This window comes from Aeromonas sp. s2 (assembly GCF_040907935.1).
GTDB classification, from domain to species: Bacteria; Pseudomonadota; Gammaproteobacteria; order Enterobacterales; family Aeromonadaceae; genus Aeromonas; species Aeromonas dhakensis.
Genome location: NZ_JBFOCR010000020.1, coordinates 213,107 through 325,529, shown reverse-complemented (window position 1 = coordinate 325,529; position 112,423 = coordinate 213,107). Strand labels below are relative to the sequence as shown.

Below are 112,423 nucleotides of genomic sequence, written 5' to 3'. Positions count from 1 at the left end.
AGGGTCTGATCGCCGTGGCTGAGCAGTTCGAGGTCGGCGCCCAGCGCACAGGCCCCCAGCACCCAGCGATAGCGCTCGGCGTGCCAGGGCTGGCCAAACAGGATGTTGTTGCGGATGGTGTCGTTCATCAGCCAGGGCTTGTGGCCCAGATGGGCGACCCGGCCGTGGCGGCGGATGCTGCCCTCGAAGCTGTCGTCAAAGCCGGCGACCAGGTGCAGCAGGCAGCTCTTGCCCGCCCCGGTGGCGCCGGTGATCCCCACCAGTTCCCCCGGCTGGATAAACAGGCTGGCTCCCTGCAGCACGGTTTTTTGCTGGTGCAAGGCGGTGACGTTGTCGAGCTGCAGGGCCCCCACCGGCAAGCTTGAGTCGGTGAGATCCCGGTGCTGCTCGGGGCTGTTGAGGAACTCGCACAGCCGATTGAAGCCGGTGTTGAAGTTGATCAGGGTGCGGATGAGGTAGGGCAGCCGCATCATGGGGATGCGCAGCACGGTGAACAGGGCGATGGTGGTGAACACCTGGGGCAGGGTGAGCTCCCTGCCCGACACCAGGTAGGTGGTGAAGGTGGCCAGAGTCACCAGCAGCGGGGTGCTCAGCATCAGGCTCTCGTTGATGGCATCGAGTCGGAGCACCCGTCCCAGCACCCCCAGCTCCTGCTGGCGCTTGTGGCCGGCGGCCCGGGTGAAGAAGGCGCCGAGCCCGTTCTGGCGCACCAGCCGCAGCTTCTTGATGTACTCCGCCAGGATGCCGTTGCGCTCGTCCTGCTGGCGCTTGAGCTGCTGCTCCTGCTGGTTCATGCGCCGCACCACCCGGGTGGAGATGAGCAGCAGCAGGGTGAGCACCGCAAAGCCCACCAGGCCGGCACTGCCCACCTGCCACACCAGCAGGGCGATGGTGCCGAGCAGTTGCAGCAGCATGGTGAGCGGCATGGCGGGGTCCGCAAGAATCCAGGTGATGTCCCACACGTCCCGGTTGATCAGGTTCTGCACCCGGCCACCGGCTCGGTCGTCGAAGCTCTTGCCGCCCAGCTTCATCACCTTGGCGAGCAGGGATTCGGCCAGCAGGCGGCGGATGGGCACGTGCATCTTGAGCGCCAGCTGCAGCGAGTGCTCCGCCAGCATGCCGGAGGCGAGCACGGAGGCGAACAGGGCCAGGGCCAGCAACAGCTTGTGGCCGGTGTCAGCGCCGGTGCCAAGCTGGGTCATGCTGTGGTTGAGCAGCCAGGGGCTGGCCAGGGTGGCCAGCATGCCAAGCAGCTGCAGCAGGGTAAGCAGGCCGATGCGGCCGCGATACTGGCGCCAGATAAAGGCGGTGATGGGCCAGGGGCGCACCGGCTGGGCGGCGGTGAGCGCGAGGAAGGCGTCGGCACGGCCATCGCGCCTGTCTTCCGGCAACAGGGGATAGAGATCGTCGAGGTTGACCTGGGGCTCGGTCAGCCCCTTGCGTTGCAACGGGCCGGTCCAGTGATAGAAGAGGCGGCTCAGCCAGCCGGCCGATATTTCCGGATGATCCAATGGGTGTCCTTATTATTTTGTGCTGCTTCCAAGGGGCGGGGCGGCTCATGGGCCGCCCTCGATATTGTCGTCTTGCTGCGGGCGCGAGCCTGGCGGGATCAGCGATCCCGATTCATGCGGATGAGCCGGTCCAGGATCTGCTCGCCATCGACCCGCAGGCCGTTGTGCTCGTACTCGTTGGTGATCCAGGCGCGGCTGTTGCCAAGCCCCTTGAGGGTGTCGCGGCTGTAGTCGAACTCCACGTACATGTCCTCGGCATAGACGGCGCAGGCCACCGGCACTTGGTTGCGGGCCAGCTGTGCCGGGTCGTAGAGGGGGCCCCAGTCCGCCTTCTTGGCCAGCAGGTGAGCGGCCTCCTTCAGCGGGATGAGCTCGCGGAACTGCTCGAACATCCAGGGGAAGATCATCTCGCCGGTGAAGGTGAAATCCTTGCCCGGCGCCCAGGCCAGGGCCGGGAACTCGCCCCTGACCCGCTCGGCCGCCCAGTTGCTGGCGCTCCCTTCGCAATAGATGGACTCGTGCAGGATGGCGAACACCGGGTTGGTGTTGAACGGCTGAATCGCCTGCAGCTGATAGAGGAAGGCGGGGTTGAGCCGCTCGCCGATGAAGGCGTCCTCCAGCAGGTAGTAGAGCTCCTCGAAGGCGCCGCTGGCACCCAGATCCAGCCCCTGCTGCTGCAACTGCTCCACCGTCAGGCGCTGGCCGTTGGGCAGGCGCACCTCGTGACTGTGCAGGTGGTTGGCCAGCCGGTTGGCGATGGCCTGGGCGTGGGGGAAACGGGCGAAGAAGGCGCGGTTCTTGTCTGCCACCCGCTGATAGGTGGCGCGGTAGACCTCGTCGGCATGGCGGCCGATGGGGGCCACCCCGCCGGTGAGGTAGACCTCGTGCAGGCTGCCTGGGAACAGGGAGAGGTAGGTGAGGCTGCAAAAGCCGCCGAAGCTCTGGCCGAGCAGGCTCCAGGGGCGCCCCGGGCTCAGCACTTCGCGAACGTACTCGGCGTCGCGCACTATGCTGTCGGCGCGAAAATGGCCGAGGTACCCCGCCTGCTGACGACCAGTGAGCTGAGCCAGCGCATCGGCACTGATGGGGCTGGAGTGACCGGTGCCACGCTGATCGAGCAGCAGCACCCGAAACTCCTGCAGGGCCCGCTTGATCCAGCCGCTGGCGGCGGTCGGGCGCGGGGCGCCAAAGCCGGGCCCGCCCTGCAGGAACAGCAGCCAGGGCAGATCGTCATGCAGCCTGTCCTGGCGACAGAGGGTGCGGCCGAACAGGGTGAGGGTCTCCTCGTCATCCGGTCGCTGGTGGTCGAGGGGCACGGTGAAGAAGCGGGGCTCGCAATGGATGCCGTCCAGCACGTAACGCAACGGGCTGCTCATCTGGGGTCTCCCTGAGGGTAGGAAAATCGTCGGCCTCATCATAGCCCTGGCGCAGGAGCGGGTCACGCCGGTTTTCCAAATTGTTAACATTGTTGCCAAGGGAAAACGGGGGGCCGCAGGGTGATGAATTTATTGTCGGCAAGAGAGTTGACGGTGGCGGGCCGGCTGCACAAAGATGGCTCGCCTGCCGACGGGGCAGGGGTTGCAACAGGATGAGGTGGGCGCGATGAAGCCTGGGTGGAGACGATTGCGCAAAAAAGAGAAACGGGTGAACCCGGAGGGTGTGCTGCAGACCGGCTTGTTGCTGTTCAGTGCCACCTGCGGCGCGACCCTGCTGCTGGCAACCTGCAACGGCAGCTGACCGGAATGAAAAAAGCCCGCTCGATGAGCGGGCTTTTCAAATTTGGCTCCTCCTACTGGACTTGAACCAGTGACATACGGATTAACAGTCCGCCGTTCTACCGACTGAACTAAGGAGGAATTGTGGTGCCCAGAGACGGAATCGAACCGCCGACACGGGGATTTTCAATCCCCTGCTCTACCGACTGAGCTATCTGGGCAACGGCGCGCATTAAACCCTTTCTGAACGGATGTGTCAACCGCAGGGCGCAGATAGTCGTATCGTTCGCTCGACAAGTGAGCAATCAGGGTGTTTGTTGTGCGGTTTGGCCTGTTCTCATCCTGGGCGGCAGGTCGGCAGATGAAAAAAGGGGCCCTGGGGCCCCTTGTCATGGCTGTCGTGCTCAGTGGCGGCTGACGATGATCCGCCCGGTACTCATGTCACGGGCCTGACCGGTGACGCTGATCTTGAGCCCGTACTCGGGCAGCAGGCGACCGGCATCCGGGATCTCCTTGCTCTGGTAGCTGCGGGAATCCTTGAACACCCGGTTCGGGGTGATCCAGAAGTCGCGCAGCAGGGAGCCGCTCGGGTGCTTGAGGTTGAGCGGCTGCTGGAAGCCCAGGCTGAAGGTGGCGTCGTGGATCTGGTAGCGGGTACCGGCCACGGCGCCGTCGCTCCACTTGAGGGTGCGCTGATCCGCATCCACCACCCCGAGGAAGCCCTCACCCGGGTGGACTCCCACCCAGTTGTTGACCTGGCTGTTGTCCACGTACCAGAGCAGCATGCCCGGCTCGTAGCGCATCAGCTGGTCGGCCACATTGATGTGGGCCAGCCCCTTGTCCACTCCCGCATGGTTGCGCCACTCGGCCAGGTAGTAGTGATCCTTGGCCTCGTTGCCGTCGCTCTTCACGAAGCCGGCGAGGGTGAAGGGGGAGTTGCCCTCGGCACCGTCGCTCAGCAGGGTGTCGCCATCGGCGAGGATCTGCAGCTCGTCCACGAACAGCCCGTTCTCGGCCACGCCGCCGTCGCTCAGGTATTGCAGGGTCAGAGTGACCTGCTGACCGGCCCAGGGGGTGAGGTCGAACTCGGCATCGGTCCAGCCGTTGGAGTTGCCGGTGATGCCGACCCCGAAGCCGACTCCGTTGGGATCGTCACTGGTGGTCAGGTTGCCCGCGATGGGCTGGCCGTTGACCAGCACCCTGGCGTAGTCGTACCCCTCTTCAATCTGATACCAGGCCTTGAAGTTGAGGCTGGCGCTCTGTTTGCCGCTCAGATCCAGCTTGAGGCTCATGCGGTTGTCGAGGTTGTTGCCCTTGCCGCCGTGATACTCGTACTGGCCGGCGTAGGGCGGGTTGAGCGGGATCTGCTTGGCCGGCAGGTTGATGCGCACCACGTCGTCGTTGCGTCCCTTGTCGTTGGCCTGATCCAGCATGTAGACGTTGCCGCGCGGGCTGAGATCGGCGAGCTGCACATTGCTGCCGTGCAGCCAGTTGCCGCCGAGGGAGGCCTGCAGGAACTCCTTGGCCCAGGCGGAGAACCCGGTCGGCTCGGTGCCGCCGATGACCCCGGCCCAGGAGCCTGAGGACATGATGGACCATGTCGCCACCGGTTCGCCCTTGCCGGTGTACTTGGTGTCGTACTCGTCCGGCAGCCCCAGATCGTGGCCATATTCGTGGGCACAGACCCCGGCCGCCGCATCGATGGGCTGGATGGTGTAGTCGTAGGCGGCAAACTTGCCACCGAAGTTCTGGCTCGGGCTGCTGGTGCCCGGGATGGGGTAGGGGGCACCCAGGTTCCAGCGGTGCGCCCAGATGGCGTCTTCGCCGAGATCGCCGCCACCGGCCTCCTCGCCGACGCTGGAGTGGAAGATCATCAGGTGGTCGATGAGACCGTCTGGCTCGTCCCGGTTGCCGTTGCCGTTGAGATCGTAGCGATCCTCCTGGTCAAACTCGGACAGATCGATGGAGGGGTCGCCCGCCACCTGGATCAGCGCCTCCTTCACCAGCTCCCGGATGGTGTTCGGGGTGGCATTGGCACCGTAGTAGGCGGCGTTCTTGCTGGCGGTATACCAGCCCGCCACCTGGCCGCGCACGCTGTAGCTCTTGCCGGACTGCTGCTCGTAGAACTGGCGCATGGAGATGAACTGCTCGCCGTTCGGGCCGGCATAGCCCTTGGACGAGAACAGCAGGTCGTTGTAGTGCTCCGGGGTGTAATCCGGGTAGTACATCTTGGTGAGCTCGGGGCGGATGCTGTTCTTCGGGTAGTCGGGGAAGTCCACCAGGATGGCGAGGATCTTGTCCTTGCGCATCTTGCCCTGGTAGTGCTCCCGCTCGATGGACTTGAGCAGCAGGGTAGGCACCCGATCGCCGGGACGGGCGGTGCCGTTGAGGCGGATCTTCTTGAGGATGGTCTCGCGCACCTTGCCCTCTTTCACCGCCAGGGTACCGCTGTTGCCCTGATAGGCCCGCGACTTCTCGCGATAGTAGCTGGCGAGGGCCGCCTGCTCCTGCTCGGGGGAGGCCAGGGTCGGGATGCGGCCGCTCTTCTTGAGCATCTCCAGCACCTTCACCTCATCGGCCAGGGGGGCATCGAACGGACCGTGGACCGGGGCGGCCATGGCGTGGTTTCCAATCATAAGGGTTGAGCCGACAAGCAGGCTCATTATTGTTTTTTTAGGCATTATCTATGTGCTCCTTCACATGATAAAAAGGGAGCCTCACTGGCTCCTCTTTCCGTACGGGCGATGGATTGCCCGCGTCCCTTGATACACTCCGTGGATGGCCTTGTCACCGTCGCGCCGCTGGTGGATCCTGCTGATTTCAAACGGCTTGCTGGCGCTGTCGCGTGGTTTTGACACATTCGAGCAAAGCTCCATATGGAGCAATCCTGTTTTGGCGGCAGATTACCCTTTATTAACCTTTTGTGATGGCACCCCATTTGGGGTGGCTGCCGACGACGGCTTATCTTGGTCTGCCGCATTGAGCCGGATGGGCTGTGCGAGTATGCTTTGCCGCAACCGGGCCTGCGGGGCGGCAGATGGCCGAGATGGCACCGTCCGCGCAAGCATTTGATAACAACACAGTCGCATCTGGGGTTAATATGAGTCTTGATATGCAAGAGTGGCGCGAAGAGACCACCGCCATCGTCAACGAGTTGCTGGCCGATGGCAGCAACCCGGATCTGGAGTACGAGATTGAGCACCACTTTGCCTGCCAGGATTTCGATCTGCTGGAGAAGGCGGCGGTCGACCTGTTCAAGGCCGGTTTCGAAGTGACCGATGCCGAAGAGATGGAGCTGGATGACGGCGCCACCATCTTCTGCTTCGACGCCACCGTCGAGTGCAAGCTGGACATCGAGACCATAGTGGCGGATATCGCCACCATGCTGCCCATTCTCGAAAAATACGGCGTGGACTACGACGGCTGGGGCACCTACTTCCAGGAGTAAGCTGCCTGATGTGTGCCAGCCACTGCTGCGCGACAGAAACAACAAGGCCACCCTCGGGTGGCCTTGTTGTTGTGAGCATCACTCCTGTGGCAGCTGGTAGCAGCGGGCAAACTCGGCGGGGGGTAGCGGGCGGCTGAACAGGTAGCCCTGCAACCGGTCGCAGCCGGCCTGCACCAGCCACGCCTGCTGCTCTTGCGTCTCCACCCCTTCGGCGGTGATCTTGATGCCGAGCTCGTGGCCCAGCCCGATGACGGAGCGCACGATGGCGGTGGTGGCCTGGTTGGTGACCAGCTCCTGCGTGAAGCTCTTGTCGAGCTTGAGGGTCGCCACCTGCAGCCGTGGCAGGTAGGCCAGACTGCAGTAGCCGGTGCCGAAGTCGTCGATGGCGAGTTGAAAGCCCGCCTCGATCAGGCAGGCCAGGTTGCTCTCTATCTCGTCGGCGTTCTCCATCAGCACCCCTTCGGTGATCTCCAGCTCCAGCTGCCAGGGGGCGAGGCCGTGACGCTCGATGCAGGCGAAGATCTGCGGGCAGAGCTCGGGATCGCGAAATTGCAGCGGCGACAGGTTGATGGAGAGCACCAGATCCGGTGCATCGGCCTGCCAGCGGGCCAGCTGGGCGCAGCCCTGCTCCAGCATGTGGCAGCCGAGCAGGCCGATGAGCCCCAGCTCTTCCGCCAGCGGGATGAACTCGTCAGGCGAGATCATGCCGAGCTCGGGATGGGGCCAGCGACAGAGCAGCTCGGCCCCGTGCAGCTGACTGGTGCGGGTGCTGATGATGGGCTGGTAGACCGCGGTCAGCTGGCCGGACTTGATGGCGAGCGGCAACTGGGCCGCGATGAGCTGACGACGCTTGAGCTTGGCATCGAGCTCGGGATCGAACAGGGTGCAGTGCTGCTGCTGACGCTTGCCCTGGGCCAGGGCGGCCTCGGCGTGGCTCAGCAGCCGTTCGGCGTCGTTGGCCTTGCCGTGGGCGATGCCGAGGAACACCGGGATCTGGATCCTGTGCTCTTCCACCTGATAGGGGACCATCAACGCCCCCTGCAGACGGCTGCTCCAGTTGGCCAGCGGCTCGTTCAGTTCGGGCAGCAGCATGGCGAAATCGTCGGCGGCCACCCGGCACACCAGCGACTGGGGCGGGGCCAGCTGCTGCAGGCGACGGGCCACCTGGCTGAGCAGGCGGTCGGCGACCCGGATGCCGAAGCGATCGTTGATCTCGCGAAAGTGCTGCAGATCGACCAGCACCAGGCTCGCCTTGCGGGCGCCGAGGTGACGGCTGGTCTGCAGAAAGTGGGAGAGCTTGAGCAGGCCGGTCAGGCTGTCGTAGTGCTGCTCCTGCTGCAACTGGGCCTGGGTGGTGCGCAGGCCGGTGATGTCGCGGCTCAGGGTGAGGATGCCGAGGGAGTTGCCCTCGTCGTCCGGCACCTCGACCCGGGTCACCTCCAGATGGCGGCCCTGGCCGTTGGCATCCACCAGGCAGTATTCACCCCGTCCCATCGGCAGTTCGGTGGAGAGGCGGTGGGCCACCCGCTGGCCGAGGGCCTCGCTGGCTGCCATCCCCATGAAGTCGAGAAAGGCCTGGTTGCAGTCGATCAGCAGCCCCTGGTGGTCTTCCAGCCGGATCGGATCCGGGATGGCGTCCAGCAGGCGGCGTTGCAGCAGTTGCTGCTGGCGGAAGGTCTGCTCCAGCTCCTTGCGCTGATCTATCTCGTTGACCATGCCGAACAGGGCCACCGGCTTGCCCTGCTCGTCGTAGAGCGGGATCTTGTGGATCTCCATCCAGCTGGTGGCGTCGCCGTTGCTGCAGTGCAACTGCTGATAGAGCAGGGGTTTGCCCTCCGCCAGCAGGCGCAGATCCTCTTCCCGAAAGATGTCGCCCCAGGGCATGTCGGCATCCGTCTTGCCGACGAGATCCGCCGGCAGCGGCAGACCCGCCTGCTCCGTGAAGGCACGGTTGGCAAACAGGTAGCGCCCATCCGTATCCCGGCAGAAGATATTCATGGGTAGCTGGTCGATGATCTGCTGCAGCAGGGGCAGGGTGAGCAAGGAGTTCACACAGACACTCACGGGGGAAATTTCGAGCAAATCTATGATAGCAGGCTGGTTTTGTAAAGCTTGGGTTAAGGCTGACTCATTTCTGCCGATCCCTGCTGACAGTCTGTGTCGCTGCCGCCATAATAGCCGCCGGTCGGCCGAGGGCCGGATTATATGGATGAGAGAAGCAGCATGAAAAAGATAGTGGGAGTAGCACTGGCCCTGTTGATGGCCGGTTGTGCCAGCGACAACAATGGCGGCGAGCAGTACCGCTATACCCCGCCAGTAGCCAAGGCGACCAACAACACCCAGGAGATGCAGATCCCGGTGGATCTGGTGTGGGCCCGCGCCGAGAAGTGGTTTGGCGATCATGGCCTTAACATCGAAAACAGCCAGCGTGGCTCCGGCCTGATGACCGCCAACGTCGAGAACTCGGCCGACGGTCTGGAGTGGCTGGATTGCGGTACCATGGGCTCCAAGGTCGCACTGGGCAACCCCAACCTGCAGATCAACCTGATCATCACCCAGAGCGGCAACAACAGCGTGGCCACCGTCAACGTCAAGGGCAACACCCAGCTCTACTTCGTCGAGTCCTCCGGCGAGCGGGTACCGGCTCCTTCCATCACCCCGGTGTGCGTCTCCCGCGGCAGCCTGGAACAGAGCCTGTTCTCCACCCTCGCCAACTAAGGTTGCGCCGAGTACCAGCAAAAACCCCGTTGCCTGCAACGGGGTTTTTTGTTTCCGGCCTGGTGGAAGGGGAGATGCGGGCCGCTGTTGATAGCCGCAAAAAACAACCCCCGGCAGGGCCGGGGGCTGGATAGAGTCGGGTGACTCAGCGGGCGACGTCGCCGTGAAACAGCGTCTGTTCGCCGGCTTTGAGCACATACCCCTTCCACGGGAAGAGGGCGTAGCCGCTGCCTTGCCACGACCAGTTGCCTTCTGCGCCTTGGCGGGTGAGCAGGTGTTGCTCGCCGCTCGGCAGGGTCAGCTCGGCCTGGCTCTGATCGGCGTTGAACAGCACGAAGGCGCTGCCGGTCTGGCTGGCATCGGTCGGATTGAGCCGGATGCCCTGCTCGAACAGCCGTACGCACTGCCTGGTCAGGGCTGACCACTGATAACCGGCGCTGGCACGGCAGCCGTGGACATCCTGATCATTGCCGACCAGGTGTTGTTCCGGGGTACTGCAGGCCGCCAGCAGCAGGGAGGCGGCCATCAGGGTCAAGGTGCGCATGGTTACTCCTTGGCATCCCGCTCGATGACGATGTTGGAGAAGCCCAGCTCCTTGAAGTAGTTCTCCCGGTAATCCTTCACGCTCTTCTTGTCGCGCCGGCATACCTGGGCCAGCTGCTCCTCCATGGCGTGGAAGCTGGTGAGATCGATCCCTTCGGCGGCGGCAACGGCATCATAGATGCTGTTGAACTTGTCGTTGGCGTAGCCGATCTCCTTGGCCTGCTTCTTGTAGGTGTAAGTAATCTTGAACGCCATGGCGTTATTCCTTTGCTTTGGCTTGCTTGCGCTGGACGTACAGATAGAGGCTCTCTACCTTTTCCCGCGCCCAGGGAGTTTTTCGCAAGAATTTCAGGCTGGACTTGATGCTGGGATCCTGGGTAAAGCAGCGGATATTGATCTCCTGCCCCAGTTTTTCCCAGCCGTAGTGTTCGACCAGGGCGGTGACGATGGCCTCCAGCGTCAGCCCGTGCAGCGGGTTGTTCTTCTGGGAAGCGGGTTGATCGCTCATGCCTGCTCCGCCAGCTTGGCAAAGGGCTGACCCATGCGGGTGGTGACCCCGTTGGCCAGATGGGGTTCGAACCCGGCCAGCATGCCCGGGCCAAACAGGCAGACGACGGTACTGCCCAGCTTGAACAGACCCATCTCGGCGCCTTTTTGCAGGGTGATGGCCTCGTCACCTGTGTAGTCCCAGCGCACCACCTTCTTCTCTTTGGTCGGCGCTATGTTGCCGGCCCAGATGGTTTCGATGCTGGCCACGATAGTGGCACCGACCAGCACCAGCGCCATGGGGCCGTGCGGGGTGCGGAAGGTGGCCACCACCCGCTCGTTGCGGGCAAACAGGTTGGGCACGTTCTCGGCGGTGAGCGGGTTGACGGAGAAGAGATCCCCCGGCACGAACACCATGCTCTCCAGCACGCCGTCCAGCGGCATGTGGATGCGGTGGTAATCCTTGGGCGCCAGGTAGATGGTGGCGAAGTCGCCATCCTTGAACGGCGCCACCAGATCCTCATAACCGCCCAGCAGCTCGCGGGCGCTGTAGTCGTGGCCCTTGGCCTGGATGATGCGACCCTGCTGGATCGGGCCGAGCTGGCTGACGGTGCCATCCACCGGCAGCGCCAGGGTCATGGCATCCTCGACCAGGGGGCGGATCCCCGGCTTGAGCTCGCGGGTGAAGAACTCGTTGAAGCTCTTGTAGTGGGCAGGGCTCTCGTGCAGCGCCTCGCTCATGTCGACCTGGTACTGCTTGATAAAGGCCTCGATCACCTTGGTGGTGAGGTTGCCCGCTTCGGCGGCGGCAAGCTTGCCCACCAGGCGGGAGAGGGTGTGTTTGGGCAGACAGTATTGACCGGCAATTTTCAGGTTGTCAGTAATGCTCATGTTCATCATCAACGTAGGTTAAACAGGGTCACAGGCGTGCCTGTTGGCGACCGTGACGGGCTTCCTGCATGGTTTCCAGGATGCGGTGATAGTTGTGGAAGCGATCGGCGCTGATGGCGCCCGCTTCGACCGCGGCGCGCAGGGCGCAGCCGGGATCGTCCTTGTGGGTACAGTCGCGGAACTTGCAACCGCCCAGATAATCGCGGAACTCGACGAAGCACCAGGTGATGCGGTCGGCCTCCAGATGCCAGAGGGCGAACTCGCGGATCCCGGGGGAGTCGATGAGATCGCCGCCGCTCGGGAAATGATAGAGCCGCGCCGTGGTGGTGGTGTGTTGGCCGAGTCCCGAGTTTTCGGAGATCTCGCCGGTGAGCACATCCAGCCCCGGCATCAGGGCATTGGTGAGCGACGACTTGCCGACCCCGGACTGGCCGACGAAGATGCTGATCTTGTCGGTCAGGGCGGCTTTCAGCTCATCGAGCCCTTCGCCGCTCTCGCAGCTCACCAGCAGTACCTCGTAATTGAGCTTGCGGTAGGTTTCGAGCTGGCGCTCGATGCGGGCGCGGGCGGCATCATCGAGCATGTCGACCTTGTTCAGCACGATGAGGGGACAGATCTCCACATCCTCGGCGGCCACCAGATAGCGGTCGACGATGTTGGTGGAGAACTCGGGCATCACCGCCGAGACGATGATGATCTGGTCGATGTTGGCGGCGATGGGTTTGACCCCGTCGTAGAAATCCGGCCTGGTCAGCACCGAGTGACGCGGGTGCACCGCCTCGATGACGCCGGCGGTCGCGGCATTGAGGCCGGGACGCCACACCACCTTGTCGCCGCACACCAGGCTGCTGATGCTGCTGCGCCGCAGGTTGCTGCGGTGGATGGCACCATCGCTCGCCTCGACGTCTGCGTGCTGACCAAAACGGCTGATCACCACCCCTTCGATGGCCGGCCCGAACAGGGTGTCATCCACCTCTGTGGTGTGCTCTTTTTGCAGCCGACGCTCGCGGTTGGCCTGGACGCGCCTTTGTTGACCCAGATTGAGTTTTGCTTTCTTTGCCACTCGATTCGCCAGTTTATGAACAGATCCAAAGCCAGTATGATACATGCAAATTGGCAAAATTCCGCCATTCCTCCCAATAGAGAGAGCAATCATGACAGTCAGCGCGCAGAACCTGGTATGGATCGACATGGAGATGACGGGCCTTGACCCTGAAGAAAACGTGGTACTGGAGATTGCCACCATCGTCACCGACAAGGACCTGAACGTGCTGGCCGAAGGGCCGGTCATCGCCATTCACCAGAGCGACGAAGAGCTGGCCAAGATGGACGACTGGAACGTCAACACCCACACCAAGAGCGGTCTGGTGGCCCGGGTCAAGGCGAGCCAGCACGACGAGGCGAAAGCCGTCGCCGAGACCCTCGAGTTCATTCGCCTGTGGGTCCCGGAGCGCACCAGCCCGCTGTGCGGCAACAGCATTGGCCAGGATCGCCGCTTCATGGTCAAGCACATGGCTGATCTGGAAGCCTTCTTCCACTATCGCAACGTCGATGTCAGCACCATCAAGGAGCTGGTACGCCGCTGGCAGCCGGCGCTGCTGGATCAGTTCAAGAAGAGCGGTACCCACCAGGCGCTGGACGACATCCGCGAATCCATTGCCGAACTGCAGTTTTACCGCAGCCACGTCTTCAAGATCTGACGCCCAGGCAAGGGATTGCCCCGCTCTGGTTGCTAAAATCGACAGTTCGACCAGCTTTTGAGCGAACGCGCGCAACCAGACAAAAAAGCCCTTGCAATTGGAATGACTGCTCTTATAATTCGGCTCCCGTACAGTAGCGCAAGCAACCAAATGCTGTACGGCCTGTTTTAAGGTAGTTGCGGGAATAGCTCAGTTGGTAGAGCACGACCTTGCCAAGGTCGGGGTCGCGAGTTCGAGTCTCGTTTCCCGCTCCAAAATCTGATGATGACACTGGTGCAAACCAGCCCGATGCGGGAATAGCTCAGTTGGTAGAGCACGACCTTGCCAAGGTCGGGGTCGCGAGTTCGAGTCTCGTTTCCCGCTCCAATCATCAGCCAGCCTCAAGACAACCTAATGTTGCGGGAATAGCTCAGTTGGTAGAGCACGACCTTGCCAAGGTCGGGGTCGCGAGTTCGAGTCTCGTTTCCCGCTCCAAAAATTTGTAAGTGATATTCCGATGCGGGAATAGCTCAGTTGGTAGAGCACGACCTTGCCAAGGTCGGGGTCGCGAGTTCGAGTCTCGTTTCCCGCTCCAATCACTTGCAGATGACATCCTGTTGCGGGAATAGCTCAGTTGGTAGAGCACGACCTTGCCAAGGTCGGGGTCGCGAGTTCGAGTCTCGTTTCCCGCTCCAAACAGTTTCTAGTAGATATGTGTAAGTGACATTCCGTTGCGGGAATAGCTCAGTTGGTAGAGCACGACCTTGCCAAGGTCGGGGTCGCGAGTTCGAGTCTCGTTTCCCGCTCCAATCACTTGCAAATGACATCCTGTTGCGGGAATAGCTCAGTTGGTAGAGCACGACCTTGCCAAGGTCGGGGTCGCGAGTTCGAGTCTCGTTTCCCGCTCCAATCTCTCTTTAAATTCAATCTCTTTCCCCCTAAGCTCACAAATCCAGTTTCTCAACACAATAGCTGCCACATCCTGTTGGTGGTAGAGCATGATCCACGCTTGCCAAGGCTGGGGTTGCGAGTTCGAGTCTTGTTTCCCGCTCCAATCTCTCTTCAAATTCAATCTCTCTCCCCCAAGTTCACGAATCCAGTTGCTCAATACAATCACTGCCACATTCAGTTGGTAGAGCATGATCCGCGCTTGCCAAGGCTGGGGTCGCGAGTTCGAGTCTCGTTTCCCGCTCCAATCTCTCTTAGAAGTCCTCACCATCCATTTGAATTGCCCATTACATCGCGCTGCGATGATTTGTCGTATCCGGCGTTCAGCCAGATCAGAGCCATGTTTGCTGTACTCGTGTCGTACACAAGGGCGGGAAGGGCTGTTGCTGCTGCGGGCAGGTTGATGATCGTGGTGGGGAAGGGGAAATGGCAGGCAAAAAAATAGGAGGGGCGATGGCTCCTCCTACCGGCTCACTGGCGCTGGCTTAGATAACGGTAACGTTCTCAGCCTGAGGACCTTTTTTGCCCTGGGTCACAGTGAACTGTACTTTTTGACCTTCAGCCAGGGTCTTGAAACCGGCGCTCTGGATGGAGGAGAAGTGAACGAAAACGTCCGGTCCCTGGGATTGCTCGATAAAGCCAAAACCCTTGGTCTCATTGAACCATTTTACTTGGCCGGTGCGAATGTCAGACATGTGGTAAGTCCTATCTATAACAAAATGAAACTAAGCCTGGTTGGGCAGCATTTGCCTAGAAAGCAGGGGTTGAAGCATGACTGACCACGTCAATTTGTCCCAGTAGCATGTAGCACAATCCCTGTCTAAAGCACAAACGATTGTACGTGAGCACGATCCCTTGTCAATTTGGCACTTTTCATTTTTTGAGCAAGCTAAAAATATTGTGAAGTCAGTAGCTTGTTTCACGGGAACCGGTCAAAAAAACGGGAGGCACCAGGCCTCCCGTTTCATCACTCCTTGAGGGCGAATCCTTCGCCCTGTCGGTCATAGCGATAGATGGCCTGACCGTAGGAGCGGATCTCGACCCGCTGGATGCGGCGGGTGTCGTCCACCAGGATGAAGATGGCGCGACCAGACTGCAGGCGGGTCAGTGGGCGATCCGGCCCTTCGATGGCAATGAGGCGGCTCAGCTCGGCGCCCGGCAGCTCGAACTTGCGGAAGATGGAGTAGAGGGTTTCACCGGCCTGCACATCGTGTTGCAGCCAGGTGCCATTGACCTTCTCTTCCACCGGTTTGGCCGCGGCAGGGGCATTGCCGCTGGCGCCGTTGCCCACGGTGAGGGCCTGGGCCGGCACGGCGATGGGTACCGTCAGCGAACCGGACGGCGCCGCCTTGGGTTCGGTCGGGGCGGGTTCCCAGGCCAGTACCAGCAGCCAGAGCGGGAGCAGGATCAGCAGCCCTATGGTGTGCTTGCGGGGCAGCGGGCTGGCCAGTTTGAACTTGCCAGTCCTGGGTTCCTGGCCGCGTTGGCCAAGTCCGCTCATGCCCTGGCCGATGCGTTGGCGCAGGGGCAGGGTAGCGGCATTGATACGATGGAGCAGGGATCCTTGTGATTCGTCTTGGCGACGCTGCTGGGCTCGTCTGTTGTGGCCACGGGGGCGACGGTCCGGGGTGGGCACGGCATTTACCTCTCACTACATTGCCTGCCATCAGGCAAATTCGTGCCTATGGTAAACGGACTCGCCCCCGAGGGGGAGAGTCCTGACCGTGAAAATTATCAGCTGAGACGAAATTGTCCCAACAATTGCTGTAAACGCTCGGCCGCCTGACGCAATGCCTGGCTGGCTTTGGCCGTCTCGGTGGCATCCTGGGCGATGTCGTTGGCCAGTGCGTTGGTTTTTGACAGATTGCCGGAGACGGTCTCGGAGACCGAGCTCTGCTCCTCGGCGGCGGAGGCGATCTGGTAGGTCATGTCGTTGATGGTGGAGATGGCCTGATAGATGCTGCCGAGCGCCTCTTCCGCCAGATCTGCTTCCCCTACCGCCTGATGGGTCAGCTGCTGGCTCTGGTTGATGGCGTTGACCGCGTTGGCCGAGCTGTGGCGGATCTTCTCGATCAGCTCCTGGGTATTCTGTACCGCCTGCTGGGTATTGCCCGCCAGCTTGCGCACCTCGTCGGCCACCACCGCAAAGCCGCGGCCCTGCTCGCCGGCCCGGGCCGCCTCGATGGCGGCGTTGAGCGCCAGCAGGTTGGTCTGATCGGCAATGCCCTGAATGACGGTGAGGATGCTGGTGATCTGCTCGCTGTCGTGAGCCAGCCCTTCCACCACCTCGGCGCCCTTGCCGGCTTCGGCGGCCACCTTGTGCATCGACTGGATCACCTGCTGGAAGCGTACCTTGCCCTGATCCGCCGCGCCCTGAGCCTGTTTGGCGGAGTCGGCGGTGTTGTTGGCGTGGGTCGCCACCTCCTGGCTGACGTAGGACATCTCCTGCACCGCGGTCAGCATCTGTTCCATCTCCGCCTGGTGGTGCTGCAGGTTGTTGTCGGTCTGGCCGGCGATGCGGTCGGTGTCGCCGGCGTGACGGTTCACCTCGCTGGCGGTCTTGAGCACATCCCCCAGCAGCACCTGCAGCTTGTCGATGAAGCGGTTGATGCCCTTGGCCAAATCCCCCAATTCATCCTGGGACTGGGTATTGAGCCGCTTGGTGAGATCCCCCTCGCCATCGGCGATGTCATCCACCAGGCTCACCATCTGGCGGATGGGGCCTGTGATGCTGCGGGCAATGACCAGCATGGTGGCCAGCGCCAGCACCAGCACCACGACGGCACCCACCAGTTGCTGGGTCATGGCGGCCCGGTTCATGTCGCCCAGCTGGGCTTCCAGCTGATCGGCACCGGCCAGCACCACCTTGTAGGGCAGGGTGACGATGATGGCCCAGTTGCGGCTCATACCCGCCACCGCGATGGGTACCGAGATCCGGAACGCATCGTCGAGCTCCTGGCGCTGTACCTCGGGTTTGAGGTACTGCTGCCAGCCGTTGCCGAGCAGCTTGTCGGCGCGACTGCCGAGCAGGCTGGCATCGCCGCTGGTGCCGGTGATGACGCCGGCGGCGCTGACGATCAGGGTCTCGCCCTTGCCGTCATAGATGTTGCTGTTGAGGGACTGGGCCTGACGGCTGATGGAGTCCACCGCCAGATCGAGGGCGGCGATCCCTTTGAACTGGCCGCCCACCATGATGGGGGTGGTGATGGTGCTCACCAGCACCTGCTGGCCGTTGATGTCCACCTTGAAGGGGTCGATCAGGCAGGAGCGCCCCTCCCGTTTCGGGCAGGCGTAGTAGTCGTTGGCGGGATTGCCGAACTCATCCGGATCGCTCTTCTCGATGGAGAGCAGCAAATCGGTGCCGATCTGGTCCTTGTCACGATAGAAGTAGGGGACGAAGCGCCCCTTGCTGTCACTGCCCAGCGCCGTCTGGCCGGCAAAGCTGGCGTCCTGGCCGTCGAAGCCGTTGGGCTCGAAGCCGGCGAAGGCACCGTAGAGCTGGGGTTCGAGGGCGAGCTGGGCCTTGAGCAGATCGGTGGCCTGCTGGCGATCCAGCGGCAGCTTGCCCTCCTGCTGCAGGGCGAGGGCGCTGGCCATCTGCTGGGTATAGGAGAGCCCCTTTTGCAGCAACTGGGTGATGGTGGCGGCCTCGGCACGGGCGTTGGCGCTGACCTTCTGCCAGGCCTCCTGCTGCAGGGCGGCGCGGCTGGAGCTGATGGTCAGCTTCTGGGTCTGTTGACCCGAGTACTGGTTGAGCAGGATCAGGATGACCAGGGCGGCGGTCATGGCGATCCCGGCCATCACCAGAATGCGATTCTGGATAGAACGGAATTGCATCGTCTCTTCCTTGTTGGTGAGCGTTATTTGAATATCGGCCGGAGGAGGCAGCTCTCCAACACTTTGCATAGCAAATAGGAAACGGGGATTTTGTTTTGCGATCCCCTTCAAACATCAGGTGGCAAGGGGGCGGACCGGTGCTTTGTTCCCCCTACTTTGGCTCGTGGCAGCGCCATGGTTTTCCCATCCGTCATTGTCGGTGCTAAAATGCGACGGTTTTTTTAACGAATTGGCCCAAGGCCCTCTACACAAGGCTTAAAGATGAAAGTCAAAACCCGTTTTGCTCCCAGCCCGACCGGCTTTTTGCATGTCGGCGGTGCCCGTACCGCACTCTATTCCTGGTTGTTTGCAAAGAACCAGGGCGGTGAGTTCGTGCTGCGTATCGAGGATACCGACCTGGAACGTTCCACTCAGGAGGCCATCGACGCCATCATTGAGGGCATGGAATGGCTGGAGCTGAACTGGGATGAGGGCCCCTACTACCAGACCAAGCGCTTCGATCGCTACAACGGCCTGATCGACGAGATGCTGGCTGACGGCCGCGCCTACAAGTGCTACTGCTCCAAGGAGCGGCTGGAAGCGCTGCGCGAAGGCCAGATGGCCAATGGCGAGAAGCCCCGCTATGACGGCAAGTGCCGCGACCACGCCCACGACCATCCGGCCGATGCGCCCCACGTGATCCGCTTCCGCAACCCGACCGAAGGCTCCGTGGTGTTCGATGACCACGTCCGTGGCCGCATCGAGTTCGCCAACACCGAGCTCGACGATCTGATCATCCGCCGTACCGACGGCGCGCCGACCTACAACTTCTGCGTGGTGGTCGATGACTGGGATATGGAGATCACCCACGTGGTGCGTGGCGAAGACCACATCAACAACACCCCGCGCCAGATCAACATCTACAAGGCGCTGAACGCACCGGTGCCAGAGTTTGCCCACGTCTCCATGATCCTGGGTGACGACGGCGCCAAGCTCTCCAAGCGCCACGGTGCTGTCTCCGTGATGCAGTACCGCGACGACGGCTACCTGCCGGAAGCGCTGCTGAACTATCTGGTGCGTCTGGGCTGGTCCCACGGCGATCAGGAGATCTTCAGCCTGGAGGAGATGATCAAGCTGTTCAGCCTGGACGCCATCTCCAAGTCTGCCTCCGCCTTCAACACCGACAAGCTGCTGTGGCTGAACAACCACTACATGCGCAGCCTGGATCCGGCCTATGTGGCCAAGCATCTGGCCTGGCACATGGAACACCAGCAGATCGACACCAGCAAGGGCCCGGCACTGGCCGACGTGGTGACCCTGCTGGCCGAGCGCTGCAACACCCTGGTCGAGATGGCCGCCCAGAGCCGCTACCTGTTTGAAGAGTACGAGGCGATCGACGAAGCGGCAGCCAAGAAGCACCTGCGCGGCGTTGCCGCCGAGCCGCTGACCCTGGCCAAGGCCAAGCTGGCGGCATTGGATAGCTGGACCACCGAAGCGCTGCACGAGCTGATTGAAGCCACTGCTGCCGAGCTGGGTCAGGGCATGGGCAAGGTCGGCATGCCGCTGCGCGTGGCGGTGACCGGTCTGGGTCAGTCCCCGGCCATCGACGCCGTGATGGCGCTGGTGGGCAAGGAGCGGGTTCTTGCCCGTATCGATCGCGCCCTGGCGTACATCGAAGCACGCATGGCTGCCGAGTAAGCTTGCCGTCGCACATTGCCGTCACCGGTCTGGGGTAATCTCTCCCCCGCCATCGATGCCGTGATGGCGCTGGTGGGCAAGGAGCGCGTACTCGCCCGCATCGACCGCGCTTTGGCGTATATCGAAGCGCGCATGGCTGCCGAATAAGCGCCAACCATCGCTTGAAAAAGGGCTCCCGTGCGGGGGCCCTTTGTTTTTGGTCAAGGGCCTGTTTTGTGACATAAAACAGCGAGATAGCTGTGCCATTGCCGGTTAAATCGGCTAACTGCTTGAATTTTGACTAAACGCGCGAATCGCCGTTATTTTTGGGTTGACAGCAAAGCGGCCGGTGCCTATCATGCGCCTCCGTTGCCGGAGATAACTTTGGTAGCGCCGAGGTGAGTTGGGGTTATAGCTCAGCTGGGAGAGCGCTTGCATGGCATGCAAGAGGTCCGCGGTTCGATCCCGCGTAGCTCCACCAAATTATCCTCGAACAATCTGGAATCCAAGGGGTTATAGCTCAGCTGGGAGAGCGCTTGCATGGCATGCAAGAGGTCCGCGGTTCGATCCCGCGTAGCTCCACCAGGTTCCTGATTGAAATGAAGTGCCCAGGGCAGTGCGGTGTGTATCACCCAGGCCGACCTTTGTGGGGTTATAGCTCAGCTGGGAGAGCGCTTGCATGGCATGCAAGAGGTCCGCGGTTCGATCCCGCGTAGCTCCACCATTATTTAGGATGATTGGCCGCCAGAACCATTCATTCAGTACCGAATTTGGGGTTATAGCTCAGCTGGGAGAGCGCTTGCATGGCATGCAAGAGGTCCGCGGTTCGATCCCGCGTAGCTCCACCAAATTCAGAGTGACTCAACGTCACTCACACACATCGGGGTTATAGCTCAGCTGGGAGAGCGCTTGCATGGCATGCAAGAGGTCCGCGGTTCGATCCCGCGTAGCTCCACCATCTTTCGTAATGAAAGTAGAAAAGGCCACCGCACTGCGGTGGCCTTTTTGTTTTGCGCTCGGCACACCGGTCGTGCCGGCCGGCCCATAAAAAAGCCCGCATCGCTGCGGGCTTGTGGCTTGATGGTGATGGGTCATCAGCCGTGGCGACGTCGCCAGGCCAGCGGCAGCAGGGCCAGCAGCAGGGCGCCCATGGCACCACCACCGCCGTTGTTCTCCTCTTTCAACTTGAGGTCGACGATGATGGGGTCGTGGTCGGAGGCACTGAACGGATTGTCCGACTTGATCATGTCGCCGGTGAAGTCCCGGCTGTACTCGAACAGGTTGCTCTCGAACGAGTTGATGTGCCAGTCGGCCACGGCGATCACCTTGCCTGCCAGCGCAGGGTTGGCGAGGGCATAGTCCAGGGTGCCGAGCTCGGCTTCGTAGCTGTAGGAGATGGCCTTCTCTTTGTTGAACTTGACGTTCATATCCACCAGGCCGTAGCTCTTGGCCACTTCGCTGCCGGTCTGCTCAAAGACCTGGTCGCCGAGGAAGGTCTGGGAGGCGGAGACAATCTTGCGCTGGCCATCGGTCGGCACATAGTCGGTCAGCACCCGGATCGCATCTTCCCTGGCGTAGGAGTTGAAGTCGCCCACCAGCAGCACCTGGCCGGGCAGCTTGCTCACCGCGTCGCCCAGCACCTTGGCGGCACTGACCCGGAACTCGGTGCACTTGCCCTGCAGATCGGCCGGCTCCTTGCCGTCCAGGTTCTCCAGGCAGCCTGAGCCCTTGGATTTGAGGTGGTTGACCACCAGGGTCAGCGGATCCTTGCTGCCCTCGACGGTGAAGGTCTGCACCAGGGAGTCACGCTGGGAAGCCTGCTTCTCGACCCCTTTGGCATCCAGGTATTTCTGTACCGGCAGGGTGATGACGTTGGCGTCCCCTTGCGGTGCCAGCTTGGCCGGCCGGTAGAGCATGGCCACCATGATGGCGTCGCCGCCGAAGTAGTGCTCGCCCTGCAGCAGCGCCTTGGGCAGGGTGACGAAGGCGTACTGCTTGCCCGCCTCTTTCTGCTGGGCGTTGAGGGCCTGCACCAGGTCGCTGATGGCGGAGTGGCTGTCAAAGCCGTTGTTCTCCATCTCCATCAGGCCGAGCAGGTCGGCATCCATCTCGGTGATGGCGTTGACGATCTTGGCGCGCTGCTTCTGGAAATCTTCCAGGTTCTTGGCGCCGCGGTTGCAGCCCTTGGCGCTGTCCGCATCCGCCTGATCCTTGCACAGCACATTGAGGGCACCGCCCACGCTGGAGTGGCTGGTGAAGTAGTTGAGCACGTTGAAGCTGCCGACGCGCAGATCGGTGCCGTCGGCACGGGCCGGAGCGCTCTGGCGGTCGTTGTCGCTGGTGCGCAGCAGATCGCCGGCGGTGATCACCTGATCCTGCGGCACGATCAGCCGGTACTCGTTGTAGCTGTAGCCCACCATGGCGTCCAGATTGACCGGGGCATCGCCGATGCGCAGGTAACCCTGCTCCGGCTCCCAGGCCGGCAGCCAGGGCAGTTTGCCGTCGGCGGCCTTGAAGTCCGATTCGAGAAACACCCGGTTGCCGGCGTTGGCCTTGGCCAGCGCCTTGGCGGCCTTGCTGTCGGCGTCGTGCAGCTGGGTCGGCTTCATCAGCGGCGCCTGGTGGGAGAGCACCAGGTTGTTGCGTCGGGCGGCGTAGTCATAGCTGAAGTTGCGGCTGATTTTGAGCGCGCTGTCGGCATCGAGGCGTACCCGCATCCCTTCGTGACGCTCCAGCGCCCGTGCCAGGGTCTCGTTTTCCAGCACCCGCAGCGGGATGGCGGCCGGGGCTGCGCCCTGGGCGATCACCTGCAGGCGCGGGGTGCCGCTGTCAGTCAGAGGCTTGAGCTGGGTATGGCCATAATACTCCTCGACCTTGGCCTCCAGGCAGACTTCGGCGCCCGGCTTGATGTCCGGGTACTTGCTGGCGAAGTTTTTGTCGTTGAGGTAGACGAAGATGCCGTCCGAGGTCTGGGGGTTGCCATCGCCCTGCACATCCAGCAGGTAGAACCCCTTGTTGAGGCTCTCGCCCAGACCCGAGACCACCGCCTTGACCATGACGCTCTGGGGGCTTTCGAACTTGTCGGCGGGAATGAGCGGGCTCTTGTCACCGCTGCCCTGAATGACCGGGATCGGGGTGAGGTCGCTGTCGGCCGGGCAGCTGAAGCCGGCGGCATAGACGGACGGGGAGGCGAGCGCAATCCCCACGGCCAGCGACAGCAGGGTACGTGTTCCTTTCATATCTGTTCCTTTTTTATTTTTTGCCAGTGTTTCCATAGCCTTGGCGCATCGGCCAAGGGCGCGCATTGTCACATTTCTGGCATGTCGTACCAGTGAGCCAACGCACATTACGGGGATACAAATGAGGGCAATGCCGGTTTTTTTGACTTAGCTAACAGCATGAAACTAATGACAAATTTGTTATTTCATCCGATTGGCGAAAATGTGATCCCGCTGGCATCCACATATTTTTCCTCGAGAATGAAGATTGAGACTCGGCTGGTTGATTCCTATACTCGGCTTGTTCCTCACGGAACCCAGGTAAAGGGCAAACCGGCCGAGACGCCGGGACGCAATGCCTCCGGTCTTCAGATCGTGCGATCCAGATAGCGGGGCTTCCCAGGGTGAGGGTGACGTTTGTGGCAGGTCCATTGCCAGTTGTCTGCGCCCATCACGCAGGTTGCGCTTGTGCTTTGCCTTGGAGACCAATGCCAAGACAAAACAAGGAAGATAACAATATGCAACAGACCCTAAGGCCCAGCAGGCTTGCCATGCTGGTGGCTTTGGCTGCCATGCCCGCCTGGGCACAGGCCGCTTATCCCGCCTATCAGGCCGGTACCGCCTACAAGGCCGGCGACATCGTCAGCAACGTCGGCAATCTCTATGAGTGCAAAGAATTTCCCTACTCCGGCTGGTGCGGGGCCTCGCCCTATCACTATGAGCCAGGTGTCGGGGTCGTCTGGGCCGATGCCTGGAAACTCTATGGCGGCGAGGTGCCGCCCCCGGCGCTCGGCGTAGCTGTCAGCTCGCCGGCTGCCGGCGCCAGTGTCAACGAAGGGGCCAGCGTCGCGCTGGCGGTGACCCTGAGCGGCCCGGTGACGGCGCTGGTCAAGGTCGAGTACCTCATCGACGGCACCCTGGTCGCCACGGCGAGTGCCTCGCCCTGGAACGGCAGCTGGCGTGCCGCCGGTGTCGGCGCCCACGCCCTCAAGGCGCGAGCGCTGGATAAAGACGGCAAGGTGCTGAGCGAAGCGGATTCCAGCTTCAAGGTCGCCGCCGTGGTGGCGCCGGAGGCGCCCAAGGTGAGCATCGCGAGCCCCGCCGCCGGCGCCAAGGTGACCCTGGGTCGCAGCGTGGCGGTGAGCGGCAACGTCACCGATGCCAACGACGACGTCGCCAAGGTCGAGTTGTTCGTCGATGGCAAGAAGGTCGGGGAGGACACCAGTGCCCCCTGGCAGGTGAACTGGACGCCCCAGAGCAAGGGGCTGGCCGGCCTCAAGCTGGTGGCGACCGACAAGGAGAACCTGAGCGGCGAGTCGAGCCAGGTCGACGTGCAGGTGGAAGAGGCCGCCTTGCCGCCCACCGGTGGCAATCTCTCCTGCGACATTCGTCAGATCTACCGTCCGGATGGCTACGAGTGCATGGGGGATGACCACGCCCGCCGGGTCATCGGTTACTTCACCTCCTGGCGTACCGGCAAGAACGGCTTGCCCTCCTACCTGGTGAGCGACATCCCCTGGGACAAGATCACCCACATCAACTACGCCTTCGCGGCGGTGGACGAGCAGAGCCACACCATCAAGGTGGACGACTCGGCGACCAAGATGACCTGGGACGGCGTGCCGGGTGCCGAGATGGATCCGGAGTTCGCCTACCAGGGCCACTTCAACCTGCTGTCCAAGTACAAGAAGCAGTATCCGGACGTGAAGACCCTGATCTCGGTGGGGGGCTGGGCCGATACCCGCGGCTTCTATACCGCCACCACCAAGGGTGACTGCTCGGTCAACACCGACGGCATCAACGCCTTTGCCAACTCGGCGGTGAGCTTCATCCGTCAGTACGGCTTTGACGGGGTCGACGTCGACTACGAGTATCCCACCTCCATGAAGGATGCGGGCAACCCCAACGACTTCCCGCTCTCCAACCAGTGCCGCGGCAAGCTGTTTGCCAACTACAAGGTGCTGATGCAGACCCTGCGCAGCAAGCTCGACAGCGCCGGCAGCGAGGATGGTCGCAAGTACATGCTGACCATCGCCTCGCCGGCCTCGGCCTATCTGCTGCGCGGCATGGAGAACTTCCAGGTCACCCAGTACCTCGACTACGTCAACCTGATGACCTACGACTTCCACGGCGCCTGGAACAACTTCGTCGGTCACAACGCCGCCCTGTTCGACAACAAGGCGGATGCCGAACTTGCCCACTGGGGCGTCTATACCCAGAGCCAGTTTGGCGGCATCGGCTACCTCAACGCGGCCTGGTCTGCCCACTACTTCCGTGGCGCCCTGGCGGCCGGCAAGATCAACGTGGGCGTGCCTTACTACACCCGCGGCTGGCAGGGGGTCAGCGGTGGCACCCACGGCCTGGGCGGCAAGGCAGCACTGCCGAGCCAGAGCGATTGTCAGCCGGGTACCGGCGGCAGCACCATTCCGTGCGGCAACGGGGCGGTCGGCATCGACAACATCTGGCACGATCTCGACAAGAACGGCAAGGAGATCGGCGGCGGTGCCGTGCCCATGTGGCACGCCAAGAACCTGGAGAACGCCGCCAGCCTGGGTATCACCACCATGCCGAGCTACGGTCAGGCCTGGGGTCTGGATCCCAACAACCCGGCTCACGTGATGCAGGGCAAGTACGTGCGTTACTACGATGACAAGGCGCAGGCGCCTTGGCTGTGGAACGAAGAGAAGAAGGTGTTCCTCTCCACCGAAGATGAAGAGTCCATGGGCCACAAGCTCGACTACATCATCAAGCGGGGCCTGGGCGGGGTCATGTTCTGGGAGATGGCGGGTGACTACGCCTTCGATCCGGCCAAGAACGAGTACGGCATGGGGGATACCCTGACCACGCTCGCCTACGACAAGTTTGCCAAGGCGACCAAGTACGACACCAGGCAGAACGATCTGGCGGCGCCAACTGCCCAGCTCGACATCGCGGTGAGCCTCTCCGGCTTCAAGGAGGGGGATTCCAACTACCCGATCAACCCGACCCTGAAACTGACCAACAACTCGACCCAGACCATTCCGGGCGGTACCCGCATCGAGTTCCTGGTGCCCACCTCCACCTCCGACACCATCACCGACCAGAGCGGGATGGGGCTGAAAGTGGTAGAGAGCGGCGGCAACCAGAACTCCGACGGCATCGCGGGCGAGAAGGACTTCCACAAGGCGGCCTTCACGCTGCCGACCTGGAAGGCGTGGGCGCCGGGCAGCGACGTGGAAGTGGCGATGACCTACTATCTGCCGGCCGCCGGTGTACCGAGCGGCATCCGCATCATCAGCGGCACCCAGACTGCGGGTCTCAAGGCCGAGTTCCCGACTTTGCCGGAGGCCGTGCTGGGCAGCAGTGGCGGCGGTGAGAACCCGGGCGGTAGCACCTGCAGCAGCCAGAACGTCAATCCGGCCGCCTACAAGGCCTATCCGACCTGGCCGCAGGGGGATCACGCCAACGGTGGTGATCGTATGACCAACAACAAGGCGGTCTGGCAGGCCAACTGGTGGACCAGCAGCGAGCCTAAGGCGGGCGACGGCAGCTGGAAACTGGTATGCAGCTACTGAGTTGTCCAAGCTGCCGCACCAGCAGCGAGCTCAGAGCGGGCGATAGCAGCTGGAAACTGGTATGCAGCTACTGAGTTGTCCAAGCTGCTGTACCAGCAGCGAGCTCAGAGCGGGCGGCGGCAGCTGGAAACTGGTGTGTAGCTACTGATGACCGTTTGAGAGGCAGGCCGGCACTCTGCATGGCCTGTTCTCTCGCAAGGTAATGACCCAATCCGGAGCCCAGGCTCCGGATTTTTTTATGGCGGGGTAATAAAGGCGGGGCATAAAAAAGACCGCTCCGGGGAGCGGCCAATTGCCACCAAGGCAATCTGCGGGGTAATCCCCTTGTTGTTGATCGGCAGGGCGGGAGCCCGTCCTGCCGGGTGTTGTTGCGTGCCTTGCCGAGGGATGGTCCCGGTCGGCACGCGGCTTGGTTACTGGGTGACGGCGCCGCCCTGCTGCTCTTTCAAGAAGCTGATCCAGGGGGAGGCGCGGCCGCTGACGTTGCCGTTCTGGGCAGCCTGGGTGAAGGCGGAGAGTGCCTCCTTCGGCTTTTGCTGCTCAAAATAGGCGACCCCGGTCAGGAACTTCAGATCCGCCCGCTGCTCGCCGCTGGCGTTGGCGGCGGGCTTGGCGGCGAAGGCCACCAGATCCTGGTAGCGCTTGCTCTGGATCATCATGCGCGCCATCTTCAACTGCAGATCGGCACTGGGGGCCAGCTTGTAGGACTTGGCCAGGGTGTCGATGGCCGGGTCCAGCTCCTTGGCCTGGTGCCAGTAGTTGGCCAGGGTCTTGTAGTTGGCTGCGTTGCTCTCGATGGTCCCTTCCTTCATCGCCTTCTCCATCACGCGGGCGGCGCGGTGGGGAATGCCGGCGAAGGCCAGGTAGTTGGCGAGGCGCTGCAGCTCGCTGGCTTCGGTCAGCATGCCGAGGTTGTAGGCGCCTTCCAGCGCCGCCAGGGCCTTGGCATCGTTGCCCGCCTGCATGTGCATGGCCGAGAGCTGGGTCCAGTACTTCTTCTTCTCCGGGTAGCGGTCGACCAGTGCGGTCAGCACCTCGGTGGCCGGCTTGTACTGCTTCAGCTCGTAGTGAGCTGCCATCTTCAGCAGGTACCAGGACTCCGGCGCCTTGCCCGCGGAGAGCTTGATCGCGTTGTCCACCGCCGGAATGGCTTCTCGATACTGCTTGAGCTGCACATGGGCGTTGGCCAGCGTGATGTAGGCGTGCGGGGTCGGTTTCTCGTCCTTGCCGAGGTTCGCGAACCACTGGTTCATGGTGCTGATGGAGGCCTTGAAGTTCCCCTCCGCCATGTAGAGCTGGGCCAGGTTGTAGCGCACCTGCTGGGCCACCGGCTGGGGCAGCCCGCCAGTGGCGATGGCATCGGCGAAGTACTTGGTCGCCTGACCGTACTTCTCCTGCTGCGCCGCCACGAAGCCCAGGGTCTGCAGAATGACCCCCTTGTCGTAGACCCGCTCGCCGGCGCCGGACAGCGCCTCCTGCAGCTTGGCATTGGCCTCGCCGTATTTCTTCTCGGTGATCAGTGCCTGCGCCTTGTTGACCGCACGATAGGCGCGATCAGAGAGGGCGGGCTGCTCGGCGGCCCAACCGGCGGTGCTGAGCAGCACCGCCATGGCGACCGGGGCGAGGATCAGGGTGTGTAACTTTTTCATCGCCACCTTCCTTAGTTGGTCGCAAACTCGATCTCTTGCTGCATGCGACTGGCCTGCGGCTTGCCATCCACCATGGCCGGTTTGAACGTCCATTTGGCGATGGTCTGGCGCGCTGCCTTGCCGAGGTCGTAGCTGCGTGGCTCTTCCTTGACGATCCGCACGTTGCTGACGGTGCCGCGCTCGGTGACGGTGAATTCCACCAGCACCTTGCCGGAGGCGAGGCCGGCCAGCGCCGCCTTGCGGGGCATCATGGGCTCGAAGGTCGCCAGCGGAATGGCGCCGTTGTTGCCACCCATGCCGCCACCACCGCCGCCGGTACTGTAGGCACCGAGGGCGTTGCCGCCGCCGATGTTGACCGGGATGTCGAGTTTGGGCATGTCCATCGGCGAGCTCTCCATCTGCGGCCGATCCGTGCTCGCCACTTCCATCTCGGGAGGGGGGGGCGGGCGTTTCGGGGGCGGCGGTTTGGGCAGCTCACGTTGTCTCTCTTGCAGGGTCTCCTGAGGCTTGAGGCGAATGAAGTCGGTCATGGTGACGTCCTCCTTCTCCGTCAGCTCCCGGTGATCCGGCGTGATGAGCTTGTTCATTCCCAGGAACAGGAAGAACACCACCACGCAGGAGACCGCTAACGATATCAGGTATCTCATGGCATTCGCTCCGGCATCAGCTGCTCTTGTCGGCGGCGATGGAGATGTTCTGGACACCGGCCATGCGGATCTGATCCATGACCTGGACCACCAGACCGGAACGGGATTCGCTGTCGGCCTGGATCACCACGGCGCTCTCCGGGTTTTCGGCCCGCAGCCGTTCGATGTTGGCACGCACGGCACCCACTTCGACGATGCGCTTGTCGACCCAGACCTGGCCGTTCTCGCGGACCGCGACCATGATGTTCCCCTTCTTCACCGTTTCGGCCGTGCTGGCGCTCGGGCGGTTGATCTCCACGCCGGACTCCTTGACGAACGAGGTGGTGACGATGAAGAAGATCAGCATGATGAACACTATGTCCAGCATGGGGGTCAAATCGATGGCCGCCTCATCAGCACTGCTGTCGCTGTGACGTTTTCTCATGGCAAAAACTCCTTGCTTGTTCTGTGCCCCCGCCAGAACCGGGCCCGGCGGGGGAGTGCATCCTGCATCAGCCGTGTTTCAGGTTGTCTTCCAGCTTCTGCACGGCCAGCTTGGCCTTGTGATCGAGCCGGCTGACAAAAAACAGACCGGAAAGGGCGGCAATCATGCCCGCCATGGTCGGTACCGTCGCCTTGGAGATCCCTGAGGCCATTGCCCGCGGTGAGCCGGTGCCGGTGATGGCCAGGGTGTCGAACACCTGCACCATGCCGACCACGGTCCCGAGCAGTCCCATCAGCGGGCAGAGGGCGATCAGCACCTTGATGACCGGCATCCCCTTGTCCACCGCCATAGCCACCCGGGAGACCAGCTCGCGGCGGATCTGCCTGGCGGACCAGGAGAGGTGATCGCTGCGGGCCAGCCAGGCGGCCTTGGTCTGCTTCACCTGTTGCGGGTAGACCGCCATGAAGTAGAACCAGCGCTCCAGCAGCAGGGCCCACATCATCAGGGTCAGGAAGAACAGGGCGACCAGCACGTCGCCCCCCAATCCCAGAAACCGGCGGACCGACTCGACTTCTTCAATCAACCAGAACCACATGGGTGACTCCTTACGCTGCGGCTTTGGAGGCGTGCAGACGTTCCTGATAACGGGCGACGAAGCCGGCGCTCTGCTCTTCCAGCACCTGGATCAGACGGCGGCTCTGGGTCTGAACGATGGTGTAGAGGAACAGCATGGGCACCGCGACCACCAGACCCTGCATGGTGGTGACCAGGGCTTCGGAGATACCACCCGCCATCAGCTTGGGATCGCCGGTACCGAACAGGGTGATGGCCTGGAAGGTGGCGATCATGCCGACCACGGTACCCAGCAGACCCAGCAGCGGTGCCACCGAGGCGATCAGCTTGATGATGCTGATGCCCTTCTCGAACTTGGGCACGTTGCGCAGGATGATCTCGTCGAGCTTGGACTCCAGATCCTCGATGTTGTCGCCACGGTGCGCCTGGTAGGCGCCCAGCATCTCGCCGATGGGGTTGCCCTTGATGATCTGATCGGATTTGAGCTGCTTGCGCATGGATCCGCCGATGAGGGAGAGGCGGGCACCGCAGAACAGCGCCAGCAGGGTGCCGATGACCCCCAGTGCCAGGATCACGTAACCCACGGAGCCGCCCTGATCGATGCGCTCTTTGAGGGTTGGCGACTGCACCAGCAGGGAGAGAATCACGCCGCGGGACGGGTCGATGAAAATGGGTTCGACGCTGCCACCGCCCTGTTCAAACTTGGCGACCGGTTCCAGCACATTGTTTTCAGGCTGACGGGAGAGCTGTTCGAACTTGCCGGTCTCCGGCACGAAGGTCAGGTACTTGCCTTCGGAGACGGTGTTGAACTCGCCGATCTGGGTGACGGTCTTCTCGGCCTGGTTGCCTTCGCCATAGACCACGGTGGCCGGGATCTGGCTCACCTTGCCACCGTCGACCATGCGGCTGAGGGTGGTGGTCCAGAAGGCGGTCAGGTCATCGCTGGAGGGGAGCTCCTTGCTCTCGGCCAGGCGGGTCAGCAGGGCGGTCTGCTCCGGATGCTCGACCCGACGGGCGGAGGCGTTGAAGATCCCCTTGAACTCGCCGGCGAACTGGCGCAGTACGCCGAACATCTCGCCCATGTTGCCGGAACGCTGGCGCAGGGTCTCGGTCAGCTCGGTCAGCTGCTTGTCATTGGCATCAAAAGTGGCCTTGAGCTGCTCGCCTCTGGCGGTCTCGGCAGCCAGGTCGGCCTTGGCCTTGGCCAGCAGGGCGGTCTGCTCGTTCTTGTCGGCCAGGAAGCGGGCTTCCCGCTCCTTGTTGAGCTGGGATTCAGTGGTGCTGGCAGCCTTGACCTGATTGAGCAGGGCGTTCAGATCCACCGGTTTCTCGGCGGCGGTCACCGGCAGGGTGACCAGGGTAGCGCCCGCGATCAGCGAGGCGATGGCAAGTTTGATTCCTTTCATGATGCTTTCTCCGCAGTTTGAACCGGCAGCTTGATGAGGGCGGGAGGCGCCTGCTTCTTGGCGATGCGAAGGCCCTGTTCCACTGCACTGCGATACTCTTGGGGCAACTCTTCCCACTGGCGGGTCTGCTTGTTCCACATGCCGGTTTCCTGGCCGTCAGGGGACTGGTAGAGCAGGGCAATGCGGCCGACGCGCAGGAACTCGTAAGTCTTCTCGCTGCCATCCTTGTCCAGGCTGGCCTTGTAGGACTCGATGGTGCGGCTGAAGCCCTCCTCGATCTGATAGGCCTCCAGGATCTTGCGGTACTTCTCGGAGATGGTGACATCGGCCCGGTTCATCAGGTCGGTCAGGGCCGCCACGCGGTCCTCCCGCTCAACCTTCTGGAACGGCAGATCCAGCGAGACGAACTGATCGAGGGAGTCGATCATCTTGAGCATCAAGGGCACCACTTCGGTGCTGGTCTGATCGATCTGGGCGATCTGGCGCTGCATGGAGGCCAGCTCGCTGCTCTGGGATTCGACCATCTTGCCCACCTGCTCGTTGTAGGTGCGCAGGCTGTCGACCTGGCGCAGAGCGGCCTTGTACTGGGCGATGGCGGATTCGGCAGAGTCGGCGTAGTTGTCGATCTTCTGCTGGGAAACTTTGGATGCATTGTCGGTGGCGGCTTGAGCGTCCACTGCCTGGCTGGCAGAGGCGGCACTCAGATTGAAGCTGGTCAGCAAGGCAGCAGAAACCAGGCTGCCGAGGAGCGCTTTCTTCATTGTAATTGTCCTTGTTTTCATAGGATTACCCTATCTCCGTAACTTCCTTGGACGTTGGGCAAAGCCGGCCCGACCGGGCCGGCTTAGGTTGGTATCTCAACGAGAGTTGATTAGAACTTCTGGGTGTAGTCGAGGTAGACGATGCGTCCGTCGATGCCGTAGAGATCTTCGTCGTAGGTGAAGCCGTCGCTGGAGAGCGAGGGGCCTACGTTGAACATGTTCTTCACACCGGCTTGCAGCTTGCCGTTCCAGGGGGTGTCAACACCGACGTTCAGGTTCCAGGTGGTCTGGGAGGCGATATGGCCCTCGGTCCGACCGTCAACATAGTCCTGGCTCTGGGAGTCGATATAGCTGGCACTCAGGTAGGTATCCATGTTCCACCACTGCGGCACATTGACCCCGACACCGGAGTTGAAGCGCAGTTCTGGCTTGGCGTTCCAGCCCTTCTTGTCGACCATGGGACCACCGGCGAACAGACCCTCTTCGTATTTCAGAATGTAGGTGCTGCCGAAGTCGTAGCGCACGGTCGCGACGTTGAAGTCGTACTTGTAGTCAGCCTTGAAGTCCAGACCGCTGGTCTTGAGCTGGCCCAGATTGACCATGCCGGCATAAACCTGCTCCACATCGCCGTTGGCATCGCGGATGACGTTCGGGTTGCTGCCAGTGTTCAGCTCCTGATAGAACTGGGTCTGGGTAGTGGCCAGCTGGATCACGTCATCAATCTTGATGTAGTAGTAGTCCAGCGAGAGGTTGAGGTCGTCGATCGGGCTGTAGGCGGCACCGATGCCGAAGGTGTCAGCCGTCTCTTCCTTCAGGTTCTTGTTGGATTGGCGAACCGTGGTGTACTGCTCTTCCGGGCAGTTGGCCACACCGTTCTTCTGGCAGGAGACATAGTCCTTGGCGAAGTCGGCGGAGTCGGCATCGGCCGCGTACAGGTCATCCAGACCCGGAGCGCGGAAGGACTGCGACCAGGAGGTGCGGAACAACAGGTTGTCCAGCGGCTGATAGCGCAGGCTCGCCTTGGGCGAGAAGGCGCTGCCAAAGTCGCTGTACTTGTCGAAACGACCGGCCAGGTTCAGCTCGATCTGCTCGGTGATGGGGATCAGGCTCTCGATATAGGCAGCGAAGACGTCGCGTACACCACCGCCCGAGTTGCCGGAAGAGCCGATGACGTTGCCGGCCGCAGACTGGCTGTCATAGGTGTCGGAGTAGACCCAGTCGTTGTACTCGGCCCCCAGGTACCAGCCGATGGGGCCGGCCGGCAGTTCGCCCATGCTCCAGCCCAGGCCACCGTACCACTGGAAGAAGTCCATCTTGGAGGTGCGGCTGGTGTCGTAGGAGAGGCTGTTGGTGGCGGCACTGGAGAACTCGCCGTTCTTGAAGTTGCCGCTGTCGACCTCCTGCTGGACCGACGGATTCAGCACATAGCCGGTCCCGCGGTTCTTGTTGTCGGTCTTGGAGTACATGTAGCCCGCATTCCACTCCACATCGCCCACCGCTTCGGTCGGCAGTGTGCCTTCGAAGCCCAGGTTCATGCTGCCGGTCAGGTCGGTGACGTCGTTGTCACGGGGGCCGACGTTGCTGAAGCGATAGTAGACGGTAGCCTTGTCGCCGATGAAGCCGTTGTCGGCCAGCAGCTGGGCGCCGCCCGGGGTGGTGCCGTCGATGCTGAAGGGACCGGCGGCCGGGGCGAAGCGGCCGAAGCTGGTGACCCGCGAGCCGATCAGCTGGGGTACGAAATCGACGTTGTCATTGATGTGATAGCGGCCGTTGACATAGACGGTGTCCCGGGTACGGGAAGCGGTCTTGGCGGCGACCTGGGCAAAGTCGAAGCGGCAGGCGGTACCGACCGGCACGAAGCCGGGGCCGGTATTGGCGCAGTCGATGCCGTCCAGGGTACGGGTGACCGTCTTGCCGGTGGCGGCATCGATCCCCTTGATGTTGCGGCCATACAGGCTGGGAGCAGAAGAGCCCTGCAACGCCAGGTAGTCGCGATCCTTGTAGTAGATCTCGTCCTTGACGTCGTGCTCGTACACCATCATCAGGGCACCCTTCTCCCCGGTGATGCCGCTGACGATGGAGCCGCTCTTCTCGTCACCACCCTCTTCGGTGGGAGAGCCGATACGGCCCTGGAATTCCAGCCCTTCATAGTCCTGTTTCAGGATGACGTTGATGACACCGCCGATGGCATCGGAACCGTACAGAGCCGAGCCGCCGTCCAGGTTCACTTCCACCCGCTCCACCGCCGCCATGGGGATGGAGTTGAGGTTGATGGCGCTGCCACCCATGGAAGGAGAACCGGCGACCCGCTTGCCGTTGAGCAGCACCAGGGTGCGCTCTGAGCCAAGCCCGCGCAGGCTGACGGTGGCCTGGGATTGGGCTGAGCTGCCGGAGGAGGGGGAGATACTACCGAAGGAGTTGTAGGAAGCCTGCTTCAGGTAGTCGGCCACGGTCTGCTGACCGGATTGTTCGATCTTGGCCTTGCTGACGGAGACAACCGGGGTGGCGCCTTCCACGTCGACACGGGAGATGCGCGAGCCGGTAACCTTGATCTTCTGGAGTTTTTCGACGTTTTGGCCTTCTTCGGCCAAGACAGGGGTGGCCACTACTGCCGCGCTCGCCAAGGCAAACGCAACGGCAGCAGAGAGTCTGCTTTTCCTAAGCATCGCTTATATCCTTCCTGGTTGTTTTTTTGTTTGCTTCCATACCGCCCTCGTTGGGGCGATGCGTAAGGCTTATCAAGGTTTGGCGGTTGACGTCAATTGAGGCGGTACGGATGGGGGCGTGGCGGGTAATAAGATGACTATGTTTTATTTGTTCGCATTTGGCAGAGATTTATTCTGATTTGGTAACGTTTTCCTATGTAAAGGTTTTGTTAAAGCAAATTGATTCCAGTTTATCGATTAATTTTGAACTTATCGATAAGGGTGGTGTCTTTCTGGGTTTTATATTGTTGAGTTAGGTATTTTTAGCATTATTGTCTGTTTTGGTAGTGTGTTCGGCTGAGGTTCAGGCTGGGCGCCGGCCACCTATTTATGTGCAGCCATATAGAGAAGGTGTTCTTTTGTGGGGTTTGTTTTAAGTGGCTGTTTTTAATGGTTTATTTAGTTTATTTGCTGGTTTTTATCTGTTTTGTTGAATTACTAAACGTTATTTAAGTTGTTCATCTTGTAGTTTTTTATCTTGAAGTTGCGAATTTCAGAAAAAACTCACGATAAATTCCACTGCACAAGCCGGGACCAGAATGCACCCCTAGTTCTACTTGATTTTTGTTGCAGAGCTTTTACAGTGACCGAGCGGATAGTCTGTCAATCATCGGCTATTCAGTGAGTAATGCCAGGAAGGACGGGCCCGTCACCGGATGTGACTGGCCATAAAAGAACAACAAGGACGAGGTTCCACCATGCTGTCGTATTTCCTACGTCGGATGCTTTTGATCATCCCGACGTTTCTCGGTATCACCCTGCTCGTCTTCACCATCACCCGTTTCGTGCCGGGCGGTCCGGTCGAACGCATGTTGCTGCAGGCCCAGGTTTCCCAGAATGAGTCCGGTCGCTCCAGCGGCAGCAAGGGGGCGCAGGCGCTCTCCGACGAGCAGATCGAGGAGCTCAAGGCGTTCTATGGCCTCGACAAGCCCATGCTGGTCGCCTATTGGGAGTGGCTGCAGAAGCTGGCGGTGCTGGATCTCGGCGAGTCGACCCGCTATTACGAGCCGGTGTGGGATCTTATCAAGGAGAGGTTGCCGGTGACCGCCTTCTTCGGGCTGGCCACCTTTCTGCTGAGCTACGCCGTCTCCATCCCGCTCGGGGTGGCCAAGGCGCTCAGACACAACACCCGCTTCGATTCAGTCAGCTCCATGCTTATCTACATGGCCTATGCGTTGCCCGCCTACGTGGTGGGCATCTTCCTCATCACAGTGTTCGCGTTTCATCTGGAGTGGCTGCCCATGGGTGGCTTCCCGGGAGACGAGTTTGACGGGATGGAGAACAGCTGGGATCAGATCCGCACCCTCTTCGCCCATGCACTGTTGCCGCTCATTGCCTATGCCATCGGGGATTTCGCCATCCTCACCATGACCATGAAAAACAGCCTGATGGAGAACCTGTCGGCGGATTACGTGCGTACCGCCGTGGCCAAGGGGTTGCCGTTTCGCAAGGCGGTGACCGATCACGCCATGCGCAACAGCCTGATCCCCATCGCCAGCCACTTGGGATCTGTGCTCACCGTCTTCTTCGGCGGATCCTTCCTCATCGAGACCATCTTCAACATCGACGGCATCGGCTTGCTTGGCTACGAGGCCATCGTGGAACGGGATTACCCCACAGTGATGGGCATTCTGGCCATCACCTCCATGCTGATGCTGGTGGGCAACATCGTCTCCGACATCTGCGTCGCCCTTGTCGATCCCCGCGTGCGGTTTGGAGAGTGAACATGAACCTGAATCCGGTAACGCTGAAAAAACTCAAGCGTTTCAAATCGATAAAACGCGGCTACTACTCCTTCATCATCTTCACCACCCTGGTGCTGCTCTCCCTGCTGGCGGAGCTCTTGGTCAACAGCCGGGCACTGATGGTGAGCTATCAGGGGGAGCTCTATTTTCCCACCTATGGCGACGTGATCCCGGGTCAGCAGTTCGGGCTCGATTACGAGTACGAGACCAATTACCGCCAGCTCCAAGACAAATTTTCCGCAGAGGGCAAGGGGGACTGGGTGCTGCTGCCACCTGTGCCCTGGAATCCCTATGAGCAGGACTTCAAGCAGGACGCCTACCCACCCTATGCGCCGAGCCTGGCCGAGCGCCACCTGCTCGGCACCGACACCAGCGGCCGTGACGTGCTGGCGCGGCTGGTCTACGGCTTTCGTATCGCCATCGGCTTTGCCTTTATCGCGCTGGTGGCCAGCTACGCCATCGGCGTCACCATCGGCTGCATGATGGGCTTTCTCGGCGGACGCTTTGACCTGGTGCTGCAGCGCTTCATCGAGATCTGGTCCCAGGTGCCGTTTCTCTACGTCATCATGATCCTGGTGTCGCTGGCCAAGCCCAACTTCGGTCTCTTCGTGGCCATCAACGTATTGTTCGGCTGGATGGGCATCACCTGGTACATGCGCACCCTCACCTACAAGGAGCGGGCGCGGGACTACGTGATGGCGGCGCGGGCCCAGGGGGCCGGCACCGGGCGGATCATCTTCAACCACATTCTGCCCAACACCCTGATGATGATCGTCACCCTGGCGCCGTTTGCCGTGGTGGGCAACATCTCCACCCTGACGGCGCTGGACTATCTGGGCTTTGGTCTGGCCCCGCCCACCCCGAGCTGGGGGGAGCTGCTCTCCCAGGGGATCAACAACCTGGATGCCATCTGGATCGTGAGCTCGGTGGTGGCGGCGGTGAGTCTGGTGCTGATCATGGTCTCCTTCATCGGCGAGGCGATCCGCGAGGCGTTCGACCCGCGCAAATTTACCCGTTATCAGTGACCTGTGGCGCACTCAAGGCGCCGGGTTGCTCACCCTTAAATTGCTAAACCCCCAGTGCAGGGGTATGACCAGGAAGTCAAACATGAACAATAAAATCAAATGGATAGGTGCTCTATTCTTGTTGGTGAACGGGACCTGGGTGTGGGCGGCCAGCCTGCCTGCGGATCTCAAGTGGGAAACCAACGACACCGACCCCGTGTTCGCCTCGCCCAAGGCGCTGCCCGGCGGCAGCATCACCATGTTTATAGACAGTTTTCCGCTGACGTTTCGCACCGTGGGGCCGGATTCCAACGGCTCGTTCCGCTCCTTTATCCAGGACAACCAGCTGAGGCTCATCAGCTTCCATCCCAATACCGGCAACCCCATTCCGTCGCTCGCGACCCACTGGGCCATCGCGCCGGACAACCAGACCGTCTACTTCAAGCTGGATCCGCGTGCCAAGTGGTCCGACGGCAAGCCGGTGGTCGCCGATGACTACACCTTCGGCTACGAGATGATGCGCTCCAAAGACATCAAGGGGCCCTGGTTCAACAACTACTACACCACCGAGGTGGTGGCGGTGGAGAAGGTTGACGACCACACCATCCTGGTCAAGGCGGGCACCCGCAAGGCCAAGCTGGATCTGCTCAACACCACCGAGTTGTGGCCCCAGCCCAAGCACTACTACAAGCTCACCCCCAACTGGGTGAAGCAGTACAACTGGGCCGTGGTGCCCACCACAGGCCCTTACGTGATGACCGACGTGAAGAAGGGCAAGTCCATCACCTTCAGCAAGCAGAAGGAGTGGTGGGCAAAGGACGATCGCTACAACCAGCACAGGTTCAACCTCGACACCATCAAGGTGCAGGTGATCCGCGATCACAACATCGCCTTCCGTCACTTCCTGAAAGGGGAGCTGGATACCTTCGAGATGATCCTGCCCAACTGGTGGCATGAAAAAGCGGTCACCCCCGAGTACAAGCAGGGATACGTGCAGAAGGTGATGGCAATGACCGACACCAAGCAGGGCGGGCAGGGGCTGCATCTCAATATCGCCACTCCCAAGCTGGCGGACATCAACGTGCGGCTCGGCATTCAGCATGCTCTCAACATCGACAAGATGATCAAGACGGTGCTGCGTGGCGACTACGACAGAGCCACCACCTTCGGCTCGGGTTTTGGCGAGTTCACCGACATGCAGCTGCCGGAGCGGGCCTATGACATCAGCAAGGCGCGCGACTACTTTGCCAAGGCGGGCTACAGCAAGCCGGGGCCGGACGGCATCCTGCAGAACGACAAGGGGGAGCGGCTGACCCTGGCGCTCACCTACACCAGCCAGGAGCACTCCAAGCGGTTGACCGTGCTCAAGGAAGAGGCCAAGAAGGCGGGGCTGGATCTGGAGCTCAACCTGGTGGACGGCGCCACCGGTTTCAAGGCAATGCTGGAGAAGAAACACGAGGCGGCCTGGATGGGCTGGGCCGGCGGCGGTCTCTATCCGCAGTATTGGGAGTCGTTCCACTCGGCCAACGCCAACAAGCCGCAGACCAACAACCTGTTCAACGTGGCTGACAAACAGCTCGACGCGCTGATCGACGCCTACAACGTCGAGTTCGACATGGCCAAGCGGGCCGAGCTCTCTCGCCAGATCCAGCAGCGCATCTATGATCTCGCCATCTTCGTGCCCGGGGTACAGCTCAACTACGTGCGGGCCAGCAGCTGGCGTTACGTTATGCTGCCCGAGGTGCCCGCCACCAAGAACACGCCTGATCTGCTCTACTGGCCCATGGACGGCTACCCCCACAGCAGTGGCGGCCTGCTCTGGCTCGATCCCAAGGTGAAGGAAGAGACCCTGAAAGCCAAGGAGGCAGGGGAGGCGCTGGCGCCCATCAACCTGCTCGACAAGACCTATGCACGTCACTGATATGGCGCAGAAGGGAGCAGCAGTCATGCCCAACACACAGGCTCCCCACCCGGGTGCCCGGGATCATGGGAGGCAGCTCGGCGTGGATGATGGCCAGAGCAAGGCCCCGATTCTTGAGGTACGCGATCTCGAGGTGGAATTTGCCGTCGACGACGGCAAGATCAAGGTGCTCGACGGGGTCAGCTTCCAGGTTGCCCCCGGCCAGACCCTGGGGGTGGTCGGCGAGTCCGGCTGCGGCAAGAGCGTCACCTCGCTCGCCATCATGGGGCTGTTGCCCAAACCCCATGGTCAGGTGGTGGCGGGTTCCATCCGTTTTCAGGGGGAGGATCTGCTCGCGCTGTCACCGGATCAGATGTACAAGGTGCGCGGCAACCGCATCTCGATGATCTTTCAGGAGCCGATGACGGCACTCAACCCGGTGCAGACGGTCGGCGATCAGCTGATGGAGGTGTTCCGCCTCCACCGTCCCGACTACAACAAGGCCCAGCGCAGGGAGGCGGCCATCGCCATGCTGCAGAAGGTGGGGATCCCCGAGCCCGCCCAGCGCTTTGCCGTCTATCCCCACAACCTCTCCGGCGGCATGCGCCAGCGGGTGATGATCGCCATGGCGCTCGCCTGCGAGCCGGCGTTGCTCATCTGCGACGAGCCGACCACGGCGCTGGATGTGACCATCCAGGCCCAGATCCTGGAACTGATGAAGGAGCTGCAGGCCCAGACCGGCATGGCCATCATCTTCATCACCCACGATCTCGGGGTGGTGGCGGAGCTGTGTGACGAGGTGGTGGTGATGTATGCGGGCCGGGCGGTGGAGCAGGCCGACGTGTTCGAGCTGTTTGACCACCCGCGCCATCCCTATACTCATGGTCTGATGAGTTCGATCCCGCGGCTCGAGGATGAGCCCAAGAGCCTGCTCAAGACCATCAAGGGGCAGGTGCCCGCCCTGCACGAGATGCCCGCCGGGTGCCGTTTTTCCAACCGTTGTCCCCATGCCACCGAGATCTGCGTGAGGGCCATTCCGGCCACCGAGCAGCTCGCCGAGCGGCACGGGGTGGCCTGCCACCACTGGAGGGAGCTAGCCGTATGAAGACGCTTTTATCGGTGCGCGACGTGAAGCAGTACTTCCAGCTGGGCGGCGGCTTGTTGCGCAAGAAGTACCACGTCTACGCGGTGGACGGCATCAGCTTCGATCTCAAGCAGGGGGAGACGCTGGGGCTGGTGGGCGAGTCCGGCTGCGGCAAGTCCACCCTGGGGCGCACCCTGCTCAAGCTGTTCGAACCGACCGCCGGCACCATCACCTTCGAGGGGCGTGACATCACCCACCTCTCGCCCAAGGAGATGCGCTCCCTGCGCCAGGAGATGCAGATCGTGTTTCAGGATCCTGCAGAATCCCTCAACAGCCGCCACACGGTGGGGCAGATCCTGGAGGAGCCCTTCGTCATCCACGGCAAGGGCAACGCCGAACAGCGGCGGGTCTGGGTGCAGGAGCTGCTGGAGAAGGTGGGGCTGCCCGGCAGCGCGGTGGATCGCTATCCCCATGAGTTTTCGGGCGGCCAGCGCCAGCGCATCGGCATCGCCCGGGCCATCGCCCTCAAGCCCAAGCTGCTGGTCTGTGACGAGGCGGTGTCGGCGCTGGATGTGTCGGTGCAGTCCCAGATAGTCAACCTGCTGCTCACCCTGCAGCGGGAGATGAACCTCGCCATCATCTTCATCGCCCACGACCTGTCGGTGGTCAAGCACATCTCGGATCGGATTGCGGTCATGTACCTGGGCCGGATCGTCGAGCTGGCCGAGGCGCAGTCGCTCTATCTGGCGCCGCGTCACCCCTATACCCAGGCACTCATCTCGGCCATCCCGGTGCCGGATCCGCGTCGGCGCAGCCAGCGCATCTTGCTGACCGGTGATGTGCCATCCCCCATCTCGCCGCCGAGCGGCTGCCACTTTCACCAGCGCTGCCCCTATGCCGGCGAGCTGTGCCGCACCCAGTCGCCAAGTCTGCAGTCGTGCGACGGGGCCGGTCACCAGGTGGCCTGCCACACGCCGTTGCCACTGGCCGAGGCGATCCCCCTGGGAAAGGCGGTATGATGCCGGTGCCCGCATCGCAGCAAGATGGCACGGGAAACAACGAATAAAAAATGGGGCCTGCGGGCCCCATCTTCATGGTTGGAGTTCAGGTTTGGCCGTGGAACATCTGGCCAGGGCAGGACAGCGCCCCCGAGAGGGGATGGCTGCTGTGTGGATTGCTGTTGTTTGTAATTTTACTACTTAAATACCCGGTAACTCTTTCACGAAATTGGCCGCCGACGGTATCAGGCGCCATAACGGAAGTAGTAGTTGCGGGTTGACGGTGCATAGGTATCTTTATCTGCCACGCCTTTCTTGCTGGTTACACCCTTCAGGTGGAACAGTACTGCCAGATTCTCAAACATATATTCACCTCATCGCTCTGTCGTTGACTTGTTATCTGTGACCTTGGTCACGCTTTGATCCTATGGCCTTCTGTGAGCTGGATCAACTTTTTGTGTTGTAAATTTACATAAATCATGGAAAGGGTTTTCAAATCCAGCGCTGTTTATGGAGACGGTTTCAGCGGGCACTTAGGTTGCGGTGCTGATGGCCAGGCTGACAGGCCTGGGTGAGTGGGAGGTGGGGTATGTCAGAGCAGCAGAGCTGTCTGGCGGTTTCGAGGGGAAACATGCCAGGGGTTGGCGGGGGCAGGCAAAAAAATACCCCGCACCTGGCGGGGTATGTGGTGTGGCCGGTCGGCCCTGGTCTGCGGGCTTATTTGGCCGGGATCTGTTCCAGCACGTGGACCAGCAGCTGCCAGAAGCGCTCGACCGCCGGGATGTGCACCTTCTCGCCCGGCGCATGGGCGCCGCGGATGGTCGGGCCGAAGGAGACCATGTCCCACTCCGGGTAGGCGCTCTTGAACAGACCGCACTCGAGGCCAGCGTGGATCACCATGACGTTCGGCATCTCGCCGAACAGGGTCTGGTAGCTGTTCCGTACCAGCGCCATCACCGGGGAGTCCACGTTCGGTGCCCAGCCCGGGTAGGCGCCGGTAAACTCGCAGCTGGCGCCAGCCAGATTGAACAGGGAGCGGGTCATCTGCTCGACGCTCTCGCGACCGGAGTCGATGAGGGAGCGGATCAGGCACTGCACGTACACTTCGCCATCCTGGGTCTTGATGACACCCAGGTTGGTGGAGGTCTCGGTCACGCCCGGGATGGCATCGCTCATGCGGATCACCCCGTTCGGGCAGGCCATCAGGGAGTCCAGCAGGCGGGCCTGCAGGGACTCGCTCATCAGCTGGGCCGGTTTCTCCTGGGCGGTGAGCAGCACGGTCAGGTTGGCTTCGGTGGCGGCCAGCTCGCTCTGGTAGATGCCGGTATAACGGTCAACCAGGGCCTTGAATTCGTTGACGCTGGCGGTGGGCACCAGCAGCTTGGCACGGGCCTCGCGCGGGATGGCGTTGCGCAGGGTGCCACCGTGGATCTCGGCCAGGCGCAGGCCCAGCGGTTCGGCGGCCTTGAGCAGACGCACCAGCAACTTGTTGGCGTTGCCGCGGCCGCGATGGATGTCGACCCCGGAGTGACCGCCGCGCAGCCCTTTTACCTGCAGCTCGAAACCTTCGCCTTCAGCGGCGGCAACCTGCTCCAGCGGGAAGCGGATATTGGCATCCACCCCGCCGGCGCAGCCCATGTAGACCTCGCCATCCTCTTCGGAGTCGGTGTTGAGCAGGATCTCGCCCTCCAGCCAGCCCGCTTCCAGACCGAAGGCGCCGGTCATGCCGGTCTCTTCGTCGGTAGTCAGCAGCACTTCCAGCGGACCGTGCTTGATGCTCTTGTCGGCCAGCACGGCCAGGCAGCCGGCCATGCCCATGCCGTTGTCGGCACCCAGGGTCGTGCCGCGGGCGGTGACCCATTCACCGTCGATGTAGGCATCGATGGGATCCTTGGTGAAGTCGTGCTGGGTGTCGGCGTTGGCCTGGGGCACCATGTCGATGTGGGCCTGCAGCACTACCGCCTTGCGGTTTTCCATCCCCGGCGTGGCCGGTTTCTTGATGATGATGTTGCCGACGGCATCTTGCTTGACCGCCAGCCCTTCCCCTTCGGCCCACTGCATGATCCAGGCGCTCAGCTGGGCTTCGTGCTTGGAGGGGTGGGGGATGGAGCAGATCTGTTCGAAGAAGTGCCAAATCAGTTTGGGAGAGAGAGAGCTAAGCTGTGCCACGTCGGGACTCCTTACCAGCACGGAAAATGACAGAGCCCCGGCAGCGGGGCGAGGAAGAGGATAACGATAATACAGTCAATCACACAAAAATGTGAGCGATCAGCGCAAATTGCGGGCAGCTTGTGCTGGCAAGCGGGGGATTGGCAGCGAACTGCTCCGGTGGGGGCAAAATGAGCCAGCACAAAAGATTTTTTGTGATTCACATCACAAAAATATTGAGTTTATGGCGCCGACTGGTAAATTAACGACCGTGGTTCGCCACCCGTCAGGATGACGATGAATGCCTCCAGGGAACCGAAGCAAAGCAAGTGCGCCTCCATGGAACCGAGTGTCCGTTCAAGGATTTGAACCCGCATAAAGGTACGTAACTTGTTAAGCAATCAGGAGTTTATTATGTCAGGCAGCAATTCAACCTATTGGTTCGCCCAGTCTCTTTATACCCAGGGCTTCAGCTACCCGAACCCCTACGCCAACCGCCGTTGATGCGGGCCGTCAGCCAGGCTGACGACGGGCGTATCGAAAAAAGCAGGTGAGTGAGGAATCCATCCTCCCCCTGCTATTTTTTTATCTGCCGAGCGGCAAACCCCGCCGGGGAGAGGAAAAAGAGGGAGTCAGCCGGACTTGCTTCGATTTTTTTCCTGCATTTCGCATACGTTTGCCAGTCAATTTATCCGCAAACGATGGTATCATGCCCGCCCAACAGCCTGTCTGCGGTCCTGCCCCCGGGTGAGATGACCGCCAGCTCTGCCCATCCTGCTTCCATTGCATCTGTTTTCGCTGCCGAGGGTCTTCTCCCGAGGCGGCCGCGGTGCAAGCCGAATTTGGGGAAAAGGGCCGTCAGCATTAACGAAATCACGTGCGTCTGCACGGGGTTTAAAGTCTTAAGTGATTGTTTTTATAACTCGTTGAGATCGATAGTATGCCGAAAAAGTTTTATGTGTCGTGGGACAACCTGCAACGTGAAGCGCGCCGTCTGGCCCGTCGTCAACTGCCTGTCAGCCAGTGGAAAGGGATCATCGCGGTCAGCCGCGGCGGCCTGGTTCCGGCGGCGCTGATGGCCCGTGAACTTGGCATCCGCAACGTCGAAACCCTCTGCATCTCCAGCTACGACCACAACAACCAGCGCGATCTGGTGGTGGTGAAGGCCGCCAGCACCGCGGGTGACGGCGAAGGCTGGCTGGTGGTGGAAGATCTGGTGGACACTGGCACCACTGCCAAGGTGATCCGCGAGCTCTACCCCAAGGCCAAATTCATCGCCATCTTCGCCAAGCCCATGGGCGAGCCGCTGCTGGATGATTTCGAAGTGGCCATCCCGCAGGACACCTGGATCGAACAGCCGTGGGACATGGCGCTGGAGTTCGCCACCCCCATCTGCGACGAAGAGTAAGCCGCCAACATTGCTGCAAAGGGCCCCTGTATGGGGCCCTGTTTTTTTGTGGTGCAACTGGCTGCCCGGCGGCAAAAGTGGTTAAGATGGAGCCATTGCATGACAGAAATGAGTAACAGCTTTGGACTTGAACGACGACCTCAACCTGACCGAGCAGCTCTTTACCCGGGTCAAGAAGGTGCTGGAGACCTCCGAAGTCTCCAACTCCAGCCCGGTGGAGGAGCAGGATCACAATGTGGACGAGAGCTTCATCGACGGTTCTATGTCAACGCGCTGGTATCGTCTGCTGCGCCGGCCGACCTGGGCCTGGCAGGGGGCGGATCCGGTCGAGGTGGAGCAGACTCTGGCCCGCATCGCCATGGGCGAGGGCGAGCGTACCCACGAGCGTTTCCTCGACACCATCAAGGGTTATGTGCCCGGCAACTGGGTCTATGAGTGGAGCCAGCTGGCTGGCCGCTACTTCAACCGGGGTCGCGAGCTGGTGGCGCAGGGCGAGCGGGGCGCAGCCCTGAAAAGCCTGCTCAAGGCGGTACGTTACTACTCCATTGCCAGTTATCCACACCTGAAGAATGACGAGCTGGCGGATCAGGCCCAGTTGCTCGGCAACATGGCTTACCGTGAGGCGGGCCGCCTGTTCAAGGTGCCGCTCAAGGAGCTCCAGGTGCCGTTTCGCGGCAAGCACATTCAGGGCTACCTGCACCTGCCGACCACCGACAAGCCGGTGCCCCTGGTCATCGTCAGCGGCGGCATCGACTCGCTGCAGGTCGACTTCCTCAACCTCTATCTCAAGTGCCTGGAGCCCAACGGCATCGGCATGCTCTCGCTGGACATGCCGGGCATCGGTTATGCCGAGCACTGGCCGCTGGTGCAGGACACCAGCCGGCTCCACCAGGCGGTCTTGAACCATCTCTCCGAGGTGGCCTGGGTCGATCACCAGCGCATCGCCATGGTGGGATTCCGTCTGGCGGGCAATGTGGCGGCGCGTCTCGCCTTCATCGAACCGTTCAAGCTGCGGACCGTGGTCTGCATCGGTGCCGGCGTCAACCAGGTGTTTACCAATCATGAGATGTTCGCCCGCTGCCCGCGCATGATGCGGGACGGGCTGGCCAACCGCCTCGGCGCCGATGCGGCCGAGTGGGAGTCGCTGCGCACCAAGTGCCAGGTATTTTCACTCAAGACGCAAGGATTGCTGGGGACTCGCACATCTGTGCCGATATTGAGTATTGGACACAAGCGAGATTTCATTTGTCCCGAGCAGGATGTACGGGCATTGGCCTCCGCCAGCCGCAACGGCAAGGCGGTGGTGTTCGATAAACAACCCTTGCTGGAGGTGTACGACGAGGCGTTGAAAGAGATGGTCGACTGGCTCAAGAAGCACTTATGTACATGATATAGCGCTAAAATTTATCGTCATCCCAGGGTGACGTGGCTTGTTCAACAGGGAGGTTAACATGTCAGAAAGAGTGACCTACAAGCGACTGCTGAGGCAGTTTGCCGCGATTGGCCCCTATTTACGTGAGGACCTGTGTGAAGAGGGGCGTTACCGTTTCGACTGCCTTTCCGTCTGTGTCAGTGCCAAGCCGGCACCGGACAAACGGGAGTTCTGGGGCTGGTGGCTGGTGCTGGAGCAAGACGATCACAGCTTCAGCTACCACTATCAGGTCGGCTTCTACAATGCGGACGGGGAGTGGCTCGACAAGCCGTTGCCCAAGAAGCATCAGGTGGAAGTCGAACGCACCCTCAACCACTTCTACAAGCTCATCAGCGACAAGCTGCACCAGCTTGGTTGCCAGCTCGCTCCCGCCGAGCAGGTCACCAACGAGCTGACCGTCACTGCCGCCTGATGACCCGCCGCCCCGCCAGCCACCCATCGGCTGGCGGGGCATTTCTTTGCCGCGCTGCCGGCCATCCCGATTTCCCGCCTGCCGGGCGGCGTTAATTGCCTTGCAGGGCAACAGGGCCGTGGGTATAAAGGGATTCCTTACATTTCAGCCTTTTTGCTCCCATGGAAAACAGAACCATAGTCGTCAAACTGGGCACCAGCGTGCTCACCGGGGGATCTTCCCAGCTCAATCGTGCCCACATGGTCGAGCTGGTCAGACAGTGTGCAGCCTTGCACCGTCACGGCCACAGGGTCGTGATGGTCACCTCGGGGGCCATCGCCGCCGGCCGTGAGCATCTGGGCCACCCTCCGTTGGCGCCAACCCTGCCCAACAAACAGATGCTGGCGGCGGTGGGCCAGACCCAGCTGATCCGGGTCTGGCAGGATCTGTTCAACCTCTATGGGCTACACATCGGCCAGATGCTGCTGACCCGTGCCGATCTGGAGGACAGGGAGCGCTACCTCAATGCCCGCGACACCCTGCGCACTCTGCTCGATCACCGCATCATCCCGGTCATCAACGAGAACGACGCTGTGGCCACCGCCGAGATCAAGGTGGGGGACAACGACAACCTCTCCGCTCGCGCCGCCATCCTGGCCGATGCGGACCTGCTGATCCTGCTCACCGACCAGAAGGGGCTGTTCACCGCCGATCCGCGCACCAATCCGGATGCCCAGCTCATCGAAGAGGTACAAACCATAGACGACACCCTGCGCAAGCTGGCGGGTGACAGCGTCAGCGGGCTCGGCACCGGTGGCATGGCCACCAAGCTGCAGGCGGCCGACGTGGCGCGCCGCGCCGGGGTCAACGTGGTGATCGCCACCGGTCAGATGCCGGAGGTGGTGGGGCGTCTCGCCAGGGGCGAGCGCATCGGCACCCTGTTCCCGGCGCTGGCCTCTCCGCTGGAAGGACGCAAGAGCTGGATCTTGGCAGGGCCACCCCCTCATGGCGAAGTGCAGGTGGATCAGGGGGCTGTCGCCGCCATGCAGGAGAAGGGCTCCAGCCTGCTGCCCAAGGGCATAGTGGCGGTGAAGGGGGATTTCGTGCGCGGCGACGTAGTGCGCATTCTCGATCCCAAGGGGGCCGAGCTGGCGCGCGGCATCTGCCGTTACAATCATCTGGAGCTGGATAAACTGCGCGGTGTCCATTCGGATAACATCGAACAGGTGCTGGGCTACGGCTACGGCGCCGTTGCGATCCACCGCGACGACATGGTGCTGCTGTGAGGCGTCAGCCGCGGCAGAGCATGGGCAGCGGCACACCAGGATAAGAGAGGCGCCGCCATCAGGCGGCCCCGCAAGAACCAAAGGGAAGAGAGATGAGTCTGGAGAAAATGGGGCAGGCGGCCCGTGAAGCCGCCTATCAGCTGGCCACCGTCAGCACGGCGCAGAAGAACCTGGCGCTGGCCGCCATCGCCGACGAGCTGGAGGCGCGCAGCCACCAGATCCTGGCCGCCAACGAGAAAGACATCGCCGCCGGGCGCGAGGCGGGCCTCTCCGAGGCCATGCTGGATCGGCTATTGCTCAACCCGTCCCGACTGGCCGGTATCGTGGCGGACGTGCGCAAGGTGATCACCCTGGATGATCCGGTCGGGGCCGAAATCGACAGTCGGGTGCTGGAGAACGGCCTGCGTCTCTCCCGCCGCCGGGTGCCCATCGGGGTCATCGGCGTCATCTACGAGGCGCGCCCCAACGTTACCATCGACATCGCCAGCCTCTGCCTCAAGACCGGCAACGCCAGCATACTGCGCGGCGGCCGCGAGACCTTCCACTCCAACCTGGAGCTGGTGCGGGTGATCCAGCGCGCGCTGGCGGCCTCCGGTCTGCCCGAGGCGGCGGTGCAATATATCGACAACCCGGACCGGGCCCTGGTGGGTGAGCTGCTGCGCCTCGACCGCTACGTGGACATGATTATCCCCCGCGGCGGCGCGGGTCTTCACAAGATGTGCAAGGAGAACAGCTCCATTCCGGTGATCATCGGCGGATTTGGGATCAGCCACATCTTCGTCGACGAGAGCGCCGATTTGGCCCGGGCCTTGCCCCTCATCGACAACGCCAAGGTGCAGCGCCCCTCCGCCTGCAACGCCCTCGACACCCTGCTGGTGCACGAGAAGGTGGCGCCGGCCCTGTTGCCGCAACTGGTTGGCTTAATGAACGAGCGCAAGGTGGCCCTGGTGGCCAGGCCGGAGGCCATGCCGCTGCTGGCGGGCGCCGACAGCCTGCGTGCCGCCGGCCCGGAAGACTTCGATACCGAGTGGCTCTCGCTGACCCTGGGGATCAAGCTGGTGGCGGACGTGAACGAGGCGCTGGCCCATATGCGCGAGCACAATGCCGGTCACTCCGATGCCATCCTCACCAACGATCTGGCCAATGCCGAGCGTTTCGTCAACGGCGCCGGTTCGGCGGCGGTCTACGTCAACGCCTCCACCCGTTTCACCGATGGCGGCCAGTTTGGTCTCGGCGCCGAGGTGGCGGTATCGACCCAGATGCTGCACGCTCGTGGCCCCATGGGGCTGACCGAGCTCACCAGCTACAAATGGGTAGGATTGGCGGATTATCTGAGCCGCGCCTGAGCCCCTTTTTGCCCTGTGTGAAAATGCCGACCCTGGTCGGCATTTTTTTGCTTTTTTCTTGCGGGCTATCAGGGGCTTGCATATAACTATCCAGCAGGGTGTGGCGATATTTTGCACACTTTGCTAGCAACAAAAACGGGAGCAGATTCAAGGATGAAGCAGACAGATTGGATAAAGCGCTGGGGAGCGCTGTGGCTGAGCATGCCACTGTTGCTGGGGGCGCTCTGTTTCAGCAGCAGCAGCCACGCCAGCTGGGATCAGGATCTCTATCGCCAGCTGGGGCTGGCCGGCAAGCTCGACAAACAGGTGTTTCGCAAGGCCCTCAACAGTTACCAGAGCGTGCGCCACAAGCGCAAACCCATTCTCACCATCATCGACTACAGCAAACCCTCAACCCAGCGCCGCTTGTTCGTCATCGACGTGAAACGCCACAAGCTGCTCTATCACACCTGGGTCAGCCATGGCCGCAATTCGGGTGAGCGGGACGCTCGCCAGTTTTCCAACCAGTTCAACTCCATGAAGAGTTCGCTCGGGGTCTATCGCACCGCCGAAACCTATCAGGGCAAGCACGGCTATTCGCTGCGCCTCGACGGCCTGAGCCCGGGCCAGAACAGCAACGCCCGCAAGCGGGCCATCGTCGTGCACGGCGCTGACTATGCGAGTCCCCGTCATCTGCTCAAATATGACAAGCTGGGGCGCAGCTGGGGTTGCCCGGCACTGCCCAAGGAGCAGTCCAGGGCCATCATCGACATCATCAAGGGGGGCAGCGTCATCTACGCCCACGGCTGAGGCCTGCCTTAGAGCCAAAAAAGAAGGCCAGCATATGCTGGCCTTCTTGTTTCGGGTGATGGATTACTTGCGCACCACCAGCACGGGGCAGGGGGCGTGACGGACCACGGATTCGGCGACGCTGCCCACCAGCAGGTGGCTGATGCCGGAGCGGCCGTGGCTGCCCATCACCACCAGATCGGCCTTCTCTTCTTTGGCCTGCACGACGATCTCGTCGGCGGCGCGGCCGAAGCGTACCTCGAAGGTGGCCGGAATGGGCAGGCTGGCGATCAGCTCCTTCATCTGGCTCTTGGCCTGACGCTCCATCTCGTGGGTGATCTCAATGGCGGTCATGTGCAGGATCTTGTAGCTGTCGAAGCCGTGCAGCTGGTCCACCACGTGAACCAGTTTGAGTTCGGCCTGATGGCTCTGGGCCATGAATACGGCATAGTCGAGCACGGCTTGCGACATCTGGGAAAAATCGACCGGGCAGAGCAGGGTTTTGATGGATGGCATATGAAGGCTCCCCTATGGTTGGGTTACTAATGAATCTCATTGTCAATAATACCCATTCGGTCGGCAATAACCCTCGACTCGCTCGCAAAACCGGTAAAAAGTGGTGCTTTGCCGACGGATCTTCATATCATGGGATATGGCCTGTGCACCCTTGCCAGATAGGCCGGCTCGATGGGTGACAGCATTCGCCTCCGGAGAAATAGTCAAGACATGGTTCGTTTGCTGCTTTCATGGGTATTGCTGCTGCTCTGCTGGCCCGGTCGGGCCGATCCCCTCAATGTCTATTGCGATGACTGGCCGGGTTTTTGCCAGCGGGATGGGCGTGGCATCTATCTGGACATAGTGCGTGCCATCTACCAGCCCAACGGCTACGAGGTCATCCCCCGCATCGTGCCCTACAAGCGGGCGCTGGCGGTGATCGCCCAGCAGGGGGGCGACATGGCGATGGGGGTTTACCGGGATGAGGTGAGCGGCGTGCTGCAGCCCCGTTATCCCGCCTCGGCCGATGACCTGACGGTGCTGATGCTCAATAAGTGGCAGCCCCAGTGGCTGGGCGAGTCGAGCCTCAAGGGGCAGGGGGTGGTGTGGCTGCGAGGCTGGGCCTTTGACAAGTACATCCCGGTCTCCATGCGCTGGCACGAGATAGACAGCCACGACATGGCGCTGCAACTGCTGGCCAAGGAGCGCTACCGTTACTATCTGACTGCCGGGGTGCTCTACTCGGAGGACTCCATTCCTGCCAACATGCATCGCACCTTTCTGCGCTGGATCCCGACCTACCCCATCTTTGCCGACACCGAGAAAGGGCGCACCCTGCAGCAGCTCTGGGATCAGGGCATGGTCAACCTGGTCCGGAACGGCACCCTGGCCGAAATCTACCGACGCTATCGGTTGCACGACTACTACCGCGGTTTTATCGAAGAGCAGGAGCGGCGGCTAAAGCCTGGCAACTGAGGCGCCCTGCGTCGGGGGAGGGCTGGTTACCTGTTCAGGAACTTTTCTGTCAGCTTGCCGAGTTGCCGCGCAGCTGCTTGGCCAGCCGATCGTAGAGGATCACATTGACCGAGGCGGCTAGATTGATGCAGCCCTTGGGTATGGCCACGCAGATCACCTCCTGTTGCTCGTCTTTATCATCAGCGCCTCAACTGCTTGGCCAGCCGGTCGTAGAGGATCACGTTGACCGAGGCCGCCAGATTCATGCATCCCCGGGTCGGTACGTAGATCACCTCTTTCACCGCCTTGAAGCGGGCCGGCTCCAGGGTGCCGTCTTCGGGGCCGAAGATGTAGAAGGCGCGCTCGGGGTGGACGTAGTCCGGCAGCGAGGTCGCCCCCTCGATCAGATCCACCAGCACCGGTGTGCAGCCGTCCGGCACCATGGCCATCAGATCGTCGACCCCGAGCAGGGGGATCTGCTCCACCATCTGCTTGGTGTCGGTGACGAAACGGCGCGCCAGCTCGAAGCGGGTCCCCGTGTAGTAGACCTCATCCGCCCCATAGCAGCCAGCGGCCCGCATCACGGCCCCCACGTTCTCCGGTGACTTGGGGTTGACCAGCCCGATGCAGCAATAACCTGCATCGCCGTGCGGCGCGGACTCATCTCCTTGTGGTGGCAGGCATTCGTGGTCTGACTCTCTCATCTCGCTCTCCTCTGTGGCGGCCGCATTATAAGCCGTGCCCGCCGGCAAACGCAGAAAAAGTAACAGGTAGAGGCCGAGATTCGCTTGCTTCCCATCGTCGAGTTTTTGTGCGCAAGCCGACAATTTTTGCACGAAGCGATGGCGGGTAAACGTTTTTCGGAAATAATGGACAAACGTTTGTAACTGGATGTTTGTCTATGACGGAACGTGAGCAAGAGATCCTCGCCCTGCTGCGCCAGGATCCCATGATTGCCCAGCAGGAGCTGGCGGACAGGCTCGGCATCAGCCGCTCGGCGCTGGCGAGCCACATCTCCAGCCTGATGCGTCAGGGCTATGTGCAGGGGCGCGGCTATGTGCTGCGGGAGGGCCCCTACGCCGTGGTGATCGGCGGTGCCAACATGGATATCTGCGGCTGCAGCCACGACAACCTGCGCATTGGCGACTCCAACCCGGGCCGGGTGCGCACCTCCGCCGGCGGGGTGGGGCGCAACATCGCCGAGAACCTGGCGAGGCTCGGTACCGACACCCGGCTGCTGACCGCGGTGGGCAACGATCAGTACGGCCACCACCTGCTGGAGGTGAGCCAGCGCGCCGGCGTCGACGTGCGCCAGGTGCTGGTGCTGGACGGTCAGGCCACCTCCTGTTACCTCAGTCTGCACGATGGCAGCGGCGAAATGAGCTGCGCCGTCAACGACATGGGGATCATCGACCAGCTCACGCCGGCCCGGCTCGCCCCCCTGAGCGGATTTCTTGGGGCGGCCCGGCTCTGGTTGCTCGACACCAACCTCGCCACCCACACCCTCGACTGGTTGTTCGAGCGTCAGGGGGAGCACACCATCTTCGTCGACACCGTCTCGGTGGCCAAGGTGGAGAAGATCCGCCCCTGGCTGCACCGCATCCACACCCTCAAACCGAATCGCAGCGAGGCGGAGCAGCTGTGCGGCTTGCGCATCGCCGGGCCCGACACCTGGCCCATGGCGGCGGCCTGGTTCCACCGCGCCGGGGTGCAGCGGCTGTTCCTGAGCCTCGGCGATCAGGGGATCTTTTATAGCGACGGGGAGTGCCAGGGCCATCTGTCCGTACTCGGCAGCCCGGTCGTCAACGTGACCGGCGGCGGCGATGCCTTCATGGCAGGGCTGGCCCACGCCTGGTTGCAGGAGCAAGGCATCGTCGAGACCACCCGTTTCGCCCTCGGCTGCGCCGCGCTCACCGTCAATTGTTCCGATACCGTCTTTTCCGGCCTATCCAAGGCCGCCGTTGAACGCATGCTGGAGGAGTACCCATGTTGAACGCTTACCTCGATATCCAACCGGTCGTCGCTGAAGCCCTTGCTGCCGGCAAGCCGGTGGTGGCTCTGGAGTCCACCATCATCTCCCACGGCATGCCCTATCCGCAGAACGTGGAGACGGCGCGCCAGGTGGAGCAGGTGGTGCGCGACAACGGCGCCGTGCCGGCCACCATCGCCATCATCGATGGCCGCCTCAAGGTGGGTCTGGATGAGGGGGCGCTGGAGGCGCTGGGCCGGGCCGGTCATGCCGCCACCAAGTGCAGCCGCCGCGACATCCCCTTCGTGCTGGCCAACAAGGGGCTGGGGGCCACCACGGTGGCTTCTACCATGATCATCGCCGCCATGGCCGGGATCCGGGTGTTCGCCACCGGCGGTATTGGCGGCGTGCACCGCGGCGCCCAGGAGACCTTCGACATCTCGGCCGACCTGCAGGAGTTCGCCCAGACCCCGGTGGCCGTGGTCTGCGCCGGCGCCAAGTCGATCCTCGACATCGGTCTGACCCTGGAGTACCTCGAGACCCAGGGCGTGCCGGTGATCGGCTACCAGACCGAGGAGCTGCCCGCCTTCTACACCCGCGAGAGCGGCTTCAAGGTGGATTACCGCCTCGAGAGCCCGACGGCCATCGCCGAGGCGCTGCGCCTCAAGTGGGAGCTGGGGCTGGCCGGCGGCGCCGTGGTGGCCAACCCCATCCCGGCCCAGTTTGCCATGCCCAAGGCCGACATCGACGCAGCCATTGCCCAGGCACTGCGGGAGGCGGATGAGCAAGGGGTCAAGGGCAAGGCGTCCACCCCCTTCCTGCTGGCCCGGGTGTGCGAACTGACCGGCGGCAACTCGCTGGCGGCCAATATCCAGCTGGTGCTGAACAACGCCGCGTTGGGGGCCCGCATCGCCGCCAGTCTGTAATCAGTTGCTGCAAACGAAAAAGAGGGCCTCTTGGCCCTCTTTTTTCATTTTGGCTCTGTGAGTTGCCGGGTGCGTTATTGCAGCACCAGCCGACCGTGCAGCGGTTGCACGGGGCGGTTGTTGGGGTGGTGCATCACCGCCTTGAAGGCATCGATCTGGGCCTGGCTTACCTGCACCGGCTCCTTCATCACCAGCCAGCGCACCCCTTCCGAGCAGGGCGGGGTGGTCAGCGAGCCGCTGAAGCGGTAGTAGTCGCGTTTGGCGGGCAGCAATGGCTCTGCCGAGACCGGCTCCTTGAGCGCGTGCTGCTCCCCCGCCTTGGCTGGCAAGGATTGCCAGACCTGGCTCAGGGCCCCATTGGCCTTGCCCGGCTCGAACATCACCGCCACCACCGCCAGCTCCCCCTGGTCATTGGCATGGACCAGGTGACCCTCCAGCGGATAGGACTTGCCTTCGATGAGGTTTTCGCTGGGGGCGTGGAAGTGGAACTGCTTGAGGGTGAAGTGCATGCCGTCGAGCTCCAGCGTGCTGCCCGGGGCATAGTCGACCTGCACCGTGTGGCCGTTGTTGGTGACGCTGTGCCCGTCCGCCAGGTAGTGGAACTGCAGCGGGGCCAGCTCGGCCTTGACCAGACCAGAGAGGTTGACCGGCGACTGGTTGCGGCCCGCGCACTGGCCAAATTCCGGGGTCAGGCTGGCCCATTTTGCCGGGCCGGCCTCGCCGCTGTATTCCCAGTGCGGGGTGGCGGCAAAGGCGGCGGGGCAGAGCAACAGGGTGGCGGCCAACAGGGACTCTTTCATCATGCATCCTTATCTTGATTGAAAAGCACGGCCATCCGTTTCCTGCATTGATGAGGAAATAACGGAAGGCATCATCTGAATTGCGGGATACAGAAGGTCAGACGCTATTGTTATTATTGGCTGGGTGAGCGCCGATGATATTTATGATGTATTTAATATGAATCTAAATAATGGGCGGTCACGCCTGCATATTGAATAATCGCTTTATTCAATGACAGCAATCTAATTAATTGGCTGTCATCGCGGATGAATTTGTTCATAATTCACTCATCAGAATTCAGCTCTTTTTTGCCGCGCAAGTCCCCGCCATTATTCCGTCCGTAATAAACTAATTCATTGTTTTAAATGTGGTTTTTGTTGGTCTCATTTGATCTTGAACAAATAATACACAGGCTTTCCCGGGCAGGCTGAGGCTGCTGTTATGCACAGCCACAAGGGAGAGAGAAACAATGAATAAATATTGTCTGTTGCTGGCGCTGGGCCTGCCAGGGATGGGGTGGGCGAACGAGCCTATCCAGGCAGTGGAAGCAGCCAAGGTGAGTGCACCGGAAAAAGTCGAGTTGGGCAAGATGCTGTTTTTCGAGCCGCGGCTCTCGAAATCCAACGCCATCTCCTGCAACTCCTGCCACAACCTGGCGACCGGCGGAGTGGACAACCAGGTCAGTTCCCTCGGCCACAAGTGGAAGGAGGGGCCGATCAACTCGCCCACCGTGCTCAACTCCAGCCTCAACTTCGTGCAGTTCTGGGATGGGCGCGCCAAGGATCTGCAGGCGCAGGCGGCAGGCCCCATCGAGAACCCGCTGGAGATGGCCTTCAGCCACAAGCTGGCGGTGGAGACCCTGCACACCCTGCCCGAGTACCGGGCCCGCTTCAGCGCCGTGTACGGCAAGGGGGACTTCGGCATCGACGAGGTGACCGATGCCATCGCCGCCTTCGAGGAGACCCTGGTCACTCCCAACGCGCCGTTTGATCGCTGGCTGAAGGGGGATGCCAAGGCGCTGACTGCGCAGCAGCTGAAGGGCTATCAGCTGTTCAAGGAGAAGGGCTGCACCGCCTGCCACAACGGGGTGGCCATCGGCGGCAACTCCTACCAGAAGATGGGGCTGGTCAAGCCGTTCAAGACCGACAACCCGGCCCAGGGACGCGGTGGAGTGACCGGCGAGAAGCAGTTCATCGGCTGGTTCAAGGTGCCGACCCTGCGCAACATCGAGCTGACCTACCCCTACTTCCACGACGGTTCCGTGTGGGATCTGAAGGAGGCGGTGCAGATCATGGCGGACATCCAGCTCGGCCAGACCCTGAGCGAGCAGGAGGCGGACGACATGACCGCCTACCTCAAGAGCCTGACCGGCGAGCAGCCGCAGATCGTGTTGCCGATCCTGCCCCCCTCCCAACCCGATACCCCCAGGCCTCAGGTCAAGAGCTGAGCGGGCGTGATGATTGCAGCGGAGCCGCCGGCTCCGCTTTTTTGTTCCTATCTATCTGATAAGCCTCTCGAAGTTACTGCACTACACAATGACAAAGGGATGACAATCCCCCAGCTGGCGACGGCGATTTTATCGATTTGCAGCCCTCTTCACATTTCCGACACGCTCACAATTCGTTCGATTGCCTTACTCATCCGACCTGGTGTCAAATCACTCCGCCTAACACAAGGAGTGGCATAATAATGAATAATATCAATAAATTAGTTCTGGCTATCGGATTCACTCTCACCACCTTCCCGAGCCTGGCGGCGGGCTTCCAATGCAAGGATCACGTCAAGCTCGGGGTACCCAGCCAATCCAGTCAACTGCTGTGCCGGGACGGCTATGCCGCCGGTTACAACTACGACACCAAGGTCTCCGACTGGGTCTCTTATCGGATGACGGCCGCCAGCGCCCAGGGTCAGGTGCCACGCAAGGATGCCTTTGCCGAGGACAAGGAGGTGCCGGTGCAGTTCCGCGCCACCCTGGCCGACTACAAGGGCTCCGGCTATGACCGCGGCCACCAGGCGCCCGCGGCGGACATGCGCTCCACCGCCACCACCATGAAGCAGAGCTTCCTGCTGACCAACATGACCCCGCAGCTACCGGCGCTCAACCAGGGGGCCTGGCGCATCCTGGAGGAGAAGACCCGGCAGTGGGCCATCGCCTATCAGGATGTCTATGTGATCACCGGCCCCATCTTCACCAACTCCGATGCTTCCATCGGCAACGGTGTGACCGTGCCCCACGCCTACTACCGGGTGGTGATGGATGTGGCCAACCAGGAGGCGATCGCCTTCATCCTGCCGCAGGAGAACGTGTCGGCCAGCCGGCTGGCGGATTACATAGTGACGGTGGATGAGGTGGAGCAGCAGACCGGGCTCGATTTCTTCGCCGAGCTGCCGGATGAGCAGGAAGAGGCCATGGAGTCCCAGCTGATGACCATGTGGAGCAACTGAGTTCACCCATGACGCTGATGAAAACAGGGGCCTGTCGGCCCCTGTTTCTATTTGCTCAGCTCATCACCGACCTTCTTGACGGTGTCCCGGGTGCCGTGACCTATCTCGCGGGTCACGTCCCGGGTGGTGTGGCCAATCTCGCGGGTCACGTTGCGGGTGGTGTGCCCCACGGTTCTGCCCGCCTCCTTGATGTCGGCGCAGCCGCCGAGCAGGTTGCCCAGAACCAGGCCGAGGGCCATCAGGGCCATGCAGTCACGCCTCATGCCGTGCTCCTTCTCGTTTCATCATCGTTATGCCGATGGCGGCATTATGGCCTCGTGTGCAACGGGCGGGCAACCAGCAGGGTGTGGCCCGGGCCTGGGATCTCGTGCTCGGCTTCCACGTGGAAGTGGGCCTCGCGCAGGCACTGGTACAGCTCCTTGGAGTGGTAGAAGCGGCTGTTGCCGTTGGCCAGACAGGTGAAGTAGAGGGAGGTGGCGTTGAGACTGAAACTGGCGGCTTCGAAGGATTGGCGGTCCCAGAACAGCTCCAGGATGCAGACCCGGGCGCCCGGCTTCATGGCCAGCCGGATCCGGTTCAGGATGGCGACGATCTGCTCGTGACTGAAGCAGTCGAGGAACTGGCTCATCCACCAGATGTCCGCCTCGCCGGGCAGGGTGCCTGGCTGCAGCAGATCCACCGGGTGACCCTGCACCCGCGTCGCCAGCCCCGCCTCCTCGATGTTGCGGCGAGCCAGTGCCAGCTGCTCGGGCAAGTCCAGGATGGTGACTCGCAGCGCCGGATCCCGCTTGGCGCAGGCGATGGCCCACTTGCCGGTGTTGCCACCCAGGTCGTAGAGGTGGCGCGGCTCGTAGCCGAACACCTTGTCCTGGGCCTGCTGGAAGGCCCAGTCGGAGTAGAAGTGATCGAACGCGAACCAGCTGCGGCGGGCCGGCTCGGGCAGCTCGCTCAGGTGCGGATAGAGGGTCTGCCAGGGGCCGAACTCCTGCAGGCCGGCCGGCGTGCCGTTGCGGATGGCGTCGAGCAGGTGGGCGAGGGGCTGGTAGCAGACGTGCTGGGTGAAGTCGAGATTGACCCGGCTCATGGTGTCGTTCAGCAGGTACTTGCCGACCCGCCCCAGCACATAGTGCTCCTCGGCCAGGTAGCAGAGTCCGCCGCCGAGCCCCATGTCCAGCAGCACGCCGGCGCCGTATTCACTCAGCTCGCATGCCTGGGCGATGTCGGCCAGTGGTGCCCCCCGCTGGCCACGGGTCTCGAGATAGGCCAGCACCCCGGTTTCGCGCAGGCACCAGCTGGCCTGAAACAGCATGGGCCCGAAGGCGATTTTCTGGGCCTCGCTGATGGCTTCCAGCGCGTTGTAGGGGTCTGTCTGATAGTGATTCACGGGGGGCTCCTGCCGGATCAGCGGCTCTGCGCGCGGGCGAGTTCCAGCTGAATGGCCTGGTTCAGACCCAGTACCCAGCGGTTATAACTGCGGTGGATGCTGCCCTTGCCCTTGTCGTCCAGATTGACGCTGCTCACATAATTGATGGAATAATCGCGAGCGCTGTAGGGAATATTGATCACCGCCTGATGCTGACGCACATTGACCTGGCCCCGAATCAGTCCCGGCTGCTCCTGACGCATTACCCAGCTCTTGCTGATACCTGCCGTAATAATGGCGTTGGCGACCTGCTCCTCGGTGAGGTTGGATGGCACCGGATTGGCCGCCATATTGCGGATGGGTTGGCTGGTGGAGCAGGCGGCCAGCAGGGCACAGGCCAGCAGCAGGGATATTTTATTAATAATCTTCATAATATTTTCCTTGAGAAGGATATTCATCAATTGAGCGTGGCAATGAGACAACACAAATTGTTTATTTTCAATCACCAAGGCGGTGGATAATCCGGGCTGGCTATTATTTCTGATGAATAATGGTATTATCCGCCCGGTATTCACCTGATGACGTCATTCAATACCATGGCGCAGGCACTGCCCGTCGGGTGAGTGCCTTTTATGCTCTTCGCTCCCACCACGGTTTTAAGGACAGGTCGCCTGCAACATGCTCTCTTTCTCGCTGCTGGATAGTCAGGCGCTGTCACCCGGTCTGGCCGATGAGGCCGCCTGGCAGGCGTGGGCGCAGCAGGGGCGCTGGCCCGTCGACCCGCCGTTTCCCGCCACTCCCTTGCTGCCCATGATGATGGCGCGCCGCCTGAGCCAGGGCTCACGGCTGGCGGTGCAGGTGGGGCTGAGCCTGCTGGCCCGCCACCAGGTAGACAGTGCCATCTTCGTCAGCCGCCACGGTGAGCTGGCCCGCTCCATGACGCTGCTGCAGGCGCTGGCGGACGGGCAGGCGCTCTCCCCCACCGATTTCTCCATGTCGGTGCACAACACCGCCGCCGGGCTCTGCTCCATCCAGGGCAAGGCCGCCATTCCCATGAGCTCGCTGGCTGGGGGGGAGAACAGCTTGATGGCAGGCCTCATCGAAGCGGTCTGCGCCCTGCAGGCCGGCGCCCGCAAGGTGCTGCTGGTGGCCTTCGAGGGGCCTGTGCCCGAATTTCATCGCCCCTGGCTGGCGGAAGAGGCGCCGCCCCACGCGCTGGGGCTGGTGCTGGAGGCCGGTGAGCAGTGGCGCTGTGAGGGGGTTAGCCCCGTGGTTGAATCCACCCGTTCGCTGCCCCAGAGCCTCGCCATGTGGCGCGCCCTGCTGCTAGGCGAGCCGACCCTGCTCCTCGGCGATGACCGTCAGGCGTGGAGATGGCAGCGTTGCTGAACCGGGCCTGGCGGTTGATCGGCACGGCGCTTGGCTTCACCCTGTTCGGGGTGGGCGGCCTGCTGCTCACCCTGTTCTGGTTCCCCTTGCTGGCGCTCTGTCTGCGCGGGGAGCGGCGGCGCACCCTGGCCCAGCTCACCATCCGCCACAGTTTCCGGCTGTTTCTCGCCATGCTGCGCGGCTGGGGGGTGCTCGACTATCGCGTCAGCGGCATGCCCGCCGATTTGCGTGGCGCCCTGGTGGTGGCCAATCACCCCAGCCTGCTCGACTATGTCATGCTGGCGGCCGAGATGCCGGTGTGCGACTGCATCGTCAAGCAGTCACTCTGGCGCAACCCCTTCATCGGCGGCGTGGTGCGGGCGGCCGACTACCTGCCCAACGTGGCGGGGGAGGATCTGCTGGCCCTGTGCATGGCGCGGATCCGGGCCGGCGGCCTGCTGCTGATCTTCCCGGAAGGGACCCGCACCACGCCGGGCGAACCCATCAAGCTGCAGCGCGGCGCGGCCCAGCTGGCGGTGCGCAGCCAGGTACCGCTGCAACTGGTGCGGATCCACTGCAGCACCCGATTTCTCACCAAGCAGGACAAATGGTTCAAGATCCCGGAAAATAAGCCGACTTTCACCATAGAATTCCTGCAGCAAGTGGCGGCGGACGAGGTGGTCGCCGCCGGCCAGAGCAGTGCGCTGGCCGCTCGCCAGTTGACCCGGTTTCTCACCCGGGCCCTGCAACCCGGGCCCCAATGACAGCATATGGAACAGTTATGCAAGACCTGCATCTAGAGATAAAACAACTCATCATCGACAGCCTCAACCTCGAGGGGCTCACCCCTGACGACATCGACAGCCAGGCACCGCTGTTTGGGGATGGCCTGGGGCTGGACTCCATCGATGCGCTGGAGCTGGGCCTTGCCATCAAGGGCCGCTACGGCATCGTCCTCTCCGCCGAGGATGAGAACACCCGTCGCCACTTTGCCTCCGTTGCGGCCCTGGTGGCCCTGGTGCAGGCCCAGTCGAAAGGGGAGGCCTGAGCCATGACCCGCGACGACATCTTTGCCCAGATTAAGGCTGCCCTCGTCGAGCTGTTCGAAGTCGACGAAGAGGCCGTCACCCCCGAGGCCCGCCTCTATCAGGATCTCGAGCTCGACAGCATAGACGCCATCGATCTGGTGGTGCACCTGCAGAAGCTGACCGGCAAGAAGATCAAGCCGGAGGAGTTCAAGTCGGTGCGCAGCGTCAACGACGTGGTGGATGCGGTCGAGCGTCTGCTGGCCGACGCCTGATGCCGGTGTCAGCCCTGCCATGATGCGCTGGCTCTCCTGGCTGGCCGGTGGTGCCCTGCTGCTCTACCCGCTGGCAGTTTACTGGGGGCTGACCCACGCCGGTCAGACCCCGCTGCTGCTCGGCCTGCTGCTCATCTTCTCGCTGCGACTCTTGCCCGGCCTGCTGAAGGGGCGAGTCCGGCTCGGCCCGCTGCCGGAGTGGCTCTGGCTGGGGCGCCTGCTGGCCTGCATCGGGCTGGGGCTGACCCTGCTCTGCGCTCTGTTCAGCGCCCGGCACTGGCTGCTTTACTACCCGCTGGCGGTGAGCCTCTGCCTGCTCTGCCTGTTTGGCTGGAGCCTGACCCGCCCCATGAGCCTGGTGGAGCGGCTGGCCCGCTTGCAGGATCCCGCTTTGCCGGCGGCGGCCATCGGCTATACCCGGCGGGTGACCCAGGTCTGGTGCGGCTTCTTCGTCATCAACGGCGCCCTGGCGGCCTTCACCATCTGGCACGGGGATCTGGCGCTCTGGAGCCTCTACAACGGCTTTGTCAGCTACGCCCTGATGGGCGGCCTGATGGGGGCTGAGTATCTGGTGCGTCGCCGCCTGCTCAAGAGGCTGACCCCATGAGCCTGCTGCAAACCCTCTGGCTGCGCGATGGTGCCCGGCCGGTGGCCTTCGGCCCGCAGGGGGAGGTGACCCTGGCCGAGCTGCGCCGCGCCAGCCTGCAACTGGCCAGTGCCATGGCCCGTCATGACGGCGCCGGCCAGCCAGGCGCGCGCTGGGCCCTCTGTTTCGACGACAGCCTGCTGTTCACGCAAGCGTTGCTCGCCTGCGCCCTCGGCGGCTATCAGGCGATCTTGCCGGGTCATCAGCGGCTGGCCGGCCTGCAGGAACTGCAGAGCCAGTTCGACGGCCTGCTCACCGACGCCGAGCTGCCGGGGGCGGCACTTGTCGTGCCTCAGCTCAGGCTGCCGCTGGTTGATGTGTACGAGGGGCTGGATGCCGCACACGGAGATCTTGCGCCTGTGCGCCTGGATATCACTCTGTTCAGCTCAGGCTCCACCGGCGAGCCCAAGGCGATCCCCAAGGCCTGGCCCCAGCTGGAGGCCGAGTTGCGGGTGCAGATGGCGCTGTGGGGCGAGCGACTGGCCGATAGCCGGGTGCTGGCCAGCGTCAGCCACCAGCACATCTACGGCCTGCTGTTTCGCATCCTGCTGCCGCTGGCCCTCGGTCGCCCGTTCGATCGCCGCCCCATCGACTACCCGGAGCAGCTGGCGGCGCAAGGCGCCCCCTGGTGTTTGATCGCGTCGCCGGCGTTTCTGAGCCGGCTCGATCCGGCCATGCACGCCACCGGCTGCCGGTTGATCGTCTCCTCCGGCGGCCCCCTGCAGCTGGAAGATGCCCGGCAAGCCCGGGCGCTGTTCGGCCAGCTGCCGGTAGAGATCTTCGGCAGCAGCGAGACCGGTGGCATTGGCTGGCGCCAGCGCCACCAGGAGCAGACCCCCTGGACGGCGCTGCCCGGGGTCGAGGTACGGGTCGGCCCGGAGCAGGGGCTGCTGCTGCGCTCCCCCTTTCTGGAAGAGGATGGCTGGCTGGCCTGCGCCGATCGCATCGCCCTGCGCGAGGAGGGTTTCGAGCTGCTGGGGCGTCAGGACAGGATCGTCAAGCTGGAGGAGAAGCGCATCTCCCTCGACGAGGTGGAGGCGCGCCTGCAGGCCCTGGCAGAGGTGGAATCGGCCGCCGTGCTGCCGCTGCAACAGGGTCAGCGCCAGATCCTCGGCGCCGTGCTGGTGCTAAGCGAATTGGGGGCCGCCCGCTGGGACGAACTCGGTCAGGGTCGTTTCCTGCTGGCCCTGCGCCAGCAGCTGCGCCCCTGGCTCGAGCCGGTCGCCCTGCCGCGCAGCGTGCGCCGGGTGGTGCAGATGCCCGTCAACGCCCAGGGCAAGCGCCCCTGGTCACAACTCAAGGAGCTGTTCGATGAGCCTGTCCGCTGACACGCTGCCAACCGAGCTGGGTTGCGAGGTGCTGGCCGATGGCGTGCGCCTGCGGCTGCGACTCGATCCCGCACTGCCCTGGTTTGCAGGGCACTTTCCCGGCGCGCCTCTGCTACCCGGGGTGACCCAGATCCACTGGGTGATGCACTACGCCGCCAGCCTGCTCAAGCTGACACTGCCGTTTCACGGGGTGGATCAGCTCAAGTTCCAGCGCCCGCTGCGCCCCGGGGCCGAGTGCAGCCTGAGCTTGCAGTGGCAGGCGGACAAGGGCCAGCTTCTCTTCAGCTATCTGCTCGACGACGAGCCGGCGAGCAGCGGACGGGTGCGGCTGACCCCATGAACCCTTGCCTTCTTATTCCCTGTTACAACCACGCCGGACCGCTGGCCGCCGTGCTGGCGCGGCTGGCCGAATTCGAGCTGCCCTGCCTGCTGGTCGACGATGGCAGCGAGCCCGTCGCCGCCGCCGCGCTGGATGCGCTGACCGCCCAGCACCCCTGGGTCAGCCTGCTGCGTCACTCCCACAACCAGGGCAAGGGGGGCGCCGTGATGACGGGGCTGCGCCGCGCCCATGAGCTGGGGTTCAGCCACGCCCTGCAGGTGGATGCCGACGGCCAGCACGATCTGACGGATCTGCCGGCCCTGCTGGCGGAGGCGCGCCAGCACCCGGCGGCGCTCGTCTCCGGTCGCCCTCTCTACGACGATTCCGTGCCCAAGGGGCGCCTCTACGGCCGCTACATCACCCATGTCTGGGTCTGGATCGAGACGCTGTCGTTCGCCATCAAGGACAGCATGTGCGGCTTTCGGGTCTATCCGCTGGCGTCCACCTGCGCCCTGCTGGAGCGGGTGGCCCTCGGCCGGCGGATGGATTTTGACACCGAGGTGATGGTGCGCCTCCATTGGGCCGGGGTGCCGATGCGCTTCGTGCCGACCCGGGTCATCTATCCCGTCGACGGCCGCTCCCACTTTCGGCTTTTTCGCGACAACCTCGACATCTCCTGGATGCACACCCGGCTGGTGTGCCGTCTGCTGTGGGATCTGCTGCTGCGCCTCTGCCGCTGGCCTGCCCGCTTGGGCGCCCAGCTGACCCGGCTGTGGCGCGAGCGGCGCACCCACTGGTCGCGCACCCCGGAGCGGGGCTCCCTGCTCGGGATGCAGATCATGCTGGCCAGCTACCGCCTGCTGGGGCGGCGCGGCTTCTCCCTGCTGCTCTATCCGGTCATCGGCTACTTCTGGCTGACTGGCCGTGCCCAGCGGGAGGCATCCCGGGCCTATCTGGCCCGGCTCGAGGCCTTCGCCAACGCACAAGGCGTTGCGCTGCCCATTGAGCCGAGATCGAGCTTTCGCCACTTCCTGCGTTTTGGCGAGGCGGCCCTCGACAAGCTGGCGGGCTGGCGCGGCGACATCACGGAGCAAGAGGTTGAGCTGGTGGGGGTTGAGCACTACCAGGCCGCCATCAACAGCGGCAAGGGAGTGTTGCTGCTGGGCTCCCACCTGGGCGATCTCGAGCTGTGCCGGGCCCTTGGCAGTCGCAAGCAGGGGCTGCGCATCAATGCGCTGGTGTTCACCCGCCACGCGGCCCGCTTCAACGCCTTGCTCAAGCAGATCAACCCGGATTCGCACCTCAACCTCATCCAGGTGCAGGAGCTGGGGGCCGATACCGCCATCCTGCTCAAGGAGAAGCTGGAGCAGGGAGAGTGGGTGGTGATCGTCGGCGATCGCACCTCGGTGACCCGGGAGAAGCGGGTGATTTGGGCCGATTTCCTCGGCGCTCCTGCGCCGTTTCCCCTCGGCCCCTTCGTGCTCAGCAGCGTGCTGGGCTGCCCCGTCTACCTGATGTTCGGCCTCAAGGAACAGGGGCGCTTTCGGGTGCATTTCGAGCCCTTTGCCGATGGCCAGCCCCTGCCGCGGCAGGGGCGCCAACAGATTCTCGCGTCCCGGGTACAGGCCTATGCCGATCGCCTGCAGCACCACTGCCTGCGCGCCCCGCTGGACTGGTTCAACTTTTTTGATTTCTGGCAGCTGACCGATGAACAAGAGTGAGATGAGCAGGGTTGTCTTCGGCGCGAAGCCGCTGACCATCGAAGACGTGGTGGCCCTGGCCGAACGCCGTGCCACCCCAGCATTGAACCCGGATCCCGCCTTCATGGCCCGCATCCAGCGGGGGGCAGACTTCCTCGACCGGCTGCTGGCCGAAGAGGGGGTCATCTACGGGGTGACCACCGGCTACGGCGATTCGGTGACCCGGCCGGTGCCAACCGAGCTGGTGCCCGAATTGCCGCTGCACCTGACCCGTTTTCACGGCTGCGGGCTGGGGGCGGATCTCGAGCTCGATGCCACGCGCGCCGTGCTGGCGACCCGGCTCTGCTCGCTGGCGCAGGGGGTCTCCGGGGTCAGCCCGGCCCTGCTCGAGCGGCTCTGCTGGCTGCTGGAGCAGGATCTGGTGCCGCGCATTCCCGAAGAGGGATCGGTGGGCGCCAGCGGCGATCTCACCCCGCTCTCCTACGTCGCCGCCGTGCTGGTGGGGGAGCGCGAGCTTCATCATGATGGTGTGCTGCGCCCCGCCGCCGAGGTCTATCGGGAGTTAGGGATCACTCCCCTGACCCTGCGCCCGAAAGAGGGGCTGGCGCTGATGAACGGCACCTCGGTGATGACGGCGCTGGCCTGCCTCGCCTACGCCCGCACCGACTACCTGATGCAACTGGCGACCCGGATCACCGCCCTGGTGAGCGTCGCCATGGGGGGCAACGCCTTCCACTTCGACGAGCGGCTGTTTGCCGCCAAGCCGCACCCCGGCATGCAGGGGGTCGCGGCCTGGTTGAGAGAGGATCTGGTGGCCGGCGAGCTGCCGCGCCACAGCGATAGGCTGCAGGACAGATACTCGTTGCGCTGCGCCCCCCACGTCATCGGGGTGGTGGCCGACAGCCTGCCCTGGTGGCGCCAGCTCATCGAAAACGAGCTCAACAGCGCCAACGACAACCCGCTGATCGATGGCGAAGAGGAGCACGTGATGCACGGCGGCCACTTCTACGGCGGTCACATCGCCATGGCCATGGACAGCATGAAGGCGGCCGTCGCCAACCTGGCCGACCTGCTGGATCGCCAGCTGGCCCAGCTGGTGGACAGCAAGTTCAACGGCGGCCTGCCGAGCAACCTCTCCGGCGCGCCACAGGGGCGGCAGATGATCAACCACGGCTTCAAGGCGGTGCAGATCGGCGTCTCGGCCTGGACTGCGGAGGCGCTCAAGCAGACCATGCCCGCCAGCGTCTTCTCCCGCTCCACCGAGTGCCACAACCAGGACAAGGTGAGCATGGGCACCATAGCGGCGCGGGATGCGCTGCGGGTGCTGACCCTGACCGAGCAGGTGGCGGCCGCCAGCCTGCTGGCGGCGGTGCAGGGGGTGGAGCTGCGCCTCGCCCGACCCACCCCCTTCACCCGCCCGCTCGGCACGGCGCTGGCCGCCATGGTCGCGCAGGTGCGGGCCGAGTTTGCTCCGCTGCTGGAAGACCGGGGGCTCGAGCCCGAGCTGAGGGCGCTGATCGCCCGCATTCGCCAGCGCCACTATCCCCTCTATCAGGACTCTTCACTATGAGCCGTATCCAGACTACGCCTGAACCCTGGCAGATCAGCACCGAGATAGAAGTGACCATCCCGTTCCACGACGTGGACTGGGTGGCTGTGTCGCGCTGGCGGGGGCACTACTTGTGAGAACAACCATGCAGCAAGAACCCTGGCAGATCAGTACTGAGATCGAGGTGACCATCCCGTTCCACGACGTGGATATGATGGCGGTCGCCTGGCACGGCCACTACTTTCGCTACATCGAGCTGGCCCGCTGTGCCCTGCTCGATCTCATCGATTACAACTATCCGCAGATGGAGGCCTCCGGCTACCTCTGGCCCATCATAGACACCCGGATGAAGTACCTGGCACCGCTGCGCTTCGGCCAGCGGGTGCGGGTGCGCGCCACCCTGACCGAGTACCAGAACCGCCTGAAGATCGACTACCTGCTGAGCGACGCCGTGAACGGCACCCGCACCAGCAAGGGTTACAGCATCCAGGTGGCGGTGAGCAAGGCGAGCGGCGAGATGTGTCTGGCCTCGCCCCAGGTGCTGCTGGACAAGCTGGGGGTGAGCCAGTGAGCCGACTGATGGGGCCGCTGCTGGCCGGTCTGATCCTGTTGCTGACATGGCCGCTGCAGGCGGTGCCCCTGAGCCGGGCCGAGGTGCAGCAGCTGCTCGCCCTGAGCCAAGCCAAGGAGGCCCACTTCGAGCAGGAGAAGCAGGTGGCGGGGCTGAGCCAGCCGCTCAAGGCCTCCGGCGAGCTGCTGCTGGTGCGCGATCTGGGGCTCTGGTGGCAGCAGCAGAAGCCCTTCCCGCTGACCCTTGTCCTGACGCCGACGCGCATGGTGCAGCAGATGGCGGGCCAGCCCGCCACCGTCATCGACAACCCCCAGCTGCTGGAGTTCAGCCAGATGCTGCTGGCGCTGTTCGGCTCGGACGAGGCGACCCTGAGCCGTTACTTCAGCATCGACTTTCACAGCACGGAGGATGGCTGGCAGCTGGTGCTGGTGCCGACCCTGGCGCCGCTCGACAAGGTGTTCGCCAGCCTCACCCTGAGCGGGCAGGGGCAGCTGGATCAGCTGCTTATCGCCGACAAGCAGGGTGACAGCACCCGCATCCGCTTCAGCGACTGGCGCGAGCGCCCCCTGCCATTGACCCCTGAGGAGCAGGCCCGCTTTGCTGTCCACTAGTATCCCGCTGCGCCAGCGAACCGCTCCCGCCGGGACGAGGAGAGCCCACCTTGCTGCACGCTGAAACCACCTGGCGCCGGCTCGGGACCCTCTGGATCGGGCTCTGTCTGCTGCTGGCGGCTGTGCTTGCCTGGCAGCTGCCCCACAGCCGCATCAACACCAGCCTGATGGATCTGCTGCCCCACGAGTCCCGCAGCGATCTGGACCCGGCCCTGCAGCAGGGGCTGCTGCAGCAGCTCGACCGCCAGCTGGTCTGGCTGCTGAGCCTACCCGCCGGCCAGGACGGGCGCGCTGCCGCCACCTTCTGGGCGCAGCAGCTCGGCGAGCTGCCTGCCCTGTCCCGCATCAAGGGGTATCAGCCCGAGCTGGCCCCCGCCTGGCAGCGCTATCTGCACGAGCTGGCCTGGCAGCGGCTGGATCCGGCAAGCCGGGCCCGGCTTGCCGGGGGGGCCGAGGGGTGGAGCCAGTGGGTGCTCGGCCAGATCTACTCTCCCTTCGGCGGTGTCTCCCGTGCCGAGTGGCAGAGCGACCCTCTGCTGCTGACCCGGGCCGGGGTGCTGGCCGAGGCCCGCGGCCCCATGCAGCTCAAGGAGGGCTGGCTGGTAAGCCGGGACGACGCCGGCCGCGACTGGTACATGGTACGCGCCGAGCTGGATCTTTCCGCCTTCGACATCCAGCGCAACCAGGCGCTGCTGAGCGAACTGGCCGGGGCCGAGCAGCGCCTCGTCGAGGCCTATCCCGGCGCCGAGCTGCTGCGCCGCGGCACCCTCTTCTACAGCCAGCACGCAAGCCAGCTGGCCCAGCAGGACATCTCCACCATAGGGCTGGGCTCCATGGTCGGGGTCATCCTGCTCATCTGGGGTGTGTTTCGCTCCACCCGGGCGCTACTGCTCTCCCTGCTGCCCATCGGCGTGGGGTTGATGTGGGGGCTCGGCACAGTGCTCATCCTGTTCGGCGAGATCCACGTCTTCACCCTAGTGATCAGCAGCAGCCTCATCGGCATCGCCATCGATTACGCCATCCACTTTCTGTGTGAGCGGCGGCTGCACGGCGACGACGAGACGCCGCACCAGACCCGGCTGAAGTTGCTGCCGAGTCTGTCGCTGGCGGTGCTGACCACCCTGATCGGCTATGGCCTGCTCTGGTTCGCTCCCTTCCCCGGCTTGCAGCAGCTGGCGGTGTGCGCGCTGGCTGGGCTGTTCAGCGCCTTCATCACTGTGCTCTGCCTGTTTCCGCGCTGGGCCGGCCCGCTGCCGACAAGGCCGCTTTTGGGCCAGCGCTGGTTGCAGGGCTGGCTGCTGGCCTGGCAGCAGCGCCCGCTGCTGCGCATCGGTCTGCCGCTCTGCTGCCTGCTGCTGGCGGCCCTCGGCATCAGCCGGTTGCAGGTGGATGACGACATCCGCCGGCTGCAGCCTCTGCCAGTGGTACTGCAGGGGCAGGAGCAGCGGATCCAGGCCCTCACCGGCCAGCAGGGGGGCATGCAGGGCTTGCTGGTGACGGGGGCGGACGGCGAGCAGACACTGCAACGGCTGGAGCGGCTCCACGGCCCGCTGGCCGCGTTGAAGGCGCGCGGTGCGCTGCAGGATTTTGTCTCGCTTGCCCGCTGGCTGCCCTCGCTGGCGCGCCAGCAGGAGGATGCCGCCGCCATCCGGGCCCTGCTACCCGAGGTGGTGAGCCGGCTCAAGACGGCCGGCCTGCCGCTGCAGCCGCCCGTGCGCGAGCCACACTGGCTGACCCCGGCCGCCTGGCTGGCCAGCCCGGTCAGCGAGGGGAGCCGCCTGTTGTGGCATGCCCTGGCGGATGGCCGCGTCGCCATCTGGGTGCCGCTGGTGGGGGTGGCAGACGAAGGAGCCCTGACGGCGCTGGCGGCGGCCGAGCCAGGGGTCTACTGGCAGGATCAGCGCAGCCAGTGGAGCCAGCTGTTCGCCCACTACCGCATCAAGCTGGCGGAGCTGCTGTCGGTGGCCATCGCGCTGGTGGCCCTGCTGCTGTGGCGGCGGATGGGGGCGGCGCGAGCGGCCCGGGTGCTGCTGGTCAACCTGATTGCGCTGGCCATGGGGCTGGCGCTGCTCGCCGCCTGCGGCCAGCCGCTCACCCTGTTCGGGGTGCTGGCGCTCAGCCTCATCTTCGGCATCGGCATCGACTACGGCCTCTTCTTTGCCCACAGCGGGAGCGGGGTGGCGCGCCAGAGTTCCACCTTGCTCGCCATCCTGCTGGCCAACCTCACCACCCAGCTGGCCTTCGGTCTGCTGGCGCTGAGTCACACCCCCGCCATCGCGGGCTTTGGTCTGGTGCTGAGCGGCGGTATCTTTACCGCCTTCCTGCTCTCACCCCTGGTACTGGACCGGGGTCGACCGCAGTTGCCGGGGCCACATGGCCGGGAGCCAACCTCATCATGAAAGCCTTGTTCGTGTTCGTAATCCTGCTGCTGACCGGTTGCAGCAGCCAGCCGACCCCCACCGCCTATCTCGACAAGGGGACCGTCATGACGCTGCCGGCCCCCGTGCTGGCCGCCCCCTTCTATCGCCAGCAACTGCTGACCGCCAGCGTGGGGGGGAGCAACCACCAGCTGATGACGGTACTGGAGGCGGACGGCCACCAGCTGACCCTGGTAGGGCTGACCCCGAGCGGGGTACGGCTGTTTCTGGTGCGCTATGACCAGCAGGGCATCGAGACCCGCCAGCTCAGCCCGCTGCTCACCAGCGGCATGCCGCCGGTGAGCCAGGTGCTGGCGGACGTGATGCTCTGCTACTGGCCGCTGGCCAGCTGGCAACCGCAACTGCCGCCAGGCTGGACGCTGCGTGACGAGGGGCTGCTGCGCCGACTGCGCGCCCCCGACGGCACTTTGGTGACCGAAATCCGCTACCGCGACGCCGACGGCGTGCGCGAGCCGGTCGGCCTGCAGCAACACGTGTTCAACTACCGCCTGCAACTGGAGACCCTGAGCCAATGAGCTGTTATATCGCCGCCTATGGCCTCGTCTCGGCGCTGGGGACGGGGCGTGATGCCAGCGCCGAGGCGCTGCTGGCTTGGCAGAGAGAGGGCATCAGCCCGCTGGATCGCCACCGGACGGCGCTGCTGGATGGTCGGCTGACCCCGGTCGGGCGGGTGGAGGACGCGCTGCCGGCCATCCCGGTGGCGCTGGCCCCCTACGCCTCGCGCAACAACCAGTTGCTGCTGGCGGCGCTGGCCCAGATCCGGCCCGCCCTCGATGAGGCGCTGGCCACCTTTGGCTGCGACCGTGTCGGCCTGGTGCTAGGCACCAGTACCGCCGGGATCGGCGAGGCCGAGCTGGCGGTGGCGGCTGCCCGGCGCGGGGAAGCCGTGCCGCCAGCCTTTGACTATCGCCAGCAGGAGCTGGGCTCGCCGTCGGAATTTCTGGCCCGCCACCTCGGCCTGAGCGGGCCGGCCTGGACGATTTCCACCGCCTGCTCCTCCAGCGCGCGCGCCTTCATCAGTGGCCAGCGGCTGCTGGCGGCCGGACTGGCAGACGTCGTGCTGGTGGGCGGTGCCGACAGCCTGTGCGGGCTCACCCTCAACGGCTTTGACAGCCTGGAGTCCCTCAGCTGTGCGCGTTGCCAGCCGTTCGATGAGACCCGCCAGGGGATCAACATCGGCGAGGGGGCGGCGCTGTTTCTGTTGAGCCGCACGCCTGCGCCGCTGGCGCTGCTGGGAGCGGGGGAGTCCTCCGATGCCTGGCACATCTCGGCGCCTCATCCAGAGGGTGTCGGCGCCGAGGCGGCCATGCGCATGGCGCTGGCCCAGGCGGGCCTGACGCCGGCGCAGGTGGGCTACGTCAACCTGCACGGCACCGCTACCCGCCTCAACGACGCCATGGAGAGCCAGGCGGTGCATCGGCTGTTTGGTGCCGAGGTGCCCTGCAGCTCCACCAAGCCGCTCACCGGTCACACCCTGGGGGCGGCGGGAGCCATCGAGGCCGCGCTCGCCTGCCTGTTGCTGGAGCGCGCTCTGCCACTGCCGCCCCAGCGGGTGGCCACGGCGGATCCGGCCTTGGCCCCCATCCGGCTGGTGAGCGGCGAGGTGCCACTGGCGGCGCCCCGGGTGCTCTCCAACTCCTTTGCCTTCGGTGGCAACAATGTCAGCCTGCTGTTTGGGAGCGTTCACCATGAATGAGCCAGGTTCACTGCCCGCCATCGAGACCCTGCTGCCCCACCAGGCCCCCATGCTGCTGCTGGACCGGCTCTGCGCGGCGGATGCCCAGCAGGCGCGCTGCGAGACCCGTATCGGTGCCCGCCATGCCCTGCTGCTGGATGGTGAGGGCAACTTGCCGGGTTGGGTCGGTATCGAGCTGATGGCCCAGACCATCGCTGCCTGGGCCGGCATGCAGGGGCACCTGCGCGGCGAGCCGGTGCGCATCGGCATGCTGCTCGGCAGTCGCAAGTATCGCTGCCTGCGCCCCGTCTTCGCGGCCGGCAGCCTGCTCACCATAGAGGCGTGCTGCCTGTTGCAAGACGGCGGCATGGCCAGTTTTGATTGCCGGATCCTGCTGGCGGGGGAGGAGTGCGCCCAGGCGCGACTCTCCACCTACCAGCCGAGCCCCGGCGAATTGTCCGATTTGTTAGCCTGAGGAAGCTTCATGATCTCTAGCGTATTGGTCACGGGCGCCAGCAAGGGGATAGGCCGCGCCATCGCCCTCAAGCTGGCGGCCGACGGTTTTTCCATCGTGGTGCACTACCACAGCGATCGGGCTGGCGCCGAGGCCACCCTGGCCAGCTTGCAGGCGGCCGGCGGGCAGGGGCGTCTGCTCCAGTTCGACCTTGCCGATCGCGAGGGGTGCCGCGCGCGGCTGGAGGCCGACATGGCCGAGCATGGCGCCTATTACGGCGTGGTCTGCAACGCCGGCATCATCCGTGACGCCGCCTTTCCCGCCCTCACCGACGAGGAGTGGGACGGGGTGCTGCACACCAACCTGGACGGCTTCTACAACCTGCTCAAGCCCTGCATCATGCCGATGATCGGCCTGCGCCGGGGCGGGCGCATCGTGACCATCTCCTCGGTGTCCGGGCTGATGGGCAACCGGGGCCAGGTCAACTACAGCGCCGCCAAGGCGGGCATCATGGGGGCCACCAAGGCGTTGGCCCTCGAGCTTGCCAAGCGCAAGATCACCGTCAACTGCGTGGCCCCCGGCCTCATCGACACCGGCATGGTGGACGAGGAGGTGAAGGCTGAGGCGATGAAGATCATTCCGCTCAAGCGGATGGGGCAGGCCGACGAGGTGGCCGGTCTGGTCTCCTATCTGATGTCCGACATCGCCGGCTATGTCACGCGCCAGGTCATCTCCATCAACGGAGGCATGGTATGAAGCGAGTCGTAGTCACCGGCATGGCCGGGGTGACCGCCTTCGGGCAGGATTGGCCGAGCGTGCGAGCCCGCCTGCAGGCGGGGAGCAATGCGGTGGTGAACATGCCGGAGTGGGCCATCTACGACGGTCTCAACACCCGGCTGGCGGCCCCCATTCCGGACTTCACGCTGCCGGCCCACTATCCGCGCAAGAAGACCCGCGCCATGGGGCGGGTCTCGGCGCTTGCCACCGTCGCCACCGAGCTGGCGCTGGCGCAGGCGGGATTGCTGGACAACCCGGTGCTCACCGACGGGCGCACCGGCATCGCCTACGGCTCCTCCACCGGCAGCACGGACCCCATTCGCGCCTTCGGGGTCATGCTCAACGACAAGAGCACCGCCAGCATCACGGCCACCACCTATGTGCAGATGATGCCGCACACGGCGGCGGTCAACACAGGGCTGTTCTTCGGCCTGCGCGGGCGGGTCATTCCCACCTCCAGTGCCTGTACCTCCGGCAGCCAGGGGATCGGCTACGCCTTTGAGGCGATCAAGCACGGCTACCAGACCCTGATGGTGGCTGGCGGGGCGGAGGAGCTCTGCCCGTCGGAGGCCGTGGTATTCGATACCCTGTTTGCCACCAGCCAGATGAACGACAACCCGGAGCTGGCGCCGCGTCCGTTTGACCGGCAGCGGGACGGGCTGGTGATAGGCGAGGGGGCCGGCACCCTGGTGCTGGAGGAGCTGGAACATGCGCAGGCGCGCGGTGCCACCATCCTCGCCGAGCTGGTGGGCTTTGCCACCAACTGCGATGCCGCCCACGTGACCCAACCCCAGCAGGAGACCATGCAGCTCTGCATGGAGATGGCGCTGGCCCAGGCCGGGCTCCAGCCTGAGGATATCGGCTACATCAGCGCCCACGGCACCGCCACCGAGCGCGGCGACATCGCCGAGAGTCACGCCACCGCCGCCATATTCGGCGACCGCACCCCCATCTCGTCCCTCAAGAGCTACTTCGGCCATACCCTGGGGGCCTGCGGCGCCATCGAGGCCTGGCTGGCGCTGGAGATGATGCAGGAGGGGTGGTTTGCCCCCACCATCAACCTGACCGAGCCGGATCCGGCCTGCGCTCCGCTCGATCACGTGGTGGGCAGCGGTCGCACGCTGGCGGTGGAGTACCTGATGTCCAACAACTTTGCCTTTGGCGGTATCAACACCTCCCTCATCTTCAAACGCTGGTCCTGAGTGTCGGTGCCCTGCCTGGCAGGGCGCCGGTACAGGCTGGGTTTAGCCTTGATGAATTAATATGCCCCCCGTTTTTTTTCGGGAGGCATCATGTCTGTGTTATCTGCTTTTTCTTTTTCTGCCAAGCGTCTGCGCGTCATTCAGGGCGTTCTGTTATCCACCTTGTTGTGGGCGTTGGCCGCCCCGGCCATGGCCGATGATGAATTTCGGCTGGGCAAGACCATTCTGCTCGGGGTCGGCGATCATCCCGCCATCATCCCCATGCTCGCCTGCCGGCCGACCAAATCCATCATGGTCAAGGCTGGGCGGGAATTAACCCTGGAGCGGGTCAAGGTGTTTTATGGCAATGATCGCAGCAAGACCCTCTATTTCGGCAAGGAGCTGAGAGAGGATCAGGAGTCGGAGTGGAAATCCCTCGGCAGCCGGCTCTGTATCAAGCGGATCGAGGTATACGGCAATTCGGAAGGGAGTCGGGCCGGGGTCAAGGTGTACGGCCGCAAATAAGCAAAGGGCGGGGTAAATCCCCGCCCAGCTTTTATTTCTTCGGGCGAAACGGCTTGATGACGGCCTCGTCGCACTCGAGATAGGGGCCTTCCATCAGATCGATGCAGTAGGGGATGGCGGGGAAGACCGCATCCAGACATTCGCGGATGGACTTGGGCTTGCCCGGCAGATTGACGATGAGCGAGCTGCCGCGCAGGCCGGCGGTCTGGCGCGACAGGATGGCGGTCGGCACGAACTTGAGGGACTCGGCCCGCATCAGCTCGCCAAAGCCCGGCATCATGCGATCGCACACCGCCTCGGTCGCCTCCGGGGTGACGTCCCGTTTGGCCGGCCCGGTGCCACCCGTGGTGACGATGAGGCTGCACTGCTCCTGGTCCGCCAGCCGGATCAGGGTTGCCTCGATCTGCTCCTGCTCGTCGGGGATCACCTCATAAAGGGGTTCCCATTCCGAGGTCAGATAGGCGTTCAGGGTGTCGATGATGGCCTTGCCGGAGAGATCTTCGTAGATGCCCGCACTGGCGCGATCGCTGACGGTGACGATACCGATTCTTGCCTTGCTCATGGTCTGCTCTTGGTTGCCGCTATAAGTGGCAAATAAAATAACATAATCAGCAAGATATGTTAAACCAGCCAGATCGCGGCGCGAAGGCGAGCGTCAAATGGCAAACTATATTGGCCGCTTCCTTTCAATAAGACATAACATCGGCATATTGCCGTGCCAAAAATGTATAAACGAACCCGCCATCGATATTCAGGAATAATCGCTTGATCCATAACGAATAACCGGTTCGGGGTTTCCATGCGCCGTCATCTTTTGGCGCAGCGGGAGGGGAAAGCCGGCCTCATGGATTGAACCGCAGCGGGGTTCGGCTTATATAACACCTGAAGCGATTGGTGAAAATATGAACCGATTGTTGTTGTTTGAGTATCACCATGCAGCGGCTGGCCGCGGGAGGGCATATGGAGTTGCCTGATTTTGATACCTTGAAACGGCTGGCGGTGGCGGAGCCCGAGCGGCTCGACGAGTTGCTTCAGCAAGAGATAGAAGGTCTGATAGACCGGGTCAGCCCGCAGCAGCAAATGCGCCTGCGCGGCCTGCAATTTCGCATCGACTGTCAGCGCCAGCTGGCCAAGAACAATATGGACAGCTGCATCCGGATTGCCGCCATGATGCACGACTCCTTTTATTCCATGCGCTGTGAAATGGTTCAACTCAATAATCCTGATTATGTCGAGCCGCTACCGGAATATAAAGAGAACAACATCCTCTATTTCAGCGATTATTATCGCAAGAAAAAATAATATTATTCCGGATGAGTCATTTTAATATATTCCCGCCATTATCGTGGTTTCCGGGTGAGACTATCTGACTGGCGTTGAACAGTTTGGGGTGATTTGTAATCCATTTGATGTATTTTTGTGTCGCTTTTTATTTTATTTGAGTTTGTTTATTGGCGTGATATGTGTAGATGAACGGCGCCGATAGTTAGGCTAACATGGCGACACTTTTTTAATTTGCTACGACTCGAAGGGATTATGAGAAGTATCACACCAAGGCGGGTGCTGTCGCGGGAACAGCAGACGGAGATCACCCGGATCATCGTCAAGGTAGGCCAGATGCTGGCCCAGTTCGGCGCCGAGAGTCGCATCATAGAGCAGACCACGGTCCGGCTCGGCATGGCGCTCGGGCTTGAGAGCGTAGAGATGGCCATCTCCTCCAGCGCCATCGTGCTCACCAGCCTCTATCAGGGCAGTTGCGTCACCACCACCCGGCGGGTGCGCGAGCACGGCATCAACATGCAGGTGGTGTGCGAGATCCAGCGCATCTGCATCATGGCGGAGAAGGATCTGATCGGCGCGCGGGAAGTGCGTCAGCGCCTGGAGGCCATAGTACCGTTCCACTATCACCCCTGGCTGGTGGTGCCCATGGTGGGGCTCTCCTGCGGTGCCTTCAGTCTGCTGTTTGGCGGTGACTGGCCCATCTTCCTGGTGACCTGTTTCTCTGCTTCGGTCGCCATGCGGGCACGCCAGCTGATGGCGCGTCATCACCACAGCCCCCTCATCAATTTTGCCACCACCGGCTTTATCGCCACCCTGCTCGCCTCCAGCGCTACCTTCTTCAACTGGGGGGCCCAGCCCTATCTCGCCATGGCGGCCAGCGTACTGCTGCTGGTGCCGGGCTTTCCGCTCATCAATGCGGTCTCCGACATGGTGAAGGGTTACTTCAACATGGGGCTGGCCCGTTGGGGCACGGCGACCCTGCTCACCATCAGTGCGGCGATAGGGATTATTCTCGCCATGTCGGTGACCGGCATCTGGGGGTGGAAGGTATGAAGAGCTTTGACGTTGTATCGACTCTGTTGCTCGGGGCAAACCGGCTATCCATCAGCGCGCGGAACCATATCGGGATTATTCTCGCCATGTCGGTGACCGGTATCTGGGGGTGGAAGGTATGAAGAGCTTTGACGTTGTATCGACCCTGTTGAGCGGGGTAAACCGGCTATACATCAGCGCACGGAACCATATCGGGATCATTCTCGCCATGTCGGTGACAGGAAGCTGGGGGAGGGAGCCATGATGGATCTGCTCTGGCTGCTGGCCAAGGACGCCTTCTGGTCGGCCATTCCGGCGGTGGGCTTTGCCATGCTGTTCAACGTGCCGCCACGGATGTTGAAGTACTGCGCCATGGGCGGCGCCCTGGCTCACAGCCTGCGCACCCTGCTCATTCACCATGGCATGCCCATCGAGTGGGCCACTCTGGCGGCGGCGACCACGGTCGGTTTTGTCTGCGTCTACTGGTCGCGCCGGCTGCTGGCGCCGCGCCCGGTGTTCAGCGTCGCCTCCATCATCCCCATGATCCCGGGCAGCTATGCCTTCAAGGCGATGATCGCCGTGGTGGAGCTCAATATCTCCGGGGTGACCATGGAGCTTATCCAGAGCGCGGTGGAGAACGGCCTCAAGGCGCTGTTTATCGTGGGGGCCCTGAGTTTCGGTTTGGCGATCCCGTCTCTGGTCGTGTACCGTAATCGCCCCATTATCTGACAGACGGTGAGAGAAGTTGACCCCATGATGATTTCCATGATTGCCGCCATGGCCCACGATCGGGTGATCGGCCTGGACAACCAGATGCCCTGGCACCTGCCGGCGGATCTGGCCCACTTCAAGCGGGTGACCCTGGGCAAGCCGGTGCTGATGGGGCGCAAGACCTTTGAATCCATCGGGCGGCCGCTGCCTGGCCGCCGCAATCTGGTGATCAGCCGCAACCCCGACTACCGGGCTGACGGCGTGGAGGTCATCGACTCGGTGGACGCGGCGCTGGCGCTGCTGGCCGGCAGCGACGTGGCCGAGCTGATGGTGATCGGGGGCGGTCATCTCTACGGCCAGCTGCTGCCACGGGCCGACAGACTCTATCTGACCCGCATCGATCTGGCGGTGGAGGGGGATACCCGTTTCCCGGCCTTTGACGAGGGCGACTGGTCCTGTATCGAGCGCGAATCACATCAGCCCGACGAGAAGAACCCCCACCCCTACCATTTCGAGACCTGGCAGCGGCGCTGAGACCAGTATGGTCGTGTGACCCCTATTCAATAATGGGTTGACGTTTTTTGAGTGAATGACATGGATAGTGATTCAACAGTGCCTATTGCCGCCCTGCTCGCCAAGTTCGATTACGCTTCCTGGCCCCGCTTTCCCAAGCGAGAGCCCTATTGTCGCAAGAAGTTGCTAGCAAGGGTTTCCAGTGAAAATCAATTCTACGATGCAGATCGACAATGGATTGACAAGACGATCGCCAATATCCCCGTTCCTGAAGGGGATGAATACGCGCTTTTACCAATAGTCGAGAGCGTTTGCCTGGCGGAGCTGGATCACTTGGTGGGAACAAGCCTGCTGGCAGGCCGTTGGCCACAAACAGAATATCGCCGCTATCCGCTGCTCTATTGGCAACTGGTGCGTTACTACCAGATAGAGTTGTATCGCAGTAAACAGTTGAACCAGTTGCAGCCCCATGCAGGATTTAATTTTAAGCGCATGGGTTATGTGGCGATGCTGCTGGCCTTGCTCGGTGATCGCCGTCGTTTGACGGATTGTGTGGCGTTGGTTCATAGCGCCCCGGCTATCTGCCCAGCTACTAGGTATATTCGTCCCTATTTTATAGAAACCTTTGCCTTGCAGCTCACCAGCCGCTTTCTGGGGTGGGGGCCCTTGCCACTGGGCGTCGACCTGGCTCAGGAGCCGCTCTATCTGGCGCTGTTGACCTTGTGGGACAGTGAAGATGTGGGGATAGTGGGACACTTGTTGACCCAGGCATGTCATTTGCACACTTACGGCGAGCTCAAGGATCCCCGTTTCCATCGAGAGGAGGCGATCATCGGCTGGTGGCACTACTGGCCGCTGGAGGTGCTGCTGGTATTGCGCCTGCGTCAATGGGCGGGGTTGCCCTTGCCGGTAGTAGAGCATCCCCTGATGGCTGCGCCTTTTGATGCGCTGCCACCTGCGCTGGAGGATCCCGCCGAGGTGTGGCCTTACGAAGCCTTGCCGCGCCACTTTGCCACCCACTATCCCGAAGCTCCGGGACTGTTGGCGCAGATGTGCCAGCCCCCCGCATCCGCAGCGCCAGGCGTCTGGCCAACGCTGAGTGAACTGGAGCAGGTGCTCTCACGTGGTGTGCCCAAATGGCCGCCACAGCGTGGTGATGCTCCCACACCGGGCAGAAAGAGTGCCACGACATCCTCATCGACCCCATAAGAGAATCTGTATGTCTCCTTGCCTGAGCGCCTTGCTCGCCCAATTTGATTACGCTTCCTGGCCCCGCTTTCCCAAGCGAGAGCCCTATTGTCGTAAGAAGTTGCTAGCAAGGGTTTCAAGTGAAAATCAATTTTACGATCATGCTCGACAATGGATTGACAAGACGCTCGCCAATATTCCCGTTCCTGAAGGGGATGAATACGCGTTGTTGCCAAGGGTTGAGAGTGTTTGCCTGGCGGAGCTGGATCACTTGCTGGGAACAAGCTTGCTGGCAGGCCGTTGGCCACAAACAGAATATCGCCGCTATCCGCTGCTTTATTGGCAACTGGTGCGTTACTACCAGATAGAGTTGCATCGCAGCAGACAGTTGAACCTGTTGCAGCCTCATGCAGGATTTGACTTTGGGCGCATGGGGTATGTGGCGATGCTGCTGGCCTTGCTCGGTGATCGCCGTCGTTTGATGGATTGTGTGGCATTGGCTCATAGCGCCCCGGCTATCTGCCCAGCGACTAGGTTTATTCGCCCCTATTTTATAGAAACCTTTGCCTTGCAACTCACCAGCCGCTTTCTGGGGTGGGGGCCCTTGCCACTGGGCGTCGACCTGGCTCAGGAGCCGCTCTATCTGGCGCTGTTGACCTTGTGGGACAGTGACGATGTGGGCACGGTGGGACATTTGCTGACCCAGGCATGTCATTTGCATACTTACGGCAAGCTCAAGGATCCCCGTTTCCATCGAAATGAGGCGATCATCGGCTGGTGGTGCTACTGGCCGCTGGAGGTGCTGTTGGTATTACGCCTGCGTCAATGGGCGGGGTTGCCCTTGCCGGTAGTAGAGCATCCTCTGATGGCTGCGCCTTTTGATGCGCTGCCACCTGCGCTGGAGGATCCCGCCGAGGTGTGGCCTTATGAAGCCCTGCCGCGCCACTTTGCCACTTATTACCCCGAAGCTACGGGACTGTTGGCGCAGATGTGCCAGCCCCCCGCATCCGCAGCGCCCGGTGTCTGGCCTGGTCTGCGCGAGCTGGAGGCAGTTCTGGCCCAAGGTCTCCCTAAGTGGCCACCACGGCGGGGTGATGTACTCAAGACCACATGAAAACAAGATAACGGTGACTGCGGTTACTATTGCAAAAGTTCGTACAAGCCAATCCCAAAAGGTGCCGAACTGCTTACCAGATAACAGGACATGGCCTGTGCCCGGCCTTGGTATTGTCCAGTAGGTGGAGCTTTTTTATTGCTTCACTTAACTGCCCTCTAGCATTCCCTTATTTATTGCCTGTCTATCAATAGAGCCGTAAGGAATTGCCCAGTCCTTCGGCCTGTGCGGGATCCTGTCTGGTTGCCCTCTCCAATCTGCCTGATTTTCACTTTTCTTGGTTTGTCAAAACGCAATAACGATTAGTTATCTAACAAATGCATTAGTCAATTGTCGATCTTTGCATATAAGTTCGTGTTTTTTGTTGCTTAAATTAACAAGAAAAATCAATTGCTTGTATGTATCTCATTTAGCTGGGACTCTTTTGGTTATTTTGTTTTTGCTTTTAATTGCTTAGTGTTAAAAGTAATTGGCTCACGTTCGACGGTTTGCCAGGCAGCCCGTCGGCCAAGAAAAAAGGACAATATGACAGTCAAACTCGAGGTCAAATCACTCTACAAAATCTTCGGCGATCAGCCGGAAAAAGCGTTCAAATTGCTGGCCAAAGGCCATGACCGCGCCAGCATACTGCAAAAAACCGGGCAGACCCTGGGGGTCCAGGATGTCAATCTGGCCATCGACGAAGGGGAGATCTTCGTGGTGATGGGCCTCTCCGGCTCGGGAAAATCCACCCTGGTGCGTCTCTTCAACCGGCTGATCGAGCCGACCCGCGGCCAGGTGCTGATCGATGGCGAGGACATTGCCGCCATCTCCGACAGCGAGCTGCGTCAGGTGCGGCGCAAGAAGATCAGCATGGTATTCCAGTCCTTCGCCCTGATGCCGCACCTGAGCGTGCTGGAAAACACCGCCTTCGGGCTGGAGCTGGCCGGGGTGCCGCTGGCGGAACGTCAGCAGAGCGCCCGCCAGGCACTGCAGCAGGTGGGGTTGGGGCAGTGGATCGATGCCTTCCCCGATGCGCTCTCCGGCGGCATGAAGCAGCGGGTCGGGCTGGCCCGTGCCCTTGCCAATGACCCCGATATCCTGCTGATGGACGAGGCTTTTTCGGCGCTGGATCCACTGATCCGAACCGAGATGCAGGATGAGCTGCTCAAGCTGCAGGCCAGCCAGCAGCGCACCATCGTCTTCATCTCTCACGATCTGGACGAGGCGATGCGCATCGGCGATCGCATCGCCATCATGCAGGACGGCCAGCTGGTGCAGGTCGGCACCCCGGACGAGATCCTCAACCAGCCCGCCAACGACTATGTGCGCGCCTTCTTTCGCGGGGTGGATCTGGCCCATGTGTTCAGCGCCCGCGACGTGGCCAGCCGCAAGCAGATGCCGCTTATCAAGAAGCACACCACCGACGGGCCGGGCAACGCCCTGCGCCAGCTCAAGGAGCAGGAGCGGGAGTTCGGTTACGTGGTGGATCGCCGGCGCCGCTTCATCGGGGTCGTCTCGGTGGAGTCGCTCGGTCAGGCGGTCAGGGCCAAAGGCAGCCTGGAGCAGGCGCTGCTGGCGGACATCCAGCCCATCCTGGCGGACACCGCCCTCAACGAACTGATCAGCCAGGTGGCGGCCGCCCCCTGTCAGGTGCCCGTAGTCGAGGAGGATGGCACTTATCTCGGCCTCATCTCCAAGGCCAACCTGCTGAACACCCTGGACAGGAGTACCCCGGCATGAAGCGGATGAATCCCCATTTTTTACTGAGCGGGCTGCTGGCCCTGGTGCTGCTGGCGAGCCCCTCCCTGCGGGCCGACGAGGTGGCGGCCGACCCCTGGGGCGCCACGGCCTCCAGTGCCACCGAGGTGGCCGATCCCTGGAGCGATACCGCCACCGCCGCCACCGACTGGCAGGACCAGATCGAGACGGTGGATACCACAGCCGCCGTCGACTGGCTGGATCCCTTCCAGCAGGCGTTGGTGCCACTGGACAGCTGGGTCGAGGGTGGCATCGGCTGGCTGGTGGAGAACCTGCGACCGCTGTTCCAGCTGATCCGCGCGCCGGTGGAGCTGACCCTGAACGGCATGACCCATCTGCTGCAGACGGTGCCCTCCACCCTGATGATCGGCCTGCTGACCCTGATCGCCTGGCAGCTGGTGAACGGCCGCATGGCGCTGGGGACCATGGTCTCGCTGGTGATCGTGGGGCTTATTGGCGCCTGGTCCGATGCCATGGTGACCCTGTCGCTGGTGCTGACCTCGCTCTTTTTCTGCGTCTTGCTCGGGTTGCCGGCCGGCATCCTGCTGGCGCGGAGCGAGCGACTGTCACGCTGGACCCGGCCCTTGCTGGATGCCATGCAGACCACCCCGGCGTTCGTCTACCTCATCCCCATCGTGATGCTGTTCGGCATCGGCAACGTGCCCGGGGTGGTGGTGACCGTCATCTTTGCGCTGCCGCCGATGATCCGGCTCACCATGCTGGGCATTCGCCAGGTGCCTGCCGATCTGGTGGAGGCGGCCCACTCGTTCGGTGCCAGCCCCTCACAGCTGTTGTTCAAGGTGCAGCTGCCGCTCGCCATGCCCACCATCATGGCCGGGGTCAACCAGACCCTGATGCTGGCTCTCTCCATGGTGGTGATCGCCTCCATGATCGCGGTGGGGGGCCTCGGCCAGATGGTGCTGCGCGGCATCGGCCGGCTCGACATGGGGCTCGCCTCCATCGGCGGTCTCGGCATAGTGCTGTTGGCCATCGTGCTCGACCGCCTGACCCAGGCGATGGGACAGCCGGATCGCAGCCGTACCGGCCGCTGGTATCAACGCGGCCCCGCCGCCCTGCTGCTGCGCCTGCTCGGTCGCGACAAGCCAATCGATTACAAAGGAGTAAATGCATGAGACTGATCACCAAAAGGCTGGCCCTGGGCTCCTTGCTGCTGAGCGCCCAGCTGTTCGGTCCGCTCGCCATGGCCAGTACCGAGCTGCCGGGGGAGGGCGTGCGCGTTCAGCCCCTGCAGAGCTCCTTGCCGGAGGAGAGCTTTCAGACTCTGCTGGTCAGCAAGTTGATGGCGCGCCTCGGCTACGATGTCCAGCCGGCCCAGGAGGTGGACTACAACGTGGCCTACGCCTCGGTGGCGCAGGGGGATGGCACTTTTCTGGCCTTCAACTGGATACCGCTGCAGAACAACAAATATGAGCAGGCGGGGGGTGACAAGGTGTTCTTCCGTGAGGGGACCTATGTGGCCGGGGCCGCCCAGGGTTATCTCATCGACAAGCAGACCGCGACCCACTATGGCATCACCAACTTGGGACAGCTCAAGGATCCCAAGCTGGCGGCGCTGTTTGACGGCGATGGCGACGGCAAGGCCGATCTCATCGGTTGCAACCCGGGCTGGGGCTGCGAAGAGGCGATCAACCGCCATCTGGCCGAGTTTGGGCTGACCCCCACCGTCACCCACAAGCAGGGCAACTATGCGGCGCTGATCGCCGATACCCAGGCCCGCTTCAAGAGCGGCAAGCCGGTGCTCTACTACACCTGGACCCCCTACTGGCTCAGCAGCGAGCTGGTGCCCGGCCGGGATGTGGTGTGGCTACAGGTGCCCGCCGATGGCCCTGATGCGGCCAAGACCCGGCTGCCGAACGGCAAGAACTACGGCTTCCCGGTCAACACCATGCACATCGTCGCCAACAAGCGGTTCGCCGAGGCCAACCCGGCGGCCGCCAGGCTCTTCTCCATCGTCAAGCTGCCGCTCAATGACATCAACGTGCAGAACGGCCTGATGAACAAGGGACAGAACAAGCCGGCGGACGTGGAGCGTCACGCCGACGCCTGGCTCAAGGGCCACGAGGCGCTGGTGACGGACTGGCTGACCCAGGCGCGCGCCGCCGCCAGGTAATGAGGGGCGGTAGCTCGCTCTTTGCGCAAAGAAAAACGCCCGGCAGTTGCCGGGCGTTTTTTATGGGAGCCGTGCGGGGGGAACGTTCGGCTCAGATGCCGGAGCCGTCGCTCTCGCCACTCTCCTCGTGCAGGCCGCACTCGCGCTTGAGGCCGAAGAAGCGGGTCTGCTCCTCGCTCATGCCGGGCTCCCACTTGGTGGTGGTGTGCACGTCGCCGACCGAGAGGTAACCCTGCTCCCACAAGGGGTGGTAGGGGAGGTCGAACTCCTTGAAGTAGTAGAAGACGTCCTTGTTGCTCCAGTCGATCACCGGCAGGAACTTGAAGCGACCGCGCTGGATGGCCAGCACCGGCAGCTTGCCCCGGCTGCCGGACTGCTCACGGCGCAAACCCGAGAACCAGGTGCGGGCACCCAGCTCGTTGAGGGCGCGATCCATCGGCTCCACCTTGTTGAGCTGGTTGTAGCGGGTGATCCCCTCCACCCCCTGCTCCCACAGGAGGCCGAAGCGGGCCTCCTGCCAGGCCGGGGTGAGCTCGGCCCGGTAGACCTTGAGGTTGAGGGCGAGCCGCTCGGTCAGCTCGTCGATGAAGCGGTAGGTCTCGGGGAAGAGATAACCGGTATCGGTCAGCACCACCGGCACGTCGGCCCGCTCGCGGCTTACCAGGTGCAGCATCAGCGCTGCCTGAATGCCGAAGCTCGATGACAGCACGTGCTCCCCCGGCAGGTTGGCCAGAGCCCAGCGCACCCGCTCGGGGGCGCTCATGGCGTCCAGCATCCGGTTGAGGGGGGCCAGCGCCTCGACCTGCTCCTCCCGGCTCAAGGCCAGCAGGGCGTCGAGGTCGAGCCGGCCGTCGGCGGTGCGCGCCAGCCGGGCTGTATCAGTCTGTTCAGGCTGCATAGAAGTCCCTCGCGGAGTCGATGACCGGGGCTATGATCCCGGCGCGAATGACGAAATCACCGAAGCACTCGCCCGGGTTGCGATCCTTGGCCCAACGGCCGATCAGGGCGTCCAGCTCGGCCAGGATCTGCGGCTCCGTGATGTTCTCCTGATAGAGGCGCGGGATGCGGGTCCCCTCCAGGTTGCCACCCAGGTGCAGGTTGTAGCGACCCGGCGCCTTGCCCACCAGACCCACCTCCGCCAGCATGGCGCGGCCGCAGCCATTGGGGCAGCCGGTGACCCGGAAGATGATGGCGTCATCTGCCAGCCCATGTTTGGTGAGCAGCCCCTCGATGTCGGTGACAAAGGCGGGCAGCATACGCTCGGCCTCGGCCATCGCCAGCGGGCAGGTGGGCAGGGCCACGCAGGCCATGGACTGCTTGCGCTGCTCGCTCACGCCGTCATCGAGCAGGCCGTACTGGCGCGCCAGCCCTTCGATGCGGGCCTTCTCGCCGGCCGGGACGCCCGCGATGATGAGGTTCTGGTTGGCGGTCAGGCGGAAGTCCCCCTGATGCACCTTGGCGATCTCCAGCATGCCGGTCTTGAGGGGCTTGCCCGGGAAGTCCAGCAGGCGGCCGTTCTCGATAAACAGGGTCAGGTGGTGCTTTCCGTCGATCCCCTCTACCCAACCGAAGCGATCGCCACGGCTGGTAAACTCATAGGGGCGTACCGGTCCGAACTGGATGCCGGCGCGGCTCTCCACCTCGGCCTTGAAGGCCTCGACCCCCACCCGCTCCAGGGTGTACTTGGTCTTGGCGTTCTTGCGGTTGACCCGGTTGCCCCAGTCGCGCTGGGTGCTGACCACGGCGGCCGCCACCTCCAGCACGTGGGAGAGGGGCACGAAACCGAAGTCGCTCGCCTTGCGCGGATAGGTGCTGGTGTCACCGTGAGTCATGGCCAGACCCCCGCCCACCAGCACGTTGAAGCCCACCAGCTTGCCACCTTCGGCGATGGCCACGAAGTTGAGATCGTTGGCGTGGATGTCCACGTCGTTGTGGGGCGGGATCACCACGGTGGTCTTGAATTTGCGCGGCAGGTAGTTGGAACCCAGGATCGGCTCCTCGTCACCCCCCAGCTTCTCACCGTCCAGCCAGATCTCCACGTAGGCGCGGGTCTTGGGCAGCAGGTGCTCGGAGATCTTCTTGGCCCACTCGTAGGCCTCCTGGTGCAGCTCGGACTCCACCGGGTTGCTGGTGCACAGCACGTTGCGGTTCACGTCGCCGGCGGTGGCGATGGAGTCGATGCCGGTGCTGTTCAGGGTCTGGTGCATCAGCTTGATGTCGCGCTTCAGTACCCCGTGGAACTGGAAGGTCTGGCGGGTGGTCAGGCGGATGCTGCCGTACAGGCTGTGTTCCTCGGCAAACTTGTCGATCACCAGCCACTGGGCCGGGGTGATGATGCCGCCGGGCAGGCGGGCACGCAGCATGACGTTGTGCAGTGGCTCCAGCTTCTGGGCGGCGCGCTCCGGGCGAATGTCGCGGTCATCCTGCTGATACATGCCGTGAAAGCGGATCAGCTGGAAGTTGTCGCCGTTGAAGCCGCCGGTGAGCGGGTCCTTGAGATCCTGCTCTATGGTGCCGCGCAGAAAGTTGCTCTCGCGTTTCAGACGTTCGTTGTCGGCCAGCGGTCCTTCCACCGGTCCTGGAATAACTTGTTTGCTCATCAATAGACATCCCTTTGATAACGTTTGGCACGACGCAATTCGCTCAGATACTCTTCTGCTTCCTCACGGCTCTTCTGGCCATGTTCGGCAATCACATCCAGCAGGGCTTCCTGCACATCTTTGGCCATATGATTGGCGTCGCCGCACACATAGAAGTGAGCGCCTGCTTCCAGCCACTGGTAGAGCTCGAGCCCCGCCTCGCGCAGGCGATCCTGCACATAAATCTTGTTGGCCTGATCCCGGCTGAAGGCCAGGGAGATCTTCGACAGCAGGCCCGACTTCACATAACGCTGCCACTCCACCTGATAGAGGAAATCCTGGGTAAAGTGGGGGTTGCCGAAGAAGAGCCAGTTCTTGCCGTCGGCCCCTTGCGCTTCCCGCTCCTGCAAGAAGGCTCGGAAGGGGGCGATGCCGGTGCCCGGGCCCACCATGATGACGGGGGCATCGGGGTTAGCAGGCAGGCGGAAGTTGTCGTTGTGCTCCACGAATACCCGCACCTCGGCATCTTCCGGCAGACGGTCCGCCAGATAGGAGGAGGCGGCGCCGCTGCGCACTGTGCCGTCTTCCTGCGGGTAGCGCACCACGCCGACGGTCAGGTGCACCTCCTCTTCCACCTCGCTCTGGCTGGAAGCGATGGAGTAGAGGCGCGGAGTGAGCGGGCGCAGCAGGCCGATCAGCTGTTCGGCTGTGAGCGCGGTCGGGAAGCGTTTGAGCACATCCACTACCTGGGCAGAGGCCACCAGGGCGTTGACCTGGGCCTTGTCGCCGGCCAGATCCTTGAGGGCCGCGTTGTCCGAGATCTCTGCCAAGCCGGTGATAAAGCCGCCGTGCAAGCGAGTCAGCTCCAGCTCGCGGCTGAGCACCTCGCGCAGGCTGCCGCGGGCGGTGGCCTCGTCGCCGGAGAGATGAGCCAGCGCCAAGACCTCACCGACCAGATCGGCATCGTTGTCAAACCAGATGCCCAGCGCATCCCCCGGCTGGTAGCGGATGCCGGACTCTTCGAGGCTGATCTCGATGTGGCGTATATCCTTGGTCGAGTCGCGGCCGGTGATCTTCTGGTTGACCGAGAGCCTGGCCGGGAAGGGATTCTCCTTGCTGTACTGGCTGTGGCCGACCGCCTGTTGGACCGCGCTGGCCACGCTGCTGCCGGCGGAGCCGGCAGAGAGGGTGGCGGCGATGGCGTTGAGTGCCTGTTCACCCCACGCCTTGGCGGCATCCTGATAATCCACGTCCAGGCTGGCGAGTTCATGCACCCGATCGGCGCCGGCCTTGGTCAGCAGGCTGTCAAAGTCCTTGCCGGTCTGACAGAAGAACTCATAGGAGCTGTCACCCAGCCCCAGTACGGCGAACTTGAGCCCTTCCAGCTTGCCAACCTTGCCCTTCTTGAGCTGCTCGTACAGATCGACCGCGCTCTCCGGCGGTTCACCCTCCCCGTAAGTGCTCACTACCACTAGCAGGTGGGTCTCTTTCTTGAGCTGCTTGGGTTTGTAGTCAGCCATGGAGGTGAGGGTCACCGGCAGGCCTCGCGCCTCGGCCTGTGCCTTGATGGCGCTGGCCACGCCCTTGGCGTTGCCGGTCTGGGAGCCGTAGAGGATGGTGAGGCTGCCGCTGGGGGCGGCTGCTGCTGCACCGGTCACGGCAGGCTGGCTGCCCGCCTGGGAGAGACCGTAGAGATAACCGCTCACCCAGGCAAGTTGCTGGGTATTGAGGGTCGATAGAGCCTGGCTCAGCTGTCGCTGCTGCTCATCAGAGAGGGGAGTCAGGTTGGTCAGGGAGTCCTTCAATTGCATCACACACGTCTTCCATGGTCTGATTTTTGGTCAGGTTAAGGGGTGTGATGGATAACAACAAAGAATAAAAATGTCTTTTTTATTCTATTACTGCATTAAAAAGGCGATGGAGAGGGTCGCAAGGCGACTCAGGTCGACAGGGTTCTCATGGTATAAAGGGCAATGAATGAGCCCGTATTACCCACACAGGAAGCGTGAATGTCGATCATCAGCTTGTTTCATGTCAATGCCTTCAGCCGGCACCCCTTTGGCGGCAACCCGGCGGTGGTGGCGCTGGGGCCGAGTCAGCCGGATGCCACCCTGCTGGCCATGGCGGCCGAGTTCAACCAGTCGGAGACCGCCTTTCTGGTGCCTTTGGGCCGGGCCCGCTACCAGCTGCGCTGGTTCACCCCCGAGCTGGAAGTGGATCTCTGCGGTCACGGCACCCTGGCGGCCGCCCATGTGTTGTGGCAGACGGGGGCGGTGGCTGAGGATGAGGTCATTGGCTTCGAGACCCGCAGCGGCGAGCTGCTGGCCCGGCGCGAAGGGGAGTTGATCTGGCTCGATTTCCCGCGCATTGCCCCGGCGCCGCTCGTTCTGGATCCGGCCTATGCGGCGGCGGTCGGTTGCCAGCCGTTGCAAATTCTGGCGGCCGGCGCCAAGTTCTTGCTGGAGCTCGCCAGCGAGGAGGAGGTTCGTGCGCTTACCCCCGATTTTCAGGCCCTGCGCGCCCTGCCCGGTCGCGGCCTGATGGTGACGGCGCCCTCGCGCGATCCGGACCATGACTTCGTCTCCCGCTACTTCGCTCCCTGGGTCGGGGTAGATGAGGATCCGGTGACCGGCTCCAACCACTGCGCTCTGGTGCCCTTTTGGGCCGAGCGGCTAGGCAAACAGCAACTGCGGGCCCGCCAGATCTCGGCCCGGGGTGGTGAGCTGCGGCTTGAATTGCAGGGAGATAGGGTGCTGATGGCCGGTCAGGCCGTCATCTTGTGGCAGGGGGAGTGGCTGCTGCCACCAGCCTCATAAGCGCGAGACTGACGGCGGCTTGAGCGTTCGCCACACCGGTTTGTGCCTACCATAAAAAACGCCCCGCAGTTGCGGGGCGTTTTGATTGTCATGGACGGCAGCTGTGCTGCTACGACCCTGTTTCTGCGGCGCTTACTTTTGTGGACGCAGAGCCGGGAACAGGATGACGTCGCGGATGGTGTGGCTGTTGGTGAACAGCATCACCAGACGGTCGATACCGATCCCCTGACCGGCAGTCGGCGGCAGACCGTGTTCCAGCGCGGTGACGAAGTCGGCGTCGTAGAACATGGCTTCGTCGTCGCCTGCGGCTTTCTGGTCAACCTGAGCCTGGAAGCGCTCGGCCTGATCTTCCGCATCGTTCAGCTCGGAGAAGCCGTTGGCCAGCTCGCGGCCGCCGATGAAGAATTCGAAGCGGTCGGTGACGTCCGGGTTCTGGTCGTTGCGACGGGCCAGCGGAGAGACGGCGGCCGGGTACTCGGTGATGAAGGTCGGCTGCAGCAGCATGTGCTCCACGGTCTCTTCGAAGATCGCGGTGATCACGTGGCCCAGCTCCCAGCTCTTCATCAGCTCGATGTGCAGGCGCTTGGCGACGGCGGTGGCCTTCTCCAGGGTCGCCAGATCGTCACGGGTCACATCCGGGTTGTACTTCAGGATGGAGTCAACCATGGAGAGGCGCTGGAACGGCTGACCGAAATCGATGGTCAGGCCCTCTTCGCCCTCTTTGGCGTAACGGATCTTGGTGTCGCCCAGGATGTCTTGCGCCAGGGTGCGCAGCATCTCTTCGGTGAGATCCATCAGATCGATGTAGTCGGCGTAGGCCATATAGAACTCGAGCATGGTGAACTCGGGGTTATGGCGAACGGAGATACCTTCGTTACGGAAGTTGCGGTTGATCTCGTAGACACGCTCGAAGCCACCGACCACCAGACGCTTCAGATAGAGTTCCGGAGCGATACGCAGGTACATGTCGATGTCCAGCGCGTTGTGGTGGGTGATGAACGGACGGGCAGAGGCGCCACCCGGGATGACCTGCATCATGGGGGTTTCCACTTCCATGAAGCGCTTGTCGTTCAGGAACTTGCGGATACCGGCCACGACCTTGGTACGGGTCACGAAGGTCTTGCGGGACTCTTCGTTGGCGATCAGATCCAGGTAACGCTGACGGCAGCGGGCTTCCTGGTCGGTCAGACCTTTGTGCTTCTCGGGCAGCGGGCGCAGGGCCTTGGTCAGCAGGCGAATGTCGGAGACGTGAACGGAGAGTTCGCCTGTGTTGGTGCGGAACAGGGTACCTTCGACACCCACGATGTCGCCCAGATCCCACTTCTTGAACTGCTCGTTGTAGAAGCCTTCCGGCAGGTCGTCACGGGTGACGTAGACCTGGATCTTGCCTGCCATGTCCTGCAGGGTGGCGAAAGACGCCTTGCCCATGATCCGGCGGGTCATGATGCGACCGGCAATCTTCACCCGTTTACCCAGTGCGGCCAGCTCGTCGGCGCTCTTGTCGCCAAACTCGGCGTGCAGATCGCCGGAGAGGTGGTCACGACGGAAGTCGTTGGGGAAGGGGTTGCCCTGGGCGCGCAAGGCGGCCAGCTTGGAACGACGCTCCTGCATCTCGTTGTTCAGTTCGAGAGTTTGGTCGACTTCCGGAGTGGTGGTTTGTTCAGACATGGTGATTCCTGCTGTTCTGTTTTTTTACAGGCCTGACTTCAGGCTAGCTTCGATAAACTTGTCCAGATCGCCGTCGAGTACCGCCTGGGTGTTGCGGGTTTCGACGCCGGTACGTAGATCCTTGATGCGCGCATCATCCAGCACATAGGAACGGATCTGGCTGCCCCAGCCGATGTCGGACTTGGTCTCTTCGAGGGCTTGCTTCTCGGCATTCTGCTTCTGAATTTCCAGCTCGTAGAGCTTGGCTTTCAGCTGCTTCATACACTGATCTTTGTTTTTGTGCTGGGAACGATCGTTCTGGCACTGTACCACGACCCCAGTGGGAATGTGGGTAATACGTACCGCGGATTCGGTCCGGTTGACGTGCTGACCACCGGCGCCGGAGGCACGGTAGACGTCGATGCGCAGGTCGGCCGGGTTGATCTCGATGTCGATGTCATCGTCGATCTCGGGGTAGACGAACACGGAGCAGAACGAGGTGTGGCGACGACCGCCGGAATCGAACGGCGATTTGCGCACCAGGCGGTGGACGCCGGTCTCGGTGCGCAGCCAGCCGAAGGCGTACTCACCGGTGAACTTGATGGTGGCGGACTTGATGCCGGCCACGTCGCCTTCGGAGCATTCGATGAGCTCGGGCTTGTAGCCGTGGGCATCGCCCCAGCGCAGGTACATGCGCAGCACCATGTTGGCCCAGTCCTGGGCCTCGGTACCGCCGGAGCCGGACTGGATGTCGATGTAGCAGTCGGAGGGATCGTGCTGGCCGGAGAACATGCGGCGGAACTCGAGGTCCACCAGCTTGGACTCCAGCACGTCGGCTTCAGCCACAGCTTCGTTGAAGGTATCTTCGTCTTCGCCTTCCACGGCCAACTCGACCAGCATGGCCACATCGTCAGCACCCTGGGTCAGGGTGTCGATGGTGCCGACCACGTTCTCCAGCGCGACGCGCTCCTTGCCCAGCGCCTGTGCGCGCTCGGGTTCATTCCAGACGTCCGGCTGTTCCAGCTCGGCGTTGACCTCTTCTAGACGCTCTTTCTTGGCGTCATAGTCAAAGGTACCCCCTAAGCAGCTCGGTCCTCTCAGACAGCTCCTTAAGCTTGTTTAATACAGGATTGACTTCAAACATCGTGAAAACTCTCGGGGTCGATGTGATTTAAAAACGGGATATTCTAGCCAATTGTGGAAGGAATAAACAGGGTCGGCTGTCCTTGTGCGTGTCCGGTAGTCAATTTCTGGTGCAGTTTTCCCCAACTCGGTGGAAAATATCGCCCACCGCCCCATTTTCCGGTTCAGTTTTGTGCCGACGGGTCGTTAATAACTACGCAGTGCTGTGCACTTTTTGGGAAATCCTGTTCCTGACCTCCATAAGAAGAACGCATGATGAAAAATCTATCACTCAAGCAGAAGATACTGTTGTCAGTGGTCATCGCCCTCTCGCTGGTGATCCTGCTGCTCTCCTGGCAGAGCTACACCAGCCAGAAGTCCCTGTTGCTGCAAGGCAGTCAGGAACAGGTGCAACGCCTCGGCAACCAGCAGGCCGCCAGCGTCAGTGACTGGCTCGCGGCCCGTCGCGACGTCATTCAGGCGCTCGGCAACAAGGCCGGTGCCGAACCCCTCAACGCCCTGCAACAGGCGCAAGTCTCCGGCCGCTTCCAGCTCACCTACTTTGGCGAGAGCAGCGGCAAGATGAACGACTCCGATCCCTCCATCAACCGTGACGGTTACGATCCCCGCTCCCGCGGCTGGTATCAGGAGGCGATGGGCAAGGGTGGCATGATCGTCACCAAGCCTTACCTTGACGTGGCCTACAACATCATGGTGGTGACCCTGGCCCAGCCGGCGCAGGGCGGCGTGGTCGGCGGCGACCTCTCCATCGCCTCCCTGGTGGAAGACGTCACCAAGATGAAGCTGCCGGCCGACGGTTTCGCCATCATGATGCACAAGGATGGCACCGTCATCGCCTACAAGGACGCAGCCAAGGCGATGAAACCGGCCACCGAGATCGACAACGATCTGACCAATGCCCTGATCGAGCAGAGCAAGACCAGCAACAGCCTGGTGCCGGCCTACTTCGACGGCGAAGGGCGCGACAAGCTGCTGTGGGCGGTGGATATCCCCGACACCGACTGGGAGCTGGTGCTGGTGCTGGACAAGGAGACCCTGGAGGCGCCGCTCTCTTCCCTGCTGATGACTCAGCTCGGCCTGGCCCTGCTGGTGCTGGTGGGCAGCATCCTCGCCATCTCCTGGCTGGTCAGCCTGCTGCTCGGCCCGCTCGGCAAGGTCTCCCAGGCCCTGGCCCGCATCGCCGACGGTAACGGCGATCTGACCCAGCGCATCAAGATCGACACCAACGACGAGGTGGGTCAGCTGGCCAACAGCTTCAACCGCTTCGTCGGCAGCCAGCACCAGCTGATCGGCAACATCCGCCAACTGGCCAACGAGCTGAATGCCGATGCCGAGCGCAGTCTGGTGACCAACCAGGCCGCCGTGGACGAGCTGCAGCGCCAGCAGCAGGAGGTGACCATGGTCGCCACCGCGGTTACCGAGATGGCGAGCGCCACCATGGAGATCGCCGGCAACGCCGAGAACACCGCCGCCGCGGCCCAGCAGTCCGCCCAGAGCAGTGAGCAGGGCAAGATGCTGGTGAACCAGACCCGTCAGTCCATCAACGGTCTGGCCGAGGAAGTGGGGCAGGCGACCGAGGTGATCGGCGAGCTGAGTCGCCACGCCCAGGCCATCTCCGGCATCCTCTCCACCATTCAGGGTATCGCCGAGCAGACCAACCTGCTGGCGCTGAACGCGGCCATCGAAGCGGCCCGCGCCGGTGAACAGGGTCGCGGTTTCGCGGTGGTGGCGGACGAGGTGCGGGTGCTGTCGCGCCGCACCCAGGACTCCACCCAGGAGATCCAGTCCACCATCGAGACCCTGCAGCAGACCACGGCCCGTGCGGTGAGCCTGATGCAGACCAGTCAGGGGCTGGCGGACAACAGCGTGAAAGACGCCGATGCCGCCGCCGCTGCGCTCGAAGAGATCACCCAGGCAGTCAGCCTCATCTCCGACATGGCAGGCCAGATCGCTACGGCCGCCGAGGAGCAGACCCAGGTGACCGGCGAGATCACCCAGAACACCACCGCCATCAAGGATGTGAGTGACGAGATCACCGCCGCTGCCATGCGCGATCTGGATCAGGCCGAGAGCCTCAAGGGGCGGGCCACCGACCTGAACAAGCAGGTCTCGACCTTTATCCTGTAAGTGCTTGAACGCGGCGAACACGGCCGCCATGACCAAGCCCCGCACTCTGCCGAGTGCGGGGCTTTTTGTTTATGGGTCTCGCCACGGCTATCCATGAAGGAAGTGGTGCAGAGAAGCTGGCCAGCAGAAATGGCAGAGCCCACCAGGGGGTGGGCTCTGTTCATATACGTCTGACGGGAAAGGAGTTACAGGAAGGGCAGTGCCAGGAACAGCTTGATCACCATGGCGTTGATGATGTCGATGAAGAAGGCGCCCACCATGGGCACCACCAGAAACGCCAGGTGGGAGGGACCGAAGCGCTGGGTGATGGCCTGCATGTTGGCGATGGCGGTGGGGGTGGCCCCCAGACCAAAGCCGCAGTGGCCCGCTGCCAGCACGGCCGCATCATAGTTGCGGCCCATCACCCGGAAGGTGACGAAGATGGCGTAGAGCGCCATGGCCACGGTCTGGGCCGCCAGCAGGATGAAGATGGGCAGCGCCAGGTTGGCCAGATCCCACAGTCGCAGGCTCATCAGCGCCATCGCCAGGAACAGCGACAGACTGACGTTGCCGAGCAGGGAGACTTCGCGGTCGCTCACCTCGTGCCAGTTGAGCAGGGTCAGCACGTTGCGCAGCAGCACGCCGACGAACAGCACGCAGACGAACACCGGCAGCTCAAAGGCGCCGCCCTTGAGATAGGCGGAGAGCATCTCGCCCCCCTTCAGGCTGATGGCGATCAGCGCCAGGGTCTCGATCAGGCTGAAGGTGGTGAGCGGGCGCTCCATGTCCGGCATCTCGAAGCCTTGCGGCGCGTCGTCCCGGTTGTGCTCCTCGCCGGGCACCTGCACCTTCTTCACCAGATAGCGGGCCACCGGACCACCGATCAGGCCGCCCAGCACCAGGCCGAAGGTGGCACAGGCGATGGCGAGCTCGGCGGCGGATTGCACCCCGTACTTCTCGGTGAAGGTGGCGCCCCAGGCCGCCCCGGTGCCGTGGCCGCCGGAGAGGGTGATGGAGCCGGCCAGCAGCCCCATGTGGGGATCCAGACCGAGCAGGGTGGCCAGGCCCACCCCCAGGCTGTTCTGCACCAGCAGCAGGCCGGTGACCACCAGCAGGAAGGTGAGCACCGCCTTGCCGCCGCGCTTGAGGCTGGCGAGATCGGCGGAGAGACCGATGGAGGCGAAGAACGCCAGCATCAGCGGGGTTTGCAGGCTGGTATCGAACTGCAGCTCCATCTGCAGGGTGGCGCGCAGCAGCAGCAGCACCAGGGCGACCACCAGGCCGCCGGCAACCGGTTTGGGGATGTTGAAGGTGCGCAGCAGCCCGACTCGGGTCACCAGCAGACGACCGAGCAGCAACACCAGGGTGGCTGCGACCAGGGTGGCGTAGGAATCAAGTTGTAGCATTCAGTACTCCCATGTTGATTGGCTGTGTCTTTCGTTGATGCAGACTCACAGATTCAGCCGGGATAAAAACAGTGTGGCTCAGGTGCCAACAAAGAAGGGGCGACATGCCCCCGCCCCACGTAAGAATGGGACCGGTGCGGGCCTGAATTGATCAGGCATCCAGATGAGATTTATGAAAAATCGAGCGGATAGTAGCAAAAAACACCACTTATATCCACATTTGTCAGATAAATGGTCGCTCATTGTGTTTGTTGTGAAATTTAACACTATCTGGTTGGTCGCGGTGCAAGCCGGGGTGAGGGCTATTTCCTGGCTGTCATTTGGGGCACCAGTCCCTATAATTCGGCGGTTTTTGGCCCGCGGACGGCACTGGTGGGATGTGAGCCGGCGGCCTGGCGCGCTATCATGTGCGGGCTTTCGGCCCATGGCGAATGCGGCAGGCAGTCGATGCCACCGTTTCGTCCCGTTTGAGCCACGATTCGCGGCTGTTGTGCCCATCAAAGAGGAGAGGGTGTGAAGAAGTCCATCTATATCGCCTACACAGGCGGCACCATAGGGATGCAGCGTTCCGACCACGGCTATGTGCCGATGGCGGGCTTCATGGAAGACTGTCTGGCGCGGATGCCCGAGTTCCATCGTCCCGAGATGCCGGATTACCATATTCACGAATATGCGCCCCTCATCGACTCTTCCGACATGACGCCGGCGGACTGGCAGCGCATCGCCGAGGACATTCGTGACAACTACGAGAAATACGACGGTTTCGTCATCCTGCACGGCACCGACACCATGTCGTTCACCGCCTCGGCGCTCTCCTTCATGCTGGAGGATCTGCACAAGCCGGTGATCATCACCGGCTCCCAGATCCCGCTCGCCGAGCTGCGCTCCGACGGTCAGCAGAACCTGCTCAACGCCCTCTACATCGCGGCCAACTACCCGATCCACGAGGTGACGCTGTTCTTCAACAACCAGCTCTATCGCGGCAACCGCAGCAAGAAGGTGCACGCCGACGGCTTCCACGCCTTCGATTCGCCGAACTACCCGCCGCTGCTCAACGCCGGCATCGCCATCTCGCTGGAGGCAGGCGAGCTGGGCGTGCCCTCCGAGCGGCCGCTGGTGCTGCACGACATCACCCCCCAGCCCATCGGTGTGGTGACCCTCTATCCCGGCATCTCGGCCGAGGTGATCGCCAACATCCTGCAGCAACCGGTGCGGGCGCTGATCCTGCTCTCGTTCGGGGTGGGCAATGCACCGCAGAATCCGGCCATGCTGGCGCTGCTCTCCGAGGCATCCGCCCGCGGCGTCATCATCGTCAACCTGAGCCAGTGTCTGCACGGCAAGGTCAACATGGGGGGCTATGCCACCGGCAACGCCCTGTCGCGGGCCGGGGTCATCTCGGGCTTTGACATGACCGCCGAGGCGGCGCTGACCAAGCTGCACTTCCTGCTGAGCCAGGATCTGCCGGCGCCGCGCATCCGCGAGCTGATGCAGCAGTCCCTGCGTGGTGAGCTGACCCCCTGAGAAACTGTCCACGACCTTACTGCGAAGCCGTGATCAAGGCTCATGTGCTGCTCGGAATCCTCATGTATGCGTATACACTCCGGTTCCTGCGCTGCTCTTCACCTTGTTGACGTCTTCTCGCGACAGGTTGTGAACAGCTTCTGACCTCCCTACCATGGGGGGAGAGGGGATAGCTCGAGGTGCTGTTGACCGCGAAGCTTGCCATGAAGATCGCCGGCAGGTGGCCCGCTTACGGTTCGCAGCTGCGAGCCTGCTCCCTTCTCCCCTGGCGGGAGAAGGGCTGGGGATGAGGGGGATCACTTTGCAGAGATAAAAAAGAGGGGAGCCATCATGGCTCCCCTCTTTCGTTTTGTTACCGCGATAGGTGACGTGCGGCCTGCCTCAGTGGCTGAGGTCGACCCGCACTATCTCTTCCTCGTCGCGATACTGGCGCTTGAGCTCGCTCTTGCTCTTCATCACGATCTCGCCGTCACGGCCGATGTTCATGTGCTCGGGGTTGTCGAGGTGCATCGCCTGCCAGGCCATTACCGCCTGCAGCGACGTGGCCTTCTGCTCGTTGGTGAGCGGTTTGCCATCGGGCCACTTGCCGAGCTCGACCGCGGTCTTGAGGCGCTCGTACACCTCTGCGGGCATCTGCCTGATTGCTTGCAAAAACTCACCTTGTTGAAATGACATCCGGCCTTCTCCTTGCACATTGAGCCATGACGAATCGGGATCAGACCGGCAGATCCTGGCGAACTGCGCCAGCCATCTGCTCCATCACCCGCACTACCTGACAACTGTACCCGAACTCGTTGTCATACCACACGTAGAGCACGCAGTGATCCCCCTCGGCGATGGTGGCCTGGGAGTCGACGATGCCCGCAAAGCGGGAGCCCACCATGTCGGAGGAGACCAGCTCGGTGCTGGCGCTGAAGTCGATCTGGCGATGCAGGGCGGAGCTCAGTGCCATCTGCTGCAGATAGGCGTTGAGGCTCTCCCGATCGGTGGTCTGCTCCAGCGACAGGTTGATGATGGCCAGCGACACGTTGGGGGTGGGCACCCGGATGGCGTTGCCGGTCAGCTTGCCCTTGAGCTCGGGCAGCGCCTTGGCCACCGCCTTGGCGGCGCCGGTGCTGGTCATCACCATGTTGAGGGCCGCGCTGCGACCGCGGCGCTCGCCCTTGTGATAGTTGTCGATGAGGTTCTGGTCGTTGGTGTAGGAGTGGACCGTCTCCACATGGCCGTGGCGGATGCCGTACTTGTCCTGCATCACCTTGAGCACCGGGGTGATGGCGTTGGTGGTGCAGGAGGCGGCGGAGATGATGCGATCGTCAGACGTGATCACCTCGTGGTTGACCCCGAACACCACGTTCTTCATCTCCCCCTTGCCGGGAGCGGTCAGCAGCACCCGGGCGGCGCCGCGCGCCTTGAGGTGTTCAGACAGACCCGCCTCGTCACGCCAGACGCCGGTGTTGTCGACGATCAGCGCATCGTGAATGCCGTAGGCGGTGTAGTCGATGTCGGCCGGGCTGTTCGCATAGATCACCTGGATGAAGGTGCCATTGGCGATGATGGCGCTGCGTTCCACATCCACTTCGATGGAGCCGTTGAAGGGGCCGTGTACTGAGTCACGGCGCAGCAGGCTGGCACGCTTCTCCAGATCCCCGTCGCGACCGCCGCGCACCACGATGGCGCGCAGGCGCAGGGAGTTGGCGGCGCCGGTGCGCTCGATCAGCAACCGGGCCAGCAGACGGCCGATGCGGCCGAAGCCGTACAGCACCACGTCGGTCGGAGCCGGTACGCCGCGACCCAGGGCCGGTGCCAGCTTGGCACGCAGGTAGTCGTCGATGCTGGCGTCATCCTGGTGATCCTGCCAGTAACCCACGGCCAGCTTGCCCAGATCGATCTCGGCGGCGGTCGGGTTCAGGGCCAGGATGGCTTGCAGCAGGGGAAAGCTCTGTTGGATCGGGAGGGGGGCTCCCTGGTGGCGGCGAACGACCCGGTGGGCCTTGAGGATATCGATGGTGGAGGCGTTTTGCAGCGGGCGGCCGAAGATGGTGATCTCGATCCCTTGCTGACGGTAGAGGCGACCGATCAGGGGTTGCATGGCTTCGGCGAGCTCCTGGCTCTCCTGCCACGCCTGCAGATAGTGCTCGTGGGTCATTGACCAGATCCTTTATTTCACGTTGTTGGGGCAAATAGAAATTCGTCGAATGCAGATCAGTGTAGGGGTGTATATTTCGTTATATTATTCTGCAGTCGCGGCCTTATACGGCGCGCGCATTGTAATGGATATGTAACCGGTTTGCTAGTCGTAGGTGGCCGCTCGAGGCTCCCGTTGTTATCAACCTGCGTTTTCAACAAGATGTGAGCCATGGCCAATTTGCCCCTGCGACAGACCTTCATCATGCTTTCCGTCGGCCTTGCCGTTGCGGGCTGCAATGACGACCGGATCCACAATATTTGCAGCAACCATCCCGAGCTCTGTCAGGATCTGGTAGACGATGGCTGGTGCCGCTACGAGCGTACCGACATCATTCGCAGCCGCTTCTATCTCAAGGAGGAGGGGACGGATCGGCGCAAGTATGAGCTGATGCGCAACCTGGAGCGCTACCTCAAATGTGCCGAACGCTCCACCAACATCGAGTACAAGAATGCCCGCGAGCAGAAGAGCCCGCGGGTGGAGGGGATGCTGGCGGCCGGCGACCAGCTGGCCCAGCTCGATGCCGCCACCCGCAACGCCAAGGATCCCTATCTGCTGCTCTGGCACTGGACCAACAACACCAACGAGCTGGCCCGCCAGCAGTTTCTGGCGCTGGAGGGGCAGCCCGCGCTGGAGGAGCCCGAACTGCAGCTGGCGCTCGGGGGCATCTATGCCAAGCGCGAGCCGCAAAAGGCCATCGCGCTGATGCAGCACGCCCTCTCTCTCTACCGGGAAGGGGATCAGGTGAACGGCCGCATCCTCACTTCCCTCAGCACCCTCTACATGGGCCAGAAGGAGTACGGGCAGGCCTATCTGTGGGGCAAGGTGAGCGAGTCGTTCCAGAACGCCGCCGAGGTGTCGGCCAGCCGTTTCAGCCTCTACCACTCCCTGAGCAAACAACAGCAGGAGGGTCTGGACAGCCAGGCCGCCATCCTGGTCGAACAGCTGAAAAGCGGAACCTATCGTCCCTGAGTCCTGATGAACCACATTGAACCTCTGGCCAGCGACTGGCCGCACCCCTTCGACATCCGGCTCACCCACGGCCGGGTCAATACGGATGGCCGCCAGCTGGAGCGGGTCACAGTCCGGGCCATCGTGCTGCGTGGCGACCAGCTGCTGCTGGTGCACTCCAGTGTCAACGGCGATCTCATGTTTCCTGGTGGTGGCATCGAGCACGGAGAGTGCCACAACACGGCCCTGGCCCGCGAGCTGCGCGAAGAGTGTGGTGCCGAGCTGGTGGCGGTCGGCGCCCTGCTCGGGCAGACGCGGGAGTACCGTCCGGCCCGCGAGGCCGACTACGACGCCTACTGCATCCGCTCCTTCTACTACCTCTGTCAGGTGGGGGAGAACTGGAGCGAGCCGCGGCCCCAGCCCTACGAGATAAGGCTCGGCTTCACGCCGGGCTGGTTCGAGCTGGCCGAGGCGCTGCAGACCAACAAGACCCAGCTGGCGGGCTCCTGCCCCCAGTGGACGGCGCGGGAGACCCGGGTGCTGGCCGAACTGCAGCACTGGCACGGTGCCGGCCTGCTGGGCTGAGTTCTTTCACCACGCCAACAAAAAAACCGCCGATTGGCGGTTTTTTTGTTGGTTGCCGATCAGGGTGTGCAGACCGGGCAGAGGGCGTAGGTGCCCTGCGGATCGTTGAAGCGGGTCAGCGGGTCCAGGCTGCGGTTCACCTCCACCAGCGCCTTGCCAAGGCCTGCCGGCAGCCAGCTCTGCAGGTGCGAAGCCAGCACCTGGGCGCTGCTGTCGAACAGCTGGCGCAGGAACTTGTCCTTGGCCGACTCTTCCTGCTCGATGGGGGCGACCTGCCACTCCTTGAGGTTGGCCAGCTCGGCTGCCGCCTTGATGGCCGCCTCCTGATCGCCAAACTCGTCCACCAGGCCCAGCGCCTTGGCATCCTGACCGGTCCAGACCCGGCCCTCGGCCGCTTTCTCTGTCTCTTCCGGGCTCAGGCCGCGGCCCTTGCTCACCAGACCGACGAAGCGCTGGTAGGTATCCTCCACGTTCAGCTGGATCGCCTGGCCGACGTGTTCCGGCAGGGCGCGGGTCAGGCCGACGCCGACATAGTCGGTGGTGCCGACGCCGTCGGTGTGCACCCCGTACTGGGAGAGCGCCTTGTCGATGGTGGCGAACATACCGAACACCCCGATGGAGCCGGTGAGGGTGGTGGGGGAGGCGAAGATCTTGTCCGCATCGGCGGAGATCCAGTAACCGCCGGAGGCGGCGTAGCTGCCCATGGAGATCACCACCGGCTTGCCGGCCTGCTTGAGGGCCAGCAGCTCGGCGCGGATCTGCTCGGCGGCGAAGGCGCTGCCGCCGGGGCTGTCGACCCGCAGCACCACGGCCTTCACCTTGTCGTCACGGCGGGCATCGGCCAGCAGATCGGAGAGGCTGTCACCGCCGATGGTGCCGGCAGGCTGGACGCCATCCATGATGGCGCCGCTGGCGACGATGAGGCCCACCTCATCCTTGCCGCTCTGGGGATACTGGTTCGGAATGGCGGCCAGGTACTCCTTGAGGCCAACCCCCTTCCAGCCGTGGTCATCGCTCTCGCCCACTTCCTTGATCACCGCCTGGGTCATCTCGTCGCGGGTCGCCAGCTGGTCCACCAGACCATTGTCGAGGGCGTAGTTGGCGGCATTGCCGCCGGCCTTGCGCAGCAGCTCGAGGAAGCGATCCTTGCCCGGTGCCACGGCGTCCGGTTCGATTTCGCGCTGCTCGGCCACGTCGGCCACATAGGATTGCCACAGCTGATCCAGCCAGCGCTGGTTCGCCTCCTTGCTCTCGGGGGACATCTCGTCGCGGGTATAGGGTTCGACGAAAGACTTGTAGGTACCGACCTTGAACACGTGCGGGGTGATGTTGAGCTTCTCCAGCGCCGACTTGTAGTAGGTCTGGTAGACGCCGAGCCCCTCGATCACCACGGCGCCGCTCTGGTTGAGCAGCACGTGATCGGCGTGGGCGGCCAGCAGGTACTGGCCCTGGGTGTAGAAGTCGGCCATGGCGATGACCGGCTTGCCGCTCTCCTTGAATGCATCGATGGCGTTCGCCACCTCCTGCAGCTTGGAGAAGCTGGTGCCCTGCAGCCCCTGGGGCTTGATCACCAGTGCCTTGATGCGATCGTCATCCTTGGCGTTCTTGATGGCCCACAGCAGATCGGAGAGGACGATCTCGCTGGGCAGATCGTCGCTGTTGTCCACCTGGCGCAGCAGCTGCACAGTGGGATCGGTTTGCGAGCGCTGTTCCACCAGTACGCCGGAGAGATTGAGGGTGAGGGCCCCTTCGATGGGGGCGCTGGGGGCCTCTTTCTGGCTGACGCTGAAAACGATGATCAAGACCACGACGAGAAACAGCAGATTGACCAGCATCAGCCGGGTGAAATTGAGCAGGCGCCACAGGCTGCGAAACAGCCAACCCAGACCTTTGAAAATAGACATAGTCGCGTTATCGCCCTGTTAATGGGGAGGGAAGCGCCATTATTAACCAGTTGGCCGGTGAAATGCCATTTCCGCTTGGAGAGGATTGGAGCCGGTGAGTTCGGAACACGTCTGTTCGCCGAAAAATTGTCCAAACATTTGTTTGAAAAAGCATTTTTGATTCTTTACTCTAGCCTCGGTTTGATAACAAAAAATTAACTGGAGGCCCTGTGAGCCGCCCACCCATGCTGCCGCCTTGTTCCAGGCCTGAGTCCGGACGGCGGGGGATGGGCGTGGTGCCATCCAGCCCGGCCCCGACAAGGAGTTCATGATGAGCCGTTACCCGACCCTGCTGACCCCCCTCGATCTGGGCTTTACCCAGCTGCGCAACCGCGTGTTGATGGGATCCATGCACACCGGCCTCGAAGAGGAGAAGGGGGGCTTTGACAAGCTGGCCGCCTTCTATGGCGAGCGGGCCCGGGGCGGGGTCGGCCTCATCGTGACCGGCGGCATCGCCCCCAACCTGCGTGGCCGACTGGTGCCTCACGGATCCCAGCTGAGCTTTCCCTGGCAGGTGGCCAAGCACAAGAAGGTGACCAGTGCGGTGCATCAGGAAGGGGGCAAGATAGCGCTGCAGATCCTCCATGCCGGCCGCTACGCCTATCATCCGTTCAGCTTGGCGCCGAGTGCCCTCAAGGCCCCCATCTCTCCGTTCAAGCCGCGCGCCATGAGCGAACGGCAGATCCGCGGCACCATCCGCGACTTCGCCTCCACCGCGCAACTGGCCAGGAGCGCGGGCTACGACGGGGTCGAGGTGATGGGCTCGGAAGGCTACCTCATCAACCAGTTCATCTGCGAGCGCACCAACAAGCGCACCGACGGCTGGGGCGGCAGCAGCGAAAACCGCATGCGCTTCCCGGTGGAGATTGTCCGCGCCATCCGCGAGCGGGTCGGGCCGGATTTCATCATCATCTTCCGCCTCTCCATGCTGGATCTGGTGGAGCAGGGCTCGACCCTGGAAGAGGTGATTGCGCTCGGCAAGGCGCTGGAGCAGGTGGGGGTCACCCTCATCAACACCGGCATCGGCTGGCACGAGGCGCGTATTCCCACCATCGCCACCAGCGTGCCGCGCGGCGCCTTCAGCTGGGTGACCGCCGAGCTGAAAAAACACCTCAAGGTGCCGCTCATCACCACCAACCGCATCAACACCCCCGAGGTGGCCGAGCGCATTCTGGCGGGCGGCGAGGCGGATATGGTCTCCATGGCGCGCCCCTTCCTGGCGGACCCCGAATTCGTCATCAAGGCGGCCGAAGACAGGGCGGACGAGATCAACACTTGCATCGCCTGCAACCAGGCCTGCCTCGACCACATCTTCAAGCAGAAGCGGGCCTCCTGCCTGGTCAATCCGCGCGCCTGCTTCGAGACCGAACTCAACTTCGGCCGGGTGCCTCAGCCCAAGAAGCTGGCGGTGGTGGGGGCCGGTCCGGCCGGGCTGGCGTTTGCCTGCTACGCCGCCGAGCGCGGCCATCAGGTGAGCCTGTTCGATCAGGCGAGCGAAATCGGCGGCCAGTTCAACTTCGCCAAGCAGATCCCGGGCAAGGAGGAGTTTCACGAAACCCTGCGCTACTTTGCCAAGCGGCTGGAGAAGTGCGGCGTCGAGCTCTATCTGGGCCAGCGCCAGAGTGCCGAGAGCTTGCTTGGCGGCGGCTTTGACGAGGTGATCCTCGCCACCGGTATCCGCCCGCGCACCCCCAACATTCCGGGTATCGAGCATCCCAAGGTGCTGAGTTACCTGGACGTGCTGCGGGATCACAAGCCGGTGGGCGAGAAGGTGGCGGTGATCGGCGCCGGCGGCATCGGCTTCGACGTGGCCGAATATCTGGTGGAAAAACGGGCGGATGGGGGCCAGAGCCGGGATCACTGGCTCAAGGAGTGGGGCATCGACAAGCAGCTCGGCGAGCGCGGCGGTCTGACGACCCCGGTGATCGACGCCCCCGAGCGCCAGATCTGGCTGCTCCAGCGCAAGGAGAGCAAGGTGGGCGATGGCCTGGGCAAGACCACTGGCTGGATCCACCGCACCGTCTTGAAGAACCGCAAGGTGGAGATGCTCTCCGGCGTGCAGTATCTGCGCATCGACGACGAGGGGCTTCACATCCGGGTGGGCGACCAGCAGCAGTGCCTGCCGGTGGATCAGGTGATCATCTGCGCCGGCCAGGAGCCGCTCAAGGAGCTGCAGGCCGGTCTGCAGGCGGCGGGCAAGCCGGTGCACATCATCGGCGGGGCCGACGTGGCCGCCGAGCTGGACGCCAAGCGCGCCATCCGTCAGGGGGCCGAGCTGGCAGCCCTCATCTAGAAGAGGTTCAGGCACGGGAAAGCGAGAGGGGCGACAAGCCCCTCTTTGCATAGGAAATCTCCTTGCTCTGACAGAGCCGGCGCTTGTGGCTTGACTGAAATTAACATAGGGTCAACAAATAACTGTCTGGCGTCATGAGGGATGTACCGCCAGACGGGGGCAGGCTCAGCAAGCCAGATATGCCCCCTTGGTGCCACTATTGGCCTGAACGTGTCGGCCAATCCCCTCTCCCGGACAAGGCAATAAGGACATTACCATGTGCCCGGCAACACCCATACACCCAGTCTGCAACCCTGCTCCTCGTGTTGGCTCAGTCGCATTGGCGGTGATGCTGTATTGCTCACCGGCGTTGGCGGATCCTGCCGGCAGATTGATCTTTCTTGGCTGGACCAGCGATCAACTGCATTCGGTCTGGCTCTCAGCCGTGTCATCCGGCCAGTTTGAGGTGGAGTCGGCCAAGCAGGGGCAAGTCTATGACAACTGGAGTCAGGACCGCAGAGGCCTGCATCTGACCCTGTCACCCGAGGTACAAAACGGCGGCACCCACAAGCTATATGCCTATCTGGATACGACATCAGGTAAACGAGTCCTGCTCGATACGGATAACCAGCAAAATGGACATTTCACCTTTCCCGGTAATTTCACTCCGCCCACTCTGCCGACCAGGCCGCTCCCTCCTATCGCTGTTTTGCCTCCCGAGAGCGGTGTAACACCGCCGATAGGTACTCTGCCGCCACAGGGGATGATGCCGACCCGGCCCGGTGGCGTAACACCGCCGATGGGCACTTTGCCGCCGCAGGGGATGATGCCGACTCGGCCCGGCGGCGTAACACCACCGATGGGCATTTTGCCGCCGCAGGGGATGATGCCGACCCGGCCCGGTGGCGTAACACCGCCGGTGGGCACTTTACCGCCACAGGGGATGATGCCGACCCGGCCCGGTGGCGTAACACCGCCGGTGGGCACTTTGCCGCCGCAGGGAATGATGCCGACCCGGCCCGGCGGCGTAACACCGCCGGTGGGCACTTTACCGCCACAGGGGATGATGCCTACCCGGCCCGGCGGCGTAACACCGCCGATGGGCACTTTGCCGCCTCAGGGGATGATGCCGACCCGGCCCGGCGGCGTAACACCGCCGGTGGGCACTTTACCGCCACAGGGGATGATGCCGACCCTGCCCGGCGGCGTAACACCGCCGGTTGGCACTCTGCCGCCGCAGGGAGTGATGCCGACTCGACCCGGAGTTTTACAGCCGCCCACAGGTCTGCTGCCCACACCTGTGCTCCCGATGGTAACGCATCCGGCCGGAGAGCTGGCGAGCGAGCGCGCCTGGAATGAAACCAGATTGTGCGTCATGGCAGACGAGCGAGCACAGCTGCCGCCCACTCTGCGCGATCGATATCCGGATTGTCCCTCTTCCCGGGAGGCTGTGGTTGTGGTGGGGCAGCCACAGCCCAGACGCTGGGCCTTGTGGGGGGACGAGGTCTACTACGACATAGCGGATCACCGGGAAGGGAGCGATCTGTCCGGCAGTACCAATGTGTTTACCTTGGGGGCAGAGACTCGTCTCGATCAGGCTATGTCGCTGGGATTTGCCGTCTCCCGACTCGACAGCAAGGCAAGTGCCTTCGAAGGGGGAATGAGGCTGGCTGCAGGGGGCTACAATCTGAGCCCCTACTTCACTTATCAATTGTCGAAACGCTGGATGCTGGATGCGACCCTGATGTATGGCTGGATGGACAACGAGCAAGGCTTGTTGTTTCTCAGCGGTGACTACGGTTCGACGTCCGTGAGCGGCAACCTGGGGGGCTCGGCCCAGTTCGAGTGGGACGCGTTCACCCTCCGTCCCCGACTCGCGATCAGTTACAGTCATGGCCGCAGTGACGGCTATCGGTTGCAAGGGGATTACCGTGGCCTGCCCCTGCAGCTGGAACGGGGGAGCGACAGTTACAACCAGGGCAACATGACGGGGACGCTGGAGCTGAGCCGGCTCTATCATACCCGCGATGGTGTGCCGGTGATGCCTTATGGGGAACTGGGTCTCGATTATGGCTTTGAGAGACCTAACGATGGCTATATCCTGACGGGCAATCTGGACATGGCCCGCACCCAGCCGTTGAGCGGCACTATGCGGGTCGGGCTGCGCACTCTGCTGGGTGGAGACACCACGGTCACGGCCAGTACCGGTTATCTCAGCCTGGGTCAGGGGGGGCTGAATGTCTGGGAATGGAGGCTCAATCTTTCCAGGTCATTCTGAGCCCGGGCCCGACCTTTTCTCAATGAAGGAGATTTTGATGGATGCACTGACGTTATTGCTCAACCGCCACTCCTGTGGCCGTCTGGCCGAGCCCGCCCCGAGCGGTGAGGTACTCGACAATATCCTCAAGGCCGGGTTGCGGGCGCCGGATCACGGCACCCTGACCCCCTGGCAGTTCATCCTGTTCGAAGGGGAGGGCCGCGAGCGGTTGGGCACCCTTTTGGCGGAAGCCGCTCGTAGCCGCGGTGAGGATGAAGAGAGCATCAAGAAGTGCCGGGAAGCACCGCTGCGCGCACCGCTGGTGATCGCGGTGGCGACCCGCCATCAGGAGCACCCCAAGGTGCCGCGACTGGAGCAGGAGCTTTCCGCCGGCTGCGCCCTGATGGCGATGCAGATGGCGGCCCAGGCCCAGGGCTTCAACGGCATCTGGCGCTCCGGCTGGTTTATCTTTGACGAGCAGATCCAGGCCGGCCTTGGCCTTGGCACAGACGATCAGCTGGTGGGCTTCCTCTACCTTGGCACCCCCATGCTGGAGGCCCGCAAGCTGCGCGAGCTGCCGGTGAGCGAATTCGTGCGCCGCTTCTAGTCCGATGAACTGTCGATAAAGCCCTGACTTGTCAGGGCTTTTTTGTTTCTGGCGACAGGCTGTACTGATATTTGAAGGATTGCCAAGAGGGAGGCCGTGGCTGGCAGGGAATTTTTTAAATAGTGAGATGCCGTTCTCAATCCTGGTTTATTACGCTATGTAAAACGTTTGCGCCTCGTTAATATCCCTGTGCCAGTTTAGAAGGTGACCCCTTCTAATTTTCTGCGATGAGAGTCGCAATTCCGTAGCACCTTTTTACAGCCCAACGTCTTGATGACATTGGGCTTCATTTTTATGGGTGTTTTTCAGGTGCCGGTCCCCTTAACTCCCTGATACCGGCAAACCCACCTTTTACGGGTGGTTCTCGGTACGTGCTGCTAGCTCGCCTGCGTCTTGCCTTTGGCGGGCAGCACGCGGGCCGGGTTGCCGGCCACCCGGGCACCGGCTGGCACATCTTTGGTGACCACGGCTCCGGCGCCCACGATGGCCTCCCGCCCTATGGTGACGCCGGGCAGCAGGATGGCGCCACCGCCAATCCAGACCCTGTCCTCGATGGTGACCGGCAGCGCGGTCTCCACCCCCTGGATCCGTTCATCGGCGTCCAGCGCATGGGCGGCGGTGTAGATCTGCACGTTCGGCCCAATCATTACCTCGGCGCCGATGCGAATGGGGGCATTGTCCAGCAGGGTGGCCCCCATGTTGATGTAGCTGCGCTCGCCAAGATGGATGTGGCGGCCATAGGTGCAGTAGAGGGGTGGGCAGATAAAGGCGCCCTGGGCCAGCTCACCGACGATCTGCTGCAGCAGCGCCAGCTGTTCATCCCCCTCGTCGCTGCGATTGAAGCGGCGGTACAGGCGGGCCGTCTCCCGGCGCAGCAGATCCAGTTCCGGTGCCATGCAGTTGTAAAGCTGGCTGGCGATCATCTTGTCGTACTCGGTCATGGGAGCTCCTGTGGCTTGTCTTTGTGGCGCCTAGGTTATACATGCTAGCGGCCCGGTCGCCGGATAACCGTGATCAGCGGCCCGCTACGGGCAGCACCAGATTGGTCGGCCTGCCCTCGGCAAAGGCAATCAGGTTGTCAAAGGCGGCCTGAAAGTAGAGTTGGTAGCTGTTGCGCTCCACATAGCCAAGATGAGGCGTCGCCAGCACATTGGGCAGGCGCAGCAAAGGCTCGCTCTGCGCCGTGGCGGGCTCTGCATCGAACACGTCGAGGGCTGCACGCCGGGTCGGGTTGGCGACGAGTTCGGCATAGAAGGCGCCGGGCTCGACAAGCTCAGCCCGACTGACGTTGACCAGCAGGGAGTCCGCTTTCATCCGCGCAAGATCGGCGCGGGTCACGCAGCCACGGGTGGCCTCGTTCAGGCGCAGATGCAAAGAGAGGACGTCGGCCTCGCGAAAGAAGCTCTCTTTGTCACAGGCGCTGGCATGGCCATCCTGCTCGGCCTGCCGGCGGGAGCCCTCGCTGCCCCAGATCAGCACCGACATGCCGAAGGCCCGACCGTAACCGGCCACCAGTTTGCCAATCTTGCCGTAGCCCCAGATGCCGAGCGTCAGCCCCTGCAAGGTACGCCCCAGCCCCAGCGTGCCAGATTGCTGCCACTGCCCCTGGGCGAGGGCATGGCAATAGGCCGGGAGGTGGCGGGAGGCCGCCATGATGAGGGCCCAGCAGAGCTCGGCGGGCGCCACGGGGCTGCCGATGCCTTCGGCGACGGCCACCCCGTGGCGCTGACACAGGAGGGGGTCGATATGCTGGCTGATCTTGCCGGTCTGGCTGATGAGCCGAAGGGAGGGGAGCCTGCGCAGCAAGGCTTCGTCGATGCGGGTGCGCTCACGGATGAGCACCAGCGCCTCCACCCCTGCCAGCTTGGCGGCAAGGCGCTCGGGGTCAGGTTCGCTTCGGGTGAGAATGGTGATGTCGTGGCCCGCCAGGCGGGTAAAGCAGGGCAGATGACGCACCTGATCCTGATAGTCGTCCAGTATGGCAATCCGCATAAGCACTCCGTGTCGCAGGGGGACTGGCGGCCTATCCTACCGGAAACGGGGTGAGCTGTGTGGTCAAATGAGCATGGATGGCGCTGGGTGGTGGAATCAGCGAAGAAGCGGCTGCCGCCGGCGGGCTGAAAACAGACGAGGCTCCCGTGTGGGAGCCCCGTTGATAGTTTGGCAAGTGCCGCTTAGCCGAGTTTGCGGCCGATGGGTTGGCAGCCGCCGTGGCTTGTTGCTTATCAGCCGAGCTTGCGGCCGATGGGTTGGCAGCCGCCGTGGCTTGTTGCTTATCAGCCGAGTTTGCGGCCGGAGAGGCGGCACCACTCTTCCTTGACGGCGGTCGGGTCCATCTCGAACCACTGGCCGTAGATGGTCTCCAGCTCTGGCGCCTGGCTTTCCAGCACGCCGGAGAGGGCCATCAGGCTGCCCGCCTTGCCGTGGCCGGCGATAAGCGGCGCCAGCTCGCGCAGCGGGCCGGCCAGAATGTTGGCGACCACCACGTCCGCTTCGACATCTTGCGGCTGATCCGCCGGCAGATAGAGTTCGATCTGATCGGCGACGCCATTGCGCTCGGCGTTGTCACGGCTGGCCTGGATGGCCTGCGGATCGATGTCGATGCCGATGACCCGGGCCGCGCCCAGTTTCAGGGCGGCGATGCCGAGGATGCCGGAGCCGCAACCAAAGTCGACCACTGTCTTGCCAGCCAGATCCAGCCCGTCCAGCCACTGCAGGCAGAGCGCCGTGGTGGGGTGGGTACCGGTACCGAAGGCCAGACCCGGGTCCAGCATGACGTTGACCGCATCGGGGTTTGGCACGTCGCGCCAGCTCGGGCAGATCCAGAGCCGCTCGCCGAACTGCATGGGGTGGAAGTGATCCATCCACTCGCGCACCCAGTCCTTGTCTTCCAGCTGCTCCACCTTGTAGCCCACGTCTTCGCCGAAGATCTGCTGGAAGAAGGCGATGGTGGGCGCCGGATCGGTTTCGGCGTCAAACAGCCCCATCACTTCGGTCTCGCCCCACAGCGGGGTCTCGCCCGGCATGGGTTCATAGACGGGCACATCCTTGGCATCCATAAAGGTCACCGCCTGGGCACCACGCCCCAGCAGCATGTTGCTCACCTTGTCTGCGGTCTTGGCAGTGGCGTTGATTCGAATTTGTATCCAGGGCATGGCGTCGACTCTTCATAAATGTGAAACCGCGGGATTCTATCATCATGGGCGTGTGCTGTCGTGGTTTGCCCATGCAGTGTGGTGGAGGATGGGGACTTTGCCGAATTGGCACGGTTCATGTATTCCTCATTGGGTGACGGGAAGCAACCTGTTCCCGCTGAATGCTTTGCTCTAGGAAAGTTCCGTCATCTTTTTCAGCCACCTTCGGGTGGCTTTTTTTTTGCCTGCAGAGTGGCCAGGGGCTGCAGACCCTGGTGGCAGTGCAAAATGGGGGAAGCAAGCGGGGA

At 62.7% G+C, this 112,423-nt stretch carries 97 protein-coding genes, 14 tRNA genes, 2 pseudogenes and 1 riboswitch (1 of these 114 only partly in view); of the genes and pseudogenes, 70 read left to right on the top strand and 43 right to left on the bottom strand.

The annotated features are described in order from the left end of the window. The 5 genes from AB5Y81_RS17290 to AB5Y81_RS17270 form a co-directional block, all read right to left on the bottom strand. Nucleotides 1-1,511: the 5' portion of an ATP-binding cassette domain-containing protein gene (locus tag AB5Y81_RS17290; RefSeq protein WP_279485329.1), read on the bottom strand. Its footprint begins 2,050 nt before the window's first position; only the first 1,511 of its 3,561 coding nucleotides appear in the window; it begins with the start codon at nt 1,509-1,511; the stop codon falls past the left edge of the window. Between the two features lie 98 nt (nt 1,512-1,609). Beyond that, nucleotides 1,610-2,887, bottom strand: a complete 1,278-nt coding sequence (locus AB5Y81_RS17285; protein ID WP_279485330.1) for an alpha/beta hydrolase — start codon at nt 2,885-2,887, stop codon at nt 1,610-1,612. A gap of 404 nt (nt 2,888-3,291) precedes the next feature. Further along, nucleotides 3,292-3,367: transfer RNA gene (locus AB5Y81_RS17280), tRNA-Asn, on the bottom strand. 4 nt (nt 3,368-3,371) lie between these two features. Continuing rightward, nucleotides 3,372-3,447 (bottom strand) — tRNA-Phe (locus AB5Y81_RS17275). Between the two features lie 183 nt (nt 3,448-3,630). Further along, nucleotides 3,631-5,907 carry an immune inhibitor A domain-containing protein gene (locus AB5Y81_RS17270; protein ID WP_017779430.1) on the bottom strand — a complete coding sequence of 759 codons (2,277 nt, stop codon included), beginning with the start codon at nt 5,905-5,907 and terminating at the stop codon, nt 3,631-3,633. A 419-nt stretch (nt 5,908-6,326) separates the two neighbouring features. Here AB5Y81_RS17270 and rraB point away from each other — a divergent pair, with 419 nt between their 5' ends. Then, nucleotides 6,327-6,674 (top strand): ribonuclease E inhibitor RraB, encoded by a 348-nt coding sequence (gene rraB, locus AB5Y81_RS17265; protein ID WP_080628938.1) that lies wholly within the window; start codon nt 6,327-6,329, stop codon nt 6,672-6,674. A 78-nt stretch (nt 6,675-6,752) separates the two neighbouring features. Here rraB and AB5Y81_RS17260 read toward each other — a convergent pair whose 3' ends face one another. Further along, nucleotides 6,753-8,726 (bottom strand): bifunctional diguanylate cyclase/phosphodiesterase, encoded by a 1,974-nt coding sequence (locus AB5Y81_RS17260; RefSeq protein WP_019839447.1) that lies wholly within the window; start codon nt 8,724-8,726, stop codon nt 6,753-6,755. 171 nt (nt 8,727-8,897) lie between these two features. Between AB5Y81_RS17260 and AB5Y81_RS17255 the strand changes: the two genes are divergently transcribed. Continuing rightward, entirely contained in the window at nt 8,898-9,392 is a 495-nt protein-coding gene (locus AB5Y81_RS17255; protein WP_010633004.1) for a hypothetical protein, read from the top strand. 145 nt (nt 9,393-9,537) lie between these two features. Here the strand turns inward: AB5Y81_RS17255 and AB5Y81_RS17250 are convergent, their stop codons facing one another. Genes AB5Y81_RS17250 through rsgA form a run of 5 tightly spaced genes read right to left on the bottom strand, consistent with a single transcriptional unit; the run spans nt 9,538 to nt 12,375 of the window. After that, nucleotides 9,538-9,936: a hypothetical protein gene (locus tag AB5Y81_RS17250; protein WP_043170357.1), complete on the bottom strand. Its 399-nt coding sequence runs from the start codon at nt 9,934-9,936 to the stop codon at nt 9,538-9,540. A gap of 2 nt (nt 9,937-9,938) precedes the next feature. Next, complete coding sequence (locus AB5Y81_RS17245; protein ID WP_043170355.1) at nt 9,939-10,190, bottom strand: DUF2960 domain-containing protein; 252 nt, start codon at nt 10,188-10,190, stop codon at nt 9,939-9,941. 4 nt (nt 10,191-10,194) lie between these two features. Further along, entirely contained in the window at nt 10,195-10,443 is a 249-nt protein-coding gene (locus tag AB5Y81_RS17240; protein WP_019839449.1) for a VF530 family DNA-binding protein, read from the bottom strand. Continuing rightward, nucleotides 10,440-11,312, bottom strand: coding sequence for an archaetidylserine decarboxylase (gene asd, locus AB5Y81_RS17235; RefSeq protein WP_043170490.1), 873 nt, complete (start codon nt 11,310-11,312; stop codon nt 10,440-10,442). Before asd ends, AB5Y81_RS17240 begins: the two co-directional genes overlap by 4 nt. Nucleotides 11,313-11,340: 28 nt before the next feature. After that, nucleotides 11,341-12,375: a small ribosomal subunit biogenesis GTPase RsgA gene (gene rsgA / locus AB5Y81_RS17230; RefSeq protein WP_043170352.1), complete on the bottom strand. Its 1,035-nt coding sequence runs from the start codon at nt 12,373-12,375 to the stop codon at nt 11,341-11,343. Nucleotides 12,376-12,466: 91 nt separating this feature from the next. Here rsgA and orn point away from each other — a divergent pair, with 91 nt between their 5' ends. The 8 genes from orn (at nt 12,467) to AB5Y81_RS17190 (ending at nt 13,900) form a co-directional block, all read left to right on the top strand. Next, complete coding sequence (orn, locus tag AB5Y81_RS17225; protein WP_017779425.1) at nt 12,467-13,012, top strand: oligoribonuclease; 546 nt, start codon at nt 12,467-12,469, stop codon at nt 13,010-13,012. Between the two features lie 178 nt (nt 13,013-13,190). Beyond that, nucleotides 13,191-13,266, top strand: a tRNA-Gly gene (locus AB5Y81_RS17220). A gap of 36 nt (nt 13,267-13,302) precedes the next feature. Then, nucleotides 13,303-13,378 (top strand) — tRNA-Gly (locus AB5Y81_RS17215). A gap of 32 nt (nt 13,379-13,410) precedes the next feature. Then, nucleotides 13,411-13,486 (top strand) — tRNA-Gly (locus tag AB5Y81_RS17210). Nucleotides 13,487-13,510: 24 nt separating this feature from the next. Further along, nucleotides 13,511-13,586 (top strand) — tRNA-Gly (locus tag AB5Y81_RS17205). Between the two features lie 24 nt (nt 13,587-13,610). Further along, nucleotides 13,611-13,686: transfer RNA gene (locus AB5Y81_RS17200), tRNA-Gly, on the top strand. Between the two features lie 38 nt (nt 13,687-13,724). Next, a tRNA-Gly gene (locus AB5Y81_RS17195) sits at nt 13,725-13,800 on the top strand. 24 nt (nt 13,801-13,824) lie between these two features. Further along, nucleotides 13,825-13,900: transfer RNA gene (locus AB5Y81_RS17190), tRNA-Gly, on the top strand. 524 nt (nt 13,901-14,424) lie between these two features. Here the strand turns inward: AB5Y81_RS17190 and AB5Y81_RS17185 are convergent. The 3 genes from AB5Y81_RS17185 to AB5Y81_RS17175 all read right to left on the bottom strand — a co-directional run bounded on the left by AB5Y81_RS17185 (nt 14,425) and on the right by AB5Y81_RS17175 (nt 17,776). Next, a complete protein-coding gene (locus tag AB5Y81_RS17185; RefSeq protein WP_005297820.1) occupies nt 14,425-14,634 on the bottom strand; it encodes a cold-shock protein in 210 nt (69 codons plus the stop codon). Between the two features lie 272 nt (nt 14,635-14,906). After that, complete coding sequence (locus AB5Y81_RS17180) at nt 14,907-15,575, bottom strand: LysM-like peptidoglycan-binding domain-containing protein (RefSeq protein ID WP_054545473.1); 669 nt, start codon at nt 15,573-15,575, stop codon at nt 14,907-14,909. Nucleotides 15,576-15,673: 98 nt separating this feature from the next. Beyond that, entirely contained in the window at nt 15,674-17,776 is a 2,103-nt protein-coding gene (locus AB5Y81_RS17175) for a methyl-accepting chemotaxis protein (protein ID WP_242762411.1), read from the bottom strand. 261 nt (nt 17,777-18,037) lie between these two features. On the opposite strand from AB5Y81_RS17175, the gene gltX reads away from it, so the two are divergent. The 7 genes from gltX (at nt 18,038) to AB5Y81_RS17140 (ending at nt 20,390) form a co-directional block, all read left to right on the top strand. After that, nucleotides 18,038-19,453, top strand: coding sequence for a glutamate--tRNA ligase (gene gltX / locus AB5Y81_RS17170; protein WP_216988676.1), 1,416 nt, complete (start codon nt 18,038-18,040; stop codon nt 19,451-19,453). 15 nt (nt 19,454-19,468) lie between these two features. Next, the gene (locus tag AB5Y81_RS17165; protein ID WP_223302521.1) at nt 19,469-19,600 is read left to right on the top strand and encodes a glutamyl-tRNA synthetase; all 132 of its coding nucleotides are present in this window, start codon (nt 19,469-19,471) and stop codon (nt 19,598-19,600) included. A 237-nt stretch (nt 19,601-19,837) separates the two neighbouring features. Next, a tRNA-Ala gene (locus AB5Y81_RS17160) sits at nt 19,838-19,913 on the top strand. A gap of 28 nt (nt 19,914-19,941) precedes the next feature. Next, a tRNA-Ala gene (locus AB5Y81_RS17155) sits at nt 19,942-20,017 on the top strand. 63 nt (nt 20,018-20,080) lie between these two features. Beyond that, nucleotides 20,081-20,156 (top strand) — tRNA-Ala (locus tag AB5Y81_RS17150). A 48-nt stretch (nt 20,157-20,204) separates the two neighbouring features. Beyond that, a tRNA-Ala gene (locus AB5Y81_RS17145) sits at nt 20,205-20,280 on the top strand. A gap of 34 nt (nt 20,281-20,314) precedes the next feature. Beyond that, nucleotides 20,315-20,390, top strand: a tRNA-Ala gene (locus AB5Y81_RS17140). A 136-nt stretch (nt 20,391-20,526) separates the two neighbouring features. Here AB5Y81_RS17140 and AB5Y81_RS17135 read toward each other — a convergent pair. Next, nucleotides 20,527-22,671 (bottom strand): ExeM/NucH family extracellular endonuclease, encoded by a 2,145-nt coding sequence (locus AB5Y81_RS17135; protein WP_216988675.1) that lies wholly within the window; start codon nt 22,669-22,671, stop codon nt 20,527-20,529. A gap of 296 nt (nt 22,672-22,967) precedes the next feature. Next, nucleotides 22,968-23,053, top strand: a riboswitch (cyclic di-GMP riboswitch). 148 nt (nt 23,054-23,201) lie between these two features. Here AB5Y81_RS17135 and AB5Y81_RS17130 point away from each other — a divergent pair. Then, entirely contained in the window at nt 23,202-26,204 is a 3,003-nt protein-coding gene (locus tag AB5Y81_RS17130; RefSeq protein WP_106553266.1) for a glycosyl hydrolase family 18 protein, read from the top strand. Between the two features lie 413 nt (nt 26,205-26,617). On the opposite strand, the gene AB5Y81_RS17125 is transcribed toward AB5Y81_RS17130, so the two are convergent. The 7 genes from AB5Y81_RS17125 to AB5Y81_RS17095 all read right to left on the bottom strand — a co-directional run bounded on the left by AB5Y81_RS17125 (nt 26,618) and on the right by AB5Y81_RS17095 (nt 34,330). Continuing rightward, nucleotides 26,618-27,853 carry a lipopolysaccharide assembly protein LapB gene (locus AB5Y81_RS17125; RefSeq protein ID WP_010633016.1) on the bottom strand — a complete coding sequence of 412 codons (1,236 nt, stop codon included), beginning with the start codon at nt 27,851-27,853 and terminating at the stop codon, nt 26,618-26,620. Nucleotides 27,854-27,864: 11 nt separating this feature from the next. Then, nucleotides 27,865-28,500 carry an energy transducer TonB gene (locus tag AB5Y81_RS17120; protein WP_005297832.1) on the bottom strand — a complete coding sequence of 212 codons (636 nt, stop codon included), beginning with the start codon at nt 28,498-28,500 and terminating at the stop codon, nt 27,865-27,867. Nucleotides 28,501-28,516: 16 nt separating this feature from the next. After that, the gene (locus AB5Y81_RS17115; protein ID WP_005297833.1) at nt 28,517-28,924 is read right to left on the bottom strand and encodes a biopolymer transporter ExbD; all 408 of its coding nucleotides are present in this window, start codon (nt 28,922-28,924) and stop codon (nt 28,517-28,519) included. A 67-nt stretch (nt 28,925-28,991) separates the two neighbouring features. After that, complete coding sequence (locus AB5Y81_RS17110) at nt 28,992-29,519, bottom strand: MotA/TolQ/ExbB proton channel family protein (RefSeq protein ID WP_005297834.1); 528 nt, start codon at nt 29,517-29,519, stop codon at nt 28,992-28,994. Between the two features lie 10 nt (nt 29,520-29,529). After that, nucleotides 29,530-30,903, bottom strand: a complete 1,374-nt coding sequence (locus AB5Y81_RS17105; protein ID WP_017784161.1) for a MotA/TolQ/ExbB proton channel family protein — start codon at nt 30,901-30,903, stop codon at nt 29,530-29,532. Next, entirely contained in the window at nt 30,900-31,664 is a 765-nt protein-coding gene (locus AB5Y81_RS17100) for a DUF3450 domain-containing protein (protein ID WP_279485331.1), read from the bottom strand. Before AB5Y81_RS17100 ends, AB5Y81_RS17105 begins: the two co-directional genes overlap by 4 nt. Nucleotides 31,665-31,774: 110 nt before the next feature. Continuing rightward, nucleotides 31,775-34,330: a TonB-dependent receptor gene (locus tag AB5Y81_RS17095; RefSeq protein ID WP_124249675.1), complete on the bottom strand. Its 2,556-nt coding sequence runs from the start codon at nt 34,328-34,330 to the stop codon at nt 31,775-31,777. A 737-nt stretch (nt 34,331-35,067) separates the two neighbouring features. Between AB5Y81_RS17095 and AB5Y81_RS17090 the strand changes: the two genes are divergently transcribed. The 5 genes from AB5Y81_RS17090 to AB5Y81_RS17070 all read left to right on the top strand — a co-directional run bounded on the left by AB5Y81_RS17090 (nt 35,068) and on the right by AB5Y81_RS17070 (nt 41,121). After that, nucleotides 35,068-36,093 (top strand): ABC transporter permease subunit, encoded by a 1,026-nt coding sequence (locus AB5Y81_RS17090; protein ID WP_005297859.1) that lies wholly within the window; start codon nt 35,068-35,070, stop codon nt 36,091-36,093. Between the two features lie 2 nt (nt 36,094-36,095). Then, nucleotides 36,096-37,139 (top strand): ABC transporter permease, encoded by a 1,044-nt coding sequence (locus AB5Y81_RS17085; RefSeq protein ID WP_005297873.1) that lies wholly within the window; start codon nt 36,096-36,098, stop codon nt 37,137-37,139. Nucleotides 37,140-37,221: 82 nt separating this feature from the next. After that, the gene (locus tag AB5Y81_RS17080) at nt 37,222-39,039 is read left to right on the top strand and encodes an extracellular solute-binding protein (RefSeq protein WP_279485332.1); all 1,818 of its coding nucleotides are present in this window, start codon (nt 37,222-37,224) and stop codon (nt 39,037-39,039) included. Nucleotides 39,040-39,064: 25 nt separating this feature from the next. Continuing rightward, entirely contained in the window at nt 39,065-40,123 is a 1,059-nt protein-coding gene (locus AB5Y81_RS17075) for an ABC transporter ATP-binding protein (protein ID WP_042007445.1), read from the top strand. Next, complete coding sequence (locus tag AB5Y81_RS17070) at nt 40,120-41,121, top strand: dipeptide ABC transporter ATP-binding protein (protein WP_279485333.1); 1,002 nt, start codon at nt 40,120-40,122, stop codon at nt 41,119-41,121. The genes AB5Y81_RS17075 and AB5Y81_RS17070 overlap by 4 nt, the downstream gene beginning before the upstream one ends. Nucleotides 41,122-41,817: 696 nt before the next feature. Here AB5Y81_RS17070 and AB5Y81_RS17065 read toward each other — a convergent pair. Continuing rightward, complete coding sequence (locus AB5Y81_RS17065) at nt 41,818-43,269, bottom strand: aminoacyl-histidine dipeptidase (protein ID WP_279485334.1); 1,452 nt, start codon at nt 43,267-43,269, stop codon at nt 41,818-41,820. Nucleotides 43,270-44,188: 919 nt separating this feature from the next. Here AB5Y81_RS17065 and gpt point away from each other — a divergent pair. From gpt to AB5Y81_RS17035, 6 genes and pseudogenes are all read left to right on the top strand, one after another. Further along, on the top strand, nt 44,189-44,656 hold the full coding sequence (gene gpt, locus AB5Y81_RS17060; protein ID WP_005297888.1) for a xanthine phosphoribosyltransferase: 468 nt from the start codon (nt 44,189-44,191) through the stop codon (nt 44,654-44,656). A gap of 121 nt (nt 44,657-44,777) precedes the next feature. After that, on the top strand, nt 44,778-46,046 hold the full coding sequence (gene frsA, locus AB5Y81_RS17055) for an esterase FrsA (protein WP_005297890.1): 1,269 nt from the start codon (nt 44,778-44,780) through the stop codon (nt 46,044-46,046). Nucleotides 46,047-46,107: 61 nt separating this feature from the next. Next, nucleotides 46,108-46,500 carry a sigma factor-binding protein Crl gene (crl, locus tag AB5Y81_RS17050; protein WP_005297893.1) on the top strand — a complete coding sequence of 131 codons (393 nt, stop codon included), beginning with the start codon at nt 46,108-46,110 and terminating at the stop codon, nt 46,498-46,500. Between the two features lie 161 nt (nt 46,501-46,661). Continuing rightward, nucleotides 46,662-47,765, top strand: a complete 1,104-nt coding sequence (proB, locus tag AB5Y81_RS17045) for a glutamate 5-kinase (protein ID WP_005297894.1) — start codon at nt 46,662-46,664, stop codon at nt 47,763-47,765. Nucleotides 47,766-47,854: 89 nt separating this feature from the next. Further along, nucleotides 47,855-49,111, top strand: a pseudogene (locus AB5Y81_RS17040) (glutamate-5-semialdehyde dehydrogenase); the annotation flags it as partial. A gap of 153 nt (nt 49,112-49,264) precedes the next feature. Next, nucleotides 49,265-49,900, top strand: coding sequence for a murein L,D-transpeptidase catalytic domain family protein (locus tag AB5Y81_RS17035; protein ID WP_279485335.1), 636 nt, complete (start codon nt 49,265-49,267; stop codon nt 49,898-49,900). A gap of 63 nt (nt 49,901-49,963) precedes the next feature. Here AB5Y81_RS17035 and AB5Y81_RS17030 read toward each other — a convergent pair whose 3' ends face one another. Next, nucleotides 49,964-50,395 (bottom strand): universal stress protein, encoded by a 432-nt coding sequence (locus tag AB5Y81_RS17030; RefSeq protein ID WP_005297901.1) that lies wholly within the window; start codon nt 50,393-50,395, stop codon nt 49,964-49,966. 210 nt (nt 50,396-50,605) lie between these two features. On the opposite strand from AB5Y81_RS17030, the gene AB5Y81_RS17025 reads away from it, so the two are divergent. Next, nucleotides 50,606-51,349, top strand: a complete 744-nt coding sequence (locus AB5Y81_RS17025; protein WP_279485336.1) for a hypothetical protein — start codon at nt 50,606-50,608, stop codon at nt 51,347-51,349. Between the two features lie 49 nt (nt 51,350-51,398). Here AB5Y81_RS17025 and AB5Y81_RS17020 read toward each other — a convergent pair whose 3' ends face one another. Next, nucleotides 51,399-51,506 (bottom strand): RNA methyltransferase, encoded by a 108-nt coding sequence (locus AB5Y81_RS17020; RefSeq protein WP_017781467.1) that lies wholly within the window; start codon nt 51,504-51,506, stop codon nt 51,399-51,401. Between the two features lie 22 nt (nt 51,507-51,528). After that, nucleotides 51,529-52,032 (bottom strand): RNA methyltransferase, encoded by a 504-nt coding sequence (locus AB5Y81_RS17015; protein WP_099358808.1) that lies wholly within the window; start codon nt 52,030-52,032, stop codon nt 51,529-51,531. Nucleotides 52,033-52,229: 197 nt separating this feature from the next. Between AB5Y81_RS17015 and AB5Y81_RS17010 the strand changes: the two genes are divergently transcribed. Beyond that, on the top strand, nt 52,230-53,321 hold the full coding sequence (locus tag AB5Y81_RS17010) for a PfkB family carbohydrate kinase (protein ID WP_279485337.1): 1,092 nt from the start codon (nt 52,230-52,232) through the stop codon (nt 53,319-53,321). Then, the gene (locus tag AB5Y81_RS17005) at nt 53,315-54,223 is read left to right on the top strand and encodes a pseudouridine-5'-phosphate glycosidase (protein WP_206866492.1); all 909 of its coding nucleotides are present in this window, start codon (nt 53,315-53,317) and stop codon (nt 54,221-54,223) included. The genes AB5Y81_RS17010 and AB5Y81_RS17005 overlap by 7 nt, the downstream gene beginning before the upstream one ends. Before the next feature lie 74 nt (nt 54,224-54,297). Here the strand turns inward: AB5Y81_RS17005 and AB5Y81_RS17000 are convergent, their stop codons facing one another. Continuing rightward, the gene (locus AB5Y81_RS17000; RefSeq protein WP_279485338.1) at nt 54,298-55,023 is read right to left on the bottom strand and encodes a carbonic anhydrase family protein; all 726 of its coding nucleotides are present in this window, start codon (nt 55,021-55,023) and stop codon (nt 54,298-54,300) included. 449 nt (nt 55,024-55,472) lie between these two features. Here AB5Y81_RS17000 and AB5Y81_RS16995 point away from each other — a divergent pair, with 449 nt between their 5' ends. Together AB5Y81_RS16995 and AB5Y81_RS16990 are read left to right on the top strand one after the other, a co-directional pair. Further along, nucleotides 55,473-56,450: a cytochrome-c peroxidase gene (locus AB5Y81_RS16995; RefSeq protein WP_017784149.1), complete on the top strand. Its 978-nt coding sequence runs from the start codon at nt 55,473-55,475 to the stop codon at nt 56,448-56,450. A 242-nt stretch (nt 56,451-56,692) separates the two neighbouring features. Beyond that, nucleotides 56,693-57,448 (top strand): DNA/RNA non-specific endonuclease, encoded by a 756-nt coding sequence (locus AB5Y81_RS16990; RefSeq protein WP_279485339.1) that lies wholly within the window; start codon nt 56,693-56,695, stop codon nt 57,446-57,448. Nucleotides 57,449-57,495: 47 nt separating this feature from the next. On the opposite strand, the gene AB5Y81_RS16985 is transcribed toward AB5Y81_RS16990, so the two are convergent. From AB5Y81_RS16985 to AB5Y81_RS16975, 3 genes are read right to left on the bottom strand one after another with little or no spacing between them, the layout of a single operon-like run. Beyond that, on the bottom strand, nt 57,496-57,711 hold the full coding sequence (locus AB5Y81_RS16985) for a hypothetical protein (protein ID WP_017766370.1): 216 nt from the start codon (nt 57,709-57,711) through the stop codon (nt 57,496-57,498). A gap of 44 nt (nt 57,712-57,755) precedes the next feature. Then, nucleotides 57,756-58,832, bottom strand: a complete 1,077-nt coding sequence (locus AB5Y81_RS16980; protein ID WP_279485340.1) for a methyltransferase — start codon at nt 58,830-58,832, stop codon at nt 57,756-57,758. Nucleotides 58,833-58,849: 17 nt separating this feature from the next. Continuing rightward, nucleotides 58,850-59,242 (bottom strand): hypothetical protein, encoded by a 393-nt coding sequence (locus AB5Y81_RS16975; RefSeq protein WP_005297924.1) that lies wholly within the window; start codon nt 59,240-59,242, stop codon nt 58,850-58,852. A gap of 247 nt (nt 59,243-59,489) precedes the next feature. Between AB5Y81_RS16975 and AB5Y81_RS16970 the strand changes: the two genes are divergently transcribed. The 19 genes and pseudogenes from AB5Y81_RS16970 to AB5Y81_RS16880 all read left to right on the top strand — a co-directional run bounded on the left by AB5Y81_RS16970 (nt 59,490) and on the right by AB5Y81_RS16880 (nt 75,253). Then, nucleotides 59,490-60,200: a beta-ketoacyl synthase chain length factor gene (locus AB5Y81_RS16970; RefSeq protein WP_368146740.1), complete on the top strand. Its 711-nt coding sequence runs from the start codon at nt 59,490-59,492 to the stop codon at nt 60,198-60,200. Then, nucleotides 60,185-60,943, top strand: coding sequence for a lysophospholipid acyltransferase family protein (locus tag AB5Y81_RS16965; RefSeq protein ID WP_024941451.1), 759 nt, complete (start codon nt 60,185-60,187; stop codon nt 60,941-60,943). Before AB5Y81_RS16970 ends, AB5Y81_RS16965 begins: the two co-directional genes overlap by 16 nt. A gap of 17 nt (nt 60,944-60,960) precedes the next feature. Then, complete coding sequence (locus tag AB5Y81_RS16960) at nt 60,961-61,227, top strand: phosphopantetheine-binding protein (protein ID WP_005297932.1); 267 nt, start codon at nt 60,961-60,963, stop codon at nt 61,225-61,227. A gap of 3 nt (nt 61,228-61,230) precedes the next feature. Continuing rightward, the gene (locus tag AB5Y81_RS16955) at nt 61,231-61,479 is read left to right on the top strand and encodes an acyl carrier protein (RefSeq protein WP_005297934.1); all 249 of its coding nucleotides are present in this window, start codon (nt 61,231-61,233) and stop codon (nt 61,477-61,479) included. 19 nt (nt 61,480-61,498) lie between these two features. After that, a complete protein-coding gene (locus tag AB5Y81_RS16950; protein WP_279485342.1) occupies nt 61,499-62,086 on the top strand; it encodes a hypothetical protein in 588 nt (195 codons plus the stop codon). After that, nucleotides 62,083-63,453: an AMP-binding protein gene (locus AB5Y81_RS16945; RefSeq protein WP_279485343.1), complete on the top strand. Its 1,371-nt coding sequence runs from the start codon at nt 62,083-62,085 to the stop codon at nt 63,451-63,453. Before AB5Y81_RS16950 ends, AB5Y81_RS16945 begins: the two co-directional genes overlap by 4 nt. After that, nucleotides 63,437-63,793, top strand: coding sequence for a hydroxymyristoyl-ACP dehydratase (locus AB5Y81_RS16940; protein WP_279485344.1), 357 nt, complete (start codon nt 63,437-63,439; stop codon nt 63,791-63,793). The genes AB5Y81_RS16945 and AB5Y81_RS16940 overlap by 17 nt, the downstream gene beginning before the upstream one ends. After that, nucleotides 63,790-65,493, top strand: a complete 1,704-nt coding sequence (locus tag AB5Y81_RS16935; protein ID WP_279485345.1) for a glycosyltransferase — start codon at nt 63,790-63,792, stop codon at nt 65,491-65,493. Before AB5Y81_RS16940 ends, AB5Y81_RS16935 begins: the two co-directional genes overlap by 4 nt. Then, on the top strand, nt 65,480-67,042 hold the full coding sequence (hutH, locus tag AB5Y81_RS16930; RefSeq protein WP_368146737.1) for a histidine ammonia-lyase: 1,563 nt from the start codon (nt 65,480-65,482) through the stop codon (nt 67,040-67,042). The genes AB5Y81_RS16935 and hutH overlap by 14 nt, the downstream gene beginning before the upstream one ends. Beyond that, nucleotides 67,039-67,152 (top strand): annotated as a pseudogene (locus tag AB5Y81_RS16925) (acyl-CoA thioesterase); the annotation flags it as partial. The gene hutH and the pseudogene AB5Y81_RS16925, both read left to right, overlap by 4 nt. Before the next feature lie 14 nt (nt 67,153-67,166). After that, nucleotides 67,167-67,592, top strand: a complete 426-nt coding sequence (locus AB5Y81_RS16920; protein ID WP_279485347.1) for a thioesterase family protein — start codon at nt 67,167-67,169, stop codon at nt 67,590-67,592. Beyond that, nucleotides 67,589-68,203 carry an outer membrane lipoprotein carrier protein LolA gene (locus tag AB5Y81_RS16915; protein WP_279485348.1) on the top strand — a complete coding sequence of 205 codons (615 nt, stop codon included), beginning with the start codon at nt 67,589-67,591 and terminating at the stop codon, nt 68,201-68,203. The genes AB5Y81_RS16920 and AB5Y81_RS16915 overlap by 4 nt, the downstream gene beginning before the upstream one ends. Before the next feature lie 50 nt (nt 68,204-68,253). After that, nucleotides 68,254-70,602: an MMPL family transporter gene (locus tag AB5Y81_RS16910; protein WP_279485349.1), complete on the top strand. Its 2,349-nt coding sequence runs from the start codon at nt 68,254-68,256 to the stop codon at nt 70,600-70,602. Continuing rightward, a complete protein-coding gene (locus AB5Y81_RS16905; RefSeq protein ID WP_099358795.1) occupies nt 70,599-71,156 on the top strand; it encodes a DUF3261 domain-containing protein in 558 nt (185 codons plus the stop codon). Before AB5Y81_RS16910 ends, AB5Y81_RS16905 begins: the two co-directional genes overlap by 4 nt. Then, nucleotides 71,153-72,337 (top strand): beta-ketoacyl-[acyl-carrier-protein] synthase family protein, encoded by a 1,185-nt coding sequence (locus AB5Y81_RS16900; protein WP_279485350.1) that lies wholly within the window; start codon nt 71,153-71,155, stop codon nt 72,335-72,337. Before AB5Y81_RS16905 ends, AB5Y81_RS16900 begins: the two co-directional genes overlap by 4 nt. Continuing rightward, nucleotides 72,330-72,791, top strand: a complete 462-nt coding sequence (locus AB5Y81_RS16895; RefSeq protein ID WP_279485351.1) for a hotdog family protein — start codon at nt 72,330-72,332, stop codon at nt 72,789-72,791. The genes AB5Y81_RS16900 and AB5Y81_RS16895 overlap by 8 nt, the downstream gene beginning before the upstream one ends. Nucleotides 72,792-72,800: 9 nt before the next feature. Next, nucleotides 72,801-73,526 carry a 3-ketoacyl-ACP reductase FabG2 gene (locus AB5Y81_RS16890; RefSeq protein WP_279485352.1) on the top strand — a complete coding sequence of 242 codons (726 nt, stop codon included), beginning with the start codon at nt 72,801-72,803 and terminating at the stop codon, nt 73,524-73,526. After that, nucleotides 73,523-74,749 (top strand): beta-ketoacyl-ACP synthase, encoded by a 1,227-nt coding sequence (locus tag AB5Y81_RS16885; protein ID WP_139723888.1) that lies wholly within the window; start codon nt 73,523-73,525, stop codon nt 74,747-74,749. Before AB5Y81_RS16890 ends, AB5Y81_RS16885 begins: the two co-directional genes overlap by 4 nt. Nucleotides 74,750-74,914: 165 nt before the next feature. Beyond that, nucleotides 74,915-75,253 (top strand): DUF2541 family protein, encoded by a 339-nt coding sequence (locus AB5Y81_RS16880; protein ID WP_017781065.1) that lies wholly within the window; start codon nt 74,915-74,917, stop codon nt 75,251-75,253. Nucleotides 75,254-75,284: 31 nt separating this feature from the next. Here the strand turns inward: AB5Y81_RS16880 and mog are convergent, their stop codons facing one another. Next, nucleotides 75,285-75,815, bottom strand: coding sequence for a molybdopterin adenylyltransferase (mog, locus tag AB5Y81_RS16875; protein WP_010633055.1), 531 nt, complete (start codon nt 75,813-75,815; stop codon nt 75,285-75,287). A gap of 398 nt (nt 75,816-76,213) precedes the next feature. On the opposite strand from mog, the gene AB5Y81_RS16870 reads away from it, so the two are divergent. The 9 genes from AB5Y81_RS16870 to proX all read left to right on the top strand — a co-directional run bounded on the left by AB5Y81_RS16870 (nt 76,214) and on the right by proX (nt 84,963). Then, a complete protein-coding gene (locus AB5Y81_RS16870) occupies nt 76,214-76,555 on the top strand; it encodes a DUF3135 domain-containing protein (protein WP_005297955.1) in 342 nt (113 codons plus the stop codon). 234 nt (nt 76,556-76,789) lie between these two features. Then, nucleotides 76,790-77,587 carry a threonine/serine exporter family protein gene (locus AB5Y81_RS16865; RefSeq protein ID WP_005297956.1) on the top strand — a complete coding sequence of 266 codons (798 nt, stop codon included), beginning with the start codon at nt 76,790-76,792 and terminating at the stop codon, nt 77,585-77,587. Between the two features lie 240 nt (nt 77,588-77,827). Next, the gene (locus tag AB5Y81_RS16860; RefSeq protein WP_005297957.1) at nt 77,828-78,295 is read left to right on the top strand and encodes a threonine/serine exporter family protein; all 468 of its coding nucleotides are present in this window, start codon (nt 77,828-77,830) and stop codon (nt 78,293-78,295) included. A 24-nt stretch (nt 78,296-78,319) separates the two neighbouring features. Beyond that, a complete protein-coding gene (gene folA / locus AB5Y81_RS16855) occupies nt 78,320-78,811 on the top strand; it encodes a type 3 dihydrofolate reductase (RefSeq protein ID WP_042007482.1) in 492 nt (163 codons plus the stop codon). Between the two features lie 60 nt (nt 78,812-78,871). Next, a complete protein-coding gene (locus AB5Y81_RS16850) occupies nt 78,872-79,999 on the top strand; it encodes a hypothetical protein (protein ID WP_279485354.1) in 1,128 nt (375 codons plus the stop codon). Nucleotides 80,000-80,009: 10 nt separating this feature from the next. After that, a complete protein-coding gene (locus tag AB5Y81_RS16845; RefSeq protein WP_279485355.1) occupies nt 80,010-81,092 on the top strand; it encodes a hypothetical protein in 1,083 nt (360 codons plus the stop codon). Nucleotides 81,093-81,617: 525 nt separating this feature from the next. Then, on the top strand, nt 81,618-82,814 hold the full coding sequence (proV, locus tag AB5Y81_RS16840) for a glycine betaine/L-proline ABC transporter ATP-binding protein ProV (RefSeq protein ID WP_010633059.1): 1,197 nt from the start codon (nt 81,618-81,620) through the stop codon (nt 82,812-82,814). Further along, entirely contained in the window at nt 82,811-83,965 is a 1,155-nt protein-coding gene (proW, locus tag AB5Y81_RS16835; protein ID WP_244366030.1) for a glycine betaine/L-proline ABC transporter permease ProW, read from the top strand. Before proV ends, proW begins: the two co-directional genes overlap by 4 nt. Further along, on the top strand, nt 83,962-84,963 hold the full coding sequence (gene proX, locus AB5Y81_RS16830) for a glycine betaine/L-proline ABC transporter substrate-binding protein ProX (RefSeq protein WP_244366033.1): 1,002 nt from the start codon (nt 83,962-83,964) through the stop codon (nt 84,961-84,963). The genes proW and proX overlap by 4 nt, the downstream gene beginning before the upstream one ends. 91 nt (nt 84,964-85,054) lie before the next feature. Here the strand turns inward: proX and AB5Y81_RS16825 are convergent, their stop codons facing one another. Genes AB5Y81_RS16825 through AB5Y81_RS16815 form a run of 3 tightly spaced genes read right to left on the bottom strand, consistent with a single transcriptional unit; the run spans nt 85,055 to nt 89,353 of the window. Next, complete coding sequence (locus tag AB5Y81_RS16825) at nt 85,055-85,861, bottom strand: phosphoadenylyl-sulfate reductase (RefSeq protein ID WP_244366036.1); 807 nt, start codon at nt 85,859-85,861, stop codon at nt 85,055-85,057. Further along, nucleotides 85,851-87,563: an assimilatory sulfite reductase (NADPH) hemoprotein subunit gene (gene cysI / locus AB5Y81_RS16820; RefSeq protein ID WP_244366038.1), complete on the bottom strand. Its 1,713-nt coding sequence runs from the start codon at nt 87,561-87,563 to the stop codon at nt 85,851-85,853. Before cysI ends, AB5Y81_RS16825 begins: the two co-directional genes overlap by 11 nt. Further along, nucleotides 87,563-89,353, bottom strand: a complete 1,791-nt coding sequence (locus AB5Y81_RS16815) for an assimilatory sulfite reductase (NADPH) flavoprotein subunit (RefSeq protein ID WP_279485527.1) — start codon at nt 89,351-89,353, stop codon at nt 87,563-87,565. The genes cysI and AB5Y81_RS16815 overlap by 1 nt, the downstream gene beginning before the upstream one ends. A gap of 198 nt (nt 89,354-89,551) precedes the next feature. Between AB5Y81_RS16815 and AB5Y81_RS16810 the strand changes: the two genes are divergently transcribed. Further along, a complete protein-coding gene (locus AB5Y81_RS16810) occupies nt 89,552-90,358 on the top strand; it encodes a PhzF family phenazine biosynthesis protein (RefSeq protein WP_279485357.1) in 807 nt (268 codons plus the stop codon). A gap of 132 nt (nt 90,359-90,490) precedes the next feature. Here the strand turns inward: AB5Y81_RS16810 and lysS are convergent, their stop codons facing one another. Both lysS and prfB read right to left on the bottom strand, forming a co-directional pair. After that, entirely contained in the window at nt 90,491-92,026 is a 1,536-nt protein-coding gene (gene lysS / locus AB5Y81_RS16805; RefSeq protein WP_005297982.1) for a lysine--tRNA ligase, read from the bottom strand. A gap of 24 nt (nt 92,027-92,050) precedes the next feature. Continuing rightward, nucleotides 92,051-93,149, bottom strand: a protein-coding gene (prfB, locus tag AB5Y81_RS16800) for a peptide chain release factor 2 (RefSeq protein WP_099358782.1) whose coding sequence is annotated in 2 segments (ribosomal slippage) — nt 92,051-93,073 and nt 93,075-93,149 — 1,098 coding nt in all. Because the reading frame shifts where the segments join, the coding sequence is not laid out codon by codon here. Nucleotides 93,150-93,403: 254 nt separating this feature from the next. On the opposite strand from prfB, the gene AB5Y81_RS16795 reads away from it, so the two are divergent. Next, the gene (locus AB5Y81_RS16795) at nt 93,404-95,275 is read left to right on the top strand and encodes a methyl-accepting chemotaxis protein (RefSeq protein WP_017780299.1); all 1,872 of its coding nucleotides are present in this window, start codon (nt 93,404-93,406) and stop codon (nt 95,273-95,275) included. A gap of 185 nt (nt 95,276-95,460) precedes the next feature. On the opposite strand, the gene gltS is transcribed toward AB5Y81_RS16795, so the two are convergent. Then, a complete protein-coding gene (gltS, locus tag AB5Y81_RS16790) occupies nt 95,461-96,660 on the bottom strand; it encodes a sodium/glutamate symporter (protein ID WP_017780300.1) in 1,200 nt (399 codons plus the stop codon). A 513-nt stretch (nt 96,661-97,173) separates the two neighbouring features. Between gltS and ansA the strand changes: the two genes are divergently transcribed. Beyond that, nucleotides 97,174-98,181, top strand: a complete 1,008-nt coding sequence (gene ansA, locus AB5Y81_RS16785; RefSeq protein WP_005297986.1) for an asparaginase — start codon at nt 97,174-97,176, stop codon at nt 98,179-98,181. Nucleotides 98,182-98,562: 381 nt separating this feature from the next. Here the strand turns inward: ansA and AB5Y81_RS16780 are convergent, their stop codons facing one another. Next, nucleotides 98,563-98,856, bottom strand: coding sequence for a YeaC family protein (locus AB5Y81_RS16780; protein WP_054545439.1), 294 nt, complete (start codon nt 98,854-98,856; stop codon nt 98,563-98,565). Between the two features lie 40 nt (nt 98,857-98,896). Beyond that, nucleotides 98,897-100,327, bottom strand: a complete 1,431-nt coding sequence (locus AB5Y81_RS16775) for a glyceraldehyde-3-phosphate dehydrogenase (RefSeq protein ID WP_279485358.1) — start codon at nt 100,325-100,327, stop codon at nt 98,897-98,899. Nucleotides 100,328-100,570: 243 nt separating this feature from the next. On the opposite strand from AB5Y81_RS16775, the gene AB5Y81_RS16770 reads away from it, so the two are divergent. Together AB5Y81_RS16770 and AB5Y81_RS16765 are read left to right on the top strand one after the other, a co-directional pair. Then, on the top strand, nt 100,571-101,338 hold the full coding sequence (locus tag AB5Y81_RS16770; protein ID WP_085946928.1) for a DUF2989 domain-containing protein: 768 nt from the start codon (nt 100,571-100,573) through the stop codon (nt 101,336-101,338). A 6-nt stretch (nt 101,339-101,344) separates the two neighbouring features. Continuing rightward, a complete protein-coding gene (locus AB5Y81_RS16765) occupies nt 101,345-101,902 on the top strand; it encodes an NUDIX domain-containing protein (protein ID WP_017781495.1) in 558 nt (185 codons plus the stop codon). A 59-nt stretch (nt 101,903-101,961) separates the two neighbouring features. Here the strand turns inward: AB5Y81_RS16765 and sppA are convergent, their stop codons facing one another. Next, nucleotides 101,962-103,806 (bottom strand): signal peptide peptidase SppA, encoded by a 1,845-nt coding sequence (gene sppA, locus AB5Y81_RS16760; RefSeq protein ID WP_279485359.1) that lies wholly within the window; start codon nt 103,804-103,806, stop codon nt 101,962-101,964. A gap of 310 nt (nt 103,807-104,116) precedes the next feature. On the opposite strand from sppA, the gene AB5Y81_RS16755 reads away from it, so the two are divergent. The 3 genes from AB5Y81_RS16755 to AB5Y81_RS16745 all read left to right on the top strand — a co-directional run bounded on the left by AB5Y81_RS16755 (nt 104,117) and on the right by AB5Y81_RS16745 (nt 108,981). Next, nucleotides 104,117-106,138, top strand: coding sequence for an NADPH-dependent 2,4-dienoyl-CoA reductase (locus AB5Y81_RS16755; protein ID WP_279485528.1), 2,022 nt, complete (start codon nt 104,117-104,119; stop codon nt 106,136-106,138). A 424-nt stretch (nt 106,139-106,562) separates the two neighbouring features. Then, nucleotides 106,563-108,395: an autotransporter outer membrane beta-barrel domain-containing protein gene (locus AB5Y81_RS16750; RefSeq protein ID WP_279485360.1), complete on the top strand. Its 1,833-nt coding sequence runs from the start codon at nt 106,563-106,565 to the stop codon at nt 108,393-108,395. Nucleotides 108,396-108,432: 37 nt separating this feature from the next. Continuing rightward, a complete protein-coding gene (locus tag AB5Y81_RS16745; protein ID WP_021467339.1) occupies nt 108,433-108,981 on the top strand; it encodes an NAD(P)H nitroreductase in 549 nt (182 codons plus the stop codon). 377 nt (nt 108,982-109,358) lie between these two features. On the opposite strand, the gene AB5Y81_RS16740 is transcribed toward AB5Y81_RS16745, so the two are convergent. The 3 genes from AB5Y81_RS16740 to prmA form a co-directional block, all read right to left on the bottom strand. After that, complete coding sequence (locus AB5Y81_RS16740; RefSeq protein ID WP_279485361.1) at nt 109,359-109,922, bottom strand: sugar O-acetyltransferase; 564 nt, start codon at nt 109,920-109,922, stop codon at nt 109,359-109,361. 73 nt (nt 109,923-109,995) lie between these two features. Next, nucleotides 109,996-110,973, bottom strand: a complete 978-nt coding sequence (locus AB5Y81_RS16735) for a D-2-hydroxyacid dehydrogenase family protein (RefSeq protein ID WP_279485362.1) — start codon at nt 110,971-110,973, stop codon at nt 109,996-109,998. A 284-nt stretch (nt 110,974-111,257) separates the two neighbouring features. After that, nucleotides 111,258-112,136: a 50S ribosomal protein L11 methyltransferase gene (gene prmA, locus AB5Y81_RS16730; protein ID WP_010675412.1), complete on the bottom strand. Its 879-nt coding sequence runs from the start codon at nt 112,134-112,136 to the stop codon at nt 111,258-111,260. Nucleotides 112,137-112,423: the final 287 nt, after the last annotated feature.

Excerpts from the sequence above, each read along its gene's own strand:
- proX (WP_244366033.1), top strand. The coding sequence starts at position 83,962 with ATGAGACTGATCACCAAAAGGCTGGCCCTGGGCTCCTTGCTGCTGAGC.
- AB5Y81_RS16765 (WP_017781495.1), top strand. The coding sequence starts at position 101,345 with ATGAACCACATTGAACCTCTGGCCAGCGACTGGCCGCACCCCTTCGAC.
- AB5Y81_RS16845 (WP_279485355.1), top strand. The coding sequence starts at position 80,010 with ATGTCTCCTTGCCTGAGCGCCTTGCTCGCCCAATTTGATTACGCTTCC.
- proW (WP_244366030.1), top strand. The coding sequence starts at position 82,811 with ATGAAGCGGATGAATCCCCATTTTTTACTGAGCGGGCTGCTGGCCCTG.
- AB5Y81_RS17005 (WP_206866492.1), top strand. The coding sequence starts at position 53,315 with ATGTTGAACGCTTACCTCGATATCCAACCGGTCGTCGCTGAAGCCCTT.
- AB5Y81_RS16945 (WP_279485343.1), top strand. The coding sequence starts at position 62,083 with ATGAGCCTGCTGCAAACCCTCTGGCTGCGCGATGGTGCCCGGCCGGTG.
- gpt (WP_005297888.1), top strand. The coding sequence starts at position 44,189 with ATGCCGAAAAAGTTTTATGTGTCGTGGGACAACCTGCAACGTGAAGCG.
- AB5Y81_RS16920 (WP_279485347.1), top strand. The coding sequence starts at position 67,167 with ATGCAGCAAGAACCCTGGCAGATCAGTACTGAGATCGAGGTGACCATC.
- AB5Y81_RS16990 (WP_279485339.1), top strand. The coding sequence starts at position 56,693 with ATGAATAATATCAATAAATTAGTTCTGGCTATCGGATTCACTCTCACC.
- folA (WP_042007482.1), top strand. The coding sequence starts at position 78,320 with ATGATGATTTCCATGATTGCCGCCATGGCCCACGATCGGGTGATCGGC.
- AB5Y81_RS16810 (WP_279485357.1), top strand. The coding sequence starts at position 89,552 with ATGTCGATCATCAGCTTGTTTCATGTCAATGCCTTCAGCCGGCACCCC.
- AB5Y81_RS16895 (WP_279485351.1), top strand. The coding sequence starts at position 72,330 with ATGAATGAGCCAGGTTCACTGCCCGCCATCGAGACCCTGCTGCCCCAC.
- AB5Y81_RS16985 (WP_017766370.1), bottom strand. The coding sequence starts at position 57,711 with ATGAGGCGTGACTGCATGGCCCTGATGGCCCTCGGCCTGGTTCTGGGC.
- gltS (WP_017780300.1), bottom strand. The coding sequence starts at position 96,660 with ATGCTACAACTTGATTCCTACGCCACCCTGGTCGCAGCCACCCTGGTG.
- AB5Y81_RS17185 (WP_005297820.1), bottom strand. The coding sequence starts at position 14,634 with ATGTCTGACATTCGCACCGGCCAAGTAAAATGGTTCAATGAGACCAAG.
- AB5Y81_RS17090 (WP_005297859.1), top strand. The coding sequence starts at position 35,068 with ATGCTGTCGTATTTCCTACGTCGGATGCTTTTGATCATCCCGACGTTT.
- AB5Y81_RS16740 (WP_279485361.1), bottom strand. The coding sequence starts at position 109,922 with ATGACCGAGTACGACAAGATGATCGCCAGCCAGCTTTACAACTGCATG.
- AB5Y81_RS17135 (WP_216988675.1), bottom strand. The coding sequence starts at position 22,671 with ATGAAAGGAACACGTACCCTGCTGTCGCTGGCCGTGGGGATTGCGCTC.
- hutH (WP_368146737.1), top strand. The coding sequence starts at position 65,480 with ATGAACAAGAGTGAGATGAGCAGGGTTGTCTTCGGCGCGAAGCCGCTG.
- AB5Y81_RS17100 (WP_279485331.1), bottom strand. The coding sequence starts at position 31,664 with ATGAAGAAAGCGCTCCTCGGCAGCCTGGTTTCTGCTGCCTTGCTGACC.
- AB5Y81_RS16975 (WP_005297924.1), bottom strand. The coding sequence starts at position 59,242 with ATGAAGATTATTAATAAAATATCCCTGCTGCTGGCCTGTGCCCTGCTG.
- AB5Y81_RS16745 (WP_021467339.1), top strand. The coding sequence starts at position 108,433 with ATGGATGCACTGACGTTATTGCTCAACCGCCACTCCTGTGGCCGTCTG.
- gltX (WP_216988676.1), top strand. The coding sequence starts at position 18,038 with ATGAAAGTCAAAACCCGTTTTGCTCCCAGCCCGACCGGCTTTTTGCAT.
- AB5Y81_RS17015 (WP_099358808.1), bottom strand. The coding sequence starts at position 52,032 with ATGAGAGAGTCAGACCACGAATGCCTGCCACCACAAGGAGATGAGTCC.
- prmA (WP_010675412.1), bottom strand. The coding sequence starts at position 112,136 with ATGCCCTGGATACAAATTCGAATCAACGCCACTGCCAAGACCGCAGAC.
- proV (WP_010633059.1), top strand. The coding sequence starts at position 81,618 with ATGACAGTCAAACTCGAGGTCAAATCACTCTACAAAATCTTCGGCGAT.
- AB5Y81_RS17250 (WP_043170357.1), bottom strand. The coding sequence starts at position 9,936 with ATGCGCACCTTGACCCTGATGGCCGCCTCCCTGCTGCTGGCGGCCTGC.
- AB5Y81_RS16850 (WP_279485354.1), top strand. The coding sequence starts at position 78,872 with ATGGATAGTGATTCAACAGTGCCTATTGCCGCCCTGCTCGCCAAGTTC.
- AB5Y81_RS17080 (WP_279485332.1), top strand. The coding sequence starts at position 37,222 with ATGAACAATAAAATCAAATGGATAGGTGCTCTATTCTTGTTGGTGAAC.
- AB5Y81_RS17070 (WP_279485333.1), top strand. The coding sequence starts at position 40,120 with ATGAAGACGCTTTTATCGGTGCGCGACGTGAAGCAGTACTTCCAGCTG.
- AB5Y81_RS16950 (WP_279485342.1), top strand. The coding sequence starts at position 61,499 with ATGATGCGCTGGCTCTCCTGGCTGGCCGGTGGTGCCCTGCTGCTCTAC.
- AB5Y81_RS16735 (WP_279485362.1), bottom strand. The coding sequence starts at position 110,973 with ATGCGGATTGCCATACTGGACGACTATCAGGATCAGGTGCGTCATCTG.
- AB5Y81_RS17110 (WP_005297834.1), bottom strand. The coding sequence starts at position 29,519 with ATGTGGTTCTGGTTGATTGAAGAAGTCGAGTCGGTCCGCCGGTTTCTG.
- AB5Y81_RS17120 (WP_005297832.1), bottom strand. The coding sequence starts at position 28,500 with ATGAGATACCTGATATCGTTAGCGGTCTCCTGCGTGGTGGTGTTCTTC.
- cysI (WP_244366038.1), bottom strand. The coding sequence starts at position 87,563 with ATGAGCAAACAAGTTATTCCAGGACCGGTGGAAGGACCGCTGGCCGAC.
- AB5Y81_RS16755 (WP_279485528.1), top strand. The coding sequence starts at position 104,117 with ATGAGCCGTTACCCGACCCTGCTGACCCCCCTCGATCTGGGCTTTACC.
- rraB (WP_080628938.1), top strand. The coding sequence starts at position 6,327 with ATGAGTCTTGATATGCAAGAGTGGCGCGAAGAGACCACCGCCATCGTC.
- AB5Y81_RS16935 (WP_279485345.1), top strand. The coding sequence starts at position 63,790 with ATGAACCCTTGCCTTCTTATTCCCTGTTACAACCACGCCGGACCGCTG.
- AB5Y81_RS17000 (WP_279485338.1), bottom strand. The coding sequence starts at position 55,023 with ATGAAAGAGTCCCTGTTGGCCGCCACCCTGTTGCTCTGCCCCGCCGCC.
- AB5Y81_RS17175 (WP_242762411.1), bottom strand. The coding sequence starts at position 17,776 with ATGCAATTCCGTTCTATCCAGAATCGCATTCTGGTGATGGCCGGGATC.
- AB5Y81_RS17075 (WP_042007445.1), top strand. The coding sequence starts at position 39,065 with ATGCCCAACACACAGGCTCCCCACCCGGGTGCCCGGGATCATGGGAGG.
- AB5Y81_RS16885 (WP_139723888.1), top strand. The coding sequence starts at position 73,523 with ATGAAGCGAGTCGTAGTCACCGGCATGGCCGGGGTGACCGCCTTCGGG.
- AB5Y81_RS16940 (WP_279485344.1), top strand. The coding sequence starts at position 63,437 with ATGAGCCTGTCCGCTGACACGCTGCCAACCGAGCTGGGTTGCGAGGTG.
- AB5Y81_RS16970 (WP_368146740.1), top strand. The coding sequence starts at position 59,490 with ATGCTCTCTTTCTCGCTGCTGGATAGTCAGGCGCTGTCACCCGGTCTG.
- AB5Y81_RS16795 (WP_017780299.1), top strand. The coding sequence starts at position 93,404 with ATGAAAAATCTATCACTCAAGCAGAAGATACTGTTGTCAGTGGTCATC.
- AB5Y81_RS17285 (WP_279485330.1), bottom strand. The coding sequence starts at position 2,887 with ATGAGCAGCCCGTTGCGTTACGTGCTGGACGGCATCCATTGCGAGCCC.
- AB5Y81_RS17035 (WP_279485335.1), top strand. The coding sequence starts at position 49,265 with ATGAAGCAGACAGATTGGATAAAGCGCTGGGGAGCGCTGTGGCTGAGC.
- AB5Y81_RS17095 (WP_124249675.1), bottom strand. The coding sequence starts at position 34,330 with ATGCTTAGGAAAAGCAGACTCTCTGCTGCCGTTGCGTTTGCCTTGGCG.
- AB5Y81_RS16960 (WP_005297932.1), top strand. The coding sequence starts at position 60,961 with ATGCAAGACCTGCATCTAGAGATAAAACAACTCATCATCGACAGCCTC.
- mog (WP_010633055.1), bottom strand. The coding sequence starts at position 75,815 with ATGAGCAAGGCAAGAATCGGTATCGTCACCGTCAGCGATCGCGCCAGT.
- AB5Y81_RS16860 (WP_005297957.1), top strand. The coding sequence starts at position 77,828 with ATGATGGATCTGCTCTGGCTGCTGGCCAAGGACGCCTTCTGGTCGGCC.
- AB5Y81_RS17115 (WP_005297833.1), bottom strand. The coding sequence starts at position 28,924 with ATGAGAAAACGTCACAGCGACAGCAGTGCTGATGAGGCGGCCATCGAT.
- AB5Y81_RS16995 (WP_017784149.1), top strand. The coding sequence starts at position 55,473 with ATGAATAAATATTGTCTGTTGCTGGCGCTGGGCCTGCCAGGGATGGGG.
- AB5Y81_RS16905 (WP_099358795.1), top strand. The coding sequence starts at position 70,599 with ATGAAAGCCTTGTTCGTGTTCGTAATCCTGCTGCTGACCGGTTGCAGC.
- AB5Y81_RS17105 (WP_017784161.1), bottom strand. The coding sequence starts at position 30,903 with ATGAAAGGAATCAAACTTGCCATCGCCTCGCTGATCGCGGGCGCTACC.
- lysS (WP_005297982.1), bottom strand. The coding sequence starts at position 92,026 with ATGTCTGAACAAACCACCACTCCGGAAGTCGACCAAACTCTCGAACTG.
- AB5Y81_RS16780 (WP_054545439.1), bottom strand. The coding sequence starts at position 98,856 with ATGTCATTTCAACAAGGTGAGTTTTTGCAAGCAATCAGGCAGATGCCC.
- AB5Y81_RS16900 (WP_279485350.1), top strand. The coding sequence starts at position 71,153 with ATGAGCTGTTATATCGCCGCCTATGGCCTCGTCTCGGCGCTGGGGACG.
- AB5Y81_RS17130 (WP_106553266.1), top strand. The coding sequence starts at position 23,202 with ATGCTGGTGGCTTTGGCTGCCATGCCCGCCTGGGCACAGGCCGCTTAT.
- AB5Y81_RS17125 (WP_010633016.1), bottom strand. The coding sequence starts at position 27,853 with ATGAAAAAGTTACACACCCTGATCCTCGCCCCGGTCGCCATGGCGGTG.
- AB5Y81_RS17245 (WP_043170355.1), bottom strand. The coding sequence starts at position 10,190 with ATGGCGTTCAAGATTACTTACACCTACAAGAAGCAGGCCAAGGAGATC.
- AB5Y81_RS16825 (WP_244366036.1), bottom strand. The coding sequence starts at position 85,861 with ATGCAGCCTGAACAGACTGATACAGCCCGGCTGGCGCGCACCGCCGAC.
- AB5Y81_RS16775 (WP_279485358.1), bottom strand. The coding sequence starts at position 100,327 with ATGACCCACGAGCACTATCTGCAGGCGTGGCAGGAGAGCCAGGAGCTC.
- asd (WP_043170490.1), bottom strand. The coding sequence starts at position 11,312 with ATGAGCATTACTGACAACCTGAAAATTGCCGGTCAATACTGTCTGCCC.
- AB5Y81_RS17025 (WP_279485336.1), top strand. The coding sequence starts at position 50,606 with ATGGTTCGTTTGCTGCTTTCATGGGTATTGCTGCTGCTCTGCTGGCCC.
- orn (WP_017779425.1), top strand. The coding sequence starts at position 12,467 with ATGACAGTCAGCGCGCAGAACCTGGTATGGATCGACATGGAGATGACG.
- AB5Y81_RS17270 (WP_017779430.1), bottom strand. The coding sequence starts at position 5,907 with ATGCCTAAAAAAACAATAATGAGCCTGCTTGTCGGCTCAACCCTTATG.
- crl (WP_005297893.1), top strand. The coding sequence starts at position 46,108 with ATGTCAGAAAGAGTGACCTACAAGCGACTGCTGAGGCAGTTTGCCGCG.
- proB (WP_005297894.1), top strand. The coding sequence starts at position 46,662 with ATGGAAAACAGAACCATAGTCGTCAAACTGGGCACCAGCGTGCTCACC.
- AB5Y81_RS16890 (WP_279485352.1), top strand. The coding sequence starts at position 72,801 with ATGATCTCTAGCGTATTGGTCACGGGCGCCAGCAAGGGGATAGGCCGC.
- AB5Y81_RS16770 (WP_085946928.1), top strand. The coding sequence starts at position 100,571 with ATGCTTTCCGTCGGCCTTGCCGTTGCGGGCTGCAATGACGACCGGATC.
- AB5Y81_RS17030 (WP_005297901.1), bottom strand. The coding sequence starts at position 50,395 with ATGCCATCCATCAAAACCCTGCTCTGCCCGGTCGATTTTTCCCAGATG.
- AB5Y81_RS16815 (WP_279485527.1), bottom strand. The coding sequence starts at position 89,353 with ATGCAATTGAAGGACTCCCTGACCAACCTGACTCCCCTCTCTGATGAG.
- sppA (WP_279485359.1), bottom strand. The coding sequence starts at position 103,806 with ATGTCTATTTTCAAAGGTCTGGGTTGGCTGTTTCGCAGCCTGTGGCGC.
- AB5Y81_RS16870 (WP_005297955.1), top strand. The coding sequence starts at position 76,214 with ATGGAGTTGCCTGATTTTGATACCTTGAAACGGCTGGCGGTGGCGGAG.
- AB5Y81_RS17240 (WP_019839449.1), bottom strand. The coding sequence starts at position 10,443 with ATGAGCGATCAACCCGCTTCCCAGAAGAACAACCCGCTGCACGGGCTG.
- AB5Y81_RS17010 (WP_279485337.1), top strand. The coding sequence starts at position 52,230 with ATGACGGAACGTGAGCAAGAGATCCTCGCCCTGCTGCGCCAGGATCCC.
- AB5Y81_RS16865 (WP_005297956.1), top strand. The coding sequence starts at position 76,790 with ATGAGAAGTATCACACCAAGGCGGGTGCTGTCGCGGGAACAGCAGACG.
- AB5Y81_RS17085 (WP_005297873.1), top strand. The coding sequence starts at position 36,096 with ATGAACCTGAATCCGGTAACGCTGAAAAAACTCAAGCGTTTCAAATCG.
- AB5Y81_RS16955 (WP_005297934.1), top strand. The coding sequence starts at position 61,231 with ATGACCCGCGACGACATCTTTGCCCAGATTAAGGCTGCCCTCGTCGAG.
- AB5Y81_RS17255 (WP_010633004.1), top strand. The coding sequence starts at position 8,898 with ATGAAAAAGATAGTGGGAGTAGCACTGGCCCTGTTGATGGCCGGTTGT.
- AB5Y81_RS16965 (WP_024941451.1), top strand. The coding sequence starts at position 60,185 with ATGGCAGCGTTGCTGAACCGGGCCTGGCGGTTGATCGGCACGGCGCTT.